The organism is Brucella pseudogrignonensis, from assembly GCF_032190615.1.
Classification (GTDB): Bacteria; Pseudomonadota; Alphaproteobacteria; order Rhizobiales; family Rhizobiaceae; genus Brucella; species Brucella pseudogrignonensis_B.
Map to the genome: position 1 here is coordinate 2,154,050 of NZ_JAVLAT010000001.1, position 115,343 is coordinate 2,269,392.

Consider the following 115,343-nt stretch of genomic DNA (forward strand, 5'->3'; position numbering starts at 1 on the left):
CGTGTACGGGCATTAAGTTTCACCGGCTCTACCGAAGTCGGCAAGTTGATTGCCGCAAAATGCGCTGCGACTGTCAAGCGTCTGGTGATGGAGCTTGGTGGGCACGCACCTTTAATTATCTTTAATGATGCCGATATTGCCCGAGCTGTTGACGTGGCCATGGCTGCGAAGTTTGCAACATCAGGGCAGGATTGTCTTGCTGCCAACCGTATTTTCGTTCAGCGCGATATTCTTCCAGCTTTCACAAAAGCTTTCGCTAAACGTGTCCGCAATCTGAAAACGGGCAATGGCCTTGATGCAGATGTTGAGATCGGCCCGATGATGCATAGCCGCGCGGTCGATAAAATTGAGCAGCATGTGCGTGACGCTGAAAAGCGGGGCGCTCGTGTTGATGTTGGTGGCAAACGCATTGGCAATACGCTTTTCTTTGAACCGACACTGCTCACCAATGTGTCCGACGATGCAGCGATCATGCATGAGGAAACATTCGGTCCCGTCGCTGCGATTTCCGTTTTTGACGATGAAAATGAAGTCATCGCTCGTGCCAACACTACGCAATATGGATTGGTCGCCTACGTCGTGACATCGAACGGCGCGCGCCAACTGCGTATGGGACGCGCACTCGAATATGGAATGATTGCCATCAATCGCGCAAAAATTACCGGAGCGCCAATTCCGTTCGGTGGCTGGAAACAATCAGGCCTCGGCAGGGAGGGCGCGCATCACGGCATCGAAGCTTTCACTGAACTCAAATATCTCTGCATTGATACCGCCGCGTGAAAACGCTGCGACAGGAAAGGGCAAACTCATGTTGAACCAAAGCAACGAACTCACTGCCTGGGATCGTGATCATTTCTTCCATCCATCGACGCATATGGGAATGCATGCGCGCGGTGAAACGCCGACGCGTGTGCTCGACGGCGGCGAGGGCGTTTATATTACTGATGTGAATGGTCGAAAAAGTCTCGATGCGTTTGCGGGTCTCTATTGTGTCAATGTCGGTTATGGCCGAACGGAGATTGCGGATGCAATTGCCGAGCAGGCACGCAAGCTTGCTTATTATCATGCCTATGTTGGTCATGGCACGGAAGTGTCGATCACATTAGCGAAGATGATTATCGACCGCGCGCCCCAACATATGAACCGCGTTTATTTCGGTCTTTCAGGCTCTGATGCCAATGAAACCAACATCAAATTGATCTGGTATTATAATAATATTCTCGGTCGTCCCGAAAAGAAGAAGATTATTTCGCGTTGGCGTGGTTATCACGGCTCTGGTGTGATGACAGGTAGCTTGACCGGGCTTGCAACTTTTCACAATGCATTTGATCTGCCGCGCGCGCCAATCCTGCATACGGAATCTCCCTATTATTTCCGCCGTGAAGATCGATCCATGAGCGAGGAGCAGTTCTCGCAGCATTGTGCTGATAGACTGGAAGAGATGATCCTTGCCGAAGGGCCAGATACAATAGCGGCGTTTATTGGTGAGCCTGTTCTTGGAACGGGTGGGATTGTTCCGCCACCTGCTGGCTACTGGCAAAAGATACAGGCCGTTCTTGATCGCTACGATATTCTGCTTGTTGCCGATGAGGTGGTGACTGGCTTCGGTCGTCTTGGCAGTATGTTCGGCTCTGATCACTACGGTATGAAGCCTGATCTGATCACCATCGCCAAGGGGTTGACATCGGCCTATGCACCGCTTTCGGGTTCGATTTTGTCTGACCGCATGTGGCAGGTGTTGGTGCAGGGATCAGACAAGATGGGGCCGATTGGTCATGGCTGGACTTATTCAGCACATCCAATCTGTGCAGCTGCCGGCGTTGCCAATCTTAAGCTGATTGATGAACTCAATCTTGTCGAAAACGCAGTTTCCACCGGTGCGTATTTCCGCAATGCTTTGCAGGATGCTTTGAGCAGTCATAAGCATGTCGGCGATGTGCGCGGGGAAGGATTGATGGCAGCCGTTGAGTTTGTTGAGGATCGTGATGATCGTAAATTCTTCGACCCATCGCTGAAGATCGGCCCACAGGTTTCTGCGGCTCTTCTCGCGAACGGCGTTATTGGCCGTGCAATGCCGGAGGGTGACATTCTTGGCTTTGCGCCACCGTTCTGCCTTACGCAAGAAGAGGCTGACAAAATCGTTGATGCAACCGTAAAGGCAATCGATACTGTATTTTCTTAATCCTGTTTCAGAAATTATGCCTTCACCGTCTTATAGGGCGGTGAAGGTCCTAAAGTATTTTGAAGTTTTTGTTCCTAAAGTGTCGATTTTTTTAAATCTTTCTATGAAAGAGCGAGAAGCGCTTCGGCAGCATCGCCGTCGATGATGAGACCGTTGACTATGCCACTTTTAAGAAGTGCTTTAGCGGCCACAGCTTTTTCTTGACCGGCAATAAGTAAAACAACCTGCACCTTCTGCAGTTCAGAAAATCCCAATGCGATTGTACGTTTGTTCATTTCGTGATCGACTTGGTGTCCATCTTTATCAAAGAAAATACCATTTGTGTCACCGATGGCACCTGCTGCATGCAGGCTTTCGAGTTCTGATTTGCTCAACATATTCTGGCGACGCAGTAAGGAATCTTCTGTTAATTCACCCGCGCTGATAAAGCATACTGATACCGTGCGAGCAATTTCCATTGCGCGCGCGACTGAGCGTTGTGAAATTAGAACTTTTCTGTCTTCGGCGGAATCAGCGATAAAAGGAACGGGAAGGAAAAAGCCTTGTCCACCCGTGCGACGTGCCAGCATGTTGACAACTTCAAACGGATTGTAAGCGGAGTTGGCTATCAACGAACCCATGACAGAGATGAATCGCGCTTGTGGCGACGATACACCCGCAAGTTGAAGTGTCATCTGTTCGATTGTTCGTCCCCAGCCTGTTCCAATAGTGGCTTCTGGATTATCTGCGAGAAAATTCTTTAGGTAGGTAGCCGCGGCGACGCCCACTGCGCGAAATGAAACCTGTTTGCGGATTTCTGATGTCGTGTCTTCTGCACCAAAGCCAAACGGCGGCGTTGAAATGCAAAAATCCAATGAATAACGACGTGTGATCTCGTTTTCTACAGGTAGTGTACCGGCATTCTGGTGGTCGATGGATATGCTCACCAGACCGCTTTCACGCGCTTCACCTAAGATCTTATTTACGCGAGCACGGGTCAACCCAAGTTTGGAAGCAGTCGCCTCCTGGTTGAATCCACCAACGTAATATAGCCACGCCACGCGTACCATAAGGCTGTCTTCAGATTCACTCATACGCCCCTCAACCTATATTGTGCGGTTAAATTACAAATGTATTTTTGTTTGACATTTGTAATTTAACGACGCTTAATGCCATTCGTTCCGATCGACAAGAGCGCGAAAGAGTACTCAGGTCAATTGGAATACCGAGCTGAAGCCATAGCGGTATTGCAACATCTTTCTCCGGAGGAGCGGGGAATAGATGACTGCGTGACGACAGTTCAGGAGGAGTTGCAGGACGATACAAGGCGCGGCGTTTCGCTGGTCACGTGTCAGGTTTAACAATGTGAAGCTGGACGGTGGATATAACCACGTCGCTTTTGGGAGGAATAAATGGGGTCGGGATTGTTTAAGAAGTCTGTCGCTGTTGCAGCTTTGGCCTTACTGATGGGTACAGCAAGCGCGTCGGCGACGAACGTTGCCTGGGTGCATTCCAATGCTGCTGCACAGTCTGAACAGCGCGCCAAAGCTGGCTTTGATGCATGGCTGAAAGAAACCGGCAAAGATTGGAAAGTCAGTGTTCTTGATAGCGGTGGCTCTGGCGAACGCACGGCGTCCAATATTCAGGATGCGGCATCGCGTGGTGTCGATGCGATTATCGTTAGCATGTCGGATCTGCGCGCGTCGCGCGCCGCAATCGATGCCGCGGTCGCAGCAAAAATTCCAGTTTTCGCCATTGATAGCGGACAGGTTGATGGTGTTCTCGTCGATGTGACAACCAATAACTGGGCGATGTCGGCCAGTGTGTCGCCTTATCTGCTCAACGAAATGGGCGGAAAGGGCAATCTGATTTTCCTGCGCATGGCGGAACATCACGGCACGCGTAAGCGCGGCGATGTGATGGCCACAGTGCTAAAAGAATATCCTGAAGTGAAGGTGCTTGCGGAACATAATATCGACTACACGGCATTCTTTGAAGACACGTCTAGCTCAATGCAGGATTATGCTGCCCGTTTTGGCGAAGAAATTAATGCTGTTTGGGCGCCTTGGGATGAGCCAGCACAGGCTGCCATCAACTCTCTCAATGCAGCCGGTCTGAAAAACGTGAAAGTTATCGGTATCGACGGTAATCCTCAGGCGATTGAGGAAGTCTGCAAGCCAGAGAGCCTTTTGATCGCAACTGTTTCCCAGCCATTTGAAAAGATGGGTGCACAGACCGGAGAATGGATCGAGAGCATCGTCGTGAAGAAAGAAGATGCTGCAACGGTTATTCCATCGAAGACCGTCTATCTCGATGCGCCGCTTATCACAAAGCAGAACTGTAAGGACTTCCTCCCGAAGAACTAGGCACCCATGCCTGTAACTGGCCGGGACCTTACGTTCCAAGTTCCGGCCATTTTTTAACCTGAAAATTCAATTCGCGGGAGTTCTTCGATGGCCGTAAGCCTTTCGCAGATCGTCATGTCATATCCCGGAACACTGGCGCTCGATCAAGTCAGTGCTGAATTCCGGTTCGATGAGGTGCATGGCCTGATCGGAGAAAATGGTGCGGGGAAGACAACCCTTGTCAGCATTCTTGGTGGCAGTAAAAGTCCGACGTCTGGCAACATCATTATTGATGGCACCGAGGTGCGTTTAACAAGTGCTGGTGATGCTCTGCGCAAGGGCATTGCACATGTTTCTCAGGAAGGCAGTCTCGTTCCCGGACTGACTGGTGCGCAGAATATTTTGCTGGGCGATGAGCCTCGTATGGGTCTCGGTGTTATCGACAAGAAGAAGCTTGTCAGCCGTGCAGAAGCACTTCTAAAGCGCTGGTTTCCGCAGGTTTCCATCGACCTTGATGAGCAGGTCGATATGCTGCCGATGGCAGATCAAAAGATTATTGAAATTGTTCGTGCTCTGCGTGGAAATGTGCGGTTGCTTATTCTTGATGAGCCGACAGCGACATTACCTGCGCGCGAAAAAGAAAGTCTTTGGGAAATCATCAAAACCTTGCCGCAACAAGGTGTTGGGATTGTCCTTATCAGCCATTTTCTTTCAGAGATCAAAGCTCTGAGCGACCGTATCACAGTTCTTCGCGATGGGAGGCACATTGCAACGCTTGAAGCTAAAAACTCGAGTGAAGCGCAACTCATTGACCTGATGCTTCAACGCTCTGGAAGCAGCGAAGCCGTCGAACAGGAAGCGCAACATAGTCGCGTTCTTGGCCCCGTCGTGCTGGAAGTTAGCGATTGGCATGCCGGTGGTGTTGTTGCCGATAATTTTGTTATTCGCGCAGGCGAGATTGTAGGCCTTATCGGTCTGACAGGCGCAGGGCATTTTGGCTTTGCACGCTCGCTTTATGCTGCAAGCGGTGTGACTAGGGGAAAACTTCGCTTTCAGGGCGAGGTTGTGACTAAAGTCGATCCGCGAACCATGCAAAACAAAGGCGTGGCTCTCGTCCCCGATCACCGTATGGAGACTGCACTGATTGGCGATTGGGATGTTCGCGAAAACCTCGCGATGGTGCATCCAACTCATGCAACTTTCGGCAGCACAGGCATTTTGTCGATGCGTCGAGAAGCGCTTGAAGCTGACCGCACAATGAAGCAGATGAATGTTAAGGCACATTCGCATCGACAATTCGTGAAAGACTTAAGCGGCGGCAACAAGCAAAAGGTTTCGATTGGCAAGTGGCTGTATGGTGCGGATGAGCATTATCGGTTGATGATCTTTATCGAACCAACCGAAGGCGTCGATATTGGCGCTAAGCGTGAAATACATGCGCAAATGCGCAGGCTTGCTGAAAAAGGCATAGCCATTCTCGTTACGTCTTCCGACCTTCTGGAAATCGCAGACGTGGCAGACCGTGTCATCCCGTTTGTGAATGGCAAACCCGGCCCACAGATTGAGCGTGGCGCATTCTCAGAAGCGAAATTTATTGCCGCAATGGCAGGAGTTACCCAATGAGTGCCCGATCTTCAGCGGTTTCGCCGCAATCATCCCGTCATGCCCAAAGCTTCGGTAAAAAGCTTAAAGGTGAATGGCTATTAAAATATAGCACGCTCTTTGTGCTTTTCCTGTTGTTTGCAGGTTTTTCGCTGACCGTTGACCGCTTTCTGACAGCAAACAATCTGCTCAATATTATACAGCAGATTTCAATGCTCACCATTGTTGGTGCGGGTCTGACATTCGGTTTTGCTGCGCGGGAAATGGACCTTTCCGTCGGCTATATGGTTGGTATGTCAGGCATTCTGGTGCCATTGATGCTGGTTGCTGGATTTCCTCTGCCCGTGGCTCTGCTCGCCGGGCTCGGAGCAGGTCTCGTTGTGGGTTCGGTCAATGCAGTCTTGGTCACATTTGTTGGTGTGCCGTCGCTGATTGCCACACTCGCAGTAGGCTCTATTCTCTACGGCATCAACTTTTTGATGACAGGCGGACGCGCTATTTATGGTGGTCTTCCCGCAAATTATCTCTGGCTAGGTCAAGGCCAGCTCTTTGGCATCCCGGTGCTTGCCTATGCCATGGTGATTGTCGTTTTTGTGGCCTGGTTCCTGATGGAACGGACCGTGTTCGGCCGTTACATTTATGCAGTGGGTGGAAATCTGAAAGCAGCGGAGCTTTCCGGCGTCAATGGTCGCTTCTATCGCGCCGCCGCTCTGGTGGTCTGCTCAATTTTTGCGGCCGTCGCAGGTGCACTTCTTGCTGCACGTTTAGGCTCTGGTCAGCCAAATGCTGGCGAACGCTATCTGCTGGATGGGCTTGCAACAGTGTTTATAGGCATGACCATGTTCCGTCCGGGTACTGCAACAATTGCAGGGACATTTTTCGGCGCTCTCTTCATCGGCGTCATCAATAACGGCCTCAATCTCATTGGCATGGACACATACATCCAGAGCATTGTGAAGGGCCTTATCATTCTCGTGGCGGTCGCGGTTGTTTCGCGAACCACCAAACTGAAGCTTCTTTGAAGAACTGCGTTAGGCATTGAATCAAACATCATGAAAAACTTGAAACAGACAAGTCTGTCGGAGGCGCACGTGCAAAATCCGAGTAACTCTAATCTTCTCGAACTATACCAGACGATGCGGCGTATCCGCACCTTTGAAGAACGCGTAGGCGAATTGTTTGTGCGCGGTCAGACGGCAGGTTCGATGCTTCACCTTTCGATTGGCGAAGAGGCCGCTGCTGCTGGTGTTTGTGCTGTCATGCAGCCACAGGACACGTTTACCACCCACCATCGCGGCCATGGTATCTTTCTGGCACGCGGCGCTGATCCTAAACAGATGATGGCCGAAATTGGTGGCAAGGAAACCGGCTATTGTCACGGCAAAGGTGGCTCCATGCACATTGCTGACATGGCGCTTGGGCATCTTGGTGCCAATGCGATTGTTGGTGGCGGTATTCCAGCCGTGGTTGGTGCAGGCCTTTCCAGCAAATACCTCAGGAAAAACGCGGTTTCTCTCGCCTTTTTCGGCGATGGTGCGATGCAGCAGGGCATTCTCTATGAGAGCATGAATATGGCAGCACTTTGGGGGCTTCCGGTTGTGTTCGTCTGCATCAATAACCAGTACGGCATGGGTACGCGTGTCGATCAGGCGACAGCCAATACAGCCTTCGACCAGCGCGCACATGCATTTGGTTTGAACGGTGCTGTGGTGGATGGCATTGATGTGGAGGAAGTCAAAAGCGTTGCGCAGGGCCTGATCGATGATGCGCGCCTTGGTAAACCGGGCTTCCTTTCGGTAAGTTGCTATCGTTTCTTTGGTCATGCCCGCATGGATAAGAGTCCTTATCGTGCAGAAGCAGAAGAAGCCGAAGGCCGCAAGAAAGATCCGGTGAAATTCACGCGCGACCGGCTGATTTCAGAAGGCCTGGCACAAGAAACAGCGCTAGATACGATGGATAGCAGTATCACTGCTGAAATGGATGCGACCATCGATTTCACGGTGGAATCCAAAGCACCGCCACTCACTTCCATGTTCAGAGATGTCTATGCGGTTGGCGAACCAGAACCCGAGCCAGTCCGCACCCGTATTGATCGTGTACTTTCCAGGGATGAAGCATAATGGTTGCCATGACTTACCGCGATGCGCTGCGTAAAGCGCTGGATGATGCCATGGCCGAGGACAACACCATCGTCGTGATCGGCGAGGAAGTGGGCCGTTATGGTGGTGCTTATGGTGTTACCAAAGACCTGATTGGTAAATATGGTGCTGATCGCCTGATCGACACGCCGATTTCCGAGCCAGCAATTATCGGAGCTGCTGTTGGTGCAGCTATGACTGGTCTTCGCCCGGTTGCTGAACTGATGTATATCGACTTTCTCGGCATGACCATGGATCAGCTTGCCAATCAGGCTGCCAAAATCCGTTATATGTTTGGCGGCCAGATCGGTGTGCCAATGGTTCTGCGTACGCAGGGCGGCACCGGACGTTCGGCGGGTGCGCAGCATTCGCAGAGCCTGGAAGCATGGATCATGCATACGCCGGGCTTGCGGCTCGTAATGCCTGCGACTGTGCAGGACGCTTATCATCTGCTGCGACAGAGCCTGACCAAGCCTGATCCGGTGGTCTTTATCGAGCACAAGGCGCTATATACCCGCAAAGAAGAAGTCGATCTGGATGCTGAGCCACTGGCATGGGGTAAGGCAGCGGTGCGTCGTACTGGCAAAGATCTGGTCATCGTGACCTATTCGCGTCAGGTGCACTATGCGATGGATGCGGCTGAAAAGCTCGCTGCTAAGGGTATTGAAGCGACAGTCATCGATCTTCGCACACTCAACCCGCTCGATTTTGACACCATTCGCGAATACGTAGAGCGTGTCGGCAAAGCCATGGTTGTCTCCGAAGGCGTTATGACAGCCGGTGTTGCAGCAGAGCTTTCAGCACGTATTACGGAAGAATGTTTCGACTATCTCGAACAGCCTGTCGTGCGCGTTGCAGGTGAAGATATCCCGATTTCGGTTTCGCAGGATCTCGAAGCTGGCAGCGTGCCAACGGCGGACTTGATCCGTTCGATCGCAGAGAGAATGCTGTCATGACAGAACGTATTCTTAAAATGCCACGACTTGGTGAAACGATGGAAGAAGGCAAAATTGTCGGCTTCCTTGTGAACCCCGGTGACAGTTTCAAGCGCGGCGATTCCATAATTGAGATTGAAACAGATAAGACCGTAGCGGAGTTTCCTGCACTCGGTGATGGCACGCTTCATGAGTGGATCGGGTCGATTGGGGATCATGTGGAGGTTGGTGCTGCCTTAGCGCGCATTGATATCGGCGATGGTCCTGACTGGACGGATGAGGGCGGCGAAAGCGCATCCTCTCCGGAAGAGCCGACTGCGCAGGCCCCCGCTAACGCAGTCGGTTCACCTGAAGGGTTTGTCGTGACCGAACTTGATATGCCACGCCTTGGCGAGACAATGGAAGAAGGTCGCATCGTCCGCTGGTTGAAGGCCGTGGGTGATAGTTTCGAGCGTGGCGAAGCTATTCTCGAAATTGAAACGGATAAAACAGTCGCTGAATTTCCTGCGCTTGTGAGTGGCAAGCTAATCGAAATCCTGCGTCACGAAGGTGACATGGTGACGGTTGGCGATGCAATTGCGCGGATTGAAGTGCTTGCGGGTTCTGTCGCTGTGAAGCCGAATGCACCGCTCGCTGAAACAGTGTTAGCCTCTGTTTCGCAAACCGTTTCTAACTCAGTAACACCAAGGCAAGCGAGCCACGGCCAACGGGTGCGTGCAACGCCTCTCGCACGTCGAATTGCTCGTGACAAAGGCATCGACATTAATCTCGTTTCAGGTACGGGTCGCAGGGGTCGTATTGAAAAAGAAGACGTGTTTGCAGCGTCAAGTGGCGTACGGCAAAGCGGCGACGTTCAATTTGTCGAGCTTGAAAATGGTCGCGTTGCCTATAGCGATCAGGGTTCGAAGACTGCTCCGACCTTCCTGTTTTTGCATGGATTTTCGGGGGATCGGACGACATGGAGCGGTATAACTTCAGGTCTGCGCCGCGCAAATTTCCGCGTTATCGCTCCTGATCTTCCAGGGCACGGCCTTACAACAATTGAAGCAGGCAACGTCGCTGAATTGAGTGCTTTTCTACCCGCATTCCTAGACGCACTGTCCTTGAACAATGTTCATGTGGTCGCGCATTCGCTGGGAGCAATTGCAGCGACAGCTTTTGCCGCGAACCATCCTGATCGTGTGTCAGGGCTTACGCTTATTGCGCCAGCTGGTCTTGGTTCAGAAATCGATGCAAGTTTCATTTCCGGCATGGCGAATGCCACGACAGCTGGTGAAGTGTCGCATCTGCTCAGGCGCGTTGCGGCCAAACCTTTTGAGCTTTCGCCCGAACTGGCGGCCGACTTTGCGAGCACAATGAGCAAAGGCCGTCTCAAGGCACTTGCGGAAACGATTGTCGGATCATTAGGGCAGCGCATCGATGTTATCGCATCACTGGATAAGCTTTTGCGCTCAATGTCCGTAAGAGTTCTTGTTGGTCTTCAAGACCGCATCATCCCGTGGCAGCAGGTGACATCGTTGCCACCGTCAGCGAGTGTCCACTTCTTCGCTCAATCCGGCCATATGCCGCAATGGGATCAAACGAAAGATGTGCTGGATCTCATTTTGAGCTCTACAGGAGAGGCTGATGACTGATGTAAAAGTAAAGCTCAAAGAAGCTCAATCACGGCTTGGTGTTTTTGCCAAGGCAACGCCCGAACTCATGTCAGGCTTTGCCAAGGTCAGCAAGACAGCAACTGCTGCGGGTCGTTTCTCCTCCGCTCAACGTGAGTTGATTGCGGTGAGCATTGCTGTCGCCAAAGGGTGCGAGGACTGCATTCTATATCATGTCGATGCCGCTATCCGCCATGGTGCAACAGAAGTGGAACTGCTCGAAGCATTGGAAGTAGCTGTCGAAATGGGAGGCGGTCCAGCAGTTATGTATGCGGGCAAAGCACTCGAGGCATTTCGCAATTTGAGTTGAGTTTAGGGCAAAGCAAAGGTTGGAGGCGCCTTTGCATTTGCTTCGGGAGGAATTGAATGGCTTATTTTCTCACCGCCGACGGAGGCACGGAAAGTATCCGCGCGCGGATTTACGATTTGTCGGGCGTGTGCCTTGCCAGTGCTGCAGTCCCATATGAAACCAAGTTTTCCAGCGGTGCACGAGCTGAACAAAATCCAGAAGATTGGTGGAGTTCCTTCGTTCATGCCGCACGCAAAGCGATATCAGAATCCGCAGTTGATCCGGCGGCGATTGAAGCGATAACGCTTGCCACAACAAGCTGCACGGTTGTTGCGCTCGACGCTGATGGAAAGCCTCTGCGCCCATCGATTATCTGGATGGACGTTCGAGCTAGTTCGGAAGCGGAATCTGTATTGGCGACGGGCGATCAGGCGCTCAAAGCCAATGGCGGTGGCCAAGGGCCTGTCTCGGCGGAATGGATGATCCCCAAGGCACTCTGGATTGCACGCAATGAGCCGGAGATTTTCGCGAAGGCCGAAACGATCTGCGAGTATCAGGATTTTATGACTTTGCGCCTGACTGGCGAAAAAGCAGCAAGTCTCAACAACGCGTCGCTGCGCTGGCATTACTCGACTGATCGTGGCGGTTTCCCCACGACGATGCTGCAAAAACTGGGGCTCGAAACCTTAATGCATAAATGGCCATCGCGCGTGGTCGCGCCGGGCGAGGTAGTTGGTACGCTTTGTGCATCTGCCGCCTCCGAACTTGGTCTCAGCCAGAAGGTGAAACTGGTTCAGGGTGGGGCTGATGCACTGATTGGCATGATCGGCCTTGGTGTTGCCAAACCCGGTCAGCTTGCTCTCATAACCGGGTCGTCGCATCTGCAGTTTGGTGTTTCGGACAAACCACTCCATGCCCCCGGTATTTGGGGTAGTTATCCGGATATGCTCTATCCGGGGCGCTACGTGATCGAGGGTGGCCAAACATCAACCGGTTCGATTATCGCATGGCTGGGCCGCATGATGAACGGTACAATGAATATGGAAGAATTGAACCGTAAGGCTGCGGCTCTTGAGCCGGGGGCGGACGGACTTCTGGTGCAAGACCATTTTCAGGGCAATCGCACGCCTTATACTGATGCCCTGTCGCGTGGGGCAATTGTCGGTCTGACACTTGCACATGAGCCGCATCATATTTTTCGGGCGATTATGGAGGGCATCAGTTTTGGTACTCGCGCTATTCTCGATGCCATGGCAGATGCTGGTTATCGCGGACAGGAAATCACCGTTGGCGGCGGAGCAAGTGCCTCTCCGCTCTGGTTGCAGATACATGCTGATACGGCTGGCTTGCCTGTTTGTGTGCCGCAGTCACGCGACGCGCCATCGATGGGGGCTGCGGTTCTGGCGGCCCATGGTGCGGGATATTTCGCCACTATCGATGACGGAATCACCGCGATGGTGAAGCCCGGAACGCGTATAGAACCGCGTCCGCGCGAAGCAGCGATCTATAACGAGATTTACCAGCAGTATCGCGCTTTGTATCCGGCGTTGAAATCTGTTCACGCGGCCTGAAATCAATTGGGGAGAGACCATTGCTCAAGGATTTCGAACTTACAGATAAGCTCGCAGTCATTACCGGTGGAGCCAAAGGCATAGGCCGCGCTATTGCGCAGTTGTTCGTTGAAGCGGGAGCAACTGTTGTCATAACTGATCGTGATGAAGCGGTAAGTAAGGCGGCTGTTGCAGAGCTCAACACGTTAAGAGCTGCCTCGGCTAGTCTTTATATCCTTGATGTAACGGACAAGGATGCAGTCGAACGCGCCGCAGAAGCTATTTTCCGCCAAAATGGTTGTCCGCTTATATTGGTGAATAATGCGGGCATTGTCAAAAATGCCCCGGTCGCGGAAACTGAGGAAGCTGACTGGCGAGCCGTAATCGATGTCAACTTAAATGGCGTATTCTTCTGTGCGCAGGCGTTCGGAAAGCGTATGGCTGCATCTGGCCGTGGTGCGATCGTCAATATTTCATCCATGTGCGGTGAGATCGTTGTCTATCCGCAGCCACAGGTCGCGTACAATGCTGCTAAGGCAGGTGTCAATCTCATCACCAAATCGCTTGCAGTCGAATGGGCAAAGCAGGGCGTGCGCGTAAATGCGGTCGCACCTGGCTATACTGCGACTGAACTCACTCTTGCAGGTCGAAGCAATGAAGAGTGGTTTTCGAAATGGCTGGCCATGACACCTCAGGGACGGCTGGGTGAACCGCGTGAAATCGCAAATGCCGTTCTGTTTCTCGCATCCGATGCGGCGAGCTTCATAACCGGTACTGTGCTTGTCGTAGATGGTGGCTACACCGCGCTATAATTTGGAGGACAAAATGACCGAACAGACAAAAATAGCGCTTGTCACGGGCGCCAGTCGCGGGATTGGACGAGCCATTGCGATTGGCATGGCAAAGCGTGGCTTCGAGGTGGCTATCAATGATATTGAACGTCAGAAAGACGCATTGGAAGAGGTTGCGGGCGAAATCGGAGCATTGGGTCAACGCGTGCTTGCGGTCTATGCCGATGTCAGCAACAAAGCCGATGTTGAAGCAATGGTTTCTAAAACCATCGACATCTTTGGCCGGATTGATGCAGTCGTAAACAATGCGGGTATTTTGATCGCCAGCGATGTTGAGCATTTAAAAGAAGAACATTGGGACAGTGTGCTTGATATTAACGCCAAGGGCACATTTCTTGTTATTCAGGCTGTGCTGCCACAAATGAAGAAGCAGCGCTATGGTCGCATTGTGAATATAGCCTCCATCGGTGGCAAGCATGGCGCACCGGAACAGGCGCATTATTCTGCATCAAAAGCCGCAGTCATGGGCTTTACGCGTGTACTTGCACAAGAGGTTGGAACCTTCGGAATTACGGCCAATTGTATTTGCCCCGGAATTATTCTGACTGATATGGGCCGCGTTAATCTTGATGATGTGACGGTGCGTGAAGCTTGGCAAGAGAAGACCGCAATGCGTCGCATCGGTGATCCAGAAGACGTTGTTGGCCCAGTGGCATTTCTTGCATCCGACGATGCAGCTTTTGTTACCGGGCAAAGCCTTAATGTCGATGGCGGTATTGTTTTGAGTTAAGCGCATTGTCGACCAATGCGTTCGCAAATGCGCGTAAATAATGCATATGGTAAATCGACATTTACCATATTTGAGGTGTTGCATAACGCATAGCTTGTCACAAAAGAGGCCTCTGCTGACTGTTTTTCTTCGGCACAAGTCTGGAGGAGCTCATGTTCGTACGGCGATTGCGTTTGTATTTCTGCAAGTTTCAGAACCAGAAATGCGGCCGACTAAGCAGATCGGGAAAAATCAACTTCCGTGCCCAGTGGATCATGTCGAATGCGTCTGCAATCGACATCAATGGAAACTCTTTATCTGTTTGTTAGGCCTATTTCCGCTTCAGCATTTCTCCGCTCGGAGGAGCGTGTGGTAAAAAACTCAATTATCAGGTCGGTTGTCAGCCTGGTCGCTTGGTCAAAAGAACCAATGATATCAGCAAGCCACTCATTAGGCCGTGCATCGTCCGTTCCATTTAAGTGGAAAAATAGGGTAGGGCTTCCTTCTTGAGACCAAAGCCCTGTTTTAATATGCCGCCCTGACAGATGTACGTAAGCCGAAGCTGCCTGATAAGCTTCTGACAAGTCTAGAAATTTTTCGTTTAATTTCTGATGAAGGAATGCTTCGCTTAGAGGCTCGCCCGTGCACGCCTTAAGCTTACGATAACTCGTGTCAGTCATTAACAAAGTGCCGACAGTTTCGCTATCACCATGCTGAGAATTGACTGCCAATCGTCGGGTAGGGAGGTCTATCTACAGTACGAAGCTCTTATCTGCTATACTAGAGATATAAACACAGAGATGATACACATTTTTATATATGCATCTTGTAAAACAATAATTTCATTAAGAAAAATGGTGGGCGATGAGAGACTCGAACTCCCGACATCTTCGGTGTAAACGAAGCGCTCTACCAACTGAGCTAATCGCCCGGCTAACTTGTCAGCCGCTGTGAGAGCCGTTTAGGCTGTTCGTTTGGATAGTGCAAGCGTAAAAATTAGAAAAATGCATTTTTTTAATTCTCCGGCTAAAAAATATGGGCTCTCTGGGGATAAGTCCTATGAAAGCTATAATTCGGTGCGCCTAAAATGAGGTGACCCGTGGGTAACGTCAAAAATGCGATTCCTTTTTCTTTTTAATTTGAATGCCTTCCGATTGAATGAGGCGCGTTTAGGGTGAGTTCCCATATATAAAAGCGCGTAAAATCGGCTCTTTTAGAAGAAAATTATAATTCTTCTTTTTTCTTCAGATCACTCGCTTGACAGTGGTGAGAGAACACCTTAAACGACCGCTCACACCGAACGGAAACGCCGGTGACTACCCAGCCAAATGGCTGAAAATGAAATGCGCGGGTGTAGCTCAGTTGGTTAGAGTGCCGGCCTGTCACGCCGGAGGTCGCGGGTTCGAGCCCCGTCACTCGCGCCATTTTCATTCAGAAAACAAATCTTAAATTTCTGAATGAAAATGGCGAATCTCGCGAATTTATTTCATCTCGATATACAAATGATTTCTGATGTGGCCTGCTGCTTGAAAAGCAGCGCTTATACGTCGGGCATCTTTAATGGGTGCGCGATTAAAGCTTGTCGTTGAAACGTGTGAATCGCTTTTCCGATAACGGCATGCGTGAAAAGAGTTAGAACAGATGCTGTGGCGCTTAATAAGCTCGCTCTCAGCTTCATCGTCGCTTGTGTGGGGCAGGGCTATTTTGTTTTCCGCTTCCAGGAAAGATAAGCTACAGAGAATATCCCGGCCAAAACAACTAAAATGTCGCCGCAGGTGAGCAAATATGTGCTCATATCGCCCTCCTGGGATTTTGTATCGGTGTTCTTTGTTATTCTGCGCTGACGGCATATTCAGGGTTTGATTCCAAATGCCCCCGCAGAACGCGATTATGTCTGAGGCACAATCCTAAAAGCTGCTGTCGAATTGCTGAAGGCAATTGAATCCTGACCGCGAATCTCTGGGGCTAATTTATTTTAAGAATCTTACCGACGGCGACGGGATTTTTCTTCTGGTCACATCATGGCATTGCGACGACGAAATGAAGGAGTTTTAAACTCTATATATAACTGCAAATGGCGCCCTATATATAAAGAGTGTTTAGCAGCGTTATTTATCGGAAGTCTCGCCAAGTCTGACGCATTACGAACGGCGGCCGATACAGGATATGAATCAGAGATGACGGCGCTGGTTTCTGGGCGGCGCCATCGAAAATATCTTCAACGAGATCAGTCGATTTTAAATCGATTGATTCTATTCGCCTTAAAATGACGAAAGATCGTTCATCTCTATTTCCTCACGAAATTATGATGATTTCATGCTATATCAAATTTGGGTAGCATATATGGGCTTGCGGATGGTGCTTATTAAGCATCTTGAGCGCACTATACCCGCTTGATCGCGCTGGAGGGCTTGCGCTCGCGTGCATGCTGCGCTAACCGTCCAGCCAAATACTTAAGTTCGCACGGCATGCCCTTGAAGCTGCTTGAGGCGACGAGGTTGCAAGAGATGCAATGTGTCGCATGGTGGTAAGCTCTAAAAAGCTTATTACAGGCGGCGTCGCCTCGTATTCAAGCCGGATAAGGACCATGAACGAGCTTTTAAGTTCCTATTTGCCGATTGTCATCTTTCTCGGCATTGCGATGGTAATTGGTGTAGCCCTTCTGGTTGCGCCGTTTCTTGTCGCGTACAGACAGCCAGACCCGGAAAAGCTTTCAGCTTACGAGTGCGGCTTCAATGCTTTTGATGATGCTCGCATGAAATTCGACATCCGTTTCTATCTGGTGTCGATTCTCTTCATCATCTTCGATCTCGAAGTCGCCTTCCTGTTCCCATGGGCTGTGTCCTTTGGTGAAATCGGCTGGTTCGGTTTCCTGTCGATGATGCTTTTCCTTGGCGTTCTGACCATCGGCTTCATCTATGAATGGAAGAAGGGAGCCCTCGAATGGGATTGACCGGAACAAATCAAGCGTCTGGATCGACACTCATTGCTCCGCAACCAAAAGGCATTCTTGACCCGCGCACGGGCAAGCCTGTTGGTTCCGATGATGCGTTTTTCAACGATCTGAACAGCGAGCTGTCCGATAAGGGTTTCATCGTCACATCTGCTGACGCTCTGATTACCTGGGCACGTACTGGCTCGCTGATGTGGATGACCTTTGGTCTCGCATGTTGCGCTGTGGAAATGATGCATATTTCCATGCCGCGTTATGATGCTGAGCGCTTTGGTATCGCGCCGCGTGCGTCACCGCGTCAGTCTGACGTTATGATCGTTGCAGGCACGCTGACCAACAAGATGGCTCCGGCTCTGCGCAAGGTCTATGACCAGATGCCAGAGCCACGCTATGTCATTTCGATGGGTTCGTGCGCAAATGGTGGTGGCTACTACCACTACTCTTATTCTGTAGTGCGTGGTTGTGACCGTGTTGTTCCTGTCGACATCTATGTGCCGGGTTGTCCTCCGACGGCTGAGGCGTTGCTTTATGGCATTCTTATGCTTCAGAAGAAGATCCGCCGCACAGGTACGATCGAGCGCTAAGCGGACCTTTTGGTCTCAATGGTGCAAGAAGGTTTGTTAGAACTCGATCTGTTTTCCCAAGGATGGGTCGGGGTCTAAAAAAGGAAGTTAGAGATATGAGCGAAGAAGCTCTTGGTGAACTTTCCGGCTATATCAAAGAACGTCTCGGCGATGCGATCGAAGAGGCGAAGCTGGCCTATGGTGAGCTGACGCTGTCTGTTCCGGTTGCAAGCCTGATTAATGTTCTGACATTCCTGCGCGACGACGTGCAGTGCCAGTTCATTAACTTGACGGATATTTCCGGCGTTGATTATCCACAGCGCGCCAAGCGTTTTGACGTTGTTTATCAGTTCCTTTCACCACGCCAGAACCTGCGCATTCGTGTGAAGGTTCAGGCTGATGAGGACACGCTGGTTCCTTCTGCCGTATCGGTTTTCGTCGGCGCTGAGTGGTTTGAGCGCGAAGCCTACGACATGTATGGTATTCTGTTCTCCGGTCACCCTGATCTGCGTCGCATTCTGACCGATTACGGTTTTGAAGGTCATCCGCTGCGCAAAGACTTTCCGACCACTGGCTTCGTTGAAGTTCGTTACAGTGATGAAGCCAAGCGCGTCATTTATGAGCCTGTCATGCTGCGACAGGAATTCCGCAATTTTGACTTTCTCTCGCCATGGGAAGGGACGGATTACGTCCTGCCGGGCGATGAAAAAGCCAAGACGAACTGAGCGACAGGAAGCTAAACATGGCTGAGACTCAGGTCCGCAACTTTAATATTAACTTTGGTCCGCAGCACCCTGCTGCGCACGGCGTTTTGCGTCTTGTTCTTGAACTCGACGGCGAAGTCGTGGAACGCGTTGATCCGCATATCGGTCTGCTACATCGCGGCACCGAAAAGCTGATGGAAACGAAGACTTATCTTCAGGCTTTGCCTTATCTCGACCGCCTCGACTACGTGGCGCCGATGAATCAGGAACACGCCTATGCTTTGGCTGTTGAGCGTCTGCTTGGCATTACAGTGCCGAAGCGTGGTCAGCTGATCCGTGTTCTTTTCTCGGAAATCGGTCGTATTCTGAACCATCTTCTGAACGTGACCACTCAGGCTATGGACGTTGGTGCACTGACGCCGCCGCTGTGGGGCTTTGAAGAGCGCGAAAAGCTGATGGTGTTTTACGAGCGCGCTTGTGGCGCACGTATGCATGCTGCTTACTTCCGTCCGGGTGGTGTTCATCAGGACATTCCTGACCAGCTCGTTGAAGACATCGGCAAATGGATTGATCCGTTTCTCGCAACGACGCTCACGAACCTTGACAACCTTATTACGCCAAACCGTATTTTCAAGCAGCGTAACGTCGACATCGGCGTTGTTTCGCTCGAAGATGCATGGGCTTGGGGCTTCTCGGGCGTCATGGTTCGCGGTTCGGGTGCAGCATGGGATCTGCGTAAGTCGCAGCCATATGAGTGCTACAACGAAATGGAATTTGATATTCCAATCGGTAAGAACGGCGACTGCTATGACCGTTACCTGATCCGTATGGAAGAAATGCGCCAGTCGGCGCGCATCATGCGCCAGTGCGTTGATCTTCTGCTTGGCAAGGAACGTGTTGGTCCTGTTTCGCACACCGACAACAAAATTGTGCCGCCAAAGCGCGGCGAGATGAAGCGCTCGATGGAAGCGCTCATCCATCACTTCAAGCTTTACACGGAAGGCTACCATGTGCCTGCCGGTGAAGTTTATGCAGCAGTTGAAGCGCCAAAAGGTGAATTTGGTGTCTTCCTCGTATCGGATGGCTCCAACAAGCCTTACCGCTGCAAGCTGCGCGCGCCGGGCTTTGCCCATCTTCAGGCTATGGATTTCCTGTGCCGCGGCCACATGCTGGCTGACGTGTCGGCAATCCTTGGCTCGCTCGATATCGTGTTTGGTGAGGTTGACCGCTGATGTCCGTTCGCCGTCTCGCAGATGATGCCGTCCAGCCGGCTGGTTTCGCTTTCAACGCGGAAAACCAGGCTTGGGCGCACAAGACGATCGCAAAATACCCGGAAGGCCGTCAGCAGTCGGCTGTTATTCCGCTGCTCATGCGTGCGCAAGAGCAAGAGGGATGGGTTACAAAAGCTGCAATCGAATATGTAGCTCACATGCTCGACATGCCGCTGATCCGCGTTCTGGAAGTTGCAACCTTCTATACGCAGTTCCAGCTGAAGCCAGTTGGAACCCGCGCCCACATTCAGGTTTGCGGCACTACACCATGCATGTTGCGTGGCTCGGAAGCGCTGATGGATGTTTGCCGTCATAAAATCCACCACGATCCTTTCGAGCTGAATGCCGAAGGCACGCTGTCGTGGGAAGAAGTTGAGTGTCAGGGCGCTTGCGTCAATGCGCCGATGGTCATGATCTTCAAGGATGCTTATGAAGACCTGACGCCTGAACGTCTTGCTGAAATCATCGATACGTTTGAAGCAGGCAAGGGCGACACAGTTAAGCCGGGTCCACAGGATGGCCGTATCACGTCTGAACCCATGGGTGGACTGACGGCTCTGACCGAAGATCTCGACTACAAACAGGTTGGTCTGGAAACCCGTAAGGCATCTGATGCCGCAGTTGCTAAAGCCAAGGCAGAAGCCGAAGCAAAGGCAAAGGCTGAAGCAGAAGCCGCAACCAAAGACGGAAGCAGGTGAGACATGCTGGCTGATAAAGATCGCATCTTCACCAATATCTATGGCTTTAAAGACCAGTCGCTGAAAGGCGCAATGTCACGTGGCCATTGGGATAACACCAAGGGCTTCATCGAAAAGGGCCGTGACTGGATCATCAACGAAATGAAGGCATCAAACCTTCGTGGACGTGGTGGTGCAGGCTTTCCGACTGGCCTGAAATGGTCGTTCATGCCGAAGGAAGTGACGGATCGTCCGCATTACCTCGTCGTGAATGCCGATGAATCCGAGCCAGGCACCTGTAAGGACCGCGAAATTCTGCGCCACGATCCGCACACGCTGATCGAAGGCTGCGTTATCGCCGGTTGTGCAATGAGTGCGCACACCGCTTACATCTATTTGCGCGGCGAATTCATGCGTGAGCGTGAAGCGCTGCAGGCAGCAATTGATGAGTGCTATGATGCTGGCCTTCTGGGTAAGAACAATAAGTGCGGCTGGGATATGGATATATTCCTTCATCACGGCGCTGGCGCTTATATCTGCGGCGAAGAAACCGCTCTGCTCGAAAGCCTTGAAGGCAAGAAGGGCCAGCCACGTCTGAAGCCTCCGTTCCCTGCGAATATGGGTCTTTATGGCTGCCCGACGACTGTTAACAACGTTGAATCGATTGCTGTTGCTCCGACAATCTTACGTCGTGGTGGTGCATGGTTCTCGTCGATTGGCCGTCCGAACAATGTCGGCACCAAGCTGTTCCAGATTTCTGGTCATGTGAACACGCCTTGCACAGTTGAAGAAAGCCTCGGCATCACCTTCCGCGAGCTGATCGAAAAGCACGCTGGCGGTATTCGTGGTGGCTGGGACAATCTGCTCGGTGTTATTCCCGGCGGTGCATCCTGCCCGATCATCAAGGGCGAAGACATGATGGACGCCATCATGGACTTTGATGGCATGCGCGAAAAGAAATCTTCGTTCGGTACCGGCGGCGTGATCGTCATGGACAAGTCCACCGACGTCATCAAGGCAATTGCGCGTCTTTCCGCTTTCTTCAAGCATGAAAGCTGCGGCCAGTGCACGCCATGCCGTGAAGGCACCGGTTGGATGTGGCGCGTCATGGAACGCATGGTCAAGGGTAACGCGCAGAAGCGCGAAATCGACATGCTTCTCGACGTTACCAAGCAGATTGAAGGTCATACGATCTGCGCGCTTGGTGATGCTGCTGCATGGCCTATTCAGGGTCTGATCCGCAATTTCCGTCCGGAAATTGAAAAGCGCATTGACGATTATACACGCAACGCCGTTCAGAGCCGCAATATCCGTCTGGAAGCAGCGGAATAGGGCTTAGGCATTGTGTAGTGCAGCCCACCTCCCATGGGCTGCAAGTGAGTTTGACATCTGGAAGATGCGGCAAGAGCCGCAGGTTTGGATAAGCGATGGCAAATATTAAGGTTGACGGCACAGAGATCGAAGTACCCGATCACTATACGCTCCTTCAGGCTGCCGAAGCCGCGGGGGCTGAAGTCCCGCGTTTTTGTTTCCACGAACGGCTTTCCATCGCTGGAAACTGCCGCATGTGCCTTGTTGAAGTGAAGGGCGGACCGCCAAAGCCGGCCGCATCCTGCGCTATGGGTGTTCGCGATTTGCGTCCTGGCCCGAACGGCGAAGCACCTGAAATTTTCACCAACACGCCTATGGTCAAGAAGGCCCGCGAAGGCGTGATGGAATTCTTGCTCATCAACCATCCGCTCGATTGCCCGATTTGCGATCAGGCTGGTGAGTGCGATCTGCAGGATCAGGCCATGGCGTTTGGTACTGATGGCTCGCGCTATCGCGAAAACAAGCGTGCGGTTGAAAACAAGTATATCGGCCCACTCGTCAAGACGGTTATGACGCGCTGCATTCACTGCACGCGCTGCGTTCGCTTCACAACCGAAGTGGCTGGCATTTCTGAATTGGGCCTCATTGGTCGCGGTGAAGATGCTGAAATCACCACCTATCTTGAACGCGCAATGACCTCGGAACTGCAGGGCAACGTGATTGACCTTTGCCCGGTTGGTGCTCTGACCTCGCGTCCATATGAATTTCAGGCACGTCCGTGGGAACTGAACAAGACAGAAACCATCGACGTGATGGACGCTGTTGGTTCAAACATCCGCGTTGACACTCGTGGCCGTGAAGTGATGCGTATCATGCCGCGCGTCAATGAGCAGGTGAACGAAGAGTGGATTTCCGACAAGACCCGCTTCATCTGGGATGGTCTGCGCACACAGCGCCTTGATCGCCCATATGTTCGCAAGGGTGGCCGTCTGGTTGCTGTCACGTGGCCAGAAGCTTTTGCAACAATCGCTGCAAAGGTTTCTTCGACTTCAGCTGATAAGATCGGCGCAGTTGCTGGTGATCTGGCTTCGGTTGAAGAACTCTACGCTCTGAAAAACCTCATCGGATCGCTCGGCTCGAAGAATATCGACAGCCGTCAGGATGGCGCAGCACTTGATCCGGCTCTCGGTCGTGCAAGCTATCTCTTTAACACAACGATCGAAGGCATTGAAAATGCTGACGCTCTTCTGATTATCGGTTCCAACCCACGCGTTGAAGCTGCTGTTCTGAATGCGCGTATTCGTAAGCGTCAGCGTATGGGCCATTTCCCGATTGCTATGATCGGTGAACAGGCTGAGCTGCGTTACAACTACGAATATCTTGGCGCTGGCGCAGACACACTGGCAGCTGTTGCTGCTGGCAAGAATGCATTCCGCGACGTATTGGCTAAGGCAGAGCGTCCGCTGATCATCGTTGGTCAGGGTGCATTGACCGGCGAAAACGGTGCCGCTGTTCTCGCTCAAGCTGCAAAGCTGGCACAGGATGTTGGCGCGATCAGCGCCGAGTGGAATGGTTTCTCGGTTTTGCACACAGCCGCTTCCCGCGTTGGTGCTCTTGATCTCGGTGTTGTTCCGGGTGAGGGCGGCAAGGCTGCGAACGACATGCTTGGCAATCTTGATCTTGTGTTCCTGCTTGGTGCAGACGAACTCGACATGACCAAGAAAGCATCGAGCTTCGTTGTCTATATCGGCACACACGGCGATGCCGGTGCACATGCCGCTGACGTTATTCTTCCGGGTGCAGCCTATACCGAAAAGTCGGGTACATGGCTCAACACGGAAGGTCGCGTTCAGCTTGGCAACCGTGCTGGCTTTGCTCCGGGCGAAGCTAAGGAAGATTGGGCAATCTTGCGCGCTCTTTCCGACACGCTCGGCAAGCGTTTGCCGTTTGACAGTCTTTCGCAGCTTCGCGCCAAGCTCTATGCAGACTTCCCGCATATGATGGCGATTGACACGATTGCTCCTGCAAATGCAGACGATCTGTCGGCGCTTGCAGCAAAAGCATCTAACCTTTCTGGCGGCGCTGCGTTCGTTTCGCCGGTCAAGGATTTCTATCTGACGAACCCAATCGCGCGTGCTTCCGCTGTCATGGCCGAGTGCTCGGCGCTTGCGGCCGGCAGCTTCCAACAGGCAGCTGAGTAAGCGAGAGAGAGACGGAATAATGGACGGAATTTTTGCAGCTTACGTCTTGCCTGCGCTGATCATAGCGCTGAAGTCGGTCGTTCTGCTTGTCGTATTGCTGATCGTCGTGGCTTACCTGCTTTATGCGGATCGTAAGATCTGGGCAGCCGTGCAGCTTCGCCGTGGACCAAACGTTGTTGGTCCTTGGGGTCTGTTTCAGGCTTTCGCCGATCTTCTGAAGTTCGTCGTTAAAGAGCCGATCATTCCTTCGGGCGCGAATAAGGGTGTGTTTCTTCTCGCACCTTTCATTTCGGCGGTTCTGGCGATGGCAACATGGGCGGTCATCCCGGTCAATGAAGGCTGGGCGATTGCAAACATCAATGTCGGCATTCTCTATATCTTCGCTATTTCTTCGCTTGAAGTTTATGGCGTGATTATGGGCGGCTGGGCTTCGAACTCGAAGTATCCGTTCCTGGGTGCACTTCGTTCGGCAGCGCAGATGGTCTCTTATGAAGTGTCGATTGGCTTTGTGATCGTTACGGTTCTGCTCACAGTTGGCTCACTCAACATGACAGACATTGTGCTTTCGCAGAATACGGGTCTTGGCACATCGCTAGGTCTGCCTGCTTCGTTCCTCGATTGGAACTGGCTGGTTCTGTTCCCGATGTTCGTGATCTTCTTCATTTCGGCGCTTGCTGAAACGAACCGTCCGCCATTCGATCTTGTCGAAGCTGAATCCGAACTCGTGGCCGGTCATATGATCGAATATTCGTCCACGCCGTTCCTTCTGTTCTTCCTCGGCGAGTATGTGGCGATCACGCTGATGTGCGCCCTGATGACCACACTCTTCCTTGGCGGCTGGTTGCCTCCGGTTGACGTATGGTTCCTCAACTGGGTTCCGGGCATCATCTGGTTTATGCTCAAGCTCTGCTTCTGCTTCTTCCTGTTCGCAATGGTGAAGGCTTTTGTACCGCGTTATCGTTATGACCAGCTGATGCGTCTGGGTTGGAAAGTGTTCCTGCCAATTTCGCTTGGTATGGTTGTTCTGACCGCAACCGTCATCAAAGTCTTCGATCTGGTGTAAGGAGAAAGATAAATGGCTTCATTCGCACAGGCCGCGAAATCCCTCCTTCTCAAGGAATTCGTTGCGGCTTTCTTCCTCTCCATGCGCCAGTTCTTCGCGCCAAAAGCGACGCTGAACTACCCGCATGAAAAGGGTCCGATTTCGCCTCGTTTTCGTGGCGAGCATGCACTGCGCCGTTACCCAAATGGCGAAGAACGCTGCATTGCTTGTAAGCTTTGCGAAGCGATCTGCCCGGCACAGGCTATCACCATTGAAGCGGGTCCACGCCGCAATGACGGTACGCGCCGCACGGTTCGTTACGATATTGATATGGTGAAGTGCATCTATTGCGGTTTCTGTCAGGAAGCGTGTCCGGTGGATGCAATCGTTGAAGGTCCAAATTTCGAGTTTGCGACCGAAACCCGCGAAGAGCTTTACTATGACAAGGACAAGCTCCTTGCCAATGGCGATCGCTGGGAACGCGAAATTGCGCGCAACATCGCAATGGATGCGCCATATCGCTGATTGGTATTGCTGAAACGCGGTTTCAGCATCCGGTTTGAAAAGCGGCAACAAGAAGGGGCGGCCCATCTTGTTGCTGGAATTTAAGTTTCGCGATTATTCGCGGCAAACAAAGACTAAAGCGGATGAAGCAATCAGGCTTTGTCCACGGAAAGGTGTTGGGGGATCCCCATGCTGACAGGTATTGCGGCAGCGTTCTTCTATCTGTTCGCCTTTATCATGATCGCCAGTGCGTTCATGGTAATTGCGGCACGCAACCCCGTGCATTCGGTACTGTTTCTCATCCTCGCTTTCTTCAATGCAGCGGCCCTGTTCCTGCTGACAGGGGCCGAGTTCCTCGCCATGATCCTGCTCGTCGTTTATGTCGGTGCTGTGGCGGTTCTCTTCCTCTTCGTCGTCATGATGCTGGATGTTGACTTCTCCGAATTGAAGCGCGGTGCGCTGCAATATGCGCCGGTTGGTGCTCTGGTTGGTCTGATCCTGCTGGGCGAGCTGATTGTTGTATTTGCGGGTTCGATGTTCACGCCTAAGCTGGGGCAGGGTGCGGTTCCAATCCCTGACATTGCTGAACGCACCAACACTGCTGCCCTCGGCGACATTCTTTACACTGACTTTGTCTTCAACTTCCAGATTGCTGGATTGGTCCTTCTGGTCGCCATGATCGGTGCGATTGTTCTGACGCTGCGGCACAAGCCAAATGTGAAGCGCCAGTCGATTTCGGATCAGGTTGCTCGTACGCCTGAAACGGCGATCGAGATCAAGCAAGTCGAAACAGGCAAGGGCATTTGAGGAAAAGAATATGGAAATCGGTATTTCTCATTATCTGACCGTATCAGCCATCCTGTTCACCCTTGGCGTTTTCGGTATCTTCTTAAACCGTAAGAACGTCATCGTTATCCTGATGTCTGTCGAATTGATCCTTCTCTCGGTCAATCTCAATTTTGTGGCGTTTTCTTCTGTGCTTGGCGATATGGTCGGGCAGGTTTTCGCGCTGTTCGTTCTGACCGTTGCGGCTGCGGAAGCAGCTATCGGTCTCGCAATCCTCGTTGTTTTCTTCCGTAATCGCGGTTCTATCGCGGTGGAAGACGTCAATGTTATGAAAGGTTGACGGGCAAATGCTCTATAACGCGATCGTCTTCCTTCCGCTTATTGGCTTTCTTATTGCCGGACTTTTCGGCAATAAGATCGGTGCAAAGGCGAGTGAATATGTGACTTCCGGCCTGATGGTGATCGTTGCGATCCTGTCATGGGTCGTGTTCTTCAAAATCCCGCTCGGCCACGATGCCGAAACGGTTCGTATCCCTGTTCTTCACTGGGTCACGTCTGGTTCGCTGTCGTTTGATTGGGCTTTGCGCGTTGATACGCTGACGGGCGTTATGCTTGTCGTGGTCAACTCGGTGTCGGCTTTGGTGCATATCTATTCGATTGGATACATGCATCACGATCCGCATCGTCCGCGCTTCTTCGCTTATCTTTCGCTCTTCACCTTTGCCATGCTTATGCTGGTTACGTCGGACAACCTGATCCAGATGTTCTTCGGCTGGGAAGGCGTGGGTCTTGCTTCTTACCTTCTGATCGGCTTCTGGTTCCAGAAGCCATCGGCAAATGCCGCTGCAATGAAGGCTTTCGTTGTCAACCGTGTTGGTGACTTTGGCTTCCTGCTCGGTATCTTTGGTCTGTTTGCGCTGTTCCAGACGGTTGATTACAACACGCTTTTTGCAGCCGCAGCAAACTACCTGCCAGCAGAAGGTGCTGCTGATACTGGTGCAGTCGTTCTCAACTTCCTCGGCTATGAACTGCACAAAGAAACCGCTCTGACGGTTGTCTGCCTGCTCTTGTTCATGGGCGCGATGGGTAAGTCGGCTCAGTTCCTGCTGCACACATGGTTGCCTGACGCGATGGAAGGCCCGACACCTGTTTCCGCACTTATTCATGCGGCAACGATGGTGACCGCGGGTGTGTTCCTGGTTGCGCGCATGTCGCCAATTTTTGAACTCTCGCACACCGCACTTCTTATCGTGACGATCATCGGCGCAACGACAGCGTTCTTCGCTGCAACCGTTGCGCTTGTGCAGAACGACATCAAGCGCGTTATCGCTTACTCGACCTGTTCGCAGCTTGGTTACATGTTCGCGGCTCTCGGTGTTGGTGCTTACGGTGCTGCTGTATTCCACCTTTTCACGCACGCTTTCTTCAAGGCGCTTTTGTTCCTTTGCGCAGGTTCGGTTATCCATGCCGTTTCTGACGAACAGGATATGCGTCGTATGGGTGGCCTGCGTAAGCTGATCCCGATCACCTATTGGATGATGATGATCGGTACTGTTGCTATTACGGGTCTGGGCGTTCCGGGCACAATCATCGGTACTGCTGGCTTCTTCTCGAAAGATGCCATCATCGAGTCGGTCTTCGCATCGCACAGCCTTGCTTCGGGTTACGCGTTCACGCTTCTGGTGGTTGCAGCTCTGTTTACGAGCTTCTACTCATGGCGTCTGATTTTCATGACATTCTATGGCAAGCCACGCGCTTCTGCTGAAGTCATGCATCACGTTCATGAATCGCCTCCGGTCATGCTCGTGCCGTTGTTCATCCTTGCTGTCGGCGCACTGTTTGCAGGTGTCGTGTTCAAGGAATACTTCTTCGGCCACGAATATGCTGAATTTTGGAAGGGCGCGCTCTTCACGTTGCCAAGCAACGAAATCCTGGAACATTATCACCATGTTCCGCTGTGGGTTAAGTTGTCGCCGTTCATCGCTATGCTGATCGGTCTGGTAATCGCTTGGATTTTCTATATCCGCGCACCACACATTCCGAAGGCACTCGCAGAGCGTCATCGCGGTCTGTACCAGTTCCTTCTCAACAAGTGGTATTTCGACGAACTTTACGACTTCATCTTCGTTCGTCCTGCACGTTGGCTCGGCCGCTTCTTCTGGAAGGTTGGCGACGGCAAGATTATCGACGGTTACGGTCCTAATGGTGTCGCTGCACGCGTTCTCGATGTTACAGATCGCGTTGTGAAGATGCAGTCGGGTTACCTTTATCATTACGCATTCGCGATGCTTATCGGCGTCGCCGCGCTCGTCACCTGGATGATGCTCGGGAGCTCTTTCTGATGACCGATTGGCCAATTCTTTCTACGGTCACATTTCTGCCGCTCGTCGGCGCCTTGTTGATCCTTCTCATCAAGGATGACAGCGAAGCCTCGCGTCGCAACATTAAGAATGTTGCGTTGCTGACCACGGTTTTCGTTTTCATTCTGTCACTGGTTATCTGGGCCGGGTTTGACAATTCAAATCCGGGCTTCCAGATGGTCGAACAGGTCGGCTGGCTCGGTGGAGGCATTTCCTACCACATGGGCGTTGACGGCATTTCCATGCTGTTTGTCGTGCTGTCTGCTTTCCTGATGCCATTCTGCATACTTGCGAGCTGGCTGGCTATCGAGAAGCGCGTCAAGGAATACATGATTGCGTTCCTTATTCTGGAAACGCTCATGATCGGCGTGTTCTGTGCGCTCGATCTGTTCCTGTTCTACGTGTTCTTTGAAGCAAGCCTTATTCCGATGTTCATCATCATCGGCGTATGGGGTGGCAAGCGCCGCGTTTATGCGAGCTTCAAGTTCTTCCTTTACACGCTGCTCGGCTCTGTGCTGATGCTGATCGCGATCATGGCAATGTACTGGCAGGCCGGTACGCTTAACATCGTCGAACTGCTAAAATACGACTTCCCAGCAGGTATGCAAACGTGGCTATGGCTGGCATTCTTCGCGTCCTTTGCCGTGAAGATGCCAATGTGGCCAGTGCATACATGGTTGCCGGATGCGCACGTTGAAGCACCGACAGCAGGTTCGGTCATTCTGGCGGGTATTCTTCTAAAGCTCGGTGGCTATGGCTTCCTGCGCTTCTCGCTGCCGATGTTCCCACTCGCTTCTGCCGATTTCGCTCCGTTCGTCTTTGCACTCTCAGCAATTGCTATCGTCTACACCTCGCTCGTGGCGTTGGTGCAGGAAGATATCAAGAAGCTGATTGCTTATTCATCGGTTGCGCATATGGGCTATGTGACCATGGGTATTTTTGCCGCCAACGAACAGGGCGTGCAGGGTGCAATCTTCCAGATGCTCTCGCACGGTATTGTTTCGGGCGCGCTCTTCCTTTGCGTTGGCGTGATCTATGATCGCATGCATACCCGTGAAATTTCGGCCTTTGGCGGTCTCGTAAACCGGATGCCGAAATATGCCGTGGCTTTCCTCATCCTGACGATGGCGAATGTCGGTCTTCCGGGTACGTCTGGCTTTATCGGTGAATTCCTCACGCTGTTCGGTGTCTTCCGCGTCAATACGTGGGTAGCGCTGTTCGCAACATCGGGTGTGATCCTGTCGGCAGCCTATGCGCTCTGGCTCTATCGCAACGTGGTGTTTGGTGCGCTGACCAAGGAAAGCCTCAAGAGCATTCTTGATCTCACCCCGCGTGAGAAGGTGATCCTGTATCCGCTTGTGGCTCTCACTATCTTCTTCGGTGTGTATCCGGTTCCGGTCTTCGATGCGACCGCGAGCGCCGTGCATGCACTGGTTACCAATTATGACGCAGCGCTGGCAAATGCCGCTAGCGCTACGCTGGCGCAGTAAGTAAAGGCGTAGGCTTGATGCAAACCGACCTGATTGCTTCCCTGTCTCTCGCAGCTCCCGAGGTTCTCCTCGCGCTGAGCGGACTGGCATTGCTCATGATCGGCGTGTTCTCCGGAGAGCGCGCCTCAACCCTCGTCAATGGCCTTGCTGTTGCTGTTTTGATTGCAGCACTCGCATTGATCGTTATCTTCCCCCACAATGGCAGCGCTTTTGGCGGCGCCTTTGTCAACGATGCGTTTGCACGCTTTATGAAGGTGCTGACACTGATCGGCTCCATCGTGGCGCTGATCATGTCGGTTGGCTTTGCGCGTGAAGAGAAATTCGACAAGTTCGAATTCCCTGTACTGATCGTGTTGTCCACGCTTGGCATGCTCATCATGGTGTCGGCATCGAACATGCTAACACTCTATATGGGCCTCGAATTGCAGTCGCTTGCGCTCTACGTGCTCGCTGCCTTCAATCGTGACAGCGTTCGTTCGACAGAAGCTGGTCTGAAATACTTCGTTCTTGGCGCTTTGTCGTCGGGTATGCTGCTCTATGGTATCAGCCTTGTTTACGGCTACACCGGCCATATCGGTTTTGCCGAAATCGCAACCGCTGTTTCTGGTGGTGAGCGTCAGCTTGGTCTGGTGTTCGGTCTGGTGTTCATTCTTGCAGGCCTCTGCTTCAAGATTTCCGCCGTTCCATTCCATATGTGGACGCCGGACGTTTATGAAGGTTCGCCAACACCAGTAACTGCGTTCTTTGCTGCCGCTCCTAAGATGGCTGCGATGGCTTTGATCGTTCGTGTTGTGGAAGGCGCATTCGCTCCTGTCACGCAAGACTGGCAGCAGATCATCACTTTCGTTGCAATCGCTTCGATGGTGCTGGGTGCCTTTGCCGCTATCGGTCAGCGCAACATCAAGCGCCTGATGGCATACTCGTCGATCAGCCACATGGGCTATGCCCTTGTTGGTCTGGCTGCCGGTACGGTTGTCGGTGTTAAGGGCGTTGCTCTTTACATGGCGATCTATCTTGTCATGACGCTCGGTAGCTTTGCCTTCATCCTGTCCATGCGGACCAAGGAATGCAATGTCGAGAAGATCGACGATCTTGCAGGTCTGTCGCGCAGCAATCCGGTCATGGCTGTCATCATGACGATCATGCTGTTCTCGCTTGCTGGTATTCCGCCGCTCGCTGGCTTCTTCGGTAAGTGGTACACCTTCGTTGCAGCCGTTGAAGTCGGTCTTTATCCGTTGGCAATCATCGGTATTGTGGCATCGGTTGTGGGCGCGTTCTATTACCTGCGTATGATCAAGATCATGTGGTTCGATGAGCCGGTAACGACATTTGTTCCAGCGGCAATTGAACTGCGTCTCGTATTACTCGTTTCTGGCGCCTTCGTTCTGTTCTATGGACTGATCGGCGGCTGGCTCGGTGGTTTGGCTGAAACTGCAGCGAAGACATTCTTCTGAGCATGACAATGAATAAGGCCGCAGGTGATGGCAATCGTTTCACGCTGGCACCTGCGGCTTTAGCAGACGGATACCGACTGGAGTTTTTTCCAGTCATCGGTTCTACCAATGCAGAGGCGCTTTCACAGGCTAATGCCGGTGATGCAGGGCGCCTCTGGACCATTTCTCCCAAGCAGGAGAGCGGACGAGGGCGACGTGGCCGTGCATGGACCGCGCCTGAAGGCAATCTTGCAGCAACCCTGCTGCTGGTTGATCGTTTTGATCCCAAAACTGCCGCTACTTTAGGTTTTGTCGCGGGTTTAGCACTTGCTGACGCTGTTGACGCGGTTTTGCCGCCGGCCGTTGCTTCAAAAGTCAATGTTGCACTCAAATGGCCGAATGATGTTCTGGTCGATGGTGCAAAGCTTTCCGGCATTCTTCTCGAATCCACATTGCTGTCTGATGGACGCTTTGGAATAGCGGTCGGAATGGGCACCAATGTCGTGGCCGCACCCGAAGGCCTGCCATATGCCGCAACCTCAATCAATGGATTGGGCGGTAATACGGATGCAGCCACGCTATTTCTGGCGCTGTCCGATGCATGGTGCCACTATCACCGTATCTGGGATCAGGGGCGAGGCCTCAACACGATCCGCGAGTTTTGGCTGAAGCGCGCCCATGGTTTAGGGCAGCCTGTAGCTATGCAGTTGAATGGCAGGATCGTTGAAGGCGTGTTTGAAACTATCGATTCGGATTGCCGTCTCGTCATCCGCGAGGATGATGGAACACGCGTGCCGGTGACGGCGGGCGACGTCTATTTTGGAACGGCTGCATCGGTCAAAGCTGGTTCTTGATCGAATATATGTGAACAATCGGCCTTTCAATCTGCTGTTACGGGCTTGCAAACTATCGATAGTGGGTCCAACAGGGGCATAATAAATTCTAATTGGAGCGCATCCCGAAAAGTGTGAAACGATTTTCGGATAAGATGCGTGTTGAAAAGCCTTTTGGAGCGACGATCTGATTGCGTCAGATTAAGATGCGCTTTAAATAACAGGGAGGCATTATGCCCCGGTCAACACAGACGCAATTTGTCTTCCTGCCATTGGGTGGTGTCGGCGAAATCGGCATGAACCTCGCCATGTATGGCTATGGTCCGGAAAACAATCGCGAATGGATCGTGGTTGATATGGGCGTTAGCTTTGCCGGTCCTGAACATCCCGGCGCTGATCTTATTCTGCCGGACATCCGCTTTCTGGAAGCTGAAAAACATAATCTGCGCGGTATTATCATTACACACGCGCATGAAGACCATTATGGTGCGCTGCTCGATCTCTGGCCACGCCTCAAAGCGCCGGTCTATGCGACTCCATTTACGGCAGGCTTGCTTGAAGCCAAGCGCCATTCAGAAATTCGCGCCCCTGAAATTCCGATTACAGTTTTCAACGCGGGCGAGACTTTCGAAGTCGGTCCTTTCAAGCTTGAGGCGATTGCCGTTACGCACTCGATACCGGAACCTGTTTCGCTGGCAATCACCACGCCGCTTGGCACAGTTGTTCATACAGGCGATTGGAAGATGGACCCTGATCCGTCGATGGGGCCGCTGATTGACGAAGCACGGTTCCGCGCAATTGGCGAACAGGGCGTTCTGGCACTGATCTGCGATTCCACCAATGCGATGCGCGAAGGTGAATCGCCTTCCGAGCGTGAGGTTGGCGAAGGCTTGCGCGAACTGATCGAAAACGCGCGTGGTCGCGTGGCAATTACAACCTTCTCGTCGAATGTTGGCCGTATCCGCTCGATCACCGAAGCTGCACGCGATGCGGGCCGTCAGGTGCTGGTGGTTGGCCGCTCAATGAAGCGCACAATCGCTGTTGCAGCTGAGCTTGGCTATATGGAAGGCTTGCCAGAATTCTTGAGCGAAGACGATTACGGCTATATTCCGCGTGAAAATGTCGTGATGATCCTCACAGGCAGTCAGGGTGAGCCGCGTGCAGCACTCGCGAAACTTGCGCGTGATGAAATGCGCAGCATTGCTTTGTCGGCGGGTGATACGGTAATTTTCTCATCGCGTCCAATTCCGGGCAACGAGAAGGCTATTCTTGATATCAAGAACAAGCTGATCGATCAGGGCATCAAGCTGATCAGCGATGATGATGCGCTTGTGCATGTTTCGGGCCATCCGCGCCGCAGTGAATTGAAGCGCATGTATTCATGGGTGCGTCCGCGCATTCTCGTGCCTGTTCATGGCGAAGCAGCGCATCTTGTAGCTCAGGGTTCGCTTGGCGCTATGGAAGGCATCGAAGAGATCGCACAGGTGCGCGATGGAGATATGCTGCGTCTTGCTCCCGGCAGGGCTGAAATTATCGATGAAGCTCCGGTTGGCCGTATCTACAAAGACGGCAAGCTGATCGGTGACGAAGACGAAATCGGCATGGTTGAGCGTCGTAAGCTTGCCTATGTCGGCCATGTTGCCGTTTCCGTTCTACTCGACCGTGATTTCAAGATCATGGATGAACCTGATTTGGTCGCTTTTGGCTTGCCGGAAGAAGACGGGCAGGGTGATCTCATGGAAGATATTCTGCTTGATGCCGCTATTGAGGCCATCGACAGCATTCCGCGCGCGCGCCGTAAAGACCTCGAAGTGGTTCGTGAGTCCGTTCGTCGTGCTGTTCGCGCTGCGACAAATGAAGCATGGGGCAAAAAGCCGGTAGTGACGGTGTTCATCAACCGGATAAAGTAAATCTGTTTTCTGGAGGAGGAAATAGATGCTTGAACGCCTGAACCATGTTGCAATTGCGGTTCCTGATATTCGGGTCGCTTCTGCGCTTTACAGCGGCCAGTTGGGTGCAAAAGTAACAGCACCCGAGGCTTTGCCGGATCATGGCGTTACGGTGGTTTTTATCGATGTTGGAAACACCAAGATCGAACTGCTGGAACCATTGGGCGAGGGGTCGCCCATTGCAAGTTTCCTTGAAAAGAACCCTTCGGGCGGGATGCATCATCTTTGCTACGAGGTCTCAGATATCATTGCTGCGCGTGATCACCTGAAGGCGGAAGGCGCGCGTGTTCTTGGTAATGGCGAACCGAAGATCGGCGCACATGGAAAGCCGGTCCTTTTTCTGCACCCTAAGGATTTCAACGGAACATTGATCGAGCTTGAGGAGGCGTGAGATGACCATCGTTTCCGGCATCGCGATGTATTTTATATTCTGGTGGGTCACATTGTTTGCGCTGTTGCCCGTGGGACTACGCACACAAGCGGAGGAAAATGATGTGACATTGGGCACCGTCGCCAGTGCGCCAGAAAAACCACGCATCGGACGCGCTTTTCTTCGCACAACTGTCGTAGCGTCCGCCATTTTCGGCCTCTATTATTATCTGACGCAGGTGCAAGGCTTTGGCCTTGATGATATTCCGCATTTCTTTCCCGATCTGAAATAACAGCAGAAACCTCCCTCTTCATTTTATTGAATTCTAATCTCGTGCCTAATTTTTAGGCGCCAGATTGATAGGGGGCATTTCTATAAGAAAAACGCTTGATCTTGCGCGAATCTAAAACTGATCAATTCAGTATAACTATTTGAATCCACGTAAAATTAGAGATGCGTTATATCGGATTTCGGTGTGAAATTCGATGTGCTACTTCGTGACTGTAATGTAATGCTGGTACGATCATTGCAAAAATAGGCACAATCAAAAATACAATAATATCAATGAACTGTTTGGAAATTGTCGCTTGCTATTGGTAAAACCAAAAAAAAAGCAAGGCTTTCGCCTTGCTAGTCGAATACGCGTTCGACCCGTTTCCATTTTACCGGCGGCAGCGACATATCGCGCCTGGATCCATCCTCCCAAGACTTTGACCGCGTTAAACAACGGTTATTTCCGCTGTCATGCTTATTGATGAAAAAAATAGCGGACTGCACAGCTTTTGTCACCAAAAATCTTTCAGTACGTCATATTTCCTTCGCAATTTTTACTCGAATGATATGCCAACTATATAAAACATTGAAATTTAATATGAATCTAAACCCTACTGTTTTGATGTCTATTTCAGGGCTCGATGGATGATTGTTGTGGGCCATAAAAAAACTTGGTTAGCAAACAGTAAAGGGGCGGGTTTTCAACCGCGGTATAACCCGTTATGAAACCGACAGATTTGCTTAATTTTTGCCTGATTCTCCATGCATTTGGTTGTTGTTCAGGTAATCTCTCTCTTGATCGGTGGTCACGATGCGTCTGTCGCAGTATTTTTTGCCCATTCTGAAGGAAAACCCAAAAGAGGCTGAAATTGTCTCTCACAGGTTGATGCTGCGCGCGGGCATGATCCGTCAGCAGTCGGCAGGCATCTATTCATGGCTTCCGCTTGGTCTGAAAGTGCTCAACAAGGTCTGTGACATCATTCGTGAAGAGCAGAACCGCGCTGGCGCAAATGAAATCCTTATGCCAACGATCCAGTCCGCCGAACTGTGGCGTGAAAGCGGTCGCTATGATGCATATGGCAAGGAAATGCTACGCATTCAGGACCGTCAGGAGCGCGAAATGCTCTTCGGACCGACTAATGAGGAAATGGTCACGGATATTTTCCGTTCTTATGTGCGCTCTTACAAAGACCTGCCGCTCAACCTCTACCATATTCAGTGGAAGTTCCGCGATGAAGTGCGTCCGCGTTTCGGCGTGATGCGCTCGCGTGAATTCTTGATGAAAGATGCCTATTCGTTCGACCTCGATTACGAGGGCGCGAAGATGGCTTACTACCGCATGTTCGTGTCTTATCTGCGCACCTTCGCCCGCGTTGGTCTGCAGGCGATCCCTATGCGCGCTGATACTGGCCCAATTGGCGGTGATCTTTCGCACGAATTCATCATTCTCGCTGAAACAGGCGAAAGCCAGGTCTATTGCGATAAGGCTTATCTCAATCTGGCTGTCCCGGGCGCAGACACCGATTTCCGCAATGATGAGCAGCTTACGGACATCGTCAATCGCTGGACGACGCCTTATGCGGCAACCGACGAAATGCACGACGAAGCTGATTGGTCAGCGGTGGAAGCCGATGATCAGGTTTCGGCGCGCGGCATCGAAGTTGGTCATATCTTCCATTTTGGCACCAAATATTCGGAAGCCATGGGTGCGAAGGTGCAGGGACCGGATGGCAAAGACCATTTTGTTTCGATGGGCTCTTATGGCATTGGGCCTTCGCGTCTGGTCGCAGCTGCGATCGAAGCTTTCCACGATGAAGCTGGCATCATCTGGCCAAAGTCGATCGCGCCATTCGGTGTGGGCATTATCAATATGAAGGCCGGTGATGAAGCTTGTGATGGCGTGAGTGAACAGCTTTACACCGCTTTCACCAATGCTGGCCTTGATCCGCTGCTGGACGATACAGACAACCGTGCTGGTTCCAAGTTTGCGACCATGGATTTGATTGGTTTGCCTTATCAGGTGATCGTTGGCCCACGTGGCGTTGCTGCTGGCGAAGTTGAAGTTAAAGACCGCAAGACTGGTGAACGTCAGAACCTTACCATCGAAGCAGCAATCAACCTATTGACGGCTTAAATATGAGCAGTGCGGCGGCAGTAAAATCTGACGGCAAGCAGAAGGCGCCCAACAAAGTGCCTTCATCGGGCCCATTTTCAGCTTATGAGCGGATGATCGCATGGCGCTATCTGCGTGCGCGCCGCCGCGAAACGTTTATTTCGGTTATTGCTGGTTTTTCCTTCACTGGGATAATGCTCGCGTGGCTACGCTCATCATCGTTATGGCGGTGATGAACGGTTTTCGCGCTGAGCTTCTGAACAGAATTCTTGGTATTAACGGCCATCTCATTATGCAGCCGATTGATCGGCCGCTCGATGATTATGCAAGCCTGATCACGCGCATCGACGGAATTTCGGGCGTGAAATTCGCCATTCCTGTGGTGGAAGGTCAGGCTCTGGTGCAGGGCAATATCGGTGCTGGAACCGGTGCTCTTGTTCGCGGTCTTCGTGAGGAAGATCTCGCCAAGCTCAAGCTGGTTTCCGATAATATCAAACAAGGCACCCTGCAGGGGTTTGATCAGAGCGGTGGCGTGGCCATTGGCACGCGTATGGCTGAAAATCTTGGCCTTTCCATCGGCGATACGCTGCGCGTTATCTCCCCTGATGGCGATGTGACGCCCTTTGGTGTTAATCCGCGCGTCAAGGCCTATCCGATTGTTGCAATCTTCGAGATCGGCATGTCGGAATATGACGCATCTATTGTTATGATGCCACTCACCGAAGCGCAGCTTTTCTTCAATCAGGAAGACAAGGTGCAATCGCTAGAAATCTTTGTCGATAATCCAGACAAGGTTGACGCCATGCGCGCGCCTGTGGAGGAGGTCGCAGCTCGCCAGATTTCTATGGTCGATTGGCGTCAGCGTAATCAAACGTTTTTCTCTGCCTTGCAAGTCGAGCGCAACGTCATGTTTATGATCCTGACGTTGATTGTGCTTGTGGCAGCGCTCAACATCATATCCGGCCTTATCATGCTGGTGAAGGATAAAGGGCGTGATATCGCGATCCTGCGAACCATGGGTGCAACGCGTGGTGCCGTCATGCGTATATTCCTGATGACAGGTGCCGCCATTGGTGTGACTGGCACATTGGCTGGTGTCGTTCTCGGTGTTGTCGTTTGCCTCAATGTCGAGCGCATTCGCCAGTTCTTCTCCTGGCTTTCGGGAACAACCCTGTTCAATCCGGAACTTTATTTCCTGAGCACGCTGCCTGCGAAAATGGATGTTGGTGAAACATTGTCTGTCATTGCGATGGCATTGGTTCTTTCTTTTATCGCCACCATTTTGCCAGCATGGCGCGCTGCCAAGCTCGATCCGGTCGAAGCACTGAGGTATGAATAATGGCGGCTGAAGTCATTCTGCGTCTGGAAAATGTTAGCCGTGCTTATAAAGAAGCTGATCGTGAACTCGTTATTCTGAACGAGGCGAACTTCACGCTGCGTCGCGGCGAAATGGTGGCCCTCGTCGCCCCATCGGGTGCAGGTAAGTCAACACTGCTTCATACTGCTGGGTTGCTTGAACGCCCGGACAGTGGCGATGTCATTCTTGATGGCCGTTCATGCGGATCCTTGTCGGAGGACGAGCGCACGGCAGTTCGTCGCAATGATGTCGGCTTTGTCTATCAGTTCCACCATCTCCTGCCGGAGTTTTCCGCTTTGGAAAACGTGATGATGCCGCAGATGATCCGTGGCCTGGCACAGAAGGCCGCAACCGTTCGCGCACAGCAGTTGCTTGATTACATGAAGATCGGTAAGCGTGCTTCGCACCGCCCGTCAGAGCTTTCTGGTGGTGAGCAACAGCGCGTGGCTATTGCGCGCGCCGTTGCAAATGCGCCGCTCGTGTTGTTGGCCGATGAGCCGACAGGCAATCTCGATCCGACAACATCGTCGTATGTTTTCGGCGCACTTGAAGCACTGGTTCGTCAGTCTGGATTGGCCGCGATGATTGCAACGCATAATCATGAGCTGGCTCGCCGCATGGACCGGCGTGTAACCTTGAAAGACGGCAAGGTCGTAGACCTCTAAGGGTCGTATCGTTAGGCGCTTATAATCGGCGCTCTGATACAGCCGAAAGCTTTGTCTGCTTGTTATCTATACAACGCCGGTGGTCATCCCACCGGCGTTTGCTGTTTATATTTCATAAACCTTAATTACCAGTTGGCCTTAACAACGGTGTTGACTTTAGAACAAAAATGGAACAAAAAATAAACATACGTGAACAAAGAAGAGTTATCCACATGACCGATCTCGTCTACGACGTTTTATCTTTCGTCTCCGTCAGCCTGTTCGTCGCCACTTTCGCCATTTGGGTGAGTGCAATCTGAAAATGTGAAACGGGTTCTTCTGTGAACCCGATTGATAGTAACGAAGCTAACTCTGGACATCGTTACCGTATTCCCCGAAACTACGCTGATGGGCGTTAAGAGTCGCCCGTTACCGTGTGCCAATCTTAAGATATAAAAGTCTTAAAACATGAGCTGCACTTGGATGGTGCTAAAAACATGATTTCGCTATGATCGTGTTGTAATAGTATCGGCCTGCAAAGATCGGGGAAAAGTATGAGTGATACAGCAAGCATTGGCGCGGGCGAGGGTAAGTCGTCACCTCGTTTCGTTCATCTGCGGGTGCACTCTGCTTATTCCTTGCTGGAAGGCGCGTTGCCTGTCGGCAAGATCATCAAACAGGCGATTGCCGATGAAGCACCGGCCATCGCGATAACGGACAGTAACAATCTCTTTGGCGCTCTGGAATTTGCTCAGAAGGCTTCAAAGGATGGTTTGCAGCCGATCATTGGCTGTCAGCTGGACGTCGCTTTTGGTGACCATAATGATAATAGCCGCAGCGTGAATCGCAGGCTTGTTCTTGATTTGGCGCCTTTGGTTTTTCTCGCTTCGACCGAGGAGGGCTACGCAAATATAGTCAGGCTCGTTAGCCGCGCATTTATGGATACGCCTTCGGGTGATCCCGTCCATGTCGATGCAAGCTGGCTGTCTGATCTTTCAGAAGATGTGATTGTTCTCTCCGGTGGTCCGCTTGGCCCAATTGGGCGTGCATTTGCTGCTGACCGTGCTGATCGCGCAGAAAGCCGTCTGGCTTTCCTCAAAAATGCATTTGGTGACCGTCTGTATGTCGAGTTGCAGCGTCAGGCTGGTTACGACCGTGCGCTTGAAATGAAGACCGTTGAACTTGCCTATGCAATGGAACTACCCTTGGTCGCGACCAATGAAGCGTTTTTCCTTAAGGCCGAGGATTTCGAGGCTCACGATGCGCTTCTTGCGATCGCCGAAGGCCAAATCCTTTCCAACGATGATCGTCGCCGTTTGACGCCTGATCATTATTTGAGAAGCCGTGCCGAAATGGCCGTGCTTTTTGAGGATTTGCCGGAAGCCCTCGAAAATACGATTGAAATTGCCGAGCGTTGCAGCTGGTTTACACAAACCCGCAACCCTATTCTGCCGCGCTTTACGGGCGAGTCCGACGATCCCGAAAAAGGTCTTGAGGCAGAAGCCAATGAGCTTGCGCGTCAGGCGCGTGAAGGCCTGAAGATGCGGTTGGAAACAGCCGGTCTTGCTGAAGGCTATACCGAAGAACAATATGCAGAGCGTCTCGACTATGAGATCGGCATTATCACCCGCATGAAGTTCCCGGGTTACTTCCTGATCGTTGCGGACTTTATCAAATGGGCGAAGCAGCAGGGTATTCCGGTAGGCCCGGGTCGTGGTTCTGGTGCGGGTTCGCTTGTTGCTTATGCATTGACAATCACCGACGTTGATCCGTTGCGCTTTTCGCTGCTATTCGAACGCTTCCTCAATCCCGACCGCGTATCGATGCCCGACTTCGATATCGATTTTTGTCAGGATCGTCGCGAAGAAGTTATTCGTTATGTGCAGGGAAAATATGGTCGCGATCAGGTCGCGCAGATTATTACCTTCGGTACATTGCAGGCGCGCGCTGTATTGCGCGATGTGGGCCGCGTTCTCGAAATGCCGTACGGACAGGTAGATCGGCTGTGTAAGCTGGTGCCGCAAAACCCGGCAAACCCGGTATCGCTGGCACAGGCCATTGAGACCGAGCCAAAAATCAATGAAGAGCGCGAGAAGGAACCAGTTGTCGATCGTCTGCTCGATATGGCGCTCAAGCTTGAGGGGCTTTACCGTCATGCCTCCACACACGCTGCCGGTATAGTCATCGGCGACCGACCGCTCTCAGAACTCGTTCCGATGTATCGTGATCCGCGGTCGGATATGCCGGTCACGCAGTTTAACATGAAATGGGTTGAGCAGGCGGGACTGGTCAAGTTCGACTTTCTTGGTCTGAAAACTCTGACAGTTCTCCAAACAGCGGTTAAGCTGGTTGCCCGTAAAGGCATAGACATCGATTTGTCGCGTCTGCCGCTTGATGATGAACTGACCTATGAGATGCTTTCACGCGGCGAAACTGTTGGCGTGTTTCAGGTGGAAAGTGCTGGCATGCGTAAGGCGCTGCTTGGCATGCGCCCGGATCGCATCGAGGACATCATCGCGCTCGTCGCGCTTTATCGTCCGGGTCCTATGGAGAACATCCCGACCTACAATGCGCGCAAGAATGGTGAGGAAGAGATTGCTTCCATTCACCCGAAGATTGATGACCTGATCAAGGAAACGCAGGGCGTTATCGTCTATCAGGAACAGGTGATGCAGATTGCGCAGGTGCTTTCCGGCTATTCGCTCGGTGAAGCTGATCTTCTGCGCCGCGCAATGGGTAAGAAAATCCGTGAGGAAATGGACAAGCAGCGTGTCCGTTTTGTTGATGGTGCAATTAAGGGCGGTGTCGATAAAGCGCAGGCGAATATGATTTTCGACCTGCTGGCAAAGTTCGCCGATTACGGCTTCAACAAGTCGCATGCTGCCGCCTATGCGATCGTGTCCTATCAGACAGCCTATATGAAGGCGCATTATCCAGTCGAATTCCTTGCCGCGTCTATGACATACGATATGTCGAATGCCGACAAGCTCAATGATTTCCGGCGTGATGCAAATCGTTTGGCCATTGATGTGGTGACGCCTTCTGTCATGACCTCCTATCGTTCGTTTGAAGTTGGTGAGAAGAAAATTTTCTATTCACTTGCAGCCATCAAGGGCGTCGGTGAAGCTGCAGTTGATCATATAGTCGATGTGCGGGCAGAAAAGCCGTTTGAAAGCCTGGAAGATTTCTGCGAGCGGATTGATCCGAAAATTGTCAACCGTCGCGTATTGGATAGCTTGATTAATGCAGGTGCACTTGATTGTTTTGGTCGTGATCGTGCTGCGATGAGCGCTGGCATGGATCGCATCATGGGCTTTGCGCAGCGCACGCAGGAGAATGCAGCAAGCGGCCAGTCCGATATTTTTGGTCTTTCCGGCGCACCGAAAGAGCAATTGATCCTGCCGCAAGCTGCTCCATGGTTGCCATCGGAAAAACTTCATCGCGAATTTCAGGCGGTCGGTTTCTATCTTTCTGCGCATCCGCTTGATGAATACCGTCAGGTGCTTGATCGCATGCGCGTGCAAAGCTGGGCCGATTTCTCCGCAGCCGTGAAGCGCGGCGCGAATGCGGGTCGTCTTGCCGGAACGGTAACAACCCGACAGGAACGTAAAACCCGTACCGGCAACAAGATGGGCATTGTCCAATTGTCCGATGCCAGTGGCCAGTTTGAAGCTGTGCTGTTCTCCGAAGGTCTTGCGCATATCGTGATCTGCTGGAGAGCGGTAAATCTGTTGTGATCACAGTGTCCGCTGAAAACCGTCCAGAAGGAATTGGCCTGCGCATTCAGACCGTGCAATCGCTGGAAGATCGTGCCTGTGCGATGCAGAAGGCTCTTCGGCTATACCTTCGTTCAGCTCAATCGCTGAAATCGATTATTCCGCATTTCAATACGCGTGGCGACGGTGAGGTGAGCTTTATCGTGATCAAAGAGGACGGACAGCGTGAGGTCGAGATTGAACTGCCGCACCGCTATCGGGTCAGTCCACAAATTGCCAGCGCAATGAAAGCAATTCCCGGCGTCGTAGACGTTGAACTTGTTTAATAAAAAAGGCCGGCCAATTTTGATTGGTCGGCCTTTTTACTTATGCGGACGCTTTTTGGTTTAGCGATTTGCGAAGCTCTGGCGCAACCTTGGTGCCAAACAGCTCAATCGATTTCATCGTATGTTTATGAGACAGATTGCCCAAAGCCGTCTGCAACAAAAATCGATCATGTTTAAAATAGCTCTGTTGATCGAGGATCTTGTCGATAACCTGCTGCGGGCTTCCGACGAGCAATGATCCTCGCGGTTGGCACATAGCGTCAAATTTTTCTCGGGTGGTTGGCGGCCAACCGCGCTCATGTCCGAGTTTGCTCATCACATAAGCATATGACGTGTAGAACTCATCACCTGCTTGTTGAGAGTTTTCAGCGATATAGCCGTGGGAGTTGATTCCAACTTTGAGCTGTTCTGGCGCGTGTCCAGCTTTGAGGCCAGCTTCACGATAGAAATCTGTCAGTTGTGAAAAGCGCTCCGGATACCCGCCGATGATGGCAATAGCTAATGGCAGACCGAGAAGTGCCGCACGTCCAACCGATGCCGGCGTTCCACCAACTGCGAGCCATATAGGCAAAGAATCTGGCAAGGCGCGGGGATAGACACCACGCCCGTCAATCGGCGCACGCGTCTTTCCTGTCCAGCTCACCTGCTCATGTTGACGAATGTTGAGAAGAAGATCAAGCTTCTCAGCAAAGAGCGTATCGTAATCATCGAGATTATAGCCAAAGAGCGGGAATGACTCGATGAACGAACCACGTCCTACCATGATTTCTGCACGACCATTGGAGAGAAGATCTAACGTGGAAAATTGCTGATAGACCCGAACAGGATCATCCGAAGACAGAACCGTCACAGCACTCGTTAGCTTGATGTTTTTTGTGCGTGTCGCTGCTGCAGCCAGCACAATCGGTGGCGCAGAAACTGCGTAGTCTGGGCGATGATGCTCACCGACCCCGAACACATCAAGGCCAACCTGATCAGCAAGTTCAATCTCTTCAATAAGATTTGTTAACCGTTGCTGTGGCGAAAGGGGGCGATTGGTTTCAGGATCAGGCCCAATATCGCCGAATGTGTAAATACCGAGTTCCATGGCGTTCCATCAATCTGTTGGCAGTTGAAGCTTAGTTAAGCTGCTTCATGCCTCTTGTTAAGAACGCACTGAAAGGTGATCGGGTTACCTTGAGGATACCGGGCAGTCGCCCACCCGGTATACAGTGATTTTAATAAGCAGCAGTAAAACGCTTACCGATATGCTTTCCCTGTTCGGCCTCGTCGATAATTGCAACCGCCAGATCATCGACAGAAATTTTACTTTCGCCTTTTTCGTCAAAGACAGGCTGATCTGCGCCAAGGCGATACTTGCCAGTTCGTTCACCCGGTTCCAGCATGATAGCTGGCGAAACGAAGGTCCAGTCGAGTTCATTTTCTTCGCGCAGTTCGTTGAGCGCTTGACGTGCGCCCAAAGCGCCTTCTTTCCAATCTGCCGGAAACTCAGGCGAATCTACAAGCTGTTGGCCATTGATTTCGAGGCTACCAGCACCACCGACGGCAATCAGACGCTTTACGCCAGCTTTCTTTGCTGCGGTATTGATAGAACGGCTACCCTTGATGTGGTTTTCGCGAATATTGGCATCTGTCCAACCTGGATTATACGCTGAAATGACAATGTTATGACCAGCCAGCTGGCTCGCAAGAGCGTCGGTGTCGAATATATCAGTTTTCACGGCCGTAACATTGTCGAGTTTTGCAATTTTGTCAGTGTTGCGGACAAGAGCTGTAACAGTGTGGCCGCGTGAAACGGCTTCTTTGAGGACGGCAGCGCCTACAAAACCTGTTGCGCCGATCAATGCGATTTTAGACATGATATGTTCCTTTTAATTGTAACCATAAAGTTATATTTCATAATCAGGTTCTTTATGGTAACTGAGTAGCCGAATTGAAAAGTCTTGTGAAGAACGCACTTATTCATGTTCAAGTTACATGGAAGTAACCGCGCTTTGGGCAGGACCGCCAAGGGAAAAAGCATTGCGCTTAGCTGAAGATCAAAATGAAGAATACAAACGAACCAAATGCCATCGCGCCGTTATTATCATCTACCGCCGCCTTTCGGCCTGATTCAGACGGGGATGGATCATGCCCTATCCGTGAAGTGCTGGACCGCGTGGGCGACACATGGAGCATTCTAGTTGTTTTCAATTTGCAGGTGGGATCAATGCGTTTCAATGCCTTGCGACGCTCGATTGAAGGCATCTCTCAAAGGATGCTCACTGTCACTTTGCGTTCGCTTGAACGTGATGGGCTTGTGGCGCGTCACGTCCGTCCAACGTCGCCGCCGGAAGTGGAGTATTCGCTAACCGAGCTCGGCCATTCGCTGGCGGTGCCGATAGATGTGTTGGGGCAGTGGGCCGTGAGAAACCGCGAGCAGATGCGCGATGCCCGTTCGCGTTTCGACAAAGCTGTGAACTTTTAGGGAACCAGATAAGCCGTTTTTCGTTCTTCTTGCCAATAGAGGAGAAGGAACATGCCAGCCAAATCGAAAGCTCAGCAAAAAGCAGCTGGTGCCGCACTTTCCGCCAAACGCGGTGAAATCAAAAAGAGCGAGTTAATCGGCGCTTCCAAAGAGATGTACGAATCCATGAGCGAAAAGGAATTGGAAGACTTTGCGGAGACTAAGCACAAAGGTCTTCCGGAACATGTAGATGATAAGAAAAGCGACTGATAAAAGTCAGTCGCTCCACAATAGTTCTATTTTATGGCTTTGGTCGCCACAATCTCAATCGCTTTCAGCTTGCCGGAAGTAATGCCGCAACGAACTGAAATACCGTCCCAGCCTCCAGCTTTGTTGCGTGCTTCACCTGGCACTGAAATAATGGCTGATACTTTCCGGCCGTCTTTAGCACTGAATTTCGATGATTTTTCGTTTGTGGTTGCGTTGGCAATATCGTCTTTCGTGAAGCCGAGACGATCATACTTTTTGCTATTTTTCACATAATCGTAAGCAGATGCAATGCAGCCCGCAATTTGGGGTGATGCCTGTTGGTCTTTCACCAGTGTTTGATAATTGCCTGTGAAGTCCTTGGAGCGCTTCGGAACCGTATCAGCGCAGGCGGCACCTGTGACGCCAAATGCCAAAATTGCAAAAAGTATGATTCGGGTCGATTTCATGGATCGTTCCTTTGAAAGGCTCTGTGCAAACTGCGACGAGCAAAATCGATAATGGCAATATTATTATAAATCTCGTTGGAATTAATTATGTCTTATCTTGGTAGGCACAGAATATATCACTGGCAGATTTGAGCAAGGCAGGATTTGCCGTGGCAACCCTGATCAAGATGCATGTTGGTCAGATGAGCTGCATCGCCTTCTGGCCCGATAACCGTCATGAAAAGCTTGCAGCTTGCGCCATGCACAGCACGCCAGAATTTCTTTTCTTTTTCCGACCCGTTCCAGCCACTTTCGAGTTCGGTTTTGGAACCATCAGAAAATGTGAACGACATAATATCAAGCGCATTGGCGAAAGCATGTTCTGAAACGCGGCCTTCTGATGCGCCATTGACGTTGCGGCACTGATAATCTGACCCGGTGCCGATTTCTGTTATTTTAATGTCATTTCCATAGACGTTTTGAGCGGCACTTTTGACGTCACCAGCCCATTGAGCCAGTGTGACCGCCATGGCGCAATTGGTTGTAATGGGATTTGCAAACTTTAAAGGTTCGACTTTACCAATTGCTGTGAGTGAAAGCGGCGAGCGTGCACTGCATTGCGATCCATCTTCAATGGGTGGCAGAAGTTTCCCTTCCACATCTCCGGTCATCAGTGCCGGACACGACACCTGATAGATGCGTTCAGGCTTTTTGGAATCAGGTTTAGCGCTCTCTGGGTTGGTTATCCCGGCCGGCTTCTCCGGTTTTTTTTCTGGCAGAGGCGTAGTTTCAGTTTGCGTAGGTGTAGACTGTGCCTCAACTGGTTCTTTTCCTTCTTCCCGTCGAGGCGACGGGGTAGGAATCGGAACAGCGCTTATTACGGGAGGGCTTTGGGGCTGAGTCTTCCGGTTCGTACGTTTTTTCGTAAAGCGTTTTTGTGCATGCGTGTGCTTGTTACTCCCGCTCAATACTCTTTCAATGAAGCTTTCAGCTTTCGCCTCCCTAAAACTTTCGCCGGGTAGCAGTATGATGCACGCGGTGAGAGCTCCAATAATGAACGCCTTTTGAGGGAAAGCGAAGGAAATGGCCATATTTACCTCTTTTGTCAGCAAGCTGCATTGTCTAATGTTTAAGCATCGCCTGCCGTTCCTTCACGCTTGATGGCACAGCGTTATATATAGCCAAATGGCTCAAAAGTGGGCTTTTGTCTTGACAAGACGACACTCCAATGACTAAAAGCCGCCATCGCTGGAGCTTAATCGTTCCGGCGTTTCATTTGACGTGTCCCGTGAATGTAGATCGCAGCTGCGCGCTTCATTCTGTCAGTCCCTGAATCAGAGGCAGAGGAGGGCGCGTTTCCTGTCTGCGCCGCAAGGCGCTTTAACTCTTTAGGAAATGTGATGAGCAAGCGCGAATCTTCCAAGTACAAAATTGACCGCCGTCTTGGTGAAAATATCTGGGGTCGCCCAAAGTCCCCTGTAAACCGTCGTGAATATGGCCCAGGCCAGCACGGTCAGCGCCGTAAGGGCAAGCTTTCCGACTTCGGTGTACAGCTCCGCGCAAAGCAGAAGCTCAAGGGCTTCTACGGCGATATCTCGGAAAAGCAGTTCCGTAAGACATACGACGAAGCAGCTCGCCGCAAGGGCGATACCGGTGAAAACCTCATCGGCCTGCTCGAATCGCGTCTGGATGCTGTTGTGTACCGCGCAAAGTTCGTTCCAACGATCTTCGCTGCACGCCAGTTCATCAACCACGGCCACATTAATGTAAACGGCCGTCGCGTCAACATTCAGTCGTTCCGCCTCAAGGCTGGTGACGTTGTTGAAGTTCGCGAAAAGTCGAAGCAGCTCGTGATCGTTCTCGAAGCTGTTGCGCTCGCAGAACGCGATGTTCCTGATTACGTTGAAGTTGATCACAACAAGATGGTTGCGACCTTCGCACGCGTTCCAGTTCTCGGCGACGTTCCATACGCTGTTCAGATGGAACCAAACCTCGTCGTCGAATATTATTCGCGTTAATTCTGAGCTTCTGGCTTACGAACGACAAATAAATGGCCGCCCTTGGTTTCCCCAAGGGCGGCTTTTTTGTATGTAGAGCGCATTCTGAAAAGTGCGAAAGCGGTTTTCGGAGTAAGATGCGCGTAAAAACAAAGAGATAGAGTATTTCCCACGATTCAATCTAAACAGGAAATTCTCTAAATCTCAATCTCTCTCATGTTCGCGGAAAACACCATGAACGCTCTCGATCTCAATATCGCAGAAGATGCCAGTCTCGATGGTTGCCATCCGCTCTTCCGCGACGTTCCGGCAACTGTCGAATTCAATAAGCTGCGCAAGCGCTTGCTGCGACTGACACGTCAGGCGATAGACGACTTTGCCATGGTGAAACCCAATGAAGGTTTGCCTCGGGAGCGCTGGATGGTTTGCTTGTCTGGTGGCAAAGATTCTTATGGGCTTCTGGCACTGCTGCTTGATCTCAAGTGGCGCGGTCTGCTGCCGGTGGAATTGCTGGCCGTCAATCTCGATCAGGGGCAGCCGAATTTCCCGAAGCATATTCTGCCAGAATTCTTGAGCCGTTATGGGATCGAGCATCGCATCGAATATAAGGATACCTATTCGATCGTCACTGAAAAGCTTCCTGAGAACAGCACATACTGCTCGCTCTGCTCACGTCTGCGTCGAGGCAACCTTTACCGGATCGCGCGTGAGGAAGGCTGCTCGGCAATCGTACTTGGCCATCACCGCGAAGATATTCTCGAAACCTTCTTCATGAACCTGTTCCATGGTGGCCGTTTGGCTGCCATGCCGCCAAAGCTTCTGAACGATGAAGGCGATCTTATGCTTTTCCGCCCGCTTGCCTACGTAGCGGAGGACGATATGGAAAAATTCGCAAACGCTATGCAATTTCCGATCATTCCGTGCGATCTGTGCGGCAGTCAGGAAGGTTTGCAGCGCAATGCGATGAAGGCGATGCTTTCCGACATTGAAAAGCGGATGCCGGGTCGTAAAGATACAATGATCCGCGCCATGACCAATGTGCGCCCAAGCCATCTGCTTGATCGTAATTTGTTTGATTTTGCTGGTTTGATGACCAATTCTGAGGTGGAGACTGATCGTGCAGTTTGAAGAAAAACAGATTGATTGGCTGGCTGAGCTTTTGGCAGAAGCCGCCAATGCGGAAATCATGCCGCGGTTTCGGCAATTGGGCCAGGGCGATATTCGTCAAAAGACTTCCGCTGCTGATTTGGTTACCGAAGCCGATGTGAATGCGGAGCGCTTTATCACTGCGCATCTTAAAGAACGTTTTCCCACTGCGCTGATCGTCGGCGAAGAAGCTTGTTCCGATGATGAAACTTTGCTCAACGGTTTGGGTGAAGCAGACCTCGCATTCACCATCGATCCCGTCGACGGCACCTTCAATTTTGCATCTGGCGTCCCACTTTTCGGCGTGATGCTGGCGGTTGTCGTAAAAGGAGAGACTGTTGCAGGTATTATCTATGATCCGGTGGGCAAGGACTGGATACTCGCTTCTAAGGGCGGCGGCGCGCACATTCGCTATGCCAATGGCTCGACAAGTTCTGTGAAGGTCGCGGCACCTGCGGATATTTCGCAGATGACGGGTTCTGTGTCATGGCAATATACGCAGGAGCCAATCCGCTCGCGCCTCGCACGCAATCACACGAAATTTCTGTCGCAGATCGGCTATCGCTGTGCGGCGCATGAATATCGCATCATTGCGACTGGCGGCGCGCATTTCGCTTGCTACAATAAGCTGATGCCTTGGGATCATCTCCCGGGTGCACTCATTCATCAGGAAGCTGGTGGCTATCTCGCCCGCTGGGATGAAAGCCCGTACCTGCCTTCGCATGTAGGTGGCGGTTTGCTGGTAGCTCCGGACAAAGAAAGCTGGAAAGCAATTCATCAAACGCTCTTTGCAGAATAGAAAGAAGCCCGCTAAAGCATGTCGCGGAAAAGTGTGAACCGCCTTCGCGGGGAAATCAGTCCACAGGACTGATTTCTGATCCCGCTTCGATCCGATAACGACATGCTGAAAAGAAAAATTAAAAAATGCCGCATTTTATAATTCGGCATTTTTTGTGGGCTTTTTTATCAGACTGGTTTGTTGTGCGGTTTGAATAATTTACCGCGCTCGGCGATGATCACGCAGATGAAGGAAATGAACCCTAGCACGCAATAACCCGCTGCAACGGGTGTTGTTGTTCCGTCAAAGGCCTGACCAATTGCAGCACCCAATGCTGCGCCGATAACTGTCTGTGCAAAGCCCAGAACAGACGATGCAGTGCCTGCGACTTCACCAAGTGGCTCCATGGCCAGCGAATTGAAGTTTGATGTTATCAAGCTGAACGAGAACATGATCGTCATGTAGATGATCATGAGCAGCCAGAATGGTACAGGGCCGGTAAAACTCAGAGATAAGACAACCCAAAGCAGGCTGAAGCTGACAAATACCAGCAGCATTGTCTGCGATATGCGACGCATCCCATAGCGACCGACAAGGCGCGAATTAAGGAAAGATGCGAGTGCAAGTGTCATCGCAACCGCTGCAAAAGCCAGCGGGAACATTGTGCCCAGCTTATAAATATCGACAAAAATCTGCTGCGCTGAATTGATGTAACCAAACAGAGCGCCGAGAATGAACGATGTTCCGAGCATGTAGAAAAGGGCAACGCGGTTAGACAAGACGATGCCAAAACCACCGATGATGCTTTTCACGGTCAATGGACGCCGATGGTCAACGGGCAGGGTTTCTGGCAAGCGGATATAAGCCCAGACTGCAACAACCGCCGCCATAATGGCCATCGATAGGAAGATTAGGTGCCATTCGCCAAACAGCATGATTAGCTGACCCGTGGCAGGTGCGATCACCGGCAGGATCATGAAAATCATCATGACAAGCGACATGACTTCTGCCATTTGGCGACCTGCAAAGCGATCACGTACAACCGAAACCGCAATTACGCGCGTCGCTGCCGCCCCCAGACCTTGCAGCACACGCAGGATGATCAGCGTTGTAAAATCGGTCACAAAAGCAGCGCCAATTGCCGCCAGAATGTAGATTGCCAAACCGACAAAAAGAGGTGCACGACGGCCAAAACGGTCGCTCAATGGACCGTAAAATAGCTGCGATACGCCAAATCCCAGCAAATATGCGGTAATCACATATTGCGCATGATTTTCGGAAAGAACACCAAGGCTCGCACCGATTTGCGGCAAGCCGGGCAACATAATGTCCACGGCAAGTGCGTTGATTGCCATGATTGCTGCAATAAGCGCAATGAATTCGCCACGCGGACGTACAGACGTCTGTTGGTTGGACGAACTCTTATGAATATCGAGCGGCATTGTTTATTCCTTGATCAAGCAACGCACAGGTAAAAATGCAGGCGTTGCCGTAGACAGAGCTTTGAAAATAGGCCAGACAATTAAAATAGCCAGTTATGTGTGATATTTCGCGCAATATAAAAGGCGCCATTTTACGGCGCCTTTCGAAAAATGCTGAGGCAAAAGCCGAACTACGGTAATTAATCTTTAAGCTGCCTTAGTAGCAATACCTTTATCGCTAAAAAGTGTCTGTAATTCGTTCGACTGGAACATTTCGCGCACGATGTCGCAACCGCCAATGAACTCGCCCTTTACGTAGAGCTGAGGAACGGTTGGCCAGTTGGAGTAATCCTTGATGCCCTGACGGATTTCATCGGAAGCCAAAACGTTGACGCCCTTATAATCCACGCCGAGATAATCGAGAATCTGCACGACCTGACCGGAGAAACCACACTGTGGGAAACCTGGTGTGCCTTTCATGAACAGCACGACGTCGTTGGTCTTTACTTCATTGTCGATGAAATCGTTGATTCCGGTCATTTCAATTCCTTTCAGGATGCCGGTTCAAATCCCGGCCCGCGTAGGGAGAGCTTCTGCCCCAATATAGTAAGCTGAGCTTTGGTAATCACCCTCTCAAGGTGAAATCAAGACAAATTAGCGAGAGACCGCGCTATATCGGGGGTAGCATCTTGCCGCAGCCTGTATTCAAATATGTCAGACAAACACAGGCTGCATTGTTTATTTACTCAGGCACGCTGGTTTGGAGTGCGAGCGCATGAAGTACGCCGCCCATGTTGCCCTTCAGCGCATCATAAACCATCTGGTGCTGCTGCACGCGCGACTTGCCGCGGAAGCTTTCCGCAACCACTTCGGCGGCATAATGATCTCCGTCTCCGGCAAGGTCGCGGATCGTAACCTTTGCGCCGGGAATACCTTCGCGTATCAGTTTTTCGATCTCATGAGCGTCCATAGCCATGCAAAGTCTCCTGCCGTTTTTAGGCTTTTTAATATTATAGAATCGTAACGCATCATCCTGATACGTCAATCTTCAACTGTCTAACTTTTAAATCGCCGACAAGCAAACGCCCGAAGCAGGATTACTGTTCGGGCGTCTTTTGATAGCCGTTTTAACCGAAAACGATTAGTTGTCGACGGCAGCCTCGCCACTCATGAAGCCCGGAAACCATCCTTCAAAAGCGTTGTTGAGGTCGCTGACTGCAACATCAACAATGGCACCGAATTTCAGACGGTCACCGCCTACTGTTCCCAGTTTGCGGAAAGCGATTCCTGCGCCTTCTGCATTCAAAGCAATCAGGTTTGCCATTTCTGGCGTCGCAGCTACCACGTAACGCGCCTGATCTTCACCAAACAGCACTGCGTGTGGCAGGCCATCGCCTGCATCAAGCGTTGCACCCTTGCCGGACTTGATTGCCATTTCAGCAACCGCAACTGCAAGGCCGCCATCGGAAAGATCGTGACAGGCAGTGACCTGACCATTGCGGATCGCCGAACGAACGAATTCGCCGTTACGCTTTTCAAGCGCAAGATCAACCGTCGGAGCAGGGCCGTCAGCACGGTCAAACAGATCGCGCAGATAGACCGACTGGCCAAGATGTGAGCCGTCGCCACCGAGCAGAACCAGCGTATCGCCATCCTGCATGCCGCCGATTTTGGCCATCTGCGACCAGTCAGGGATGAGGCCAACGCCTGCAATGGTCGGAGTTGGCAAGATCGCCTGACCATTGGTTTCGTTGTAAAGCGAGACGTTGCCCGAAACGATTGGGAAGTCGAGCGCACGGCAGGCTTCGCCGATACCTTCGATAGCTTTGACAAGCTGCCCCATGATTTCCGGCTTTTCAGGATTGCCGAAGTTCAGATTGTCAGTGGAAGCAAGTGGCTCAGCACCGGTTGCAGTAATGTTGCGCCAGCATTCGGCAACTGCCTGCTTGCCACCTTCGAAAGGATCCGCTTCGCAATAGCGCGGCGTTACGTCCGACGAGAAAGCGAGTGCCTTGGTTGGATGGCCTTCGACCCGGACCACACCAGCATCACCGCCCGGAAGCTGCAATGAATTGCCCTGAATGAGCGTATCATATTGTTCATAAACCCAGCGGCGAGATGAGCCATCCGGTGAGCCGATAAGCTTGAGAAGCGCATCCGAATAGTCTTCAACCTGCGACACATTGGCTGCTGGCAGCGGCGCATGCTTGCCCGGTTCCATCCACGGACGATCATATTCAGGAGCCTCGTCACCGAGTTCCTTGATCGGCAGATTGGCGACTTCTTCGCCCTGATGAATGACGCGGAACCTGAGATCATCCGTGGTCTTGCCAACGATTGCGAAATCAAGGCCCCACTTGCGGAAGATCGCCTGCGCTTCTTCTTCCATTTCAGGCTTGAGAACCATGAGCATACGCTCCTGGCTTTCAGACAGCATCATTTCATAGGCTGTCATGTTTGCTTCGCGAACCGGAACATGGTCGAGGATGAGTTCGATACCGAGATCGCCCTTGGCACCCATTTCAACAGCAGAGCATGTAAGACCCGCCGCGCCCATATCCTGAATGGCGATAACCGCGCCTGAAGCCATCAGTTCAAGGCAGGCTTCAAGAAGGCACTTTTCAGTAAATGGATCGCCAACCTGAACGGTCGGGCGCTTTTCTTCAATCGATTCGTCGAATTCAGCCGATGCCATTGTGGCACCGCCAACACCGTCACGGCCGGTCTTGGCGCCAAGATAGACAACCGGCAGACCAACGCCCTTGGCTTCAGACAGGAAGATGCCGTCATGCTTGGCAAGACCCGCAGCAAATGCATTGACGAGGATATTGCCATTGTAGCGCTTGTCGAAATTCACTTCGCCGCCAACGGTCGGAACGCCGAAAGCATTGCCATAACCGCCAACACCGGAAACAACACCAGATACCAGATGACGGGTCTTTGGATGGTCAGGCTCGCCAAAGCGCAGTGCATTCATGGCCGCAATCGGACGTGCGCCCATCGTGAATACGTCACGCAGAATGCCGCCAACACCAGTTGCAGCGCCCTGATAAGGCTCGATGTAAGACGGATGGTTGTGGCTTTCCATCTTGAAGACGACACAGTCGCCATCGCCAATGTCCACGACACCGGCATTTTCGCCCGGTCCCTGAATGACGCGTGGGCCCGTGGTAGGAAGTGTACGGAGCCACTTCTTCGACGACTTGTAGGAACAATGTTCGTTCCACATGGCCGAGAAAATGCCAAGTTCGGTGAAGCTTGGTTCGCGCCCGATCAGGTCGAGAATTCGCTGATATTCGTCGGGCTTCAGGCCGTGAGCTTGGATAAGTTCAGGCGTGATATCGCGCTTATTGGAAATAGTCATCGAGATGAGGGACCCCGTCGCAGGCTGCGGTACCCGGAAACTTCTGCCGAAGGGCGGACACCTAAGGTTTCAAGGGGCCTCTTTAACCTAACTCTGCCCGAAGCGCGACAGGAAAATGCCGATTTCCCGGCTCAAATGCTACCCTCATAGCCCACCTGACCATTTTCCAGCAATTGCCGCAAAGTTGTGAAGCCATTTTCGATGTCGTTGCGGTCTGTCGGTGAGGAAAAAGCAATGCGAACGCGATGATAATTACGCTCAATCCGCCCGGCTTTGAACTCGTCTTCATCATCAATCAGTAAGCCGTTTTCATAGGCTGCTGCTTTAAAAGTGCTGGCTAGCCACGGCTCAGGCAGTTTCAGCCAGAGGATTGGAACGTGGGGTGACGATACAAAGTCATAGCCTGCAAAGATTCTGCGGGCCAGTTGTTCGCGCCATTCAATTTCAGCGGAACATTTATCCAGCAGAGCGCTTGCCTGACCGGAAAGCACCATCTGCGCCGTTGTTTCTGCTAGCAAAAATGAAACGCCGCCAGTCATGAGTTTGTGCGTTACGCGTAAGCGCTGCGCGCAATGCGGCGGGCAGGCCGCCCATCCGCAACGCAAGCCAGCTGTTACAGCCTTTGAAAGGCTGCCCAAAAGAAATGTGCGTTCGGGCGCAATATCAGCAATTTTGGGGATATTTGACCGCGTCATAACCCCATAGGTGTCGTCTTCAATAAGCCAGACATTGTGCCGTGCTGCGATATTGGCGATAGCCACCCGGCGTTCATATGGCATGGTCGCAAGCGTTGGATTATGAATGCTTGGCATGAGAAATGCCATTGTGGGGTGTTGCTGGTTGCAAATCCGCTCGAATTCGTCTGGGATCATGCCGTATTCGTCACTCGCGGCGATTGCCACGCGTCGTCCGGCAATTTTCACGGACCGGCTTATCTGTGTGTAAGTCAGTTCTTCAAAAACAATACGATCGCCGGGCGAGGTAAAGGCTGTGATTGCAGCGACGGCACCGGCATGTGCGCCATTGGTGATGACAATATTGCTGGCATCGGCAGGAGCATTTTCCTGATTAAGCCATTGCCGACCGGCCTCGAGCCAATGTTGTGGGAAATGTCGCGTGTAGTTGACGACCTCATGCGGATACTTGCGAATAACCGATGTAATCAGCGGCTCAAGGATAGCATTTTGTCCGACATCTGGCGCAGCAGTCGTGTCAAAGCGCCCCTTGTCTGCCGGAGCATCCTGAATGCGCGTTCCCGCAATACCGTCGCTTGAATAAGGGGCTGTTGCAGTTTGGCTGCCAGTCTTGCCAAGCACATATGTCCCGCGCCCGACTTCACCCGTCACGAGCCCGCGCTCGTGCGCAAGCGCATAAGCTCGGCCGATTGTACCAATTGTCACCTTCAGATCGAAGGCGAGATTGCGCTGTGGTGGCAGTTTCTCTCCCGCTGGCAATGAATTGTTTGCGATCGCGTCTTCAATCGCATCAGCAAGCTGAAGATAGAGCGGGCCAGATTTGCCGGAAAGATCGGGAAGCCAATTTGTCATGGTTACAATATAAGCATTGTATCGATATTTGAGTCAATTGTATTTACGCTTCAGCGCATCGAATTGATGCAAAGCGAAGAATACACGCAGCAATAAGGCGTTTTGCGATGACATTCGTCCCGATTAAGTACGACGAAATCGATACAATTGATACAATTCAGGCTGTTGAGCGTGAAGTTCCTGCGAACACGCGGTCTGTCTGGCAGAGATTTACGTCGTGGTTTTCTCACCGCGCAATGTTACGTCGCAGCCGTATTAATTTGATGGATCTCACCGATGAGCAGCTTAAGGATATTGGGCTTTCGCGCAGTGCTGCCGATATGGAAGCACGTAAAGTGCGCTTCCATATTCGATAACTCGCCCTAGCCGCAGTCTTTTTGGCCAGATGCCCAGCGATTAATATCGGCGCTGATACGGCTGCTGTGCGCCTGCTGCATCATTGGTCCAAAGGCTTCAATCCGCGCTGGATTGCCTTCTGCTTGCACAACAAGCAGCGGGCGTCCCGCAAGATTACGTGCAGGCACCACCAACATGCGTGGGCGTCCGGTGAAAGAGTTCAGTTCTGGCGCAAAAGCATAGCCACGGAAGTCTTTATCCTTGGATTTAAACCAGCAATTATTGGCACCCACAGCAATGCGCTCCATTGTTGCAAGGGCTGCTTTGCTGACATTTGCTGAAGCTGGGCGAGGCGAAGGCTTCGGTGCACAGGCCGCAAGAAATGCAAGCGCAGACAGTGCTGCAAGCGCGATGGTCTTATTCTTCAAGGAGGACTCCATGGGGACGCTTTGACGATGATAGCTAATGCGCATCTTGCTCAAAACGTATAGAAAGAATGTTAAAAGCGTATCCTCATCGGATACGCTTTTTGAATTTTTTAACTCAGGCGAGTTGAGGCATGAATGCCTTTAGCCCGTCACTCATTTCATTCGTGACAAGCTCAAAGACCGGATCCTGATTTGCTTTCACAGCATATGTGTCAAATTTGGGGTAAGCATCCAGCAAATCGCTCTTGCCGGAAAGCTTTTTGAGCGGCTCCATTAGGAAGCGAATTGGTACAAGCCAAGCGTCGGCGAGGGTTGGCGCATCCGAGAGCGCGAAATCATGATCCGTTAGACGTGACTCCACAACGCTCAAGCCCATGCGAAGCTTGGCAAAGAGGCGATCAATGGACGCTGCATCTTTCTCAGGTTTGCTCAGCAGAATCATTAGCTTCATGGCTGGGCCGAGTACGTCGAGTTCAGCTACGCGTGCCAAGAGCCGGATCAATGCGCGCTCGCGTGGGGTTCCGGGCAGGACAGGCGTTTTTGGGAAATGATCTTCCAGATATTCCGCGATGACCGCTGCCTCAAACAGCGTTTCGCCGGAACCAGTGATCAGCACGGGTACGCGCTTAAGCGGCGTCACATGGCTGAAATCCGCCGGAAACGGATAAGGAAGGCTGATCGGTTTGAACGGAAGTTCCTTGAGATAAAGAACACCACGTACAAAAGCGGAATAGGGGGAGAGTGGGCGTGAATATAATTGCATCGTTATAGTTCCCCGATTCGGTTGCCGCAGGAAGTATGCAATACCCAAGCTGCCACGAATTTACAGGTTGCGCTAGTCGCTTGCATCTGGTGCGTAAATGGAATTGGTCATTAGAGGTGTAATAAAAAAACGGCCTTCGCTTTTTGACAAAGGCCGTTTTTAAAATTTAATTTGAGTATTCCTTTTTAAGCAGCAATTCCCAATGCGCCTGCAAAAAGTGCACGGCCATCATTGCCGCCATGCGCATCTTCAATCAGGTTTTCAGGATGCGGCATCATGCCGAGAACATTGCCGCGTGCATTGACGATACCGGCAATATCATTGACCGAACCGTTCGGGTTGGTGCCTTCCGCATAGCGGAATACAACCTGACCTTCACCTTCGATGCGCTTCAATGTTTCCGCATCGGCAAAGTAATTGCCGTCATGATGCGCGACTGGGCAACGAATGATCTGGCCCGGCTGATAGCTGCGGGTGAAGGACGTGTTAGCGTTGCTCACTTCGAGCTTCACTTCGCGGCAGACAAATTTCAGCGAAGTATTGCGCATCAGCGCGCCCGGCAACATTCCTGCTTCGACGAGAATCTGGAAGCCGTTGCAAACGCCGATAACCATCACGCCTTTGTCGGCTTTCTCACGAATAGCCTGCATGATTGGCATACGTGCTGCAATCGCACCGCAACGCAGATAGTCACCATAGGAAAAGCCGCCGGGGATCAGAATAAGATCAACATCATCAGGGATGGATGTATCTGTCTGCCAGACGGTGATTGGTACCTGACCGGAAATCTTGGTGACGGCTGCAATCATGTCGCGGTCACGGTTGAGGCCGGGGAGAAGAACGACTGCTGCTTTCATGGCGTTTTATGTCTCTTTGAATCTGAGGGCTTCAGAGCGCGTCGTGCGATCTGAAAGCGCGCAAAAAATACCCGCTGAGCGCAGCGCGTCAGGCGATGACGATTGCGTAGTCTTCAATAACCGTGTTGGCGAGCAGCTTCTCGCACATGGCTTTGATTTCGGCTTCAGCTTTAGCCTTGTCCGAGCCTTCGACTTCGAGATCGAAGACCTTGCCCTGACGGACAGAGTTGACGCCTTCGAAATTCAGGCTGCCGAGCGCGCCGACAATAGCTTTGCCCTGCGGGTCGAGAACGCCGTTTTTAAGTGTAACGGTGACGCGTGCCTTAATCACTGAGTAGTTCCTGATTTACTTAGCCAAATGAAAACAGCCCGGTAACTTTCGTTCCGGGCTGTGCGGATTTTACTTCACAAGCGTAGGGCCGGAAGGACGGGGCGTTTCGTTCTCGTTCATGATGCCGAGACGACGTGCCACTTCCTGATAGGCCTCAACCAGTCCGCCCATATCGCGGCGGAAGCGGTCCTTATCGAGCTTGTCATTGGTGTTGATATCCCAAAGACGCGCTGAGTCTGGCGAAATTTCGTCAGCGACAACGATACGCATCATGTCGCCTTCAAACAGACGTCCGCATTCCATCTTGAAATCAACAAGCTGGATGCCGATGCCAAGGAACAGGCCTGTAAGGAAGTCGTTGACGCGGATGGCGAGAGCCATAATGTCGTCGATTTCCGCAGGGCTGGCCCAGCCAAAAGCAGTGATATGTTCTTCCGTGACCATGGGGTCGTTGAGAGCATCTGCCTTGTAATAGAACTCGATGATCGAGCGCGGCAGGACAGTGCCTTCTTCGATGCCGAGGCGCGTCGACAGCGAACCTGCCGCAACGTTACGGACAACGACTTCAAGCGGAATGATTTCGACTTCCTTGATCAGCTGCTCTCGCATGTTGAGGCGGCGGATAAAGTGAGTCGGAATACCAATACGGTTGAGCTGCGTGAAAATGTGCTCAGAAATGCGGTTGTTCAACACGCCTTTTCCGTCAACAACTTCATGCTTCTTCGCGTTGAACGCGGTTGCGTCATCTTTGAAGAACTGGACAAGAGTACCGGGTTCAGGGCCTTCATAAAGAATCTTGGCCTTGCCCTCGTAAATACGGCGGCGACGGTTCATGGCTTTTCTCGGATTTCCAAAAAATGTGATGATCGGCATTTGCCGCTATTCTCGCGGGCTACGTATAGCAATTGTGGGCTTTTAACAATCCTGCTTTGTACCCGTTCCCCCGTTTTAAGCGTTTCAGAGCCAGATAAATCAAGAAAGTGACTTTTGGCTCTTGTATAATCTTGCGCCCCTTGCCAGCTTTAGGCAAGAGAACGGTTGACGATCTCATATAAGTTAACAGCTTGGGAGTTCTATGAATGGCCACTGGCATGGACGATCGCCGCAACGCTTTTGAAAGCAAATTCGCACTCGATGCTGAACTGCGCTTCAAGGCCGAAGCCCGCCGCAATAAGATTCTTGGCCTTTGGGCAGCAGAGCTTCTCGGTAAGCACGATGCGGATGCAGACGCCTATGCGCGTGAAGTTGTTGCCGCTGACTTTGAAGAAGCAGGCGATGAAGACGTTTTCCGCAAGTTGCGTGCCGATTTTGATGCCGCCAGCGTGAGCGTTACGGATGAGACCATTCGCGAAAAGATGTTCGCTTTCCTTGAGGAAGCGATCCAGCAAGTTCAGAAAGACTAACTGGTAATAAAGAGCGGAAATGCTGATAGCGCATCCCGAAAAGTGGGAACCGGTTTTCGGGATAAGATGCGCGTTAAAATAAACAGACAGCGTTTCCGCCCTTCGTTTTTGTAATGCAGGGGAATAAGCATGTCATTGTCTTCGCGTCTTCGTGCCGGAGAAACTGTTCTATCGGCATGGTCGTCATTGCCGGAACCACTTACTGTAGAAGTGTTGGCGCATAGCGCTTTTGACGCGGTAACGCTTGATATGCAGCATGGCGGGCATGATGAGCAAAGTGTGCTGCGCAGCCTTGGGCTTATCCTGAATGCGGGCAAACCACCAGTGGTTCGCATTCCTGTCGGACGCTTCGATATGGCGAGCCGGGCACTCGATTTTGGCGCACAGGCAGTCATTGCTCCCATGATCAATTCGGTCGAAGATGCGCGTAAATTTTCCGCTTCAATGAAGTATCCGCCGATTGGCGAGCGTTCATGGGGCGTTTTCCGCGCCAATGCCGATTACGGCACGCCTGGCTCAAACGATTATCTCGTTACCGCAAATCAGGAAACGCTGGCTTTCGCGATGATTGAAACACGCGATGCCTATGATGCGCTGGATGCGATTCTCGATGTCCGCGGCATTGATGGCGTTTTTGTTGGCCCTGCGGATTTCTCGATTGCATGGAGCAACGGCCGCGAAGCCAACCCGGATTCAGACGCCATCATTGAGCCGATCACCAAGATTGCACGCAAGGCAGCTGCCGCAGGTAAATTCGCTGGAATCTACTCGCCGACAGCAGAATTTGCACGCCGCTACATGCCGCTCGGCTTTCAGTTTTTAACTCTCGCTAGTGACGGCGGCTATATGCGCCTTGGTGCCAAAACGCTCGTTGATGCAATTCGCGCTTAAAAAATAAAGCGGCAGATATTTTATCTGCCGTTTCTTAAGCTGATCTGAATCTATTTCATCAGAAACTTATCTAACATATTGTTTTAATGTGATTTCGGCGGTTCAAGTTTAGTCATAAACTCAGCAAATACCATAGAACCTTCTGGCCACGGCCCATGACCTGATTCTGAGTTGATATGCCCCGCATCACCAGCATCAATCAGCAATGCCCCCCAATCCTTCACCACTTCTTCTGCGGCCTCAAAGCTTGAGAACGGATCGTTGCGACTGACAACGGCAATGGTTGGAAACGGCAGACGTTCGCGCGGATAAGGGCCAAATGTCATCAGGTGCTTGGGTCTGATTTTGTCATTCGAGACGTCAGGCGGGGCAACAAAGAATGCACCCGCAACCTTATGCTGAATGTGCGGAATGGCATGGAGTGCCGTTGCAACGCCAAGCGAATGCGCAACAAGCACGATTGGCTTTGTCGCTTCATTAGCGGCTTTAACCAGCTCCGCTACCCAATCGTCTTTGACGGGCTTCGACCATTCGGCCTGTTCAACACGTCGCGCCGTCGAGAGCTTGCTCTCCCAGCGGGTCTGCCAGTGATCAGGGCCGGAATTGGTGTAACCGGGAATGATGAGAATATCGGAATCTTTGACTTTCATGATCCCTATTTAGAGCCGTTTCAACTCATCTTCAAGCTAGGCTATAGCGCTGATGTCGCAACGCAGATGATCCAAATGATGAACAGCTTGTTCGCTGAACGCTGTCTTGTGGAATGCTCTCTAAATTGTGATCTTTAGCGGGAAGAAAACAACGGAGAGGATACCCGGCCATGGCCATGAGCAGAAGAAAGATATTGGGTTCTGCAGGGGCTGCCGTGATGAGCAGTATGCTTTCCGCGCGCGCTGAGACGCCGTCGAAGGAGAATGAAATGACCGAGACATTAAACAAAGTTGCTGGCGAGCAGTCAGCCAAAGCTGCTCCTTTACCTTTTGCAATGACGACACCTGTCCGGGTGGCGCGCATTGGTTTGAAGGCGCGCGATGCGGAGACGCTGGCTGAGTATTATCGCGATGTGGTGGGCTTGCGCGAAATGACCCGCCGTGGCGCTTCGATTGTGCTTGGTGCTGGTGACCGTGAACTGATGGAAATCGAGCAGTTTTCAGCAGCTAAAGCAGATGATCCGCGCAGCGCTGGTCTTTATCACACGGCTTTCTTGCTACCGACGCGTGGCGATCTGGCGCGCTGGTCACGCCGCGCTATCGATAAGCAGCTGCCCGTCGCCGGTGCATCTGATCATAATGTTAGCGAAGCGATTTATCTGACCGATCCTGAAGGCAATGGCATCGAAATCTATTCTGATCGCCCACATAAGACATGGCAGTGGAATGGTGATCGCGTGGTCATGGGCACAGAAGCGCTTGATGTTGGCGATCTGCTCGAAACCGGAAAGCGCGAAGGTGGCGAGTGGACTGGCGCGCCGCAGAATACGGTAGTCGGCCATGTTCACTTGCGCGTTGGCAATGCCAAAGATGCGGAAGATTTCTGGAACAAGGAACTGGGCTTTAATACCGTGCAGACCTATGGCGATAAGGCTGTGTTCTTATCGACCGGCGGTTATCACCACCATATCGGTGCTAACGCGTGGCAGAGTTCAGGCGCTGGCTTGCGTGACAAGGACCGAACTGGCCTTGCATGGGTTGAAATGGAAGACACGCGTGGCGGTAATAACCACGTCTTTGAAGACCCATGGGGTAATTTGATCAATACGATCAAAAAGAGCGTCTAATCCGAAATAATAAAAAGCCCCATGTTTACAGAAACACGGGGCTTTTTTCGGACTCATTTTATCAACGCCAGAGCCTAAATCTCAACCGAAGACGCGCTTGAAAATCGTATCCACATGCTTCGTGTGATAGCCGAGGTCGAACTTCTCGCGGATCTGCTCTTCTGAAAGCGCAGCACGCACTTCCTGATCAGCCAGCAGTTCTTCGAGGAAGTCTGCACCCTGTTCCCAGACCTTCATCGCATTGCGCTGCACGAGGCGGTAGGAATCTTCACGCGAAACACCAGCCTGTGTAAGCGCCAGCAGAACGCGCTGCGAATGCACCAGACCACGGAACTTGTTCATGTTCTTGAGCATATTTTCCGGGTAAATAACCAGCTTTTCGACAACGCCAGCCAGACGGTTCAGCGCGAAGTCGAGTGTGATGGTGGTGTCTGGTCCAATTGCGCGCTCAACGCTTGAATGCGAAATGTCGCGTTCATGCCAGAGAGCGACGTTTTCCATTGCAGGCACAACCGACATACGAACCAGACGGGCGAGGCCGGTCAGGTTTTCGGTCAAAACAGGGTTGCGCTTGTGTGGCATTGCCGAAGAACCCTTCTGTCCTGGCGAGAAGAATTCTTCTGCTTCCAGAACTTCTGTGCGCTGCATGTGACGGATTTCGATTGCAACATTTTCAATCGACGAAGCGATAACGCCGAGCGTCGCAAAGAACATGGCATGGCGGTCGCGCGGGATGACCTGCGTTGAAACTGGCTCTGCTTCCAGACCAAGCTTTTCGCAGACATATTCTTCAACGCGTGGGTCGATATTGGCGAACGTGCCAACAGCACCGGATACGGCACCGGTTGCGATTTCTGCACGTGCTGCGATGAGACGCGCGCGGTTGCGTAGCATTTCGGCGTAGAAACGCGCAAAGGTCAGGCCCATTGTGGTTGGTTCAGCATGGATGCCATGACTGCGGCCAATGCGAACTGTGTCCTTGTGTTCAAATGCACGTGTTTTGAGCGCTGCAAGCACGCGGTCCAAACCAGCAAGAAGCAGATCAGCGGCGCGAACGAGCTGCACATTGAGCGTGGTATCAAGCACATCCGACGAGGTCATGCCCTGATGCACGAAACGGCTGTCAGGGCCGATAAATTCGGCAAGATGGGTCAGGAACGCGATAACGTCATGCTTGGTAACAGCTTCGATTTCATCGATGCGCGCGACGTCGAATTTCGCAGCGTCACCCTTTTCCCAAATGGTCTTTGCGGCTTCCTTTGGAATGACGCCGAGTTCGGCAAGCGCCTCACATGCATAGGCCTCAATTTCAAACCAGATGCGGAATTTGGTTTCGGGAGACCAGATGGCGACCATTTCTGGTCGGGAATAGCGCGGGATCATGGGCATATCCTGTTTTGGCGGCCCGTCTGCCGGGCTGCAGGTCTTGGGTAAAGGGAATGTGCGCTGTTTAGCAGAGCCTGAGGCGCCGCTCAACGCACATAACCCCGGAAAAGTCTATTATCGCGCAGCTTCTGCTGCTTCGCGAATAGCTTTGATGTTGGCGGCATAGCTCTCAACAGAGTTGCCTTTGTAAACAGCAGAACCCGCAACGAGAATATTGGCACCGGCGGCGACAACGAGACCTGCAGTTTCTGGCGTAATGCCACCATCCACTTCAATGTCAATCGGGCGGTCGCCAATCATCTCGCGCACGCGTTTGATCTTATCAAGCATAGGTGCGATGAATTTCTGGCCACCAAAGCCCGGATTGACTGTCATGATGAGCACGAGATCAACATCATCAATGACGTTGGTCAGTGCTTCAACAGGTGTCGCCGGGTTAAGTGCCAGACCGGATTTTTTGCCGAGTGCGCGAATGTTCTGCAGCGAACGGTGCGTGTGTGCGCCAGCTTCTGCATGAACCGTTATCAGGTCACAGCCTGCATCGGCGAAAGCTTCCAGATACAGATCGCATGGGGCAATCATCAGATGGGTGTCAAAGAAAGCCTGAGTGCGTGGACGAATTGCTTTGACGACCTGCGGGCCAAACGTGATGTTTGGCACGAAATGGCCGTCCATAACGTCGATATGAACCCAGTCAGCACCGGCTTCGAGCACGGCATCGACTTCTTCACCCAGACGCGCAAAGTCTGCGGACAGAATGGATGGGGCGATTGCGATAGGACGCATGTTTGTCTCCCTGGCAGGATGTTTTCACATCATAAAATAAAAATGCGCCCGGCCAGTTTTGACCGAACGCAGATATTGAGTTTAACCCCAGCGCTTGTGGAACCACATCCACTGGCCCGGATATTCGCGCACCCATTCCTCAACGGTGTCGTTGAGAAGCTGCGCGGTTGCGGCAATGTCGATCTCGCCTTTTTCGTCGCGCGGCAGTTCCATGCGCTCTTTCAGCTCAAGCCGATAGCGACCACCGGGAAGGCGAATGCAGCGCGCCGGATAAACATCGCAATCATACTGACGCGCAAGCTTGGCGAGCAGAGGATTGGTCTTTACCGGACGATCAAAGAAGGTTGAAGGCACGCCGCGCTGGAACTTCTGATCGACCAGCATGCCAACATTGCCACCATTATCCAGAACGCGTGCCAGCGACCATGCAGCTCCGGCCTTGGAAGGCACCAGGTGACCCATATTGGTCTTGCGCGCTTTGAGAACGGTTTTCGCAATATAGGGATTGTTCGGCGGGCGGAAGAGGGCAGTTACATCAAGGCCAAACGTACCGGCACAAATCGGCAGAAGCTCGAAATTTCCAGTATGTGCAGTGAAGAAGATATGCGGCTTTGTTTCATCACGCAAGCGCTCGAAAATCGGAATGCCGTCAACTTCGATCAGGCCCGGTTCCGTCGCGTGGGGATCGAAATCGAAGATCGCATCAAGGAAAATATATTCCGCGAAAAGACGCGCCATCGAATCCCACATCTCTATGGCGATTGCTTCAATTTCGGCGTCGCTCTTCTCTGGATAGGCATGACGCAGATTGTTGGTTGCAACTTTGTGCCGTGGAGTAAGTGGCCCGACCTTGCGCGCAAACCATGCCGAAAATCGGATCGCGCTTTTGGCTGGCAGCAGACGCAACAGCGCCAGCGTCACGAACACAGCCTGCGCCCAAAGCCAATAGTTGAACTGCTTGAGCTTACGCGACCATTTGAAGAGAAGAAGCTTGAACTTGAACATCGAATGCTTAGTCGATCTGCAACACGATCTTACCGAACACGTCGCGGCCTTCCATGCGCTTCAAGGCAGTGCCGATGTCATCAAAGCCCACGATAGTATCGATGACCGGATGAACAACGCCCTGCGCCATTTTCTGCATCGCGTCAGCCATGTTTTCCATGCGGCAACCAAAAGAGCCGAGGATTTTAAGCTGCTGCTGGAAAAGCTGCATCAGGTTCATGTTGGTTGAAACACCCGAAGTCGAACCACAGGTGACGAGACGCGCGCCGCGCTTCATGCAAAGCATCGAGCCGGCCCATGTGTCGGCGCCAACATGCTCAAACACAACGTCAACGCCCTTCTTCTTGGTGAGTTTACGCACAACACCTTCAAAGCGGTCAACACGATAGTTGATGACATGATCGGCACCGAGTGCCTTGGCCTTTTCGATCTTGTCGTCAGAACCAACCGTGGTGATGACCGTGCAGCCCATTTTCTTGGCAAGCTGGATAGCGGCCGTACCGATACCCGAACCACCGGCTTGAACCAGAACAGTTTCGCCCGGCTGAAGTTTCGCATTGTCAAACAGCATATGCTCGACTGTACCAAAAGTAACAGGAGCAACCGCTGCACCAATTGCGTCAACGCCGGGAGGTGCTGGAACCAGCAAGCGAGCTGGCAGATTGACAGCCTCACACGCAAAGCCATCAAGATGGAAGCCATGAACGCCGCCGACGTGTTCACAGAGATTATCGCGACCTTCACGGCAGGCTTTGCAGAGACCACAGGTGCGAGCACCATAGATCGAAACAAGCTGACCCGGCAGAACATTGGATACGCCCGGGCCGATTGCATCGACAACGCCAGAAGCTTCCGCACCGATCACCAGTGGCATTTTGCGCTTGGCAAATGCCATGCCGCGCCAGCCCCATACGTCGATATGGTTGAGTGCAACGGCCTTGATCCGGACTGTCACTTCGCCATTGCCGGGAGTAGCTGGCGGAGCAATGTCGGTCATTTCGAGACGACGATCGTCGAGAAGTTGCAAGGCGCGCATGAAATTATCCTTTTCAAGACATAATCCCGGAGAGCATTTCGCTGACCGGGATTACCGAAGAGTTTATAGGTCTGTGTCCGATTAATTCGGATTGGCCGTTAAAACAAGACTTGTGTTTTGTCCACCAAAGCCAAATGAGTTGGAAAGCACGGTAGAAACTTGTTGCTCGCGCTTCACATTCGGCACAACATCCAGCGGAATTGCCGGGTCCGCATGGTCGTAATTGATCGTTGGAGGCAGAGTGCCAGTTTCAATCGTTAGCAGCGAGAACACGGCTTCAATCGCACCGGCTGCGGTCAATGTGTGACCAATCATCGACTTGTTGGACGAAACCGGGATCGAAGAAAGCTGCTCACCAAATACGGTCGAAAGCGCAAGATATTCCATCTTGTCATTTTCAGGCGTCGAAGTGCCATGTGCATTGACATAGGAAAGCTGATCTTCGGTCAGGCCAGCATCGGCAAGTGCTGCGCGCACCGTGCCAATCGCAGGTGACGCGTCTGGCTTTGAGCGGGTGCGATGGAAATCGTCAGCCTTTTCACCACAACCAGCGAGAATGCCGAGCACCTTTGCACCGCGTGCCATGGCGCTTTCAAGCGATTCCATGACCAGCGCGCCTGAACCCTCAGCCATCGCAAAACCATCGCGATCCTTTGAGAAGGGTTTGGAAGCCTTTTCAGGTTTGTCGTTCTGCGTTGAAAGCGCTGAGAGCAGTGAAAAGCGGATGAGCGATTCAGCCGATACAGAACCGTCCGTACCAATCGACAGAACGCGGTCGCTTTCGCCACGGCGAATGGCTTCAACACCGAGCTGGATAGCCGTTGCGCCCGAAGCACATGCGGTCGACAGCGTTACTGGCAGGCCGCGTGTGCCGAAGGCTTCCGACAGCCGTTCAGCGATATAGCCAAACTGCGTTGTATTGAAGAGTTCTTGCTGACGCGCACGACGGCATGCTTTCAGCAGAAGCTGATAGCTGGCCGGGCCTTCATCCTTGATGCTTGCATCGAGCGCAAAGCGGCTTTTCCAGTCGAGTTCAACCGGAGGGGCGGCGAGGAAAAGCGGACCACCAAAATCGCTGACCGAAAAGCCGGACTGTGCAAGCGCTTCTTCACCTGCAAGACGCGCGAGCGCCTCAGACAGAGCGGAAGAGCCGACATTGCTTTCAGGCAGAAAATCGACTGTGCCAGAGAAGCGTGTTTTCAGGCTATCCGTTGGAAAACGGGTGATTTCATGAATGCCAGAACGTCCGCTGGTAAGCGCCGTCCAGTTGTCCTTCTTGCCCTGTCCGAGCGAAGACACAACGCCAGCACCTGTGATGGCAACGATTGGACGGCCGAGATGGTCTGTATATTTGGTCATCTTATGCTCTCACCAGCTTTGCGGCACCTTCAGCGCGTGTTGCGCCGATGGTTGTGACAATGGCCTCGCTTACAGTCCCGTCAACAGCCTTTTCCGAGGCGTTGCACGGCGCAAAAGCTTCGCCTTTCCAGACGGAAATGGCTGCGAGTGCGAGTGCGAGCGGAAACTGTGCTTCGCGCAAATGACCGGTCAGACCGGAAATGCCGCGATAGGCTGCGGAAATATCTTCAAGAGCAGCTTTTTCGGCAGCCGTCGCTTCATGTGCGCCAGAGGCACCCGAAACTACATATACAGGCTCTTTCCCGCCATTAGCAGCGAGAACGAGTTCACGCACCGTCTTTGCGAGATCGGCTGCATCGCGGCGAACCTGCGCGCTTTCGATATTCGCGATTTCTGCATAGGCGCGCGCACCGCGCTTTTGTGCATGTTCTGCGCTTTCAAGCACAAGGAATACGCCGCCTGAGCCGGAAATCATGCCGCCACCTGCTGAGCCTTCACGGTCCCAAAGCGATGTCCAGCCGTCATGCTTGAGCAATCCACCAAGCTCATGACCAAGAATCATGTCGAAATGTTCGGAATTATATGATCCGCCAACCAGCGCATGTGTGCTCTGACCTGAGCGAATACGCGCTGCCGCGGTTTCAATCGCTGAAATGCCCGAACCTTCTTCGCCCATGAAAGTACGCGATGAGCCAGTCACCTTGTGTACGATGGAGATATTACCAGCGAGCAAATTGGAAAGCTGGGCCAGAAACAGGGTAGGGCGCAGCTCGGTCGAAAGTTTCTCATTGAGCATCACACCGCGATTGTTACTGGTGCGTCCTTCCTCGAGAATCTGCATATCGACGGTGATATCGCGTTCGCCGCCACCAGCGCCCACAATCATATCCATGCTGGCGCAGAGCGCTTCGTCGTCCTTCATGCCAGCATCGTCGAGCGCGAGACCTGCCGCATAGGTGCCAAGCCGCTGCCATGTCTCCATCTGGCGCTGGTCGCCACGCTTAGGGATCTGTAAACCCCAATCGACTTCGCCCAGCGGATGAACTGTGTAAGGCGCAAAGGCTTCTTTTTCGAGGCGGGGTTCAGAACCAGCCTTTGAAAAAGCGTTCCAATGCGCATCTAGCCCTTCGCCTAGCGATGAGATGATGCCAATACCAGTGATGACGACTTTATTGCTCTGCATGGTTCGGTCTACCCGTAAATGCTGATCCAGAAACGGAATCAGGGCGAACACGGATGTTCACCCTCTTATACCGTCAGCTTTTGTGGCTGTTCAGCCTTTTTTAGCTGCAACCAGCTCTTCGATCTTGGCGCAAAGGTTTTTGAGTACGAAGTATTCTTCGGTCGGAGCTTTGCCTTCGTTCACTTCCTGCGTCCACTGTTCAAGCGGAATTTTGATGCCGAATTCTTTGTCGATCGCAAATACGATGTCGAGGAAGTCGAGGCTGTCGATACCAAGATCATCAATAGTGTGGCTATCCGGCGTGATGGTGTCACGGTCGATTTCGCTGGTTTCTGCGATGATGTCGGCGACTTTGTCAAAAGTAGAGGACAAGTTTCGATTCCTTTATTCCTGCGATGCCTCAACAGGCATGCGTCTGAGTATCTGCGCGTATCTAGCGTGTTTCCGGCGATAGGGAAAGTCATATTGCTTTCTCAAGAGCCAGAGCTTTGATCGCGCATATAAGGTGTCTGCTATGCGAAGCGCAACATAAAGCGGATTACAAAATTTTGAAATAGTAGCAAAGTTGCCTCGGCTAAGGTTCACTTCTTACCCTCTGAACCAAATGCCAAAGCCCAATTATACAAAACCCAATCATCACAATTGCCAGCGCATATCGCACAAAATGGTGGTCTGACACGATGGCTGCGAGGCCTGATGTTACACTTGCTAAGGCGCTAAGCGCGGATGGATGTTTAAGAGCTGTCGTCACAGCAGTGTCTTGCTGACGTGCTTTCGGAAGCCCTTGGATTTTTGGTTCCATTGGCTCGACGAATGGCAGCGTCAAAGCCATTGCAAGTGCTCGTGATCGCACACGTTCCACACGGGCCAGCCAACCTTTTCCGAATGTTGATGCCGTAGACAGGCTTTTGAGCCAAGAGGCTCGTGCATCACAAAGCGCATTTATGATCTCCACGGGTGAACGAGCAGAGATGGCCGCAATTGTTTGAGCGCCTATGACGCCATCCTCATGCTGATTGACAGTCGCTTGCAGCATTTTAGCCGCACGACCCGGCCCGGAATTAACAGCAAAGTCGAAAACAGCGTAATCAACACCGGAGGGTAGATTGTCACCGTCAATCTTATTCCAGAATTGCTGCTGATATATTTTTGATGCCTCCGTCTCTGTGAGTTCTCTGACATCTTGTGGTGATACTCGATGGCCACGCCATGCAGATAATGTATTGAGGGTAATTCCCATGTTGGTTGCGCCGCCCGGATCGCGGCGGCCGTCAACAAAACCACCTTCTTCGCTAAAAATATACTCCATAGTTTTTTTGAAATTGGCTTTCATAAATAAAAACCTCAATTTTTATATTCTGAATTAAGATAATTTTTAAATATACTGGATGTTAACGCATCCAGTGACGAAATAATACCTGTTTTTACTCTTCAATCTTAACGTGAAGGCGGCGAGCAGGTTGCTGTAATTGGCTCTTGCGTAGAAAGGGGCGATGCTGCTTGATATGGCTCTGTAACGACATAAAAATGGGCGGATAAATTGACAGCAGAAATATTTGGATATGCACCGGACGGGCAGGCGGTTCATCGGTTGACCATCGCCAATGGCCCACTTGAGGCAAAAGTGATCACATGGGGCGCAGCCATTCAGGACTTGCGTCTCGAAGGCCATGAAGCACCGCTTGTTATCGGCTATCGTGATTTTAATGACTATCCTGCACATTCGCCGCACCTGGGCGCAATTGCTGGCCGCTTCTCAAACCGTATTCGCAATGCCCGTTTTGAGCTTGACGGCACGACCTACAATGTCGAGCCAAATTTTCAGGGTATTCACAACCTTCATGGCGGCAGCCAGGGACTGGGAAACCGGGTCTGGGATATCGTGGAAACGGGTGCGGATTTTGTAACTCTCAGGATACTGTCCAAGGACGGCGAAATGGGGTTCCCCGGAAACCTGAATGTCAGCTGCACCTACACGTTGAAGAGTGATGGTACGCTGGTCGTACATCTGGAGGCTATGACGGATAAGGCAACGCCCTGCAGCCTCTTGCATCATAGTTATTTTAATCTCGATGATGGCGGAGAGGACGATATTCTCGATCATCAGCTCAAAATTGATGCCGATGCCTATATGCCAGTCGATGAAGCACTGATTCCCGATGGTCGCATTCTGCCTGTCAAAGACACGCCCTATGATTTCCGAGTTTTCCGGCCAATCCGCTATGATGAAAACGGCAAACAACTCCAATATGACAGCAATTTATGCCTGACTGCTGCACGTGGCCCATTGCGTCCTTGTGCATCCGTAAAAGGGGCACGTTCGGGCATTCGTTTGGATATATCGACGACAGAACCCGGCGTTCAGTTCTATGCTGGCAACACGATGGCCAATGATTGTATCGGGCTGACGGGCAAGCCTTATGGCAAACATGCTGGTTTCTGTCTTGAGCCGCAGCTCTGGCCGGGATCGCTTCAATATTCTTATGTTCCGCAATCAATCCTGCGTCCGGGCGAAGTTTACGCCCAGACAAGCCACTTTACCTTCACAAAAGGCTGAGCTTTAAGAATAAGCGGCGCGTGCGGTATCCATCGGAGCCAGCGCGCCGCGAATTTCGACCACGCGGGCAGCAACGGCATGCGCTTTCGTTGCGGCTTCGACAGGTGACAAACCTTTGAGCCGGGCTGCAAGATAGCCGCCATTAAAGCTATCGCCTGCGCCTGTCGTATCAACTGCATTCGCTTTAACAGAAGGTACGAGGCTTTGTTGGAAATCCGCGATAACTAACGCGGGTTCAGTTCCGTCTTTCACTATAATTTCTTTGACGCCAAGCCCGATCAGTCGCTCTGCACAAGCTGTAGCAGTTTCATCGCCAAACAATGCCTGTTCATCCGGAAAAGTAGGCAAAGCTATATCGGCGATCTGCATTGCTTCACTGATGATCTTTTTGGCAGCTTCGCGATCTGGCCAAAGCTGATGGCGGAAATTCGGATCAAACGCGATAAGCGCGCCGTTGGCACGGCATTCACGCAAGACATCGAACAGCGTTTCGCGATGCTCGGGAAAGACGATCCCCACCGAGATGCCGGAAAAATAAATCATATCGCGGTCAGTGAGGCTTGCTCTCAGAGCATCCTTATCACTGGCAAGCCGCTTTGCTGCGGCATCGCTGCGCCAATAGGTGAATGAGCGTTCCGCACCATTAAGTGTAATCGCATAAAGCCCCGGATGCACGCCTTTGATGATTGGGCTGTGTGCCGTGCCAATGCCATTTGCATCAAGAAAGGCACGCTGTTTTTGCGAGAAATCATCTTCGCCAAACGCACTGACATAATCGACTGGAAATGACGGATCGGTCAGTGCACGCATGTACCAGGCGGTATTCAGCGTGTCTCCCGCATAGCCCATGCGCCATTGATCACTATCGCCCCCTGACAGTTCGATCATGCATTCACCAATCGACGCGAAACCACCCATAGTCATCTCCTCATAGCTATTGGGACATACGCCTATACGAATTTCCCCTGATGTAAAATCCTGATTTAGCCAGCCTTTATCGACTTGCCACATTCCTCGTGTAACGATCCTGGCAAAAGAGGAATCACTATGCGTTACGCGATTTATTTCACGCCGCCGTCAGGCGATGCGCTTTTGAAAGTTGCTGCAAATTGGCTGGGGCGCAGCGCGTTTAGTGGCGAGGCGGTGAAACTTCCGGCGATTCGCACACTTGCTGCAGAAGATATTGCTGCACTCACGGAAGAACCCCGCCGTTACGGTTTTCATGGAACATTGAAAGCGCCATTCAGGCTTGATGATGGGTTTCAGGAAAGCGATTTGATCTCCGCTTTGATGTACTTTGCGTCATCAACTGCTCCGTTCGCTATTCCGCGTCTGAAAGTGCAGGGCATTGGTCCGTTCTTCGCACTTGTTCCTGAAGAACCTGTGGCCGAACTAAACCAACTGGCTAATGACGTTGTTGTTTCATTTGACCGCTTTCGTGCACCCTTGCGTGATGCGGAAATCGCAAAGCGCCGCCCTGAACGTTTGAGCGAAGCACAGCGGATGAATCTGGATCGTTGGGGTTATCCTTATGTGTTCGATGAGTTTCGATTTCATATGACGCTGACTGGGCCTGTGGATGAAAAACAGCGCCCACAGGTTGAACGTACACTTGATGAGTTTTTCGCACCCGTCCTTGATGAACCGGTTGAGGTGGCCAATCTGGCGCTTTTCGTTGAACCAGAAAAAGGTGCACCTTTCGAGATTCATTCGCTTCACCCTATGACAGGTGGTGATAAGGTGCCCAAACGGTCATCGAGGGCCGTGGGGAGGCCATAAGGAATGACGACTGAACTCATTTTAAAAAATGCCAATATTATTCTGCCTGATGAAGTAATCCATGGAACGATCAAAATCGCAGATGGTATGATCGCCGATATTGCGTCTGGCGCATCCGTTTCCGGCAAGGACATGCAGGGGGATTATCTGACACCGGGTCTGGTGGAATTACACACCGATCATCTTGAAGGCCATTATGCGCCGCGTCCGAAGGTGCGTTGGAATCCGGTTGCCGCTGTACAAGCCCACGATGCGCAGATTGCCGCTTCTGGCATTACGACCGTATTCGATGCCTTGCGTATTGGCTTTGACGAAGAGGCTGCCACTGGCGTTGAAGATATGCGCAAGCTTTCCTCTGCCATTGCAGAAGGCCGCGACGCGGGACGGCTGCGTGCGGATCATTATCTGCATTTGCGTTGCGAGGTTTCGGCACCTGATTGCCTGAGCGCATTTGAGCGTTTTGGAGTGCACCCGCTGGTCAAACTGGTTTCGCTGATGGATCATGCGCCCGGTCAGCGCCAGTTTACCGACATTGAGACCTATAAGCTCTATTACATGAGCAAGCTTAAAGTCTCGGAAGAAGAGTTTATTCGCTATTGCGAAAAGCGTATGGGCCAGTCCAAGCTGCACTCGGTATCAAACCGAATTGCAATCTCAGGCACCTGCAACGAACGCGGGATAGTGCTTGCCAGCCACGATGATGCAACAGCAGATCATGTCGCAGAGGCGAAAACGCAGGGTATTCGGGTTGCGGAGTTTCCGACCACACATCTGGCTGCGAAGACCTCAAAAGAGTCCGGCATGTCAGTCCTGATGGGCGCGCCCAATGTGGTGCGCGGCGGCTCGCATTCCGGCAATGTTTCTGCGCGTGAGCTGGCGGAGGCCGGTCATCTTGATATTATTTCGTCAGATTATATTCCGGCAAGCATGATGCAGGCGGCATTCTTCATGGCTGATGTTATGGAGGAAATCACCTTGCCGCAGGCAATGCGCTTTGTTTCAGCAAATCCCGCTAAAGCAGTTGGCCTTGACGATCGCGGCGAGATCGCAATTGGCAAACGTGGTGATCTTGTGCGGGTACAGATTGCCGAACATGTGCCGATTATTCGTACGGTCTGGCGAGAAGGGCGGCGCGTGATATAACACGCGCCTTTCATATTTGTATCAGATTGAAGCGTCTGTCAGCGACAGAATGCCAGTCTCGGCATCGACCGATAGTTTCAGTTCTTTGTAGCTATTGATGCTCTTATGAGCAGTTTCTGGCGAATGCGGATGTGTTGCCGTCACAACAACGACATGCGCACCAGCGGTCTCACCTGCAACAATACCGGCAGGTGCATCTTCAAAAACCAGACAATTATGCGGATCAAAGCCAAGGCGCTTTGCACCTAGCTGGAAGCATTCAGGGCTAGGCTTTCCACGCTCGACATCTTCCGCCGAAACGATGACCTTCGGCAGCGCAATACCGGCGGCCGCAAGGCGGCGGCGTGCTAGCTCAATGGGCGCTGAAGTGACAATAGCCCAACGATCTTCTGGCAACGATTTGAGGAAATCGATTGCACCCTCAATAGCTTCAATTCCGTCCAGATCGGCCATTTCCGCATCGAGCAGAATCTTGGCTTCTGTATCCGGGTCGAGATGCGGCAGCCCAAGCCTGCGCACTGTATCGACTGCACGCACACCATGAATGGTTGGAACGAACGTCACCGGATCTATGCCGTGGCGCGTGGCCCATTGTCCCCAGACGCGTTCGGTCGCAGCAATGGAACTCAGAACTGTGCCGTCCATATCAAACAGAAAAGCATCGAACGACTTATTGAAGGGGGACAGGTCGGTCAAAATATGGTCCTCAAGTTTTGGTATTAAGAATCGCGTATAATGATTTTAATTCGTAATAAGCGCGGAAGTCACAATATTCGATGATTTGATCGCCTTCGTGACCCAAAAACTTGATCATTTGTATTGTTTGTGGCTTTTTGCGCGACTTAAAGCACGGCTTTCAATCTGAAGCTTTCATGCTCAGATGAATCGTATTCTCAGGATAATTGTTTAAATGACTGAAATGAAAAATAAAAATAGCAATTATCCCGACCATCGGTTCTCTGTGGCACCGATGCTGGATTGGTCTGATAGACATTGTAGATATTTTCACAGGCTGTTCTCAAAGCGCGCGCTTCTATACACGGAGATGGTTGTCGCCGATGCTGCCGTCCACGGCCCACGTGAGCGGTTGATGGGGTTTGACGCGGCAGAGCACCCAATTGCTTTGCAGCTTGGCGGTTCGGATCCGGTCAAATTGCAGGAAGCTGCGCGGATTGGCGCGGGTTTTGGCTATGATGAAATCAATCTCAATGTCGGTTGCCCGTCTGACCGTGTGCAGTCGGGTACATTCGGCGCGTGTCTCATGCAGACGCCCGATGTGATCGCCCGCTGCGTGGCAGCGATGAAAGAGGCTGTTTCTGTGCCTGTCACCGTCAAGTGCCGGATTGGCGTCGACGATCAGAACCCGGAAGTCGCACTTGATGCGGTTGCAGATCAGGTTCTTAACGCTGGAGCTGATGCGCTTTGGGTCCATGCTCGCAAAGCATGGCTGAAAGGCCTTTCGCCCAAGGAAAACCGTGATATTCCGCCACTAGACTATGACCGTGTTTATCGCTTGAAGAAGCGCTTGCCGGGGACATTTATCGGTATAAATGGCGGCATCAGTGCGCTTGAAGAAGCCGTTGCGCATCTTGATCACACAGATGGCGTCATGCTGGGCCGCGTCGCATATCACAATCCGGCAATTTTAGCCGATGTCGATCATCTGATTTATGGCGAAGACGAAAAGCACGTCGATATGGCCGAGATTATCGAGGCAATGTGCGAATATGTAGACAGGCATATTGCGCATGGTGGCAGGCTTTCGCATATCAGTCGACATATGATCGGCTTGTTTACGGGGCAACCTGGCGCGCGCCGCTGGCGCCAGATGCTCTCGACCGATGCCTCAAAGCCGGATGCTAGTAGTGATTTGCTGCGTCAGGCCTATGCGTCCGTCATGGAAGCCAGCGCTGAAGCAGCGTGATCAATCCATCATAATCAACTGATCGCCGCGAACGCTGAACCCACCCAGCGTTTGCAGGAAATTCATGCCAAGCAGACTGCCGGTCATCAGACCTTCTTGCGTAACCATGGCGCGGATATTCTCACGTTGGATCTCGCCAATCTGTAAGTTTGCGATGGTGATGCTTGCGGCCGTTGCCCTGCCATTGGCTGTGTTGATCGGCACATTATAGGCAAGCGATGATGTGTCGATGCCTGCGCGTTCGGCATCTTCCTTTGAGAGCACAACCGAAGATGCGCCTGTATCGACAAGGAAATGTACGCGCGCACCATTTACACGGCCATTTACTTCAAAATGACCATTGGCCGATTTTGCAAGAGTGACGGTGAGAGAACCATCTGAGGCTCGTCCTGAAATCGGACTGCCGGGAATAAGGCCAGCCGTGATGCGGCTTCCTACATCCTGTAGCTCATAGCGATATTGGTATCCTGCAACGAGAGCCAGAATAATAACCGCCCAGACGGCCATGTTCCGGGCAAAATCGCTGAGTTTGATGCCGGAGCCTAAAATGCCTGCCGCCAGCACCACACCCCATATGCCCATATAGGCCGCCTGGCCAAAAGCGTCATTGGCCATTCCAAGCGTTGTGCCGCTGTTATCGTTTGCCATCAGCAGCAAAATAACAACTGCAATGGCTGCAATTACGATCCAGAACAAACGCCCCATTAGTTTTCTCTCTTTTCCAGTCTTTCATGTCGCTGAGGTAAAAGCGCCATGACTGCGCGCCGTTGATCCATATCCATACTCGACCAACTGGCAATTTCACCAAGCGTCCGGGCGCAACCCAGACAAAACCCGGTTTGACTGTCTATCACGCACACCAGAATGCATGGCGATTCGATTGCTGCGGTATTCATGAAATCAATGTGGTTGCATCAAAGCGCACTGACAAGGCCAAGTAAGACTGCAAGCGTGCAAATCTGTTGTGCCGCACCCAGCGTATCGCCTGTTTGTCCGCCAATTTTGGCAACGCATAGTCTTGCAAAACCAAAGACCAGGACAACGCTGAAAAGCAGGGCCTTTATGAAGCCTGCAAATCCCGCCACTTGAACGCTGGTCACGGCCAGAATGCCAAGACCAAGCAAACTGCCGCAAACAAGCGTTTCCCAGCTTGGCTGTCCCAGATTATCAGCAAGGCCACCGGGGCGCGCTGATGGAAGACCATACCAGAGAGCAAGCATAGCTGCTCGGCTTGCAGACTCTGCGCCAATGAGCGCGAGCGTGGCGTAACAAGGGCCGGCTCTCTCGATAAGGGTGGCTAGAAGTACAACTTTAAGGCCTGTCCAGATGATGAGTATCAGCGCCGCGAACGTGCCAATACGCGAGTCCTTCATAATTTCGAGACGACGTTGAGGTGTTGAAGCTCCGAAAAAGCCGTCTGCGCTGTCACCAAGGCCATCTTCGTGCAATGCGCCTGTCATGGCAGCGAGTGCACCGATAGCGATTAAGCTGGAAACTAGTGCAGGCAGGTTCAGATAATCGGATAAGAGCAGTGCTATCCCTGCAAACAGCCCAAGCACGGCACCGGCGAACGGAAAAGCCCGCACACTTGTTTTAAGCGAATCGCTGGAACCCTCAAGCCATGCGGCTCGCAGTGGCAAACGGCTTAGAAACCCCAGAGCACGAATTGTATCTCCAATGAAGCTATTTCGCTGCAAGTGCTTGCTCCGCTTTAAGAACGACATGGCATCAGAAGGAATAATTGCAGCCAATAAGCCTTGGCGCAAAGAGGTGATTTGAAAATTTGCGTAAGTGCTTATAGGACGGGCAAAATAGTTTTGCATCCTCCATTGATTGATTGGACCAGACGATATGAGTGCCAGTGGCCTTCCTTTTGACGATTTCCGTGAACTCATCCGCAATCTGCCGGGACCAGATCTTGGTGCGGAAGCGGCTGTGCGTGCGCGGGAAGCGACACTGACCAAGCCAGCAGGTTCGCTCGGGCAGCTTGAAGAAATCGTCGCATGGCTGGCTGCATGGACTGGCAAATCCATTCCGCAGATCAATCGTCCGCTGGTCGCAGTCTTTGCTGGCAATCACGGCGTGACCGCTAAGAACATCACGCCATTCCCATCAAGCGTAACGGCGCAGATGGTTGAGAATTTTGCCGCCGGTGGCGCTGCGATCAATCAGCTCTGCATCGCACATGATCTGGGCCTTAAGGTTTTCGATCTGGCGCTTGAACACCCAACGGGTGACATTACCGAAGAAGCAGCCATGGACGAGCGCACTTGTGCGGCTACCATGGCCTTTGGCATGGAGGGGATTGCGGGTGGAACTGATCTTCTATGCATCGGCGAAATGGGCATCGGCAACACGACGATTGCCGCAGCCATTGCTATGGCGCTTTTCGGTGGTGCGGCTGAAGACTGGGTTGGTCCGGGTACTGGTTCGACGGGTGAGTTGTTGCATCGCAAACTTGCGGCGGTTCGCGCTGCGGTGACACTTCACCAGGACCACCTGAAAGATCCGTTGGAAGTTCTGCGCCGCCTTGGCGGACGTGAATTGGCCGCGATGGCAGGTGCAATCCTTGCAGCCCGCATGGAAAAAATTCCGGTCATCGTTGATGGCTTTGTTGCAAGTGCTGCTGCCGCAGTTCTTTACGCAGCAAATCCGACATCACTTGATCATTGCTTGTTTAGCCATGTGTCAGCCGAGCCGGGGCATCGGCTGCTACTTGAAAAGATGGGTAAAAAGCCACTTCTCGATCTTGGCATGCGTCTTGGAGAGGGAACGGGTGCAGCACTTGCCGCTGGTATCGTCAAAGCGGCAGCGCTTTGCCACAGCGGAATGGCAACATTTGAACAAGCAGGCGTTACAAGTTCTACGAAGTAAACATAAAAAGCCCCGGGAATCCGGGGCTTTTTGCGGTAACGCGTGATTAATTGCTTTCTTTGTCGAGTACCATGTAGTCGAGCGGCAGCTCTGTCGTGTACTTGATCTGCTCCATAGCGAAAGATGAAGACACGTCACGAATTTCAATCTTGCTAATAAGGCGCTTATAGAATGCATCATAAGCGCCAATGTCTGGCACAGCCACGCGCAGCAAGTAATCGACGTCACCGCTCATGCGGTAAAATTCGATGACCTCTGGAAACTCCTGAACAACTTCCGAAAAGCGCTTCAACCATTCATTGCTGTGCGAACTGGTGCGCACGGATACAAATACCGTTACTCGTGCATTGATGCGCACAGGATCGAGGATAGCAACACGGCGCTTGATGACACCATCTTCCTCAAGCTTCTGGATGCGGCGCCAGCAAGGGGTTGTGGATAGGCCAACCTTCTTAGCGACATCGGCTACCGCCAGTGTTGCGTCTTCCTGCAATAAACGCAGTATTTTTCTGTCTAGCCTGTCCATGCGATTTTTATCCCGATATTAGAAACTGTTTCCCGAACCCTGTGGATGTGTGAAACTTAATACCTTATCGTTTGCCTTGGCTGGAATTTACAGGAAAAATATTCTGTTGAGAATGGTGGTTCTAAAAATTATTTTCTGGGGCCAATCAGTTTGCGTATTTTTTGCTGCAAAGCGGGAACGACGTCCGCGTCAAACCATGGATTACGTCTGAGCCAGCCACTGTTGCGCCACGATGGATGCGGTAAGGGCAAAACGGTTCGGCCCGCAGCATTTGGTGTTTCTATGAAGTTTCGCCAGTTCTCAACTGTTTCGGTCAGACTTGTTTTGCGCCACTCTGAGAGATGGTAGGCAAGCGCATATTGCCCGACAACCAGAATGAATTCGAGTTGTGGCATGGATGCAAAAACGCGGTCATGCCAAGTCGAGCGGCATTCACGACGTGGCGGAAGGTCGCCACCATGTTTGTCATAGCCTGGAAAACAAAACCCCATCGGCACGATTGCAAAAAGCGATGGATCGTAAAACTCTTCGCGACTTGTGCCGAGCCATTGCCGTAGCCGATCGCCGGACGGATCGTTAAAGGGCAGGGAGCTGTTGTGCACGCGAATGCCGGGTGCCTGACCGCAGATCGCAATGCGTGCCGTATTTGAAATAATGCAAACCGGATTCGGTTCGTGTGGCAAAGGTGGCAGATATTCGGGCGTGTCACGACAAATGCGGCACGCCTGGATCGAGTGTTTGAGCTCGTCCAGATTTTCCATTCTTTCTGTAATTCTCCAGATCAAATTGCTTTCAGCAGTTTAACGACTTGGCCTTTGATATAATGAATCATATCGCTGATTACATCGGATGATCGTGTTTCATGGCCGGTTTCAGCATCGGCGTTTGGTTGCTGATGGTCTTTGCGCCACTGGTATGGCGCCTCAAAACTGCCAGCCCATATGCCGCGCTTCTCACGACGTGCGGTGGCCTCTTCGCTGCGATAATCGCCATAGGCAACCGCCCAGCCTTGTTCTACCATCCATTGGTTGAGGTTTGTATCACCGCGATAACATGTCGCTAATGTGCGTCCGTATTTATCAAGTCCCAGTTTTTCACATCGAATCGCACTTGCATTGATCGTATTTAGCAAAGCTTTGCGTGCGTCTCGGCCACAAAGGTAATCGCGTTTGTCGATCTGGCAGCTTTGCTGCATTTCCGGTGCGTCAATGCCTGCAAGCCGTATGTGAATCTTGTCGAGAATAACTGTGTCACCATCAATGACATAGGCGGATCCAGCCAGAGTTTTCCTGGATTGCCGACTGTCAGGTAGAGAGACGATAATGGCAATGAGAATTGAAAATATCAATAAAGTCAGTAGGATGCTTTTAATCTTTCGTGCGTTTTGTCGCCTCGCAGAGGTGTAATCGCGCCGATAGCGGCGCCTTCTGTTGACCATTGTTTTTGATACCCCCAACCAGCATTATTCTCGCTGTACACAATCATGCTTCGCAAAAACTATCACATTTGAAAGTACGCTTTGGTCTAACAACTTCAGCCCACAACATTTTGTTTTGTGTTGATTCAGCAACAGTCTTTATTATTGCTATAGGCTAAAAGATGGGAGGCACATTTTGCCCATTTCCCGCCACAAAGGGGCGTCACCGCTAGGGAAAGGCGAAAGCCATTAACAGAATTGGGAAGCTTTGGTTCCCTCAGGACAGGAAAAAAATGAAGAAGGACGCATTGTTTCATAACGATCCGTTTTCGGAAGGCGAAAAAGCCGACCGATCTTTGTTTTTTCGTTTTGGTGAAAAACGAGCTTTTTTCCGCCAAAATCGGGTCTCAGTGTTGACGAAAATTCAATGCACTCTGTTACTTATGTCATCAACTTCTAATCAGTGTGAAAGACCAGCGTTGTGATGCGTATCCGCAGTTTTTCATATCCCCTTATCGCTGCGGCGCTTGGCTTGGCCATTGTGTGCAACAGTGCTTCGGCTTTTGATTTAAACGATGACTCCGAGAAATCGCGTAGCCCGTTTGAACTCTTCAAGTTTGGTTTTTCTGCTTATAAGAGTGGCCACAAGGACGAGGCGATCAAGGCGCTGCGTTATGCTGCCGATCGTGGACATCAGGGCGCCAAGTGGAAGCTTGCACGCATGTATGCCGATGGCGATGGCGTCGCTGAGAATGACTATGAAGCCTATCAGATTTTTGAAAAGATCGTTCGTGACGGTGCAGAGCCGGGTTCAGAAAATGAGCCTTATGTTGCTGATGCGCTGGTCGCACTTGCCGGTTATGTGAAGCGCGGCATTCCCGGTTCGCCGGTCAAGGCCAATCCCAAGTTTGCCCGTAATCTTTATGTGCAGGCTGCATCGAATTTCGGTGATCCGGCAGCTCAGTTTGAACTTGGCAAGATGTTGCTTGACGGTGAGGGTGGAGAGCCTAACCCAATGCAGGCCGCACGCTGGTTCCAGCTTTCTGCCAAGAAGGGCAATGCGAGCGCGCAAGCGATGCTCGGCAATATGCTGTTTCAGGCGGGAAAGACCGTGCGTGGCCTAGCCATGCTGACTGCAGCCTTTGAGCGTTGCCCAACAGAAGACTGCACCTGGATACGCGATATGCAGGAACAGGCTTTCTCTATTGCGGGTGAAGCAGACCGCCGTAATGCGGTGGCACTCTCCAGCAATCTGACCACCAAGGGCGATTTCTGATTATTTAAATCCGCCTGATTAATCAGACGGATAATGTCACCGTTACAGGCACGTGGTCTGACGGCTTTTCCCATGCTCTGACATGCTTTTCGATATCAGTCGAAACGAAATGGTTTGCCGCTTCTGGTGACAACATCAGATGGTCGATGCGAATGCCATTGTTTTTCTGCCATGCACCGGCCTGATAATCCCAGAACGTGTAAACGCCTTCAGCGTCCGTGGCAGCTCTGACCGCTTCAGTGAAGCCCAGATTTTCCAGGCGACGAAACGCCTGACGTGATTGCGGCTGAAACAGCGCATCACCCAGCCATTGTTGCGGATTCTTCGCGTCATAAGGCTCAGGAATGACATTATAATCGCCTGCAAGCACAAGCGGCTCTTCCAGTTCAAGCCTGTTCTTGGCCCATGTCTCAAGGCGCTGCATCCAGGAAAGCTTATAAGGAAACTTTTCCGTATCAATCGGATTGCCGTTGGGGAGATAGAGCGACACGACACGTAGAACGCCTTTATCGGTCGAGAAAACGGCCTCAATGAAACGAGCGTGTTCGTCGCTATCATCGCCGGGAAGACCGCGAATAACCTCATCTGGTGATTTTTTGGAAAGAATCGCGACGCCGTTAAAGCCTTTTTGCCCGTGCGTTTCGACATGATAGCCGAGCGCTTCGATTTCCAGCCGTGGGAACAGCTCGTCCACTGACTTGATTTCCTGAAGGCAAGCGATGTCGGGCGATGATTCCTTCAGCCAATGCTGGAGGTTTTCGATGCGCGCTTTGACGCCGTTAATATTCCATGTCGCGATTTTCATGTTGAAATGATTAGGCGTAAGATGGGGTGAGGGCAAGCGCCGCACGCATTCCATCACAGAATTTCCGCTCTTTCGTATAAATATGCATTGGTCATTTGTATTGCCGCTTTTGCATTCCTATCTCCCTTTTACAGTAGTCAAATTAGGAGACTTGAATGTTTGACGCCAAAAAGCTTCTCGACCAGTTTCTGGGATCGCAAATACCGGGCATGTCAGGAAGTGTTCGCGATAAGGCAGGGCAGGCCACCGATCTTGCAAAGAAAAATCCATTGGCTACTGGCGCCATTGCTGCGGCAATCTTTGGCACGAAGACGGGCCGCAAACTTGCTGGCAATGTCGCAACCGCAGGCGGTTTAGCTGCAATCGCTGGTCTTGGTTATCTCGCGTATAAGAACTATAAATCCGGCCAGCAGCCGCAAACTGCCCCCCAACCAGCGGCAGCTGAGCCAGAACTGCTCCTACCGCCGCCAGCAGACTCACCCTTTCATCCGCAATCACCTTCAATGAGCAATAGCTTCGCGCTGACACTTATTCAGGCGATGATTGCGGCTGCAAAGGCTGATGGTCACATCGATGCGAATGAGCGCGCGTTGATTATGGAAAAAGTGCAGATTTCAGGCCTCGATAACGAGGCAGAAGCGTTTTTTGAGAAAGAATTGGCGGATCCGATCGATATTGAAGCGCTGGTCTCAGCTGCTCAGACGGAAGAGCAGAAGGTTGAGCTTTACACGGCTTCACGCCTGACGATTGATCCTGATACGCGTGCAGAACGTGGTTATCTCGATATGTTGGCGGGTCGCCTTGGTTTGCCGGATGCGCTGGTTGATCACATTGATGCGACCGTCTCGTCGGTCAAAGCCTGATAAAATAAAACCGGCTTTAATTTAAAGCCGGTTTTTCTTTGGGGTGGTAAACTCCATCAGATCGCGAAGCTTGTACCGCAACCGCATGATGCTGTGGCATTTGGATTGCGGATTTGAAACGACTGTCCCATCAGGTCATCAACGAAATCGATCTGCGAGCCGTCCATATAGGGCACAGAGATGGAATCGATCAGTACCCTGGCACCGAGCTTTTCGATAACAATGTCATCATCGGACTGATCATCAACCAGATCATATTTGTAGGAAAAGCCGGAACAGCCACCACCTTCGACAGACACGCGAAGCGCGGTCTTGCCGGGTTCGGAACTGATAATCTTTGCAATCCGCTTGGCTGCGGATTCAGAAACGGTAATGTCTGTCATCTGCCTTGTTCCGCTTACAATTGCGTATAACGAAGTGGAATTACGAAATTCACAATCAACGTATACTTGCCATCATGTTTAGCTGATAGCTATGAACGCAGTGCGTGGAAGTCAATGTCCACCTGTCATTTACGTAATCATATTACAGTGAGGAACGCATCGCAATGTCCGGCCAGGAAATTGGGTCACTCGAAGGCATCGGCTTTGGCTATCGTGAACGCGCGCCTTATGCTTGCAATCCGGCTTTGAGCCGTGGGCGGCTGGTGTCTGAGCCAGAAAGCGCCACGCGGACTCCTTTTCAGCGCGACCGCGACCGAATCATTCACTCAACGGCTTTCCGCCGCCTGAAGCATAAGACGCAGGTTTTTATCGCCCATGAGGGTGATCATTACCGCACGCGCCTGACCCATACGATCGAAGTGGCGCAGATTGCCCGTGCATTGGCGCGTGCCTTGCGATTGGACGAAGACCTTGCCGAAGCGGTGGCGCTCGTGCATGATTTTGGCCATACGCCGTTTGGACATACTGGGGAAGACGCGCTCAACGAGCGGATGAAACCCTATGGCGGCTTTGATCACAATGCGCAGTCTTTGCGTATCGTGACAAAGCTTGAGCATCGTTATGCAGATTTTGATGGTTTGAACCTCTCATGGGAAACCCTTGAAGGGCTGGTAAAGCACAATGGTCCGCTGATTGGCCCCTTTGCGACCGATGCCGACGAGCCGGTTCCTCAACCTATCCTCGATTTCAATGGGCGCTATGATCTCGAATTGTCGCGTTTTGCGAGCCTCGAGGCGCAATGCGCGGCAATCGCGGACGACATTGCTTATAATGCGCATGATATTGACGACGGTCTTCGCTCCGGCCTGCTGACGCTTGAAGGGCTGGATGAGGTGCCTCTAACAAAGCGGCTGCTAGATATTGTCAGAGCGCGTTATCCGGCACTTGATGCCGTGCGCACCGGGCATGAGCTAGTGCGTCGTCAGATCACGATCATGGTCGAAGACGTGATTGCTGAATCACAACGCCGTATCGCGAATGCCAATCCTCAAAGTGTTGATGACGTGCATGCGCAACCACACGCGCTTGTAGGCTTTTCGGATACGATGCGCGATGAAGAAAAAACGCTGAAACGCTTTTTGTTCAAGAACCTTTATTTTCATGACAGTGTCGTGGTTCGCAGGCATGCTGCGGATAAGATTGTTCAAGACCTATTCGATATTTCATTTGAAAAACCATCCATCATGCCAGCCGAGTGGCAAGCAGACTGGGAAGTGCTTGATCAAGCAGGCAAGGCACGCCGTGTTGCCGACTATCTGGCGGGTATGACTGACAATTATGCCGTGCGCGAACACCGACGATTGTTTGACCACACACCCGATTTAGCTTAATCGGAGCTTAACGAAGCGGATGCTGGCGCTAAAACGCGTTGGTATGGCTGTTATTTTTATGACGAGCCAAGGCCGGAAAACACAATTATAGCCGGACAGAAGCCTGACAGGACGAACCATGAATATCTTTGCAGATTTCGACGCACGTATCAAAAAAACGTTGCAAGAGGTTGATCTGAAAACGAAAGATGGCAGCGAGCTTGATCTGTCGCGTATCAGCGTTGAGCCGCCACGCGACGCATCGCATGGTGATATTGCAACCAATGCTGCCATGGTGCTTTCCAGGGCTGTTGGTCAGAATCCGCGCGAGCTTGCAACGGCAATTGCCGATGCTTTGAAGTCCGATGAAGACGTCGCAAGTGTCGATGTTGCAGGTCCGGGCTTCATTAATCTGCGTTTGAAGGACGCATACTGGCAGCGCGAGTTGCAGGGCATGCTCAATGAAGCGACCGATTTTGGCCGCTCAAAGCTCGGCGCTGGCAAAAAAGTCAATGTTGAATATGTTTCGGCAAACCCGACCGGCCCAATGCATGTCGGCCATTGCCGCGGCGCCGTTGTCGGTGACGTGCTTGCTAACCTGCTAAAATTCGCTGGCTTCGATGTCGTCAAAGAATATTACATCAATGATGCGGGCGCACAGATCGACGTGCTGGCCAATTCTGCGATGCTGCGTTATCGCGAAGCACTGGGCGAAAATATCGGCGAAATTCCTGCCGGTCTTTATCCTGGCGATTATCTGGTGCCAGTCGGCGAGGCGCTTGCCAAGGAATTTGGCAAGACGCTTCTGGAAATGCCGGAAGAAGAAGCACTCGTTCTGGTGAAAGAACGCACCATCAACGCAATGATGGCAATGATTCGCGCAGATCTTGATGCGCTCAATGTTCATCATGACGTGTTCTATTCTGAGCGCACGCTGCATGCCGATCATGCACGCGCCATTCGCGCTGCAATCAACGATCTGACGCTTAAGGGCCACGTTTATAAGGGCAAGCTGCCACCGCCAAAGGGCCAGCTGCCAGAAGAGTGGGAAGATCGCGAGCAGACCTTGTTCCGCTCGACTGAAGTGGGTGATGATATTGACCGTCCGCTGATGAAGTCAGACGGCGCATTCACTTATTTTGCGGCTGACGTTGCTTACTTCAAAGACAAATATGACCGTGGTTTCAATGAGATGGTCTATGTGCTTGGCGCAGACCATGGCGGCTATGTAAAGCGTCTTGAAGCTGTTGCACGTGCTGTTTCTGACGGAAAGGCCAAGCTGACAGTGCTGCTTTGCCAATTGGTAAAACTGTTCCGCGATGGTGAACCCGTGCGTATGTCGAAGCGTTCGGGCGAATTCATCACGCTGCGCGAAGTGGTGGATGAGGTTGGTCGCGATCCGGTCCGTTTCATGATGCTTTACCGGAAGAACGATGCGCCGCTTGATTTCGATTTTGCGAAAGTAACGGAGCAGTCGAAGGACAATCCGGTGTTCTACGTGCAATACGCGTCAGCGCGTTGCCATTCGGTCTTCCGTCAGGCTGTTGATCAGCTTGGGCTTACCGATCTGGATCGCGTTTCGCTTGGTTCACACCTCCACAAGCTGACCGATGAGAGCGAAATTGCACTCATCCGCAAGCTTGCTGAATACCCACGTTTGATCGAAGCTGCGGCTACCCATCAGGAGCCTCATCGTCTCGCTTTTTACCTTTATGACCTTGCCAGCGCGCTACATTCGCAATGGAATAAGGGTACAGAAAACCCAGACTTACGTTTTATTAAGGTTAACGATCCAGAATTGTCACTAGCAAGGCTAGGGCTGGTGCAGGTCGTTTCCGATGTTCTGACTTCTGGTTTGACGATTATCGGTGCGGATGCTCCAACGGAAATGCGCTAAGACGAACTGATCACTCGCAAGTTCAACAACAGTGTTGAGTGGGTGGTGGTAAGTCAAAAAGATGGAAGACCGATGACGGGTTAAGTCACCGGCCTTCCATAAGGCGCAAGTAACTTCCGTCAACTTTTGCCCACATTGCCTCGCTAAAATGTGATGTATCGAGACGTCTTGCGACGTCCAGGGTTTGAGTTAGGAACACACCATGACGGACAGCAGTGCTAATCCCCGTAATTACGGCGAGCGTCCGCTGCACGAAGACGATCCGCTGATGGAACTATCAAGGATCATGGACTTCGGCGCGTCTGCTGATACCAATGTCGCCCAAAATGACTACCGGGGCGACTACCGGCCTGAGCCAAATTTTGATTCTGGTGACAGCGAGATAGCGTTCGATCTTGAGCGTGAGTTGCTTGGTGATTTTGGTGATGAGCCAGAGCCACAGCAATATACGGTGCCATTTTCGTCTAATTCTTATCAGGATGAAGCGCCGGTTCTGCATGAGGACCATCTGGCGTCCGCTCTTGAAGAAGAATTTGATCTTCAGATGGATGCGCATGAACCAGCCGCTCAGCCTGTCGCGCCTGCGCAGTCTTTTGAGTTTGTAGAAGCTGATCGCACGGAACCCGTGCCGCAGTTCGATTACAATGATTATTCTGAAGCGCGCACAGCATACGAAGACATTCATCCGGATGCTTATGCTCCAGCCGCCGCCCCTTTAGAGCAGTACTATTCAAACTACGAATCCCCTGAATTTCAGGAGTCGGAATCGCAATTTTCTGATCCCTATGCGGACGAAGCTGCTGGATATGCAACACCTAGCCAGAACATCGACAATGAATGGGAAATCCCATCCGCTGCACCGTTTGAAGCCCCCCAGCCTGTAGAGCCGCCACATCAGGCTCTATCGCTAGAAGACGAGCTGGAAAGCTTGCTGTTTGGTGAAGAGGCGCAGGCTTCGTCAGCGCCAGAATCAGTTTATCAGCCAGCCTATCAAGATGAGCCGCAGCAGTTTGAAAACGACGCACCTCGTTTTGAGAGCAATGTCGCTGAAGAGCCAGTGCACAAAGAACCTGCGTTTGACGACTTCTCGCTGGAAGATCCGCAGGCCTTCGCTCCTGTTGAGTCCGCGACCAGTTACGCTCCCGAAAGCTATGCACCGCAAACAGAGTCGCGTGCGGAAGCTCCTGCTTATCCGCATTACACGTTGAGCAATTTTGCAGCGGGTGCTGCGACTGCTGGCATTTTGTCTTCAGAGCCAGTGCAGCATGCTGCCCCCGCTTTCGAATCAGAACAGGCTGAACTCGAAGACGATTTTTCGTTTGGCGACGACTTCTCGCTGTCAGATGAGCCAGATTTTGCACGCGCTGTTTCAGAATCAACCGATGACGATCAGTCTGGTCTGGAAGAAATTTCGTTCAGTGAAGACGACTTTGGTTTTGAGCCTTCGGGGGACGCAGCTTCTGCTGCGCCTGATGATGCCTCGGCTGTCTTTACCGAAGAAGATTTCTTCACGGATGAAGATTTTGATCTGTCGCCGGATGAAGATGAAGAGCCAGTCAGTCAGCCTGCTTATGCGCATGCAACGTATAGCGACGAAGATCGCCATCCATCAGCGCCATCATTTACAAACTATGCCGATCAGCGTTCGATCTTTGCAGCACCGGCGCCTGAAATCGAAACGCTAAGCGTCTCTGAAGGCAAGGTTGATCAAACCCATTCGCTCGACTTGCCAGAAGTCAGCTATGGCGATGAAGATGCCGGCGCATCGCTGAGTGATCTGGAAGCTGAATTTGCTGAAGTGTTCAGCACCATCGATGTCGATGAATCGGCTGCGAAGGTCGAAGTCCAGAGCGAAGCTGACAAAGCTTTCGAAGATATCTTCCGCGAAAGCGCATCGTCTTACATGCCAAGTGGTGGCGTAGCGGCTGGTGCAGCCCTTGGTCTTGGCGCTGCCGCCGCAACCGTTGCTTATGGACGCGCCAACCCAACGATCCCGTCAGCAACGCCACAAAATGCCGCTGCAAATAGTGACGACTTTTACAATCATTGGGCTGCACAGGGCGCGCAGACCATGGAAGGCGGCGAATTCGGCACGCGTGCCGGTGGTATGCAGCCGGAAGACGATCTTGGTGTCGCTGCTGAAGCCTATCGTAATCGTCCTGTTCGTGGACGTCGCGGCCTGATCCTTGCAAGCGTCGCGGGTTTGGCTGTTCTCATCGGTGGCATTGGCTATCACTTCCTTGGTGGCAGCGGTTCCGGCGAACCTGTTGTGATTCGTGCGGATAACCAGCCGATTAAGATACAGCCGGAAAATCCGGGCGGTGCGACTGTTCCTAATCAGGATAAGGCCGTTTACGACCGCGTTGCAGGCACATTGCCGAATAATCCTGAACAGAAGTCGCTTATTTCTGCGGGTGAAGAGCCTGTCGATCTTGGCGCTCAGGATAATGATGTTGGTATGGATGATGGTCCAGAACCAAACACAGCAGCCGCGTCTCATTCTGGACAGGACGCACCACTGATCCAGCCACGCGAAGTGGAAACAATGATCGTGCGTCCAGACGGTTCGATCGTTCAGGCACAGCAGCCTGCGCAGACGGCACCACAGCCGACTGCTCCAGTCGCTGCGACCAACAATGATGCGCCGATTGCACCACCAGCTGAAACCGATGAAATCGGAGCGCTTGCTGCTGCCGGTGAACTTCAGCCTCCTGTTACCAATACGCAGACTGCACAGCCGGCAACACAGGCTCCAGCGGTACCTGTTCGTGCGCCTGTGATTCCTTCGCGCCCTGCTGAACAGCCAACCACGATTGTTGGCAACGTCCCGCAACGCACACAGACGCCAGCACAGGCAGCCCCTGCAGCTGCTCCACAGGTCGCATCTGCGGCTGGTGGTGGTTATTTCATCCAGATCGCTTCGCAGCCATCTGCTGAACTGGCACAGAAGTCTTATGCGAATATGGCTCAGCGTTATGGCAGCGTGATCGGTGGCCGTGCCGTTGATATTAAGCGCGCCGATATTCCGAACAAGGGCACTTATTACCGTGTTCGAGTTCAGGCTGGTTCGAAAGAAGAGGCAAATGCGCTTTGCGGTCGCTTTAAGACGGCGGGTGGTAGCTGCTTTGTAACGCAGTAACAATTGGATTAATGAATTTGAAGAGGGCGGCTTTGGCCGCCCTTTTTCGTGAGACTACCAAGCTGAATGTTTTTCGGTTAAGTCATAATCACTGATTTTGAGTGCAAATGAATCGAAGGAATATCGCATGAGCGAATGCAAGGCGTGGATTGCAGGTGTAGCCGGTACAAAGCTGACGCCAGATGAGATAGCCTTCTTCCGTGATGAAAAGCCTTGGGGCTTTATTCTCTTCGCACGCAATGTCGAAAGCCTTGAGCAGGTTGCTGATCTGACCGCACAATTGCGCGACGCGACAGATCGCCCGCAAATGCCGGTGTTTATTGATCAGGAAGGTGGACGCGTGCAGCGCCTTCGTCCGCCACTGGTTCCAAATTATCCGGCAGCTGCGGAAATTGGTGCGATCTACAATCGCGATCATGATGCTGGCCTGCGCGCAGCATGGCTTCATGCACGGTTGCATGCATTCGACCTGCTTAAAGTTGGGGTGAATGCCGATTGTCTGCCCGTTCTCGATGTGCCGATAGACGGAGCGCATGATGTGATCGGTGCACGCGCTTATTCTAAAAATCCTCAAGAAGTGGCGCTGATGGGACGCGCTGCAGCTGAGGGTTTGCTTGCGGGTGGCGTTTTGCCGGTTATCAAGCATATGCCGGGACATGGTCGCGCATTCAGTGATACGCATAAAGAACTGGCGCGAGTTGATGTGCCCTTGTCTGAGCTGGTCGCGCATGATTTCGTGCCATTCAAAGCACTCAATGATTTGCCAATGGCAATGACTGCGCATGTGATCTTTGACAGCCTTGATCCGAAGAACCCGTCAACGCTTTCGCCAACGGTTATCAATACTGTCATTCGTGACGTCATCCAGTTTGATGGTTTGATCATCAGCGATGATATTTCGATGAAGGCGCTGTCCGGCGATATTGGCGATATTGCCGAAGGCATCACCAATGCGGGTTGCGATATTGTTCTTTATTGCGCGGGCGTGATGGAAGAACTCAAAAAGGTTGCGCCTCGTGTTCCAATTTTGGAGGGCAAGTCGCTCAGGCGTGCAGACCTTGCTGAAGTTTATGCGGGTGAGCCTGATTTGTCTGATGAAGCGGAACTGCGCGAAGAGTTTGGACAGCTGTTTCAAGCAATAGCTTAACAGGCGATTCTTAGGATAAGATGTCCTCAAAAGGTCAGTGGGGTTTATGCGCTGACCATCAGGACGACAGGAAAACCGCGTGGCCGGATCAGAAACCAACACAAGCAGCAAAGACGGTGCAAATGTGCCGATGGATGCTCTGTGGCAAAATGAATCTGAAATCGACGATGGCGAACCCTCACTGTTAGTCGATGTGCAGGGCTTTGAAGGTCCGCTGGATTTGCTGCTTCATCTTGCGCGAACGCAGCGTGTTGATCTCTCCCGCATATCTGTTTTGGCGCTTGCGGAACAATATCTGGGCTTCGTCGAGCAGGCGCAGGCTCTCAAGCTCGAACTGGCTGCCGATTATCTCGTGATGGCGGCATGGCTTGCTTATTTGAAGTCCAAGCTTCTGATTCCTAAACAGAAGGGCGATGACGAAGCCACAGGTGAAGAGCTAATCGCCACGCTGCAATTCCGTCTGAAGCGTCTTGAAGCAATGCGCGACGCTGCGGCAAATCTCGTTAACCGCAAACGGCTGGGACGAGATGTTTTTGCGCGTGGAATGCCAGAACTGGTTGTCGTGGATCGTTCAAGCCAGTTTTCTGCTACGCTTTATGAGTTGCTGACCGCTTATACATCGCAACGTCAACGTCAGAGCGTGACACATGTTCAGATCGAAAAACGTGCCGTCTGGTCTTTGAAGGAAGCACGCAGTGCGCTTGTGCGGCTGATGGGAATAAGTGACGACTGGATTTCGCTCGACCGCTTCCTGATTAATTATGCACTGACACCGCAAGAACGCGCATCGGCCTTGGCAAGCTCGTTTGCTGCAAGTTTAGAGCTCGTCCGTGAAGGTAAGCTTGAGGTCCGTCAGAATGCGCCTTTTGAGCCGATTTATATGCGTGTTCAGGCTGGAATGAATGAACTGGATGAGGACGCGGATGTCTGAGACAGAAATCGAGATTGATGACTTTGACGACAATGCTGAAACTCCAGAATCATCAATGACACTTGCTGAGTTCAGCCGGATCGCCGAGGCTATTATTTTTGCTTCCGCAGAACCTGTGACGGAACGTGCCTTGTCGGAGCGTCTGCCGGGCAATGCCGATTTACCCGCTGTGCTCAATCATTTGCAAAAAATCTATGAGGGCAGGGGCGTCAATCTGGTTCAGGTTGGCACAGCATGGGCTTTTCGCACGGCACCTGATCTCGGATTTCTTTTAAGCCGTGAAACAGTTCAGCAACGCAAACTATCGCGTGCGGCGATGGAAGTGCTGGCAATCATTGCCTATCATCAGCCTGTGACACGCGCAGAACTGGAAGATATTCGCGGCGTCGAAACATCCAAGGGTACGCTTGATGTGTTGATGGAAACTGGCTGGATCAAACTGCGTGGTCGCCGCCGCACGCCGGGTCGCCCGGTGACTTATGGCACGACAGACGCATTCCTCGACCAGTTTGGCCTACCGGAGATTCGTGATCTTCCGGGGTTGGAAGAATTACGCGGGGCAGGGCTATTGTCAGCGCGCACTCCGTCCGGTTTTTCTGTCCCGGTTCCCAATGTTGATCCCGATGAGTTGACAGCCGACGAAGAACCGCTGGAGGATATCGATCTTGAAGGATTGGGGTTGCTAGCACCGCGCGGTGATTGATTTAAAGCAAGATACGACAAATAAAATTGGTGTATCTTCGTTCACGGTCACACTTCTGTTTGAAAGATTTGTTGAAAACGCTTAAATCGTAATCAGCAATACAGAAATACGCCGTGGATCACGGCATTGAGAGGAATAAAATGGGTAGCTTTTCAATTTGGCACTGGCTGATCGTTCTCGCGGTTGTGCTGCTTCTGTTCGGTCGTGGCAAAATTCCTGAACTGATGGGCGATGTTGCCAAGGGCATCAAGAACTTCAAGCAGGGCATGTCTGAAGAAGACGCTGCGAAGGAGGATGCTAAGGCTGATGCCAATGGTGTTGGTCGTACGATTGATGCGCGCGCTGACGATACCGTTAAGGATGTCAAGAAGACGACAAAGTCCTGATGTGATCTGCTTTGGCTGCGTGCAATAGGGTGCGCAGCATAAATAAAAAATCCAAGCTGATCACGAGTAGCCTCCATAGAGGTCAATTTGTGATTTGAAATGCGGTTTTCCGCCGAAATACAAGGCGCGCGCAAAAGCGCGGAGTATCAAATATGTTGGATATCGGTTGGTCTGAACTGCTGATTATCGCGATCGTGATGATCGTGGTGGTGGGGCCTAAGGATTTGCCGAAGATGCTCAGAGCTTTCGGCAAAGCAACAGCGCGGATGCGAAGTACGGCCAATGAATTTCGCAATCAGTTCAATGAAGCTTTGAAAGAGGCCGAACTTGAAGATGTGAAGAACATTGTCGATGAAGCACGCAAGCTTGATCCGCGCTCGAAGCTTACGCAGGTCTTCGACCCGATTCGTAGTGCTGGAGAGGATATTCGGGCTGGTCTCCAGTCGACGACATCCATGTCACCGGCTGAGCCTGAAAAATTTTCAGAAGTGACGACGCCTGTTGAGCCAAATGGCGCAACGGTTCCTGTTGAAGGTCCGGTCGAAAAGCCGGTTGCTAAGCCAAAGGCACCACGCAAGAAGGCTGCTCCAGCTGCGGCAGTAGAAACGCCTGTTGCGGAAACGCCGGTTAAGGCAAAGCCAAGAGCAGCTAAACCGAAGGCTGTTGTTGCTAAATCCGAAACAGTTGCAAAGCCTGCTGCGACTAAGCCCGCGACAGTCGCTGCCGCGAAGAAACCAGCTGTGCCAAAAGCTACGACCAGAAAGGTTGTCGCTCCTGCTAAAAAGACCACAAAAAAGACGACTGACAAGACAGGAAGCAAAGCGTGAAACGGGATGAGGCCGAAATTGAACAGAGCGCCGCACCTCTGCTCGAACATCTGATTGAACTGCGCCGTCGCCTGATCTGGGCGATTTTGGCGTTCTTTGTCGCTTTTGTTTTCTGTTTTGCTTTTGCCAAGCATCTCTTCAACTTGCTCGTCGTGCCCTATCAATGGGCAATCGATTGGGCAGGTATGGATCGCTCGAAAGCAGAACTGATCTATACAGCACCACAGGAATTCTTCTTCACACAGGTGAAAGTCGCCATGTTTGGCGGCATTGTGCTCGCATTCCCGATCATCGCGGCGCAGATTTATAAGTTCGTCGCTCCGGGTCTTTATAAGCATGAGCGCATGGCATTTTTGCCGTTCCTCATTGCTTCGCCGATTCTGTTCCTGATTGGCGGCGCACTGGTTTATTTCTTCTTTACACCGATGGTGATGTGGTTCTTCCTTGCAATGCAGCAGTCGGGTGGAAACGGTGAAGTGCAGATTTCGCTTCTGCCAAAGGTCTCTGAATATCTGAGCCTCATCATGACGCTCATTTTTGCCTTTGGTCTGGTTTTCCAGTTGCCAGTCGTTACAAGTCTTCTGACGCGGGCAGGTTTGCTGACATCCGAAGGACTGAGAGACAAGCGCAAATATGCGATTGTGATTGCCTTCGTGGTTGCCGCGGTTTTGACACCGCCAGACCCGGCAAGCCAGATCGGTCTTGCCATACCAACGATCCTTCTCTACGAGATTTCTATCATATTGGCCCGAATGATCGAGAAGCAGCGGAAAGAAGCGAAAGACGAGGCTGACGCCGAGGACAGCGCTCCGACTTCCTGATCTGGACTTATGTTAAACAGAGGCTGCATGATCGCAGCCTCTATCTTGTTAAATTACACGAAACGGCTTTTCCCATGCTCGACATCAAATGGATTCGCGAAAACCCTGAAGCTCTTGATAAGGCGCTTGCCAAGCGCGGATCAGAGTCGCGCTCGTCCGAACTGATCGCGCTGGATGAAAAGCGCCGTGAGCATGTCGGCAAGGTTCAGGCTGCTCAGGAACGCCGCAATGCCGCTTCTAAAGAAATCGGCAAGGCTATGGCCGAGAAAGACGCTGAAACCGCTGATCGACTGAAGGCGGAAGTTGGCGAGCTGAAGGCTTTTTTGACGGAAGCCGAAGAAACCGAACGTCGTCTGATCAGAGAACTCAATGACGCGCTTTCCACGCTTCCAAATGTTCCAGCGGATGATGTGCCGCTTGGCGAAGACGAGGCAGGCAACGTCGAAATCCGTCGCATCGGAAATCAGCGTAATTTTTCGTTCACACCAAAAGAACATTATGAGCTTGGTGAAGCGCTTGGCTTCATGGATTTTGAACGTGCCGCAAAAATTGCAGGCTCGCGCTTTACGGTTCTCAAAGGACCCCTTGCGCGTCTTGAGCGTGCACTTGGCCAATTCATGCTTGATCTGCACACCACTGAGCACGGCTACGTGGAAACCATGCCGCCGCTGATGGTGCGTGACGAAGCTGTTTATGGCACGGGTCAGTTGCCGAAATTCACCGAAGATCTTTTCCGCACGACGGATGGTCGTTGGCTCATTCCAACGGCAGAAGTGCCGCTGACCAATCTGGTTGCGGATGAAATCGTTGACGTGAAAACTCTGCCGCAGCGTTATACAGCATTGACGCCATGTTTCCGCTCGGAAGCGGGTTCTTCCGGCCGTGATACACGCGGCATGCTGCGCCAGCATCAGTTCCTCAAAGTGGAAATGGTTTCGATCACCGATGCAGACAGCTCGGCTGCGGAACATGAACGCATGACCGCTTGTGCAGAAGAAGTGCTGAAACGCCTTGGCCTGCCGTTCCGCACGGTTGTGCTTTGCACCGGCGACATGGGCTTTGGCGCGCAGAAGACCTACGATATCGAAGTGTGGATGCCGGGCCAGAATGCTTATCGCGAAATCTCGAGCTGCTCGGTTTGTGGTGACTTCCAGGGCCGTCGCATGAATGCGCGCTATCGTCCGGAAGCGGAAAAAGCGACGCGCTTTGTGCACACGCTCAACGGTTCGGGCGTCGCTGTTGGCCGCGCATTAATTGCTGTTATGGAAAATTATCAGCAAGAAGACGGCAGCATTCATATTCCTGAAGCATTACAGCCATACATGGGCGGCCTTACGCGCATCGAGAAAGCAGCGTAGTTAAATCTTATGATCTGAATGAAGGAGTGAAGACGTGCGAATTTTGCTGACGAACGATGATGGTATCCACGCTGAAGGCCTCGCAGTTCTGGAGCGTATCGCACGCAAGCTCTCAGATGATGTCTGGGTTGTCGCTCCTGAAACAGACCAGAGCGGTCTTGCGCATTCGCTCACCCTGTCAGAGCCGCTTCGTCTGCGCCAGATCGATGAACGTCATTTTGCACTGCGCGGCACACCGACCGATTGCGTTATTATGGGCGTGCGTCATGTACTGCCGGGAGCGCCTGACCTTATCCTGTCTGGTGTCAATTCCGGTGCCAACATGGCTGACGATGTGACTTACTCCGGCACTGTTGCAGGTGCTATGGAAGGCACACTTCTCGGCGTGAAGGCAATCGCGCTCTCGCAGGAATATGATTACGATGATGGCCGTCGCGTTCTGCCTTGGGAAACCGCAGAAGCGCATGCGCCTGAGTTGATCAAAAAGCTGGTTGAAGCTGGTTGGCCTGAAGGCGTTTTGATCAATTTGAATTTCCCGAATTGCGCGCCTGATGAAGTCAAAGGCACGCGCGTTACTGCGCAGGGCAAACTCAGCCACGATGCACGTCTTGATGAGCGCCGTGATGGTCGCGGTTTCCCTTATTTCTGGCTGCAATTTGGTCGGACGAAGGCCGAGGTTGCGGTGGACAGTGATGTTGCTGCGATCAAGGGTGATTTTATTTCTGTTACACCACTTCAGCTTGATCTCACTGCGCAGAAGGTTCGTGCAGATCTAAGCAAAGCACTGGGTGTTGAAGCTCTGGGGGTCGAAGCATGAATCAGGCTGTGTCTGAACGCCCGCAGCTTTCGGACAGGGAAGGATTTGCATCCTTCGTTATGCGCATGAGGGCGCGTGGCATCAATGATGCCCGCCTTTTTGGTGCGATTGAAGCAACGCCACGTCAGAGCTTTATGGGCTCTGCGTGGTCGCATCTTGCTTACAGCCAGCGCACAGCGCCGCTTGATTGCGGCGAATATATTGAAGGCATCGACGATCAGGCACGCGTGATCGCAGCACTTGATCTTGAACCAGGACATCGTGTTTTGGAAATCGGCACAGGGTCTGGTTTCACTGCGGCGGTCATGTCGATTTTGTCGGGCCGTGTGACAACGGTTGAGCGTTATCGCAAGCTTTGTGATCGTGCCTTGCAGCAGTTTGTCACGCTTAAGCGCGAAAACATCATGGTTAAACATGCGGACGGTCGCCATGGCATGCCGGGTGGGCCATTTGACCGAATCATAATCTGGTTAGCGTGCGAAGATATTCCGCGTCATTTCGTGGAGCTTCTTGCAACGCATGGCGTTCTGGTAGCACCAGTCGGCCCGAGTGACGATGTCCAGATGGTTACGCGCATTGCGAAAGTTGGTAGCCGTTTTGAACAGGCCAATATTATGCCTGTTCGTTATCAGCCATTTATTGAAGGCATTTCCTCGGTATTGTAAGAAATTTGCTCGCTACTTAATCCGGGCAAAATTCAGCTTTTGCAGCCTATAGCTCCGTGTGTTGTGGTGTTTTTGTGCACGTATGGTGTCTAATTGGTGAATATTTTTTATAAGAAATGTCCATTCTTAACCAGCGAGTAACATTAACGCGTTTTAATGAGTCCAAGTGAGTTCTAGAGTTGGGCGAGTTGATCATGCGTTTTCCAATATTGCAGCATACGTCTGAACGTCTCCTGCGAAATGCAGCGATCGTTTTGATTGCCGGATTTGGTGCAGGGTGTAGCGCCGACACAATGCGCTTTACCGATGGCATGTTTACCGGTTCCACGCCTAATCAGCGTGTTGTTCAGCAGCAGCCGGCTAATGATGTTTACGCATCTGCACCGATAGCCGCGGCGCCACCTGTTTCAAGTGGTTCGGTTCAGCGCAACAGTCTGCCACCAGTGTCTTCGGCACCAGTTGCTGCTGCTGCAACGCAGGCACAAAATCAGGTGAACCAGGCGCGTGACGTGGCAACGAGCCATGTCAACAATGCCGGAACGCAGGTCGCAAGTGCTGCCGGTGCTGCAAACAATGCAGCCGCTAATGCGAAGTCGAATGTTCTCGGGCAATTGCCAGCAACTGCAAATGGCGCGCCAATTCCTGTTGCCGGTCATGTTGCAGCACCAGTAGCTGCCACAGCTGCAGGTGGCTATGCCGTCAAATCAGGTGATTCGCTTTTCTCGATTGCGCAGAAGCACAATGTACCAATTGAGCAGTTGAAGCAGGCGAATGGCCTTTCAAACGGTGCAATCCGTGTAGGCCAGAATCTTGTTATTCCATCCGCTGCAGCGGGTGCCGCAACACAGGTTGCAGCCGTATCGCCACAGCCGGTAAAGCCAGCCGTCACAGCTCCAGTGCAGACTGCTTCGGTTGCGCCGAATGAAGCTTCAAACGTCAAGCCTTACACGCCGCCATCAGCGAGCAATAAAGTCATCGAAGATGCTGAGAAGGATCAGTCCGCAGCACCATCTTCGACCGGGATTTCGCAGATGCGCTGGCCGGTTCGCGGTCGCGTTCTCGCAAGCTTCGGTCAGCGTGACGGCACTTCCGTTAACGACGGTATCGACATCATGGTGCCGGAAGGCACTCCTGTAAAAGCTGCTGAAAATGGCGTCGTTATCTATTCCGGCGATGGTCTGAAGGAATTCGGACAGACGGTGTTGATCCGCCACGATAATGGCCTTGTGACTGTTTACGGACATAACAGCCAGATCCTCGTGCAGCGCGGCCAGAAGGTTCGTCGCGGTGAAGATATTGCAAAGTCGGGCATGAGCGGCAACGCGAAATCGCCAAAGCTGCACTTTGAAGTCCGCAAGAACTCGTCGCCGGTCAATCCTTCCAAATATTTGGAATCATAAGTGAAATTCGATCAAAGAATTAAGAAAGGCGGGTCTCAGGCCCGCCTTTTTTATTGGGCTTTTCTTAACGCGCATCTTGACCGAAAAACGTCTCACACTTTTCGGGATGCGCTTTATATCGCCTTACCAAGTCGGCCAGCCAGATCCTGAATATATTGCCAGGCAACACGACCGGAGCGATTGCCGCGTGTGGTTGACCATGTCAACGCTTCTGCATGCAATAGCTTTGGATCGTAATCCAATTGGTAATTGGCAGCATAGCCATCGACCATCGCCAGATAATCTTCCTGATTACATTTGTGGAAGCCTAGCCACAGGCCGAAGCGGTCAGACAGCGACACTTTTTCTTCAATCGCTTCCGATGGATTGACCGCCGTTGAACGTTCATTATCGATCATGTCACGCGGCATCAGGTGACGACGATTGGACGTCGCATAGAAAACCACATTGTCCGGACGACCTTCCACACCACCTTCAAGTGCGGCTTTGAGCGACTTGTATGATGTATCATCGTGATCGAATGACAGATCATCGCAGAACAGAATGAAGCGATAGGGCGTTTCCTTGATGAGTTTCATCAGGGCAGGGAGGCTGTCGATATCTTCACGATGAATTTCAACGAGTTTCAGCGGAAGCTTATCGGCCTGTTCCGCATTGACGCTGGCCTGTGCTGCCTTGACGAGCGATGATTTGCCCATGCCGCGTGCACCCCAAAGAAGCACATTATTAGCCGGATAACCTTTTGCAAAGCGGCGCGTATTATCGACAAGCTGATCACGCACGAGATCGACGCCACGGATAAGTCCAATATCGACGCGATTGACACGCTTCACCGCATCAAGCGTCAGACGCTCAGGCGCCCAGACAAAACAATTTGCAGATTCAAAATCAGGTGTTGCTGGCTGCGGTGGCGCAATGCGTTCCAGGGCCGCGATCAGGCGGTCGAGTTTCTGGCTTAATATATTTTCGGTCGTCATTCCATGCCCTCAGATGGTGAGGATGATGGCTTAACATGCAACAACCTGCAGGAAAAGTGTGTGGCTATGGCTGCATGAAGCCATCGTCGGTTGCAATTGGCGCACTAACCATTGTAATGCCATTAAGAATTTGTCTTTTGAGACTTCCAGAGGAGTAACTAATGTTTGTAACACCAGCTTATGCTCAGGCTTCCGGTGGCGCTATGGGGCCAGATATGCTCATGAGCATTCTGCCTTTCGTCCTGATTTTCGTTATCATGTATTTCCTCATCATTCGTCCACAGCGGACCCAGATGAAGAAGCGTCAGGAAATGCTCGCAGCCGTTCGTCGCGGTGATACAGTTGTAACTGGTGGCGGCATTGTCGGTAAGGTCCAGAAGGTCCACGACGATGGTGAACTTGACGTTGAAATTGCTGAAGGCGTGAAGATTCGCGTTCTGCGCAGCGCTCTTTCGGAAGTGCGCGTTAAGGGCGAACCAGTCGCTGATAACAAGAATAAGTAATTTTTGATTTGAACAGGCCCCGATAAGGATTCCCTAACCGGGGCCTGTTCATTATTGTGAGGCCTGCGTAAAGCGCACGCTTCCCACAAAACCGGCTGCACTATGCATCCGGTTTAAGTTCTTCCAGCCGAAACGGAATTGCTGCCCGATGCTATATTTTTCACGTTGGAAATCGGCTTTGATCTGGTTGGCAATTATCGCCAGCTTCATCATTGCATCGCCTAATTTTTTCTCGCGTGAAACTCTGGCTAATCTGCCGGGCTTTCTGCCGACCAAACAGGTCGCACTCGGGCTTGATCTGTCGGGTGGTTCACGCCTTGTGCTTCAGGTACAGAATCTTGGCCGAGGCGATGTCGACCGCACAAAAGACGTTATGCGTCAGCGACTTGAGGAATTGGGTTACGGCAACCCGATTGTTGATGAAGAAGGCCGCAATCGTATTCGCGTTGAAGTTCCGGGCCTCTACGACGCCCAGCTTCTAAAAGATATTCTCAGCATTCGTGGCGAACTTTCATTCCTTGCAGTCGATGACAGCATGTCGCCTGATGATGTTATCCGCGGTGGCGCTTCGCCGACGGATAGCTCGATTATTTATTCTTCTGACGATCCGCCCGTTGGCTACCTCGTAAAAAAACAGCCAATTTTCACGGGGGCGGACGTTGTCGATGCAAAAGCGACACTTGGCGGCGATGACAATGAACCTGTCATCACTCTGACACTGGATGAGAAGGGGCGCAGCGCTCTCGCAGCCGCGACCGCTCAGGTCACCGATAAGACTTTTGCCATCGTCGTTGATAATCAGGTCGTTTCCGCACCTGTCGTTGACGAGCCGCTTGATACCGATGAATTGCAGATTTCCGGCGCTTTTGATTTGCAATCGGCCAACAATATGTCGGTTGTTCTGCGTTCCGGTGCTTTACCTAAGGCTGTCACCGTTCTTGAAGAGCGCACAATTGCATCCGCGCTTGGCGACGATTATGCGAGTGCTGCGGTTTCTGCAGCATTGCTCGCAATGTTGCTCGTCGGTCTGTTTATGATCCTGTCCTATGGCGTCCTCGGCGTGATTGCCATGGTGGCGCTCGTCGTCAATATGGTCATTCTCGTTGCTGTCATATCACTGATTGGGGCGTCCATTACGCTTGCGAGCGTTGCGGGTATCGTGCTGATTATCGGTATGGCGGTTGACGCCAATATTCTGATTTATGAACGTGTTCGAGAAGATAGACGCAAGGGCTATTCCGTCGTTCAGGCAATGGAATCTGGCTTTTATCGCGCGCTCTCAACGATTGTTGACGCCAATTTGACCACGATGATTGCAGCACTCGTGCTGTTCCTGATGGGGTCCGGTCCGGTTCATGGTTTTGCGCTTACCGTTACAATCGGCATTTTGACGACACTGTTCACGACACTGACCTTCACGCGTTTGCTGATTGCCCAATGGGTGCGAACTGCAAAGCCGAAGGAAATTCCGAAGCGCCGTTTGAAACTGGTGCCGACAGTTACGCATATTCCGTTTATGCGTCTCCAGTTCGTAACGCTTGCGATTTCGGTCCTGGCTTCGGCAATCGTTGTCGCGCTCTTCGTCAACATTGGCTTCAACTACGGCATTGATTTCCGTGGCGGTTCAATGGTCGAATTGCAGGCGCGCAGCGGTGATGCAGATCTGCCAGATATTGAAGAGCGCATGAGCGAGCTGAATATCGACAGCGCGCGCGTGCTGCCTGCAAAGTCGCCACGCTCAGCTCTTGTTATCATCGGCAGTCAGGAAGTGGGTGACGATGCCGAGCAGACCGTTGCAGTGAAACTGCGTGGCGAGTTCGAGCAGGACTATTCGTTCCAGCGTGTTGAAGTGGTTGGCCCGACAGTATCCGAGCAGCTTTCACAGGCAGGGCTCCTGGCACTATTCTTGTCGCTCGCTGGTATCTTTGTTTATGTCTGGGTGAGATTCCGCTGGCAGCTGGCGCTCGGTGCGGTTCTTTCAACACTTCACGACGTTATCATTCTGGCGGGCGTGTTCATTGTCTTCCGCATGGAATTCAATCTATGGAGTGTGGCTGCGGTTCTGACGATCATCGGTTACTCGCTTAACGATACTATCGTGATCTATGACCGCGTGCGTGAAAATCTGCGCCGTTACAGCAGTGCACCATTGCCCGCAATTATCGATGCCTCGATCAATCAAACCTTGTCGCGTACTTTGCCGACGGCTTTTGTGACTTTCATTGCGCATATTCCGCTCTATATGTTTGGTGGTGCGGATATTCGAATGTTCGCACTGGCGCTGAGCGTGGGTATTATCGTTGCGACGTACTCTTCGATCTTTATCGCAGCACCTTTGCTGGTTCAGTTTGGCCTCAAGCCTCGCGAAGCAGATAGAGATGCAATGAGTGATGATCTTGAGCAGTCGCTCAATCTGGATAATTAAAGCACATCCCGAAAAGTGGGAACCGGTTTTCGGAACAAGATGTGCGCAAAAAATGGACAGAGCATTTCTAATGACTCAATCTGAACTGGGAATGCTCTGACATGGCTAAGGGTATAGAAATTCGCGAAGCCCATTTTCCGGGCCGCGCACCGATTGATGCCTATGGCAATGGCGGATTCCGCTTTGCTGATATGTCGCATATCGGGTCAATCCTTTGCCTGCCATCCGGTATTCATGGCTGGAAGCCGCAGACACCACCCATTATTTCGGTGAAAGATCTGGGCGCTATTCTGGAACAGGCGAATGATATCGAAATCCTGCTGGTGGGTACGGGTATGGATTTGCGCCGAATCCCGGAAGATGTACGCGCTGTGCTACGCGAACATCGTATTTCGTCTGATCCGATGAGCACAGGCGCTGCTGTGCGTACTTATAATGTTTTGCTTGCGGAAGATCGTGCGGTTGCAGCTGCGCTGCTTGCGGTAGACTGAACTGATGAACCAGAATCAAGAACATTGCCTGGCGCTTTTGCGTGAGGCTGACCGGGATCGTTATCTTTCAGTGCTTTATGCGCCGGAAGAAAAGCGGGGTGCGCTTGCGGCACTTTATGCATTCAATGCGGAAATTGCGCGAATTCGCGATCTGGTTCATGAGCCATTGCCCGGTGAAGTGCGTCTGCAATGGTGGCGTGATCTGATCAATGGCGAGGCGCGAGGAAGTGCTGAAGCACATCCTTTGGCAGCAGCACTGCTCGAGACGATAAGCAAATATGATCTGCCGCGCGTGGCTTTCGATAATTATTGCGAAGCGCGTATTTTCGATCTCTATGATGATACGATGCCAAGCCGGAATGATCTGGAAGGCTATTGCGGAGAAACCGCTTCTGCTTTGATTCAGCTTGGCACACTTATTCTTGATCGTAATGCTGCGCAGGCGCACACAGAAACGATCGGCCACGCAGGTGTTGCGCAGGCGGTTACTGGCTTGTTGCGTCTTTTGCCGATTCATCGTCGTCGCGGACAGCTTTATGTGCCTGCGGATATGTTGCAGGCGGTTGGCGTGTCGCGTGAAGCATTTCTGGCTAATGACGACAAATCTGCTCATGAGCGGGTTGTCAGTGTGATGATTGCGCTCGCACGCGAACATCTGGCGATTTTTGATAAGGCAAAGAAAGATTTGCCGAAAAGCCTCGGCCCGGCATTTCTGCCTATGGCGCTTGTCCCGGCCTATCTCAATGCCATTGAGCGATTGGGCAGCAAGGCCGCCGATCAGGTTGCGGACCTTTCGGCTATACGAAAACAATGGCTGATGTTTAGAGCTGGTTTTTAAACGAATAAGGCGGTTTTCTGAAAAGGAAAACCGCCTTATCTCATCGATCTTTATTTTATTTCTGAACTATGCGTTGTTGCTCAGCCATTCCTTAAAATCGGTCAGTGCGCGTGCAGACAAAGCACGCTTTTTCGCAATCGTCTTTTCCTTGCCGCGAAGGCGCTTGCCTTCAGTTTTTGGCACTTCGATTGGCGGGAATAGGCCGAAATTCACATTCATCGGTTGGAACGAACGCTTGCCCGGCTCTGCATCATCAGCAACGATGTGACCGCCAGTGATGTGGCCGAGCAGCGCACCAAATGCAGTGGTGAGTGGTGGCGCGACTGGTGTTTTGCAAAGCTTTTCGGCAGCGGTGAAACGCCCAGCCAGAAGACCAATGGCAGATGATTCGACATAGCCTTCGCAACCGGTGATCTGGCCTGCAAAACGCACGCTTTCGCGTGATTTGAGACGCAGCACATTATCGAGCAGCACTGGCGAATTGAGATAGGTATTGCGGTGCAAGCCGCCAAGACGGGCAAATTCTGCGTTCTCAAGACCGGGGATCATCTTGAAGATACCGGTCTGTGAACCGTATTTCAGCTTCGTTTGAAAACCGACCATGTTGTAAAGCGTGCCAAGCGCATTGTCCTGACGCAACTGCACGACAGCATAGGCCTTGACGGTCGGATTGTGCTCATTGGTGAGGCCCATTGGCTTCATCGGGCCATGGCGCAAAGTTTCAGCGCCGCGCTCTGCCATGACTTCGATTGGCAGACAGCCATCAAAATAGGGCGTACCTTCCCATTCCTTGAAATCTGTCGTGTCGCCTTCGATGAGGGCCGCAACGAAAGCCTCATACTGCTCCTTGTCCATAGGGCAGTTGATGTAATCCTTGCCGGTGCCGCCTGGGCCAACCTTGTCGTAGCGCGACTGGAACCAGCAGACATCCATATTGATCGAATCAAAATGCACGATCGGCGCGATGGCGTCGAAGAATGCCAAAGCATTCGCACCGGTTTGTGCCTGAATAGATTCAGCTAATGAAGGCGCCGTCAGAGGGCCAGTCGCGACAATTGCCTGCCCCCATTCTTCTGGCGGCAAACCAGTGATTTCTTCGCGTTCAATGGTGATCAGCGGATGCGCCTCAAGCTTTGCGGTCACAGCCTGCGAAAAGCCATCGCGATCGACCGCCAAAGCACCACCGGCCGGGACCTGATTGGCATCGGCGCAGGCCATGATCAGCGATCCCGCAAGGCGCATTTCTGCGTGAAGCACGCCAACAGCATTTGTTTCAGCATCGTCCGAGCGGAATGAATTGGAACAAACCAGTTCTGCAAGATTATCTGTCTTGTGCGCATCGGTGCCGCGAACGGGGCGCATTTCATGCAGAATAACTGGCACGCCAGCTTGCGCAAGCTGCCATGCGGCTTCTGATCCAGCGAGGCCGCCGCCGATGACATGTACGGGGGAGAGATTTGTATCTTTTGACATGGCAATCCCATACCTCCTTTGCATGCCGCCTTCAATGGGAGAAGAGCGTCGCGGTAGTGTAAACAGGTGCCAGAAAAACTAATGGCATCCATCGCGGGAGGAGGTGCGATGGATGCCATTATTGTCAGACCGGAATTGGGAGGAGGAGAGTCCGGTCCTATAGTATCGCAAAGCTTGGGAGGAGGAGTGCTTTGCGACGAGCCGAGCCTGATGGGAGGAGGATTCAGGCCCAGCAAATTTGAATTCGTTTTAAAGTCCGTTAGACTTAACGACCCTTGGACTGACGCGCTACATATGGGATGTCTGCGCGGGAAATGCCAAGATCATTGAGTTCGCGAGTCGAAAGCTGGTTAAGCTCGTTGACTGTGTCGCGGTAACGGCGCCAATTGCTGTAAGAGCGGATAAGGTTCATGGTGGTATTCCTTCATCGTTGAGGAACTGATTATCAATTCATCTTGTTTGTTGCTCATGATATAACGCATTGTTTTCGCTACTTGCAGACCCAAGTTTGCATAGCTGCTTTGCGGGCTCCGCACGGCGCTCTAAATCGATTAGACTGGTGAAGCACAAAATTGCCGTAATGGGTTAGAACGTATTTGTTTGCCGGCTGGTGAGTTTCCTATATGTTCTTAGCCACTTGGTAGGTTGATACCGTCAACGGATAGATTCTTCGGGAGTTGTTTTGTCGTTTTCAGTTTCAGTAGAGCGCCTCGTCGCGCGCTGGCAGCAAGAAGGCCTTATTGATGCAGATACTGCATCGCGACTGAACGCTGACCTTGAAAAACGTGGACCCCGGTTCAGCCTTGGTTCGGTTCTGGCAACACTCGGCGGGCTTTTGCTGGGTGCCGCCGTCATCATGTTGGTGGCGGCGAACTGGCAAGATATGCCGCGCATGGCGCGTATCGGCTTGATCTTCGCATTGATATGGGTTTGCTATGTCGGTGGTGCCTGGCGGCAGATGCGCGGTGATACTGTGTTGCCGCAGGCTCTCTATATAATTGCCGCCGCATCATTCGGTGCCGGTATCGCGCTTGTCGGGCAGATGTATCATATGTCGGGCGATGTGCATTCTGCTGCCGTCGTCTGGGCGGTTGGCGTTTTTGCCTCGGCCTTCCTTCTTCGTTCTTCCGTGCTCACGGCTTTTGGCGCGGCAGTCGCTTGCTTTTATCTCTCAACCTACTTTTTCGACAATGATTATGGCAGTTTGAGCTATCGCTGGATCGGGCCCTTGTTAGTTCTGGTGGGAGCTATTGCTGCACGCTTCACACAATCTCGACATGCGGCGCATATATTGTGCCTGTTTGTTTTGGGATGGGCTGCACTTCTTTATTCTGAGAACGAGAGTCGTTTCATTCTCGGTATGATGTTAATTGTTGGCATTGGCTTCATGCTTGCGGATGCTTTCGCACATGACCCACTTCAGAAACTGACACGCTTCGCACATCCGCTTGCATCTTACGGGCTGCTGCTTGCATTGCTGGCGTTGGGTATTCTCCAGCTCGACACCATGCTTTCGACGATCTTCGACAAAGACGTGACGCAAGATGTTGTCTTTGGCATTATCATTCTGGCGCTTGCAGTCGGCGCGCTTGCACTGTGCGGGCGGGATAATGGCAGCTTACGTTCGATTGCTTATGCAGCTTTTTCATTTGAAGTGCTTTATCTGGCCTTTACAACCGTCGGCTCAATGATCGGTACATCGGGCTTTTTCCTGATCGCCGGTGTTCTGGTTCTTCTTCTTGCAGCCTTTGTCCGCCGTATGGAAAACAGGTTCGGACGAAAGCGCCAAGGGGAGTTGAAGCTATGAGCTTATTAAAGAGTAAGTGGCTTTATGCTGGTGCGGTTGTCGCTGCCGCGCTTCAGACAGGCATTCTTTACGCAAGCATTGAGGAACGCGCCTCTGTACTGCGCTCTGGTCATGAGGTCGTACTGCAGACGCGCCCTGTTGATCCTCGAGACCTGATGCGTGGTGATTATGTGATCCTTGGCTATGACATCACGTCGATTGACCGCAAGTTGATCAATGGGTCGCCTGTCGATGGTTCTCGCACTGTTTATGTATCTTTGAAGCCTGGTGATGGCGGCATTTGGCACGTGGCGCGCGCATCTTTCACACCTTTTACGGACCTCGCCTTGGATGAGGTGCAGATTCGTGGAGAATCGACCTATGCGATTTCAGACTATCCAGATGCCACGCTCACTTTGCGCTACGGCATTGAGCGTTATTATGTTCCTGAGGGCGAGGGGCGTGTGATTGAGGATAGCCAACGCGATCTGGAAATCACTGCGGTCGTTGCGGTGAATGATGCAGGGACCGCTGTAATCAAAGCTTTGCGTGATAAAGGAACCCAACTTTACGAAGAGCCGCTCTATTAATCGGGCTTTGAATAAAAAGAGCTTGGCTAAGGCGATAAGATCGCTATATAGGGGCGGAAAGCACGAAGGCGCTTCGGCTTGAAAGAGCTGAAAATCAATCTTGCAAAACGGCTTTTTTCCTTTGAACCGGGAAAATTGAGTGTTATAGAGACGCGCGCTTTCGAGAGGCGGTTCAATACCTGAGACGATAATGTGTGTTCGGTGGAGTGCACGTCGGTTCAGAAGCGGATATGGCGAAATTGGTAGACGCACCAGATTTAGGTTCTGGCGGGAGACCGTGGGGGTTCGAGTCCCTCTATCCGCACCAACTGCCTCAAGGCAAAGAATTTCTCTCCCGCGACAAGGCAAAAGCGCCGGCAACGGCGGGACAATGATAGAAGTGAAGGTTTGAACATGCAGGTTACCGAAACGCTTAATGAAGGGCTGAAGCGCGAGATTAAAGTCGTGGTTCCTGCCGGAGATCTCGAAGCGAAGCTCTCTGAACGCCTAGAGACCGCGCGCGGTCGTGCTAAGATCAACGGTTTCCGTCCAGGTAAGGTGCCAACTGCGCACCTGCGCAAGACCTACGGTAAGTCCTTCATGGCAGAGATCGTGAACGAAATCCTCAATGATTCGTCGCGCTCGATTCTTGCTGACCGCAACGAAAAGTCGGCAACCCAGCCAGTCGTTTCGATGTCGGAAGACGAAAAAGAAGCTGAAAAGGTTCTCGACGGCAAGGCCGATTTCGTTTTCTCGCTGACTTACGAAGTTCTGCCAAAGATCGAAGTCAAGGATTTCAGCAAGATCGCTGTAACCCGTGAAGTTGTCGACATTTCGGAAGAAGAAGTTGACGAACAGGTTAAGCGCATTGCTTCCTCGACCCGCACTTATGAAGCGAAGAAGGGCAAAGCTGAAAACGAAGATCGCGTAACGATCGACTATCTCGGCAAGCTCGACGGCGAAGCCTTTGAAGGCGGCGCAGACACCGACGCTCAGCTCGTTCTTGGTTCGAACCAGTTCATTCCTGGATTTGAAGAACAGCTCGTTGGCGTTAAGGCGGGCGATGAGAAGGTTATCAACGTAACTTTCCCTGCTGAATACGGCGCAGCACATCTTGCTGGCAAAGAAGCGACCTTCGATATCACTGTTAAGGGCGTTGAAAAGGCTGGAGAACTCGTTCTCGACGACGAAACTGCAAAGAAGCTCGGCATTGAGTCGCTTGAGCGTCTGCGTCAGGTTGTTCGTGAGCAGATCGAAAGCCAGTACGGCCAGATTACCCGTCAAAAGGTAAAGCGTCAGATTCTTGACGCGCTCGATGGCGATTACGCTTTTGAAACCCCTGAAAAGCTGGTTGAAGCCGAATTCAACAACATCTGGCAGCAGATCAACTTCGACCTGCAGCAGGCTGGTCGTACGTTTGAAGACGAAGAAACTACGGAAGAAGCTGCTCGCGAAGAATATCGCAAGCTTGCTGAACGCCGCGTTCGTCTCGGTCTGGTTCTCTCCGAAATCGGCGAAAAGGCTGGCGTAGAAGTAACTGAAGAAGAACTGCAGCGCGCAGTTTACGATCAGGTACGTCGCTACCCAGGTCAGGAAAAAGAAATCTACGAATTCCTGCGCAAGACGCCGGATGCAGTTGCTAACCTTCGTGCACCGATCTTTGAAGAAAAGGTCGTTGATCATCTGCTCGCAAACATCAACGTGACCGATAAGAAGGTTTCGAAGGAAGTGCTGACTGCAGAAGACGAAGAAGGTTCGGAAGCAAAGCCTGCTAAGAAGGCAGCAGCCAAGAAGAAGGCCGCTCCTAAGAAGAAGGCAGAAGAAAAGTCCGACGAGGCTTAATTCTCTCTCTGACGTGAATATGGAATTGGCCGCGCATTGCGCGGCCTTTTCTGTTTGACCACGGCTAGAGCATTTCCATTTTTGATTGAATCAGAAAAAGTGCTCTATCTTTTTGTTTTTATGCACATCTAGTTCCGAAAACCGGTTCCCACTTTTCGGGATGTGCTCTAATTGACTGGCCGAAAAGCTTGCATCCTATAGGGGTTTGCTCTAGCCAGTAATCAATCAGTTTTTAGCTCAATCCGAATATTTGCGAGCCAGCATGACCCTTATTGATACGCGCACACCAGAACCGAAACGCTTCATCTCTGGCGCCACCGGCGACTGGGAAGTCGTCATTGGCATGGAAGTCCACGCACAGGTCACCTCCGAATCGAAGCTCTTCTCCGGTTCGTCCACAGCGTTCGGCGCGGAGCCGAATGCCAATGTGTCTTTGGTCGATGCTGCGATGCCGGGCATGTTGCCGGTGATCAATATTGAATGCGTCAAGCAGGCTGTGCGTACCGGCATTGGTCTCAACGCACAGGTCAATTTGAAGTCGGTTTTCGACCGTAAGAACTACTTCTATCCAGATCTGCCGCAGGGCTATCAGATTTCGCAGTTCAAGCAGCCAATCATTGGCGAAGGCAAGATCATGATCTCGGTTGGTCCCGACAATAAGGGCCAGTTCGAAGACGTTGAGATTGGTATTGAGCGTTTGCATCTGGAACAGGATGCGGGTAAGTCGATCCATGATCAGCATCCGACCATGTCCTATGTAGATCTGAATCGCTCTGGCGTGGCGCTGATGGAAATCGTTTCCAAGCCTGATCTGCGCTCATCGGATGAAGCGCGTGCTTATCTGACCAAGCTGCGCACGATTGTCCGCTATCTTGGCACTTGCGACGGCAACATGGATGAAGGCTCTATGCGTGCCGACGTGAACGTTTCCGTTCGTCGTCCGGGCGGTGAGTTCGGAACACGCTGCGAAATCAAGAATGTCAACTCGATCCGCTTTGTTGGTCAGGCAATTGAATATGAAGCACGTCGCCAGATTGCTATTCTGGAAGACGGCGGTTCTATCGATCAGGAAACACGTCTGTTTGATCCGGTGAAGGGTGAAACTCGTTCGATGCGCTCCAAGGAAGAAGCGCATGACTATCGCTATTTTCCGGATCCAGACTTGCTGCCGCTTGAATTTGATCAGGCATTTGTTGATGCACTCGCTGCTGATCTGCCGGAATTACCAGACGTCAAGAAAGATCGCTTTGTCGAAAAGCTCGGCATCTCGGTTTACGACGCGTCGATTCTCGTCAGTGAAAAAGCCATTGCCGATTATTACGAAGTCGTTTGTGATGGTCGTGATGGCAAACTGGCGGCAAACTGGGTCATCAACGATCTTCTTGGTGCGCTGAACAAGGCGGGCAAGGACATTGAAGAATCGCCTGTTACGCCTGCACAGCTCGGTGCGATCATTGATCTGATTAAGGACGGTACAATTTCCGGCAAGATCGCCAAGGAATTGTTTGAAATCGTCTGGAACGAAGGTGGTGAACCGAAGCAGATTGTCGAAGATCGCGGCATGAAGCAGGTGACTGATACCGGCGCGATTGAGAAGGCTGTTGACGACATCATTGCAGCCAACCCGGAAAAGGCTCAGCAGGCCAAGGAAAAGCCAAGCATGGCTGGCTGGTTTGTTGGACAGGTGATGAAGGCTACGGGCGGCAAGGCTAACCCGCAGGCCGTTAACGATCTGGTTAAGTCCAAGCTCGGGATTGAAGAATAATGTGGGTTCGCAGCGCCAGTGAAGCGGATCTGAAGGCTGTGCACGAATTGCTGGTTTCAACTTGGCATGCGACTTTCGATGATATTCTTGGTCAGGAGACGGTGAATGCCGTCACTGGCCAATGGCATTCTGTTGCAGCACTCAAGGCCAATCTCAAGAAGCCATATTCGGAATTCATCGTTGCAGACAACGGTGAGGGCGGTATCGACGGGATGGCTTTTGCAAGTCAGACCGGAGAAGGAAAAGCCTCGCTTCATCAGCTTTACGTTCGGCCTGAGACGCAGGTTCAGGGCATCGGTACGATGCTTCTGGCGGAAATTGAAATGGCTTTTCCCGGCGTTAATACGATGCATCTTGAAGTCATCGAGCGCAACGTAAAGTCTGTTCGTTTTTACGAGCGTAAAGGCTATGCGCAGGTCGGCCGCAGCGAAGATTGGGGCGATCCCAATTGCAAAGAGCCAGTGCTGATTATGGAAAAGTCTCTTGAAGGCTGGAGCATGTAGCAACTCTTTGCTGCTGCATCATACTCTTGTGACAGCGGCAACTTGCCCCTTGCCTTGTGCCTTTGATAGGGCCATAAGCGTTCAAAACCCGGCAGTTATTCTGCCTGTGGCAATAACGGATCTGGATAGGTCATGAAAACATTTATTACGCAAGTCTTCACGTGGTGGAATAGCCAGACGCTTGGCACCCGCCTTCATACCTGGCGCAAAGGCGAACGGGTTGGCGAAGATGAGTTTGGTAATATCTACTATCAGGGTGGCAAAGACTCTGAAGGTCGTACCCGTCGCTGGGTGATTTTCAACGGTTATGCAGAAGCAAGCTCGATCCCTCCGGGCTGGCATGGGTGGATTCATCACCGCGTTGATACACCGCCAAGCAAGGAAGACTACAAGCCACGTGACTGGCAGAAGCCACATTTGCAGAACCTTACAGGTTCGCCACTCGCTTATCGTCCAAAGGGCGCGATTGCTATTCCGGGAACAACACCGGGCGAACGTCCGCGCGTTACGGGTGAATATGACGCCTGGACACCGGGTAACTAATTAAGCAGAAAATACGGCATGATTATTCATGCCGTTTTTTATTGCGCGCGGTTTGCGTAAATGGGCTGAGGATATATGCCTCTGCTGTGTGACGATACGGCATTGTTGCTTGCGACTGGGCAACGAATCGTCACATTTGATCCCTAGGAATTATCCCGGCGCTATAATTAACCAGATTGATACGGATATCCGTTTTGACGAAGTATTCTCCCAGCACGGCTATAAACGGTAAAAACTGGTTCAAGCAGACATCTAAGGCTGCTTTGCTCGCGCTGTTGGTTGGTTCGTTCAGCTTCAATGCAGCTTATGCCGAGCGTATTTCTAATCCCGTTGCAGAGTTTTCGGGGCTGGATAAGATCACAGGCCGTATTACCAGCTTTGACGTTTATATTAATGAGACCGTGCAGTTCGGTGCGCTACAGGTAACGCCGAAGGTTTGCTATTCGCGTACCGAGAGCGAAACTCCGCGTACCGATAGTTTTGTCGAAGTTGATGAAATTACGCTTGATCGTAAGATTCGTCGCATCTTCACCGGCTGGATGTTTGCTGATAGCCCGGGTCTGAATGCCGTTGAGCA

109 protein-coding genes, 3 tRNA genes and 2 pseudogenes (2 of these 114 running past the window's edge) are annotated in these 115,343 nt (G+C 52.0%); 76 read left to right on the forward strand and 38 right to left on the reverse strand.

All coding sequences use genetic code 11. From position 1 onward, the window contains the following. Both RI570_RS10460 and RI570_RS10465 read left to right on the forward strand, forming a co-directional pair. Nucleotides 1-780, forward strand: the 3' portion of a protein-coding gene (locus RI570_RS10460; RefSeq protein ID WP_313828351.1) for an NAD-dependent succinate-semialdehyde dehydrogenase. Its footprint begins 714 nt before the window's first position; 780 of the gene's 1,494 nt are visible here — the last part of the coding sequence; its start codon lies beyond the left edge, outside the window; the stop codon is at nt 778-780. A gap of 28 nt (nt 781-808) precedes the next feature. Next, entirely contained in the window at nt 809-2,182 is a 1,374-nt protein-coding gene (locus RI570_RS10465) for an aspartate aminotransferase family protein (protein ID WP_313828352.1), read from the forward strand. 101 nt (nt 2,183-2,283) lie between these two features. Here RI570_RS10465 and RI570_RS10470 read toward each other — a convergent pair whose 3' ends face one another. Beyond that, nucleotides 2,284-3,255 carry a sugar-binding transcriptional regulator gene (locus RI570_RS10470; protein WP_273729307.1) on the reverse strand — a complete coding sequence of 324 codons (972 nt, stop codon included), beginning with the start codon at nt 3,253-3,255 and terminating at the stop codon, nt 2,284-2,286. 318 nt (nt 3,256-3,573) lie between these two features. Here RI570_RS10470 and RI570_RS10475 point away from each other — a divergent pair, with 318 nt between their 5' ends. From RI570_RS10475 to RI570_RS10520, 10 genes are all read left to right on the forward strand, one after another. After that, nucleotides 3,574-4,527: a sugar ABC transporter substrate-binding protein gene (locus RI570_RS10475; protein WP_313828353.1), complete on the forward strand. Its 954-nt coding sequence runs from the start codon at nt 3,574-3,576 to the stop codon at nt 4,525-4,527. An 87-nt stretch (nt 4,528-4,614) separates the two neighbouring features. Continuing rightward, a complete protein-coding gene (locus tag RI570_RS10480; protein ID WP_313828354.1) occupies nt 4,615-6,129 on the forward strand; it encodes a sugar ABC transporter ATP-binding protein in 1,515 nt (504 codons plus the stop codon). Next, on the forward strand, nt 6,126-7,130 hold the full coding sequence (locus RI570_RS10485; RefSeq protein WP_313828355.1) for an ABC transporter permease: 1,005 nt from the start codon (nt 6,126-6,128) through the stop codon (nt 7,128-7,130). The genes RI570_RS10480 and RI570_RS10485 overlap by 4 nt, the downstream gene beginning before the upstream one ends. 69 nt (nt 7,131-7,199) lie before the next feature. Further along, nucleotides 7,200-8,228, forward strand: a complete 1,029-nt coding sequence (locus RI570_RS10490; RefSeq protein ID WP_313828356.1) for a thiamine pyrophosphate-dependent dehydrogenase E1 component subunit alpha — start codon at nt 7,200-7,202, stop codon at nt 8,226-8,228. Further along, nucleotides 8,228-9,202 (forward strand): pyruvate dehydrogenase complex E1 component subunit beta, encoded by a 975-nt coding sequence (locus RI570_RS10495; RefSeq protein ID WP_313828358.1) that lies wholly within the window; start codon nt 8,228-8,230, stop codon nt 9,200-9,202. Before RI570_RS10490 ends, RI570_RS10495 begins: the two co-directional genes overlap by 1 nt. Further along, nucleotides 9,199-10,815, forward strand: coding sequence for an acetoin dehydrogenase dihydrolipoyllysine-residue acetyltransferase subunit (locus RI570_RS10500; RefSeq protein WP_313828359.1), 1,617 nt, complete (start codon nt 9,199-9,201; stop codon nt 10,813-10,815). Before RI570_RS10495 ends, RI570_RS10500 begins: the two co-directional genes overlap by 4 nt. Then, a complete protein-coding gene (locus RI570_RS10505; RefSeq protein ID WP_079213653.1) occupies nt 10,808-11,143 on the forward strand; it encodes a carboxymuconolactone decarboxylase family protein in 336 nt (111 codons plus the stop codon). The genes RI570_RS10500 and RI570_RS10505 overlap by 8 nt, the downstream gene beginning before the upstream one ends. A 56-nt stretch (nt 11,144-11,199) precedes the next feature. Further along, nucleotides 11,200-12,693, forward strand: a complete 1,494-nt coding sequence (locus RI570_RS10510) for an FGGY-family carbohydrate kinase (protein ID WP_313828361.1) — start codon at nt 11,200-11,202, stop codon at nt 12,691-12,693. A 20-nt stretch (nt 12,694-12,713) separates the two neighbouring features. After that, nucleotides 12,714-13,484: an SDR family NAD(P)-dependent oxidoreductase gene (locus tag RI570_RS10515; RefSeq protein WP_313828362.1), complete on the forward strand. Its 771-nt coding sequence runs from the start codon at nt 12,714-12,716 to the stop codon at nt 13,482-13,484. A 13-nt stretch (nt 13,485-13,497) separates the two neighbouring features. Beyond that, nucleotides 13,498-14,253: an SDR family NAD(P)-dependent oxidoreductase gene (locus tag RI570_RS10520; protein WP_313828364.1), complete on the forward strand. Its 756-nt coding sequence runs from the start codon at nt 13,498-13,500 to the stop codon at nt 14,251-14,253. A gap of 834 nt (nt 14,254-15,087) precedes the next feature. On the opposite strand, the gene RI570_RS10525 is transcribed toward RI570_RS10520, so the two are convergent. Next, nucleotides 15,088-15,163: transfer RNA gene (locus RI570_RS10525), tRNA-Val, on the reverse strand. A 416-nt stretch (nt 15,164-15,579) separates the two neighbouring features. On the opposite strand from RI570_RS10525, the gene RI570_RS10530 reads away from it, so the two are divergent. From RI570_RS10530 to dnaE, 23 genes and pseudogenes are all read left to right on the forward strand, one after another. Beyond that, nucleotides 15,580-15,656 (forward strand) — tRNA-Asp (locus RI570_RS10530). Between the two features lie 1,163 nt (nt 15,657-16,819). Beyond that, nucleotides 16,820-17,185 carry an NADH-quinone oxidoreductase subunit A gene (locus tag RI570_RS10535; protein ID WP_094506957.1) on the forward strand — a complete coding sequence of 122 codons (366 nt, stop codon included), beginning with the start codon at nt 16,820-16,822 and terminating at the stop codon, nt 17,183-17,185. After that, complete coding sequence (locus tag RI570_RS10540) at nt 17,176-17,769, forward strand: NuoB/complex I 20 kDa subunit family protein (RefSeq protein ID WP_024897475.1); 594 nt, start codon at nt 17,176-17,178, stop codon at nt 17,767-17,769. Before RI570_RS10535 ends, RI570_RS10540 begins: the two co-directional genes overlap by 10 nt. Nucleotides 17,770-17,864: 95 nt before the next feature. Continuing rightward, nucleotides 17,865-18,473, forward strand: coding sequence for an NADH-quinone oxidoreductase subunit C (locus tag RI570_RS10545; RefSeq protein ID WP_313828365.1), 609 nt, complete (start codon nt 17,865-17,867; stop codon nt 18,471-18,473). Between the two features lie 17 nt (nt 18,474-18,490). Beyond that, on the forward strand, nt 18,491-19,684 hold the full coding sequence (locus RI570_RS10550; RefSeq protein ID WP_250039645.1) for an NADH-quinone oxidoreductase subunit D: 1,194 nt from the start codon (nt 18,491-18,493) through the stop codon (nt 19,682-19,684). Continuing rightward, the gene (gene nuoE, locus RI570_RS10555) at nt 19,684-20,421 is read left to right on the forward strand and encodes an NADH-quinone oxidoreductase subunit NuoE (protein WP_313828366.1); all 738 of its coding nucleotides are present in this window, start codon (nt 19,684-19,686) and stop codon (nt 20,419-20,421) included. Before RI570_RS10550 ends, nuoE begins: the two co-directional genes overlap by 1 nt. Before the next feature lie 3 nt (nt 20,422-20,424). Next, nucleotides 20,425-21,732, forward strand: coding sequence for an NADH-quinone oxidoreductase subunit NuoF (gene nuoF / locus RI570_RS10560; protein WP_007874542.1), 1,308 nt, complete (start codon nt 20,425-20,427; stop codon nt 21,730-21,732). A gap of 95 nt (nt 21,733-21,827) precedes the next feature. Further along, nucleotides 21,828-23,912, forward strand: a complete 2,085-nt coding sequence (gene nuoG, locus RI570_RS10565; RefSeq protein WP_313828367.1) for an NADH-quinone oxidoreductase subunit NuoG — start codon at nt 21,828-21,830, stop codon at nt 23,910-23,912. A 19-nt stretch (nt 23,913-23,931) separates the two neighbouring features. Continuing rightward, nucleotides 23,932-24,975, forward strand: a complete 1,044-nt coding sequence (nuoH, locus tag RI570_RS10570) for an NADH-quinone oxidoreductase subunit NuoH (protein ID WP_310010423.1) — start codon at nt 23,932-23,934, stop codon at nt 24,973-24,975. A gap of 12 nt (nt 24,976-24,987) precedes the next feature. Then, on the forward strand, nt 24,988-25,479 hold the full coding sequence (gene nuoI / locus RI570_RS10575) for an NADH-quinone oxidoreductase subunit NuoI (protein ID WP_094506964.1): 492 nt from the start codon (nt 24,988-24,990) through the stop codon (nt 25,477-25,479). Between the two features lie 168 nt (nt 25,480-25,647). Next, complete coding sequence (locus tag RI570_RS10580) at nt 25,648-26,265, forward strand: NADH-quinone oxidoreductase subunit J (RefSeq protein WP_313828368.1); 618 nt, start codon at nt 25,648-25,650, stop codon at nt 26,263-26,265. A 10-nt stretch (nt 26,266-26,275) separates the two neighbouring features. Next, nucleotides 26,276-26,584 (forward strand): NADH-quinone oxidoreductase subunit NuoK, encoded by a 309-nt coding sequence (gene nuoK, locus RI570_RS10585; RefSeq protein WP_007874552.1) that lies wholly within the window; start codon nt 26,276-26,278, stop codon nt 26,582-26,584. A gap of 7 nt (nt 26,585-26,591) precedes the next feature. Further along, on the forward strand, nt 26,592-28,586 hold the full coding sequence (nuoL, locus tag RI570_RS10590; RefSeq protein WP_313828369.1) for an NADH-quinone oxidoreductase subunit L: 1,995 nt from the start codon (nt 26,592-26,594) through the stop codon (nt 28,584-28,586). Next, complete coding sequence (locus RI570_RS10595) at nt 28,586-30,094, forward strand: NADH-quinone oxidoreductase subunit M (protein WP_313828370.1); 1,509 nt, start codon at nt 28,586-28,588, stop codon at nt 30,092-30,094. The genes nuoL and RI570_RS10595 overlap by 1 nt, the downstream gene beginning before the upstream one ends. A 17-nt stretch (nt 30,095-30,111) precedes the next feature. Beyond that, entirely contained in the window at nt 30,112-31,548 is a 1,437-nt protein-coding gene (gene nuoN, locus RI570_RS10600) for an NADH-quinone oxidoreductase subunit NuoN (RefSeq protein ID WP_313828371.1), read from the forward strand. A gap of 8 nt (nt 31,549-31,556) precedes the next feature. Next, entirely contained in the window at nt 31,557-32,381 is an 825-nt protein-coding gene (locus RI570_RS10605; protein WP_313828372.1) for a biotin--[acetyl-CoA-carboxylase] ligase, read from the forward strand. Between the two features lie 212 nt (nt 32,382-32,593). Next, nucleotides 32,594-34,270, forward strand: a complete 1,677-nt coding sequence (locus RI570_RS10610) for a ribonuclease J (RefSeq protein WP_313828373.1) — start codon at nt 32,594-32,596, stop codon at nt 34,268-34,270. Between the two features lie 25 nt (nt 34,271-34,295). Continuing rightward, entirely contained in the window at nt 34,296-34,700 is a 405-nt protein-coding gene (gene mce, locus RI570_RS10615; RefSeq protein ID WP_313828374.1) for a methylmalonyl-CoA epimerase, read from the forward strand. A gap of 1 nt (nt 34,701) precedes the next feature. Continuing rightward, complete coding sequence (locus RI570_RS10620; protein WP_313828375.1) at nt 34,702-34,971, forward strand: DUF1467 family protein; 270 nt, start codon at nt 34,702-34,704, stop codon at nt 34,969-34,971. Nucleotides 34,972-35,763: 792 nt separating this feature from the next. Next, nucleotides 35,764-37,086 carry a proline--tRNA ligase gene (gene proS / locus RI570_RS10625; RefSeq protein ID WP_313828376.1) on the forward strand — a complete coding sequence of 441 codons (1,323 nt, stop codon included), beginning with the start codon at nt 35,764-35,766 and terminating at the stop codon, nt 37,084-37,086. A 2-nt stretch (nt 37,087-37,088) separates the two neighbouring features. Then, a pseudogene (locus tag RI570_RS10630) lies at nt 37,089-38,404 on the forward strand (lipoprotein-releasing ABC transporter permease subunit). Continuing rightward, on the forward strand, nt 38,404-39,087 hold the full coding sequence (locus tag RI570_RS10635) for an ABC transporter ATP-binding protein (protein WP_313828377.1): 684 nt from the start codon (nt 38,404-38,406) through the stop codon (nt 39,085-39,087). Before RI570_RS10630 ends, RI570_RS10635 begins: the two are co-directional and overlap by 1 nt. A gap of 533 nt (nt 39,088-39,620) precedes the next feature. Then, nucleotides 39,621-43,108 (forward strand): annotated as a pseudogene (gene dnaE / locus RI570_RS10640) (DNA polymerase III subunit alpha). Between the two features lie 40 nt (nt 43,109-43,148). Here dnaE and RI570_RS10645 read toward each other — a convergent pair. Together RI570_RS10645 and RI570_RS10650 are read right to left on the reverse strand one after the other, a co-directional pair. Further along, entirely contained in the window at nt 43,149-44,195 is a 1,047-nt protein-coding gene (locus tag RI570_RS10645) for an LLM class flavin-dependent oxidoreductase (RefSeq protein ID WP_313828378.1), read from the reverse strand. A gap of 130 nt (nt 44,196-44,325) precedes the next feature. After that, nucleotides 44,326-44,967: an NAD(P)-dependent oxidoreductase gene (locus RI570_RS10650; protein ID WP_313828379.1), complete on the reverse strand. Its 642-nt coding sequence runs from the start codon at nt 44,965-44,967 to the stop codon at nt 44,326-44,328. Nucleotides 44,968-45,152: 185 nt separating this feature from the next. On the opposite strand from RI570_RS10650, the gene RI570_RS10655 reads away from it, so the two are divergent. Then, a complete protein-coding gene (locus RI570_RS10655; RefSeq protein ID WP_313828380.1) occupies nt 45,153-45,575 on the forward strand; it encodes a helix-turn-helix domain-containing protein in 423 nt (140 codons plus the stop codon). A 51-nt stretch (nt 45,576-45,626) separates the two neighbouring features. Further along, nucleotides 45,627-45,824 (forward strand): DUF3008 family protein, encoded by a 198-nt coding sequence (locus RI570_RS10660; RefSeq protein WP_313828381.1) that lies wholly within the window; start codon nt 45,627-45,629, stop codon nt 45,822-45,824. A gap of 26 nt (nt 45,825-45,850) precedes the next feature. On the opposite strand, the gene bspC is transcribed toward RI570_RS10660, so the two are convergent. Next, a complete protein-coding gene (gene bspC / locus RI570_RS10665) occupies nt 45,851-46,270 on the reverse strand; it encodes a type IV secretion system effector BspC (protein WP_313828382.1) in 420 nt (139 codons plus the stop codon). A gap of 116 nt (nt 46,271-46,386) precedes the next feature. Next, nucleotides 46,387-47,340 (reverse strand): extensin family protein, encoded by a 954-nt coding sequence (locus RI570_RS10670; protein ID WP_313828384.1) that lies wholly within the window; start codon nt 47,338-47,340, stop codon nt 46,387-46,389. Nucleotides 47,341-47,649: 309 nt separating this feature from the next. On the opposite strand from RI570_RS10670, the gene rpsD reads away from it, so the two are divergent. The 3 genes from rpsD to RI570_RS10685 all read left to right on the forward strand — a co-directional run bounded on the left by rpsD (nt 47,650) and on the right by RI570_RS10685 (nt 50,191). Further along, nucleotides 47,650-48,267 (forward strand): 30S ribosomal protein S4, encoded by a 618-nt coding sequence (gene rpsD / locus RI570_RS10675; protein ID WP_313828385.1) that lies wholly within the window; start codon nt 47,650-47,652, stop codon nt 48,265-48,267. Between the two features lie 213 nt (nt 48,268-48,480). Further along, on the forward strand, nt 48,481-49,374 hold the full coding sequence (gene ttcA, locus RI570_RS10680) for a tRNA 2-thiocytidine(32) synthetase TtcA (protein WP_313828387.1): 894 nt from the start codon (nt 48,481-48,483) through the stop codon (nt 49,372-49,374). Continuing rightward, entirely contained in the window at nt 49,364-50,191 is an 828-nt protein-coding gene (locus RI570_RS10685) for an inositol monophosphatase family protein (RefSeq protein ID WP_313828388.1), read from the forward strand. Before ttcA ends, RI570_RS10685 begins: the two co-directional genes overlap by 11 nt. A 167-nt stretch (nt 50,192-50,358) precedes the next feature. On the opposite strand, the gene RI570_RS10690 is transcribed toward RI570_RS10685, so the two are convergent. From RI570_RS10690 to RI570_RS10710, 5 genes are all read right to left on the reverse strand, one after another. Beyond that, entirely contained in the window at nt 50,359-51,612 is a 1,254-nt protein-coding gene (locus RI570_RS10690; RefSeq protein ID WP_313828390.1) for a multidrug effflux MFS transporter, read from the reverse strand. A 186-nt stretch (nt 51,613-51,798) separates the two neighbouring features. Then, nucleotides 51,799-52,131 (reverse strand): Grx4 family monothiol glutaredoxin, encoded by a 333-nt coding sequence (grxD, locus tag RI570_RS10695; protein ID WP_313828391.1) that lies wholly within the window; start codon nt 52,129-52,131, stop codon nt 51,799-51,801. A 202-nt stretch (nt 52,132-52,333) separates the two neighbouring features. Further along, on the reverse strand, nt 52,334-52,567 hold the full coding sequence (locus RI570_RS10700) for a BolA/IbaG family iron-sulfur metabolism protein (protein WP_007874594.1): 234 nt from the start codon (nt 52,565-52,567) through the stop codon (nt 52,334-52,336). A 165-nt stretch (nt 52,568-52,732) separates the two neighbouring features. Beyond that, entirely contained in the window at nt 52,733-54,955 is a 2,223-nt protein-coding gene (purL, locus tag RI570_RS10705; protein ID WP_313828392.1) for a phosphoribosylformylglycinamidine synthase subunit PurL, read from the reverse strand. Nucleotides 54,956-55,086: 131 nt separating this feature from the next. Continuing rightward, entirely contained in the window at nt 55,087-56,502 is a 1,416-nt protein-coding gene (locus RI570_RS10710; protein ID WP_313828393.1) for a PLP-dependent aminotransferase family protein, read from the reverse strand. A gap of 107 nt (nt 56,503-56,609) precedes the next feature. On the opposite strand from RI570_RS10710, the gene RI570_RS10715 reads away from it, so the two are divergent. Continuing rightward, entirely contained in the window at nt 56,610-56,858 is a 249-nt protein-coding gene (locus tag RI570_RS10715) for a DUF1127 domain-containing protein (protein WP_313828395.1), read from the forward strand. Nucleotides 56,859-56,864: 6 nt separating this feature from the next. Here the strand turns inward: RI570_RS10715 and RI570_RS10720 are convergent, their stop codons facing one another. The 5 genes from RI570_RS10720 to purC form a co-directional block, all read right to left on the reverse strand. Beyond that, nucleotides 56,865-57,266 (reverse strand): hypothetical protein, encoded by a 402-nt coding sequence (locus RI570_RS10720; RefSeq protein WP_310010398.1) that lies wholly within the window; start codon nt 57,264-57,266, stop codon nt 56,865-56,867. Between the two features lie 115 nt (nt 57,267-57,381). Continuing rightward, a complete protein-coding gene (locus RI570_RS10725; protein WP_313828396.1) occupies nt 57,382-58,029 on the reverse strand; it encodes a glutathione S-transferase family protein in 648 nt (215 codons plus the stop codon). 185 nt (nt 58,030-58,214) lie between these two features. After that, nucleotides 58,215-58,886: a phosphoribosylformylglycinamidine synthase subunit PurQ gene (gene purQ / locus RI570_RS10730; RefSeq protein ID WP_313828397.1), complete on the reverse strand. Its 672-nt coding sequence runs from the start codon at nt 58,884-58,886 to the stop codon at nt 58,215-58,217. 88 nt (nt 58,887-58,974) lie between these two features. Continuing rightward, nucleotides 58,975-59,217, reverse strand: coding sequence for a phosphoribosylformylglycinamidine synthase subunit PurS (gene purS, locus RI570_RS10735; RefSeq protein ID WP_250039681.1), 243 nt, complete (start codon nt 59,215-59,217; stop codon nt 58,975-58,977). Between the two features lie 69 nt (nt 59,218-59,286). Next, a complete protein-coding gene (purC, locus tag RI570_RS10740; protein WP_250039682.1) occupies nt 59,287-60,051 on the reverse strand; it encodes a phosphoribosylaminoimidazolesuccinocarboxamide synthase in 765 nt (254 codons plus the stop codon). Nucleotides 60,052-60,296: 245 nt separating this feature from the next. On the opposite strand from purC, the gene RI570_RS10745 reads away from it, so the two are divergent. Continuing rightward, complete coding sequence (locus tag RI570_RS10745; RefSeq protein ID WP_250039684.1) at nt 60,297-60,620, forward strand: DUF1476 domain-containing protein; 324 nt, start codon at nt 60,297-60,299, stop codon at nt 60,618-60,620. A 123-nt stretch (nt 60,621-60,743) separates the two neighbouring features. Further along, on the forward strand, nt 60,744-61,511 hold the full coding sequence (locus RI570_RS10750; protein WP_313828630.1) for an HpcH/HpaI aldolase/citrate lyase family protein: 768 nt from the start codon (nt 60,744-60,746) through the stop codon (nt 61,509-61,511). Between the two features lie 83 nt (nt 61,512-61,594). Here RI570_RS10750 and RI570_RS10755 read toward each other — a convergent pair whose 3' ends face one another. Next, nucleotides 61,595-62,161 carry an alpha/beta hydrolase gene (locus RI570_RS10755; protein ID WP_313828399.1) on the reverse strand — a complete coding sequence of 189 codons (567 nt, stop codon included), beginning with the start codon at nt 62,159-62,161 and terminating at the stop codon, nt 61,595-61,597. Nucleotides 62,162-62,331: 170 nt separating this feature from the next. Between RI570_RS10755 and RI570_RS10760 the strand changes: the two genes are divergently transcribed. Further along, nucleotides 62,332-63,288: a VOC family protein gene (locus RI570_RS10760; RefSeq protein ID WP_409558637.1), complete on the forward strand. Its 957-nt coding sequence runs from the start codon at nt 62,332-62,334 to the stop codon at nt 63,286-63,288. Nucleotides 63,289-63,369: 81 nt separating this feature from the next. On the opposite strand, the gene purB is transcribed toward RI570_RS10760, so the two are convergent. The 8 genes from purB to RI570_RS10800 all read right to left on the reverse strand — a co-directional run bounded on the left by purB (nt 63,370) and on the right by RI570_RS10800 (nt 71,376). Next, nucleotides 63,370-64,671: an adenylosuccinate lyase gene (gene purB / locus RI570_RS10765; protein WP_313828401.1), complete on the reverse strand. Its 1,302-nt coding sequence runs from the start codon at nt 64,669-64,671 to the stop codon at nt 63,370-63,372. A gap of 117 nt (nt 64,672-64,788) precedes the next feature. Next, nucleotides 64,789-65,460 carry a ribulose-phosphate 3-epimerase gene (gene rpe, locus RI570_RS10770; RefSeq protein WP_313828402.1) on the reverse strand — a complete coding sequence of 224 codons (672 nt, stop codon included), beginning with the start codon at nt 65,458-65,460 and terminating at the stop codon, nt 64,789-64,791. An 81-nt stretch (nt 65,461-65,541) separates the two neighbouring features. Continuing rightward, the gene (locus RI570_RS10775; protein ID WP_313828403.1) at nt 65,542-66,465 is read right to left on the reverse strand and encodes a lipid A biosynthesis lauroyl acyltransferase; all 924 of its coding nucleotides are present in this window, start codon (nt 66,463-66,465) and stop codon (nt 65,542-65,544) included. 7 nt (nt 66,466-66,472) lie between these two features. After that, the gene (locus tag RI570_RS10780) at nt 66,473-67,501 is read right to left on the reverse strand and encodes a zinc-binding dehydrogenase (RefSeq protein ID WP_313828404.1); all 1,029 of its coding nucleotides are present in this window, start codon (nt 67,499-67,501) and stop codon (nt 66,473-66,475) included. A gap of 81 nt (nt 67,502-67,582) precedes the next feature. After that, nucleotides 67,583-68,860, reverse strand: a complete 1,278-nt coding sequence (locus RI570_RS10785) for a beta-ketoacyl-ACP synthase (protein WP_313828405.1) — start codon at nt 68,858-68,860, stop codon at nt 67,583-67,585. A gap of 1 nt (nt 68,861) precedes the next feature. Further along, a complete protein-coding gene (locus RI570_RS10790; RefSeq protein WP_313828631.1) occupies nt 68,862-70,043 on the reverse strand; it encodes a beta-ketoacyl-ACP synthase in 1,182 nt (393 codons plus the stop codon). Nucleotides 70,044-70,133: 90 nt separating this feature from the next. Next, nucleotides 70,134-70,415: an acyl carrier protein gene (locus RI570_RS10795; protein ID WP_313828406.1), complete on the reverse strand. Its 282-nt coding sequence runs from the start codon at nt 70,413-70,415 to the stop codon at nt 70,134-70,136. Nucleotides 70,416-70,617: 202 nt separating this feature from the next. Next, nucleotides 70,618-71,376: a glycoside hydrolase family 108 protein gene (locus RI570_RS10800; protein ID WP_313828407.1), complete on the reverse strand. Its 759-nt coding sequence runs from the start codon at nt 71,374-71,376 to the stop codon at nt 70,618-70,620. Nucleotides 71,377-71,583: 207 nt separating this feature from the next. Between RI570_RS10800 and RI570_RS10805 the strand changes: the two genes are divergently transcribed. Continuing rightward, nucleotides 71,584-72,600, forward strand: coding sequence for an aldose epimerase family protein (locus RI570_RS10805; RefSeq protein WP_313828408.1), 1,017 nt, complete (start codon nt 71,584-71,586; stop codon nt 72,598-72,600). Nucleotides 72,601-72,603: 3 nt separating this feature from the next. On the opposite strand, the gene RI570_RS10810 is transcribed toward RI570_RS10805, so the two are convergent. Then, nucleotides 72,604-73,518 carry a sugar kinase gene (locus RI570_RS10810; protein WP_313828409.1) on the reverse strand — a complete coding sequence of 305 codons (915 nt, stop codon included), beginning with the start codon at nt 73,516-73,518 and terminating at the stop codon, nt 72,604-72,606. 129 nt (nt 73,519-73,647) lie between these two features. On the opposite strand from RI570_RS10810, the gene RI570_RS10815 reads away from it, so the two are divergent. Next, the gene (locus RI570_RS10815) at nt 73,648-74,379 is read left to right on the forward strand and encodes a DUF1045 domain-containing protein (RefSeq protein WP_313828410.1); all 732 of its coding nucleotides are present in this window, start codon (nt 73,648-73,650) and stop codon (nt 74,377-74,379) included. A gap of 3 nt (nt 74,380-74,382) precedes the next feature. Further along, nucleotides 74,383-75,522 carry an alpha-D-ribose 1-methylphosphonate 5-triphosphate diphosphatase gene (locus tag RI570_RS10820; RefSeq protein ID WP_313828412.1) on the forward strand — a complete coding sequence of 380 codons (1,140 nt, stop codon included), beginning with the start codon at nt 74,383-74,385 and terminating at the stop codon, nt 75,520-75,522. Nucleotides 75,523-75,543: 21 nt separating this feature from the next. Here RI570_RS10820 and RI570_RS10825 read toward each other — a convergent pair whose 3' ends face one another. Then, on the reverse strand, nt 75,544-76,218 hold the full coding sequence (locus RI570_RS10825) for an HAD family hydrolase (RefSeq protein ID WP_250039701.1): 675 nt from the start codon (nt 76,216-76,218) through the stop codon (nt 75,544-75,546). Between the two features lie 214 nt (nt 76,219-76,432). On the opposite strand from RI570_RS10825, the gene dusA reads away from it, so the two are divergent. Next, a complete protein-coding gene (gene dusA / locus RI570_RS10830; RefSeq protein ID WP_313828413.1) occupies nt 76,433-77,446 on the forward strand; it encodes a tRNA dihydrouridine(20/20a) synthase DusA in 1,014 nt (337 codons plus the stop codon). On the opposite strand, the gene RI570_RS10835 is transcribed toward dusA, so the two are convergent. From RI570_RS10835 to RI570_RS10845, 3 genes are read right to left on the reverse strand one after another with little or no spacing between them, the layout of a single operon-like run. Continuing rightward, nucleotides 77,447-78,151 (reverse strand): TIGR02281 family clan AA aspartic protease, encoded by a 705-nt coding sequence (locus RI570_RS10835; RefSeq protein WP_313828414.1) that lies wholly within the window; start codon nt 78,149-78,151, stop codon nt 77,447-77,449. It abuts the gene before it with no gap. Then, on the reverse strand, nt 78,151-78,342 hold the full coding sequence (locus tag RI570_RS10840; RefSeq protein WP_313828415.1) for a DUF1289 domain-containing protein: 192 nt from the start codon (nt 78,340-78,342) through the stop codon (nt 78,151-78,153). Before RI570_RS10840 ends, RI570_RS10835 begins: the two co-directional genes overlap by 1 nt. 18 nt (nt 78,343-78,360) lie before the next feature. Then, complete coding sequence (locus tag RI570_RS10845) at nt 78,361-79,143, reverse strand: adenosylcobinamide-GDP ribazoletransferase (RefSeq protein ID WP_313828416.1); 783 nt, start codon at nt 79,141-79,143, stop codon at nt 78,361-78,363. Nucleotides 79,144-79,297: 154 nt separating this feature from the next. On the opposite strand from RI570_RS10845, the gene cobT reads away from it, so the two are divergent. Beyond that, nucleotides 79,298-80,320 (forward strand): nicotinate-nucleotide--dimethylbenzimidazole phosphoribosyltransferase, encoded by a 1,023-nt coding sequence (gene cobT, locus RI570_RS10850; RefSeq protein WP_313828417.1) that lies wholly within the window; start codon nt 79,298-79,300, stop codon nt 80,318-80,320. Nucleotides 80,321-80,366: 46 nt separating this feature from the next. Here cobT and RI570_RS10855 read toward each other — a convergent pair whose 3' ends face one another. The 3 genes from RI570_RS10855 to RI570_RS10865 all read right to left on the reverse strand — a co-directional run bounded on the left by RI570_RS10855 (nt 80,367) and on the right by RI570_RS10865 (nt 82,194). Beyond that, nucleotides 80,367-80,846: an Lrp/AsnC family transcriptional regulator gene (locus RI570_RS10855; protein ID WP_250039709.1), complete on the reverse strand. Its 480-nt coding sequence runs from the start codon at nt 80,844-80,846 to the stop codon at nt 80,367-80,369. Nucleotides 80,847-80,974: 128 nt separating this feature from the next. After that, complete coding sequence (locus tag RI570_RS10860; RefSeq protein ID WP_313828418.1) at nt 80,975-81,607, reverse strand: uracil-DNA glycosylase family protein; 633 nt, start codon at nt 81,605-81,607, stop codon at nt 80,975-80,977. 20 nt (nt 81,608-81,627) lie between these two features. Then, nucleotides 81,628-82,194: a thermonuclease family protein gene (locus tag RI570_RS10865; protein ID WP_313828419.1), complete on the reverse strand. Its 567-nt coding sequence runs from the start codon at nt 82,192-82,194 to the stop codon at nt 81,628-81,630. Nucleotides 82,195-82,747: 553 nt separating this feature from the next. Here RI570_RS10865 and RI570_RS10870 point away from each other — a divergent pair. Then, entirely contained in the window at nt 82,748-83,539 is a 792-nt protein-coding gene (locus tag RI570_RS10870; protein WP_313828420.1) for a tetratricopeptide repeat protein, read from the forward strand. Nucleotides 83,540-83,561: 22 nt separating this feature from the next. On the opposite strand, the gene xth is transcribed toward RI570_RS10870, so the two are convergent. Then, nucleotides 83,562-84,344, reverse strand: coding sequence for an exodeoxyribonuclease III (gene xth, locus RI570_RS10875; RefSeq protein WP_313828422.1), 783 nt, complete (start codon nt 84,342-84,344; stop codon nt 83,562-83,564). Nucleotides 84,345-84,499: 155 nt separating this feature from the next. Here xth and RI570_RS10880 point away from each other — a divergent pair, with 155 nt between their 5' ends. After that, a complete protein-coding gene (locus RI570_RS10880; protein ID WP_313828423.1) occupies nt 84,500-85,207 on the forward strand; it encodes a tellurite resistance TerB family protein in 708 nt (235 codons plus the stop codon). Between the two features lie 56 nt (nt 85,208-85,263). Here the strand turns inward: RI570_RS10880 and erpA are convergent, their stop codons facing one another. Beyond that, the gene (erpA, locus tag RI570_RS10885) at nt 85,264-85,590 is read right to left on the reverse strand and encodes an iron-sulfur cluster insertion protein ErpA (protein ID WP_250039716.1); all 327 of its coding nucleotides are present in this window, start codon (nt 85,588-85,590) and stop codon (nt 85,264-85,266) included. A gap of 164 nt (nt 85,591-85,754) precedes the next feature. On the opposite strand from erpA, the gene RI570_RS10890 reads away from it, so the two are divergent. From RI570_RS10890 to dipM, 13 genes are all read left to right on the forward strand, one after another. Continuing rightward, nucleotides 85,755-86,981 carry a deoxyguanosinetriphosphate triphosphohydrolase gene (locus RI570_RS10890; protein WP_313828424.1) on the forward strand — a complete coding sequence of 409 codons (1,227 nt, stop codon included), beginning with the start codon at nt 85,755-85,757 and terminating at the stop codon, nt 86,979-86,981. Nucleotides 86,982-87,099: 118 nt separating this feature from the next. Continuing rightward, complete coding sequence (gene argS / locus RI570_RS10895) at nt 87,100-88,857, forward strand: arginine--tRNA ligase (protein WP_313828425.1); 1,758 nt, start codon at nt 87,100-87,102, stop codon at nt 88,855-88,857. Nucleotides 88,858-89,059: 202 nt separating this feature from the next. Beyond that, nucleotides 89,060-91,996 (forward strand): SPOR domain-containing protein, encoded by a 2,937-nt coding sequence (locus RI570_RS10900; RefSeq protein ID WP_313828426.1) that lies wholly within the window; start codon nt 89,060-89,062, stop codon nt 91,994-91,996. A gap of 127 nt (nt 91,997-92,123) precedes the next feature. Continuing rightward, entirely contained in the window at nt 92,124-93,143 is a 1,020-nt protein-coding gene (nagZ, locus tag RI570_RS10905) for a beta-N-acetylhexosaminidase (RefSeq protein WP_313828427.1), read from the forward strand. A gap of 79 nt (nt 93,144-93,222) precedes the next feature. Beyond that, complete coding sequence (locus RI570_RS10910) at nt 93,223-94,074, forward strand: ScpA family protein (protein WP_313828428.1); 852 nt, start codon at nt 93,223-93,225, stop codon at nt 94,072-94,074. After that, nucleotides 94,067-94,777, forward strand: coding sequence for an SMC-Scp complex subunit ScpB (gene scpB / locus RI570_RS10915; protein ID WP_313828429.1), 711 nt, complete (start codon nt 94,067-94,069; stop codon nt 94,775-94,777). Before RI570_RS10910 ends, scpB begins: the two co-directional genes overlap by 8 nt. A gap of 140 nt (nt 94,778-94,917) precedes the next feature. After that, the gene (locus RI570_RS10920) at nt 94,918-95,163 is read left to right on the forward strand and encodes a twin-arginine translocase TatA/TatE family subunit (protein WP_313828430.1); all 246 of its coding nucleotides are present in this window, start codon (nt 94,918-94,920) and stop codon (nt 95,161-95,163) included. Between the two features lie 152 nt (nt 95,164-95,315). Next, nucleotides 95,316-95,990 (forward strand): Sec-independent protein translocase protein TatB, encoded by a 675-nt coding sequence (tatB, locus tag RI570_RS10925; RefSeq protein WP_313828431.1) that lies wholly within the window; start codon nt 95,316-95,318, stop codon nt 95,988-95,990. Then, the gene (gene tatC / locus RI570_RS10930; RefSeq protein ID WP_250039728.1) at nt 95,987-96,811 is read left to right on the forward strand and encodes a twin-arginine translocase subunit TatC; all 825 of its coding nucleotides are present in this window, start codon (nt 95,987-95,989) and stop codon (nt 96,809-96,811) included. Before tatB ends, tatC begins: the two co-directional genes overlap by 4 nt. Nucleotides 96,812-96,885: 74 nt before the next feature. Continuing rightward, nucleotides 96,886-98,169: a serine--tRNA ligase gene (gene serS, locus RI570_RS10935; RefSeq protein ID WP_313828432.1), complete on the forward strand. Its 1,284-nt coding sequence runs from the start codon at nt 96,886-96,888 to the stop codon at nt 98,167-98,169. A 34-nt stretch (nt 98,170-98,203) separates the two neighbouring features. After that, nucleotides 98,204-98,986, forward strand: coding sequence for a 5'/3'-nucleotidase SurE (gene surE, locus RI570_RS10940; RefSeq protein WP_313828433.1), 783 nt, complete (start codon nt 98,204-98,206; stop codon nt 98,984-98,986). Next, nucleotides 98,983-99,651 (forward strand): protein-L-isoaspartate(D-aspartate) O-methyltransferase, encoded by a 669-nt coding sequence (locus RI570_RS10945; protein ID WP_313828435.1) that lies wholly within the window; start codon nt 98,983-98,985, stop codon nt 99,649-99,651. The genes surE and RI570_RS10945 overlap by 4 nt, the downstream gene beginning before the upstream one ends. A 194-nt stretch (nt 99,652-99,845) precedes the next feature. Then, on the forward strand, nt 99,846-101,051 hold the full coding sequence (gene dipM, locus RI570_RS10950; RefSeq protein WP_409558638.1) for a cell division endopeptidase DipM: 1,206 nt from the start codon (nt 99,846-99,848) through the stop codon (nt 101,049-101,051). Nucleotides 101,052-101,164: 113 nt separating this feature from the next. Here dipM and RI570_RS10955 read toward each other — a convergent pair whose 3' ends face one another. Further along, a complete protein-coding gene (locus RI570_RS10955) occupies nt 101,165-102,028 on the reverse strand; it encodes an ATP-binding protein (RefSeq protein ID WP_313828437.1) in 864 nt (287 codons plus the stop codon). 161 nt (nt 102,029-102,189) lie between these two features. Between RI570_RS10955 and yajC the strand changes: the two genes are divergently transcribed. The 4 genes from yajC (at nt 102,190) to RI570_RS10975 (ending at nt 106,285) form a co-directional block, all read left to right on the forward strand. Next, a complete protein-coding gene (gene yajC, locus RI570_RS10960) occupies nt 102,190-102,531 on the forward strand; it encodes a preprotein translocase subunit YajC (RefSeq protein ID WP_250039739.1) in 342 nt (113 codons plus the stop codon). A 106-nt stretch (nt 102,532-102,637) separates the two neighbouring features. Further along, a complete protein-coding gene (secDF, locus tag RI570_RS10965) occupies nt 102,638-104,956 on the forward strand; it encodes a protein translocase subunit SecDF (protein ID WP_313828632.1) in 2,319 nt (772 codons plus the stop codon). A gap of 101 nt (nt 104,957-105,057) precedes the next feature. Next, the gene (locus RI570_RS10970; protein WP_313828438.1) at nt 105,058-105,447 is read left to right on the forward strand and encodes an Mth938-like domain-containing protein; all 390 of its coding nucleotides are present in this window, start codon (nt 105,058-105,060) and stop codon (nt 105,445-105,447) included. 4 nt (nt 105,448-105,451) lie between these two features. Further along, entirely contained in the window at nt 105,452-106,285 is an 834-nt protein-coding gene (locus RI570_RS10975) for a phytoene/squalene synthase family protein (RefSeq protein ID WP_313828439.1), read from the forward strand. Between the two features lie 66 nt (nt 106,286-106,351). On the opposite strand, the gene trmFO is transcribed toward RI570_RS10975, so the two are convergent. Further along, the gene (gene trmFO, locus RI570_RS10980) at nt 106,352-107,758 is read right to left on the reverse strand and encodes a methylenetetrahydrofolate--tRNA-(uracil(54)-C(5))-methyltransferase (FADH(2)-oxidizing) TrmFO (protein WP_313828440.1); all 1,407 of its coding nucleotides are present in this window, start codon (nt 107,756-107,758) and stop codon (nt 106,352-106,354) included. Between the two features lie 265 nt (nt 107,759-108,023). Further along, nucleotides 108,024-108,170, reverse strand: a complete 147-nt coding sequence (locus RI570_RS10985; RefSeq protein ID WP_250039747.1) for a DUF1127 domain-containing protein — start codon at nt 108,168-108,170, stop codon at nt 108,024-108,026. 270 nt (nt 108,171-108,440) lie between these two features. Here RI570_RS10985 and RI570_RS10990 point away from each other — a divergent pair, with 270 nt between their 5' ends. The 8 genes from RI570_RS10990 to RI570_RS11025 form a co-directional block, all read left to right on the forward strand. Continuing rightward, a complete protein-coding gene (locus tag RI570_RS10990; RefSeq protein ID WP_313828441.1) occupies nt 108,441-109,565 on the forward strand; it encodes a DUF2157 domain-containing protein in 1,125 nt (374 codons plus the stop codon). After that, nucleotides 109,562-110,134: a GDYXXLXY domain-containing protein gene (locus RI570_RS10995; RefSeq protein ID WP_313828442.1), complete on the forward strand. Its 573-nt coding sequence runs from the start codon at nt 109,562-109,564 to the stop codon at nt 110,132-110,134. The genes RI570_RS10990 and RI570_RS10995 overlap by 4 nt, the downstream gene beginning before the upstream one ends. Before the next feature lie 224 nt (nt 110,135-110,358). Then, nucleotides 110,359-110,441 (forward strand) — tRNA-Leu (locus RI570_RS11000). Between the two features lie 86 nt (nt 110,442-110,527). Beyond that, nucleotides 110,528-111,955 carry a trigger factor gene (tig, locus tag RI570_RS11005; RefSeq protein ID WP_313828443.1) on the forward strand — a complete coding sequence of 476 codons (1,428 nt, stop codon included), beginning with the start codon at nt 110,528-110,530 and terminating at the stop codon, nt 111,953-111,955. Between the two features lie 262 nt (nt 111,956-112,217). Continuing rightward, nucleotides 112,218-113,720 (forward strand): Asp-tRNA(Asn)/Glu-tRNA(Gln) amidotransferase subunit GatB, encoded by a 1,503-nt coding sequence (gatB, locus tag RI570_RS11010; RefSeq protein ID WP_313828444.1) that lies wholly within the window; start codon nt 112,218-112,220, stop codon nt 113,718-113,720. Next, on the forward strand, nt 113,720-114,223 hold the full coding sequence (locus RI570_RS11015) for a GNAT family N-acetyltransferase (RefSeq protein ID WP_313828445.1): 504 nt from the start codon (nt 113,720-113,722) through the stop codon (nt 114,221-114,223). Before gatB ends, RI570_RS11015 begins: the two co-directional genes overlap by 1 nt. A 132-nt stretch (nt 114,224-114,355) precedes the next feature. Continuing rightward, nucleotides 114,356-114,766 carry an NADH:ubiquinone oxidoreductase subunit NDUFA12 gene (locus RI570_RS11020; RefSeq protein WP_313828446.1) on the forward strand — a complete coding sequence of 137 codons (411 nt, stop codon included), beginning with the start codon at nt 114,356-114,358 and terminating at the stop codon, nt 114,764-114,766. Between the two features lie 179 nt (nt 114,767-114,945). Next, nucleotides 114,946-115,343: the 5' portion of a DUF2155 domain-containing protein gene (locus RI570_RS11025; RefSeq protein WP_313828633.1), read on the forward strand. 73 nt of this gene lie beyond the right edge of the window; only the first 398 of its 471 coding nucleotides appear in the window; its start codon is at nt 114,946-114,948; its stop codon lies beyond the right edge, outside the window.

What these genes read in the sequence shown, in the direction of transcription:
- RI570_RS10465 (WP_313828352.1), top strand. Translation starts at nt 809, where the DNA reads ATGTTGAACCAAAGCAACGAACTCACTGCCTGGGATCGTGATCATTTC.
- RI570_RS10470 (WP_273729307.1), bottom strand. Translation starts at nt 3,255, where the DNA reads ATGAGTGAATCTGAAGACAGCCTTATGGTACGCGTGGCGTGGCTATAT.
- RI570_RS10475 (WP_313828353.1), top strand. Translation starts at nt 3,574, where the DNA reads ATGGGGTCGGGATTGTTTAAGAAGTCTGTCGCTGTTGCAGCTTTGGCC.
- RI570_RS10480 (WP_313828354.1), top strand. Translation starts at nt 4,615, where the DNA reads ATGGCCGTAAGCCTTTCGCAGATCGTCATGTCATATCCCGGAACACTG.
- RI570_RS10485 (WP_313828355.1), top strand. Translation starts at nt 6,126, where the DNA reads ATGAGTGCCCGATCTTCAGCGGTTTCGCCGCAATCATCCCGTCATGCC.
- RI570_RS10495 (WP_313828358.1), top strand. Translation starts at nt 8,228, where the DNA reads ATGGTTGCCATGACTTACCGCGATGCGCTGCGTAAAGCGCTGGATGAT.
- RI570_RS10500 (WP_313828359.1), top strand. Translation starts at nt 9,199, where the DNA reads ATGACAGAACGTATTCTTAAAATGCCACGACTTGGTGAAACGATGGAA.
- RI570_RS10505 (WP_079213653.1), top strand. Translation starts at nt 10,808, where the DNA reads ATGACTGATGTAAAAGTAAAGCTCAAAGAAGCTCAATCACGGCTTGGT.
- RI570_RS10510 (WP_313828361.1), top strand. Translation starts at nt 11,200, where the DNA reads ATGGCTTATTTTCTCACCGCCGACGGAGGCACGGAAAGTATCCGCGCG.
- RI570_RS10520 (WP_313828364.1), top strand. Translation starts at nt 13,498, where the DNA reads ATGACCGAACAGACAAAAATAGCGCTTGTCACGGGCGCCAGTCGCGGG.
- RI570_RS10535 (WP_094506957.1), top strand. Translation starts at nt 16,820, where the DNA reads ATGAACGAGCTTTTAAGTTCCTATTTGCCGATTGTCATCTTTCTCGGC.
- RI570_RS10540 (WP_024897475.1), top strand. Translation starts at nt 17,176, where the DNA reads ATGGGATTGACCGGAACAAATCAAGCGTCTGGATCGACACTCATTGCT.
- RI570_RS10545 (WP_313828365.1), top strand. Translation starts at nt 17,865, where the DNA reads ATGAGCGAAGAAGCTCTTGGTGAACTTTCCGGCTATATCAAAGAACGT.
- RI570_RS10550 (WP_250039645.1), top strand. Translation starts at nt 18,491, where the DNA reads ATGGCTGAGACTCAGGTCCGCAACTTTAATATTAACTTTGGTCCGCAG.
- nuoE (WP_313828366.1), top strand. Translation starts at nt 19,684, where the DNA reads ATGTCCGTTCGCCGTCTCGCAGATGATGCCGTCCAGCCGGCTGGTTTC.
- nuoF (WP_007874542.1), top strand. Translation starts at nt 20,425, where the DNA reads ATGCTGGCTGATAAAGATCGCATCTTCACCAATATCTATGGCTTTAAA.
- nuoG (WP_313828367.1), top strand. Translation starts at nt 21,828, where the DNA reads ATGGCAAATATTAAGGTTGACGGCACAGAGATCGAAGTACCCGATCAC.
- nuoH (WP_310010423.1), top strand. Translation starts at nt 23,932, where the DNA reads ATGGACGGAATTTTTGCAGCTTACGTCTTGCCTGCGCTGATCATAGCG.
- nuoI (WP_094506964.1), top strand. Translation starts at nt 24,988, where the DNA reads ATGGCTTCATTCGCACAGGCCGCGAAATCCCTCCTTCTCAAGGAATTC.
- RI570_RS10580 (WP_313828368.1), top strand. Translation starts at nt 25,648, where the DNA reads ATGCTGACAGGTATTGCGGCAGCGTTCTTCTATCTGTTCGCCTTTATC.
- nuoK (WP_007874552.1), top strand. Translation starts at nt 26,276, where the DNA reads ATGGAAATCGGTATTTCTCATTATCTGACCGTATCAGCCATCCTGTTC.
- nuoL (WP_313828369.1), top strand. Translation starts at nt 26,592, where the DNA reads ATGCTCTATAACGCGATCGTCTTCCTTCCGCTTATTGGCTTTCTTATT.
- RI570_RS10595 (WP_313828370.1), top strand. Translation starts at nt 28,586, where the DNA reads ATGACCGATTGGCCAATTCTTTCTACGGTCACATTTCTGCCGCTCGTC.
- nuoN (WP_313828371.1), top strand. Translation starts at nt 30,112, where the DNA reads ATGCAAACCGACCTGATTGCTTCCCTGTCTCTCGCAGCTCCCGAGGTT.
- RI570_RS10605 (WP_313828372.1), top strand. Translation starts at nt 31,557, where the DNA reads ATGAATAAGGCCGCAGGTGATGGCAATCGTTTCACGCTGGCACCTGCG.
- RI570_RS10610 (WP_313828373.1), top strand. Translation starts at nt 32,594, where the DNA reads ATGCCCCGGTCAACACAGACGCAATTTGTCTTCCTGCCATTGGGTGGT.
- mce (WP_313828374.1), top strand. Translation starts at nt 34,296, where the DNA reads ATGCTTGAACGCCTGAACCATGTTGCAATTGCGGTTCCTGATATTCGG.
- RI570_RS10620 (WP_313828375.1), top strand. Translation starts at nt 34,702, where the DNA reads ATGACCATCGTTTCCGGCATCGCGATGTATTTTATATTCTGGTGGGTC.
- proS (WP_313828376.1), top strand. Translation starts at nt 35,764, where the DNA reads ATGCGTCTGTCGCAGTATTTTTTGCCCATTCTGAAGGAAAACCCAAAA.
- RI570_RS10635 (WP_313828377.1), top strand. Translation starts at nt 38,404, where the DNA reads ATGGCGGCTGAAGTCATTCTGCGTCTGGAAAATGTTAGCCGTGCTTAT.
- RI570_RS10645 (WP_313828378.1), bottom strand. Translation starts at nt 44,195, where the DNA reads ATGGAACTCGGTATTTACACATTCGGCGATATTGGGCCTGATCCTGAA.
- RI570_RS10650 (WP_313828379.1), bottom strand. Translation starts at nt 44,967, where the DNA reads ATGTCTAAAATCGCATTGATCGGCGCAACAGGTTTTGTAGGCGCTGCC.
- RI570_RS10655 (WP_313828380.1), top strand. Translation starts at nt 45,153, where the DNA reads ATGAAGAATACAAACGAACCAAATGCCATCGCGCCGTTATTATCATCT.
- RI570_RS10660 (WP_313828381.1), top strand. Translation starts at nt 45,627, where the DNA reads ATGCCAGCCAAATCGAAAGCTCAGCAAAAAGCAGCTGGTGCCGCACTT.
- bspC (WP_313828382.1), bottom strand. Translation starts at nt 46,270, where the DNA reads ATGAAATCGACCCGAATCATACTTTTTGCAATTTTGGCATTTGGCGTC.
- RI570_RS10670 (WP_313828384.1), bottom strand. Translation starts at nt 47,340, where the DNA reads ATGGCCATTTCCTTCGCTTTCCCTCAAAAGGCGTTCATTATTGGAGCT.
- rpsD (WP_313828385.1), top strand. Translation starts at nt 47,650, where the DNA reads ATGAGCAAGCGCGAATCTTCCAAGTACAAAATTGACCGCCGTCTTGGT.
- ttcA (WP_313828387.1), top strand. Translation starts at nt 48,481, where the DNA reads ATGAACGCTCTCGATCTCAATATCGCAGAAGATGCCAGTCTCGATGGT.
- RI570_RS10690 (WP_313828390.1), bottom strand. Translation starts at nt 51,612, where the DNA reads ATGCCGCTCGATATTCATAAGAGTTCGTCCAACCAACAGACGTCTGTA.
- grxD (WP_313828391.1), bottom strand. Translation starts at nt 52,131, where the DNA reads ATGACCGGAATCAACGATTTCATCGACAATGAAGTAAAGACCAACGAC.
- RI570_RS10700 (WP_007874594.1), bottom strand. Translation starts at nt 52,567, where the DNA reads ATGGCTATGGACGCTCATGAGATCGAAAAACTGATACGCGAAGGTATT.
- purL (WP_313828392.1), bottom strand. Translation starts at nt 54,955, where the DNA reads ATGACTATTTCCAATAAGCGCGATATCACGCCTGAACTTATCCAAGCT.
- RI570_RS10710 (WP_313828393.1), bottom strand. Translation starts at nt 56,502, where the DNA reads ATGACAAATTGGCTTCCCGATCTTTCCGGCAAATCTGGCCCGCTCTAT.
- RI570_RS10715 (WP_313828395.1), top strand. Translation starts at nt 56,610, where the DNA reads ATGACATTCGTCCCGATTAAGTACGACGAAATCGATACAATTGATACA.
- RI570_RS10725 (WP_313828396.1), bottom strand. Translation starts at nt 58,029, where the DNA reads ATGCAATTATATTCACGCCCACTCTCCCCCTATTCCGCTTTTGTACGT.
- purQ (WP_313828397.1), bottom strand. Translation starts at nt 58,886, where the DNA reads ATGAAAGCAGCAGTCGTTCTTCTCCCCGGCCTCAACCGTGACCGCGAC.
- purC (WP_250039682.1), bottom strand. Translation starts at nt 60,051, where the DNA reads ATGAACCGTCGCCGCCGTATTTACGAGGGCAAGGCCAAGATTCTTTAT.
- RI570_RS10745 (WP_250039684.1), top strand. Translation starts at nt 60,297, where the DNA reads ATGGCCACTGGCATGGACGATCGCCGCAACGCTTTTGAAAGCAAATTC.
- RI570_RS10755 (WP_313828399.1), bottom strand. Translation starts at nt 62,161, where the DNA reads ATGAAAGTCAAAGATTCCGATATTCTCATCATTCCCGGTTACACCAAT.
- RI570_RS10760 (WP_409558637.1), top strand. Translation starts at nt 62,332, where the DNA reads ATGGCCATGAGCAGAAGAAAGATATTGGGTTCTGCAGGGGCTGCCGTG.
- purB (WP_313828401.1), bottom strand. Translation starts at nt 64,671, where the DNA reads ATGATCCCGCGCTATTCCCGACCAGAAATGGTCGCCATCTGGTCTCCC.
- rpe (WP_313828402.1), bottom strand. Translation starts at nt 65,460, where the DNA reads ATGCGTCCTATCGCAATCGCCCCATCCATTCTGTCCGCAGACTTTGCG.
- RI570_RS10775 (WP_313828403.1), bottom strand. Translation starts at nt 66,465, where the DNA reads ATGTTCAAGTTCAAGCTTCTTCTCTTCAAATGGTCGCGTAAGCTCAAG.
- RI570_RS10780 (WP_313828404.1), bottom strand. Translation starts at nt 67,501, where the DNA reads ATGCGCGCCTTGCAACTTCTCGACGATCGTCGTCTCGAAATGACCGAC.
- RI570_RS10785 (WP_313828405.1), bottom strand. Translation starts at nt 68,860, where the DNA reads ATGACCAAATATACAGACCATCTCGGCCGTCCAATCGTTGCCATCACA.
- RI570_RS10790 (WP_313828631.1), bottom strand. Translation starts at nt 70,043, where the DNA reads ATGCAGAGCAATAAAGTCGTCATCACTGGTATTGGCATCATCTCATCG.
- RI570_RS10800 (WP_313828407.1), bottom strand. Translation starts at nt 71,376, where the DNA reads ATGAAAGCCAATTTCAAAAAAACTATGGAGTATATTTTTAGCGAAGAA.
- RI570_RS10810 (WP_313828409.1), bottom strand. Translation starts at nt 73,518, where the DNA reads ATGGGTGGTTTCGCGTCGATTGGTGAATGCATGATCGAACTGTCAGGG.
- RI570_RS10815 (WP_313828410.1), top strand. Translation starts at nt 73,648, where the DNA reads ATGCGTTACGCGATTTATTTCACGCCGCCGTCAGGCGATGCGCTTTTG.
- RI570_RS10820 (WP_313828412.1), top strand. Translation starts at nt 74,383, where the DNA reads ATGACGACTGAACTCATTTTAAAAAATGCCAATATTATTCTGCCTGAT.
- dusA (WP_313828413.1), top strand. Translation starts at nt 76,433, where the DNA reads ATGACTGAAATGAAAAATAAAAATAGCAATTATCCCGACCATCGGTTC.
- RI570_RS10835 (WP_313828414.1), bottom strand. Translation starts at nt 78,151, where the DNA reads ATGGGGCGTTTGTTCTGGATCGTAATTGCAGCCATTGCAGTTGTTATT.
- RI570_RS10840 (WP_313828415.1), bottom strand. Translation starts at nt 78,342, where the DNA reads ATGAATACCGCAGCAATCGAATCGCCATGCATTCTGGTGTGCGTGATA.
- cobT (WP_313828417.1), top strand. Translation starts at nt 79,298, where the DNA reads ATGAGTGCCAGTGGCCTTCCTTTTGACGATTTCCGTGAACTCATCCGC.
- RI570_RS10855 (WP_250039709.1), bottom strand. Translation starts at nt 80,846, where the DNA reads ATGGACAGGCTAGACAGAAAAATACTGCGTTTATTGCAGGAAGACGCA.
- RI570_RS10860 (WP_313828418.1), bottom strand. Translation starts at nt 81,607, where the DNA reads ATGGAAAATCTGGACGAGCTCAAACACTCGATCCAGGCGTGCCGCATT.
- RI570_RS10870 (WP_313828420.1), top strand. Translation starts at nt 82,748, where the DNA reads ATGCGTATCCGCAGTTTTTCATATCCCCTTATCGCTGCGGCGCTTGGC.
- xth (WP_313828422.1), bottom strand. Translation starts at nt 84,344, where the DNA reads ATGAAAATCGCGACATGGAATATTAACGGCGTCAAAGCGCGCATCGAA.
- RI570_RS10880 (WP_313828423.1), top strand. Translation starts at nt 84,500, where the DNA reads ATGTTTGACGCCAAAAAGCTTCTCGACCAGTTTCTGGGATCGCAAATA.
- erpA (WP_250039716.1), bottom strand. Translation starts at nt 85,590, where the DNA reads ATGACAGACATTACCGTTTCTGAATCCGCAGCCAAGCGGATTGCAAAG.
- RI570_RS10890 (WP_313828424.1), top strand. Translation starts at nt 85,755, where the DNA reads ATGTCCGGCCAGGAAATTGGGTCACTCGAAGGCATCGGCTTTGGCTAT.
- argS (WP_313828425.1), top strand. Translation starts at nt 87,100, where the DNA reads ATGAATATCTTTGCAGATTTCGACGCACGTATCAAAAAAACGTTGCAA.
- RI570_RS10900 (WP_313828426.1), top strand. Translation starts at nt 89,060, where the DNA reads ATGACGGACAGCAGTGCTAATCCCCGTAATTACGGCGAGCGTCCGCTG.
- nagZ (WP_313828427.1), top strand. Translation starts at nt 92,124, where the DNA reads ATGAGCGAATGCAAGGCGTGGATTGCAGGTGTAGCCGGTACAAAGCTG.
- scpB (WP_313828429.1), top strand. Translation starts at nt 94,067, where the DNA reads ATGTCTGAGACAGAAATCGAGATTGATGACTTTGACGACAATGCTGAA.
- RI570_RS10920 (WP_313828430.1), top strand. Translation starts at nt 94,918, where the DNA reads ATGGGTAGCTTTTCAATTTGGCACTGGCTGATCGTTCTCGCGGTTGTG.
- tatB (WP_313828431.1), top strand. Translation starts at nt 95,316, where the DNA reads ATGTTGGATATCGGTTGGTCTGAACTGCTGATTATCGCGATCGTGATG.
- serS (WP_313828432.1), top strand. Translation starts at nt 96,886, where the DNA reads ATGCTCGACATCAAATGGATTCGCGAAAACCCTGAAGCTCTTGATAAG.
- RI570_RS10945 (WP_313828435.1), top strand. Translation starts at nt 98,983, where the DNA reads ATGAATCAGGCTGTGTCTGAACGCCCGCAGCTTTCGGACAGGGAAGGA.
- dipM (WP_409558638.1), top strand. Translation starts at nt 99,846, where the DNA reads ATGCGTTTTCCAATATTGCAGCATACGTCTGAACGTCTCCTGCGAAAT.
- RI570_RS10955 (WP_313828437.1), bottom strand. Translation starts at nt 102,028, where the DNA reads ATGACGACCGAAAATATATTAAGCCAGAAACTCGACCGCCTGATCGCG.
- yajC (WP_250039739.1), top strand. Translation starts at nt 102,190, where the DNA reads ATGTTTGTAACACCAGCTTATGCTCAGGCTTCCGGTGGCGCTATGGGG.
- RI570_RS10970 (WP_313828438.1), top strand. Translation starts at nt 105,058, where the DNA reads ATGGCTAAGGGTATAGAAATTCGCGAAGCCCATTTTCCGGGCCGCGCA.
- RI570_RS10975 (WP_313828439.1), top strand. Translation starts at nt 105,452, where the DNA reads ATGAACCAGAATCAAGAACATTGCCTGGCGCTTTTGCGTGAGGCTGAC.
- trmFO (WP_313828440.1), bottom strand. Translation starts at nt 107,758, where the DNA reads ATGTCAAAAGATACAAATCTCTCCCCCGTACATGTCATCGGCGGCGGC.
- RI570_RS10985 (WP_250039747.1), bottom strand. Translation starts at nt 108,170, where the DNA reads ATGAACCTTATCCGCTCTTACAGCAATTGGCGCCGTTACCGCGACACA.
- RI570_RS10995 (WP_313828442.1), top strand. Translation starts at nt 109,562, where the DNA reads ATGAGCTTATTAAAGAGTAAGTGGCTTTATGCTGGTGCGGTTGTCGCT.
- tig (WP_313828443.1), top strand. Translation starts at nt 110,528, where the DNA reads ATGCAGGTTACCGAAACGCTTAATGAAGGGCTGAAGCGCGAGATTAAA.
- gatB (WP_313828444.1), top strand. Translation starts at nt 112,218, where the DNA reads ATGACCCTTATTGATACGCGCACACCAGAACCGAAACGCTTCATCTCT.
- RI570_RS11015 (WP_313828445.1), top strand. Translation starts at nt 113,720, where the DNA reads ATGTGGGTTCGCAGCGCCAGTGAAGCGGATCTGAAGGCTGTGCACGAA.
- RI570_RS11020 (WP_313828446.1), top strand. Translation starts at nt 114,356, where the DNA reads ATGAAAACATTTATTACGCAAGTCTTCACGTGGTGGAATAGCCAGACG.